Below are 87,486 nucleotides of genomic sequence, written 5' to 3'. Positions count from 1 at the left end.
GCCCTGCCGGGCTGACTGGGCCATTGAGGCCCCGCGCGACCATTCGCGCGTAAGCCAAGCGGGCGGATGCCCGCGCCCGGCGTGTGAGGGACCAATAAAGCGCCGTCAGGCAGCGTCCGGCGGCAGCTTCACCCAGTCGGGAAATGTGACGGTCACGGCGATGCCGTCTGCCGTCAGGGCCGATCCGGCCTTGACCGGGGCCAGCTTCAGCATGGCCAGCGCCAGCGTGCCGCCCTGTCCGTCATCAACGGCGGAACGCAGGGTGCCGACCTCGATACCGCCGTTGTCCAGCACCGGGGTTCCGGCGGGCAGGGCGGGGCCGTCAAGGCGGACCGGCAGCAGACGCTTGCGGGTCAGGTGCTTCCACTTCATACGGGCGGTGGTTTCCTGCCCGATGAAGCAGCCTTTCCGGAAATCAACGCCGTTCAGGTCGTCGAAGCCGTATTCCAGCGCAAAGCCCTGCTCGGGGCTGAGGTCAGCGCTGCCTTCCGGCAGGCCGAGGCTCAGCCGGTGGCGCTGCCACGTCAGCAGGTCTGCCGCAGTGCCGGGGGGCAGGGCAGAGTCCGGCCCGATCAGGCGCGCCCCGGCGTCAGGGTGGCGGGGGTCCGCGAAGGCGGTGACCCCCGGCAGCGTGGCCGGGGCTGCCGATGCGGCGGCAACTTTCAGGTCGGTGACGGTCAGGGTGACTTTGGCCCGCAGCCGGAACCGGCCAAGGCGGGTCCGCAGATCGTCCAGCCGGTCGGCGTCGGTCTCCAGAAACAGGCAGGCGGTGCCATCGGCATCGGTGCCGGGCACGACGAACAGATCGGCGATGACTTTCCCCTGCGGCGTCAGAAAGGCTGTCCACACCGCAGCGCCGTCGGTGACGGCAGAGATATCATTGGTGACCAGCCCGTTGAGGAAGGTCACGCGGTCATCCCCGGTCAGGGCGATGACGCCCCGGTGGGGCAGGCGGACGGAAAAACTGTTGGGCATGGAAGCTCTCTTTCTTGATTAAATAATATCCGGGTGAAAATCCCGGCCCATTTGAAAATGGCTATCCTGCACGGCAGAAAAGGGAAGAATGCCCGATGCCAAAGGTAGGATATCATCAGTATGTGGTGTCTGGTGCTGAAAAAGGCAAGGGGCAATGTGATCATATTTTTGGCCTGACCCGGTCTCTGTCACCGGTTTATCACGGTGGTGCCGATGCGGGGGACTAGCCATTTGCGGGATCGCGCCCTATAAGAAGGGCACCGTCCGCCCCTGTGCAACAGGGCTGAACCACCGCGGAGCCGTACTGAATGCGTATCGTGTTTTTCGATGATTCCCTTCCTTTCGATGGATCGACGCCGGATAACCGGCCGTTGGGGGGGGCGGAGAAAGCATTGGCCGCATTGCCCGGCGCACTGGCCACGCGCGGGCATGATGTGATTGTCTATAACCGCACGCCCGATGCGGTGCCGGTCGGCGGTGTCCGCTGGCAGCCGCTGTCGGGGCCGAAGGTGACGAGCGCTGATGTGATGGTGGCCTTCCGCCGTCCCGGCCTGCTGGATGAAAGCATGTCTGCCGGGCGTCGCCTGCTGTGGGCCACGGCCCACCCGTCTTATCTGCATACCGAGGCGGCGGACGCCCTGTTGATCCGCCACGGTGCGGCGATCCTGTTTTCCAGCGATGCGCAGCGCGCCGCCTATGGCGGCCAGCGCCCCAATCTGGTGATTCCGCCGGGGCTGCGGATGCCCTATCTGGCGGCGCTGGAGCGGGAAGAGGCCCCGGCCCCGGTGGCCCTGACCACCGTGCATCCCGGGCCGGAGCTGGAATGGCTGATCGCGGTGTGGACGGAACTGATCCACCCCCAGCTTCCGCAGGCGCGTCTGAAGGTGTTTTCTGCCCTGCTGGCCCGCGCCCAGCGCGGCGAGGCGATCCCCGAGGCGCTGCACGGCCTGTACGCACAGGCCCGTCTGGCGCAGGCCAAAGGGGTGGAGATCTGTGATCCGCAGGGGGACCGGCGGATGGCGGAGGAATACCGCGCCGCCCGCGTGCATCTCTACGTCCCGCCGATGGAAGACCTGATCAACTGGACCCTGATGGAAAGCCAGTCGTGCGGCCTGCCTGCGGTGGCGCTGGCCCGTGGATCGGTGGAAGAGCGGATCGTCAACGGCCAGACCGGCTATGTGGTGCCCGATGCCGATGCCTTTGCCAATGTGGCGGCGCAGATCCTGAGTGATGACGCGGTTCATGCCTCGCTGTCAGAGGCGGCGGGCGATCTCAGCCGGAAGCGGACGTGGGATCAGGTCGCCGGGCAGATGGAACGCCTGCTGGGGTTTGAGGATGAGGCCGCGCCCCTGCCGGGAGCAGAGGCATGAAGCGTCTGCTGTTCGTGACTTCCACCCGTATCGGGGATGGGGTGCTGTCGTCCGGCCTGCTTGACGCACTGATTGCCGAAATGGGGAACAACGGCACCGAAGAGGTGCGGGTGACCGTTGCCTGCGGCCCGCTGGCTGCCCCGCTGTTCGAGGCGGTGCCGGGGCTGGAGCGGATCATCGTCATGACCAAGCGCAGGCGCGGCGGTCACTGGATTGATCTGTGGAAGCAGGTGGCCTTTACGGCGTGGGATACGGTGGTGGATCTGCGGCGCTCGGCGCTGGTCTGGACCCTGCCGCTGGTGCGCCGCCGTCTGACCCTGCCGAAGGAGACCGGGGCGCTGATTCACCGGGTGGTGCAGATCGGCTCGGTGATCGGGCGGGGGCAGCGCCCGCCGGTGCCGCGCCTGTGGCTGACCGACCGGCACCGCGCCCGGGCGGCGGAGCTGATCCCCGATGGCGGGCCGGTGCTGGCGCTGGGGCCGACCGCCAACTGGCGGGCCAAGACCTGGCGGGCGGAACGTTTTGCCGACCTGATGCAGCGGTTGACCGGGGTCGGTGGCGTTCTGCCGGGGGCGCGGGTGGCGCTGTTCGGTGGCCCGGGGGAGCGCCCGCAGGCTGAAGCCCTGATTGACGCGGTGCCGGAGACCCTGCGGATCGACCTGATCGGCAGCATTGACCTGCTGACCGCCTATGCCTGCCTGCAACGCTGTGCCCTGTATGTGGGCAACGACAGCGCCCTGATGCATCTGGCGGCAGCGGCGGGGATCCCGACGCTGGGCCTGTTTGGCCCCAGCGAGGATGCCCATTATGCCCCGTGGGGCGAGCATTGCGCCGTCCAGCGGACCACGGTGCCCTTTGCCGACATCTATCCGCCGGGGTTTGACCACCGTACATCCGACACGCTGATGGATACCCTGACCGTCGATGCGGCGGAGGCGGCGGCGCGCGGCCTGTGGCAGCGCTGCTGGGGTCTGGAAGCGGAGGGACGCGGCTGAAATGGTGGCTGACAGCAGAAAGCCGACCCTGACCGCGCTGGTGGTGGTGCATAACGAGCAGGAACGCCTGCCGTCGTGCCTTGAGCATCTGCGCTTTGCCGATGAAGTGGTGGTGGTGCTTGACCGCTGCACCGATGCGTCGGCGGAGATTGCCGCCGAGTTTGGGGCGCGGCTGGTTTCCGGTGGCTGGGAATGTGAGGGGGACCGCCGCAATACCGGCATCGCCGCCTGCACCGGCGACTGGATTCTGGAAGTGGATGCCGACGAACACGTACCGCCGGGGCTGGCGGCGGAAGTGCGCACGGTGATTGCCACCACCCCCTATGACTGGCATGTGGTACCGGTCGATAATTACATCGGTACCCGGCTGGTGCGGCACGGCTGGGGCTCCAGCTTCGGCAAGGCGGGCTGCCCGGCCCTGTTCCGGCGCGGGGTCAAGGTGTGGGGGCGGCAGCGGGTCCATCCGGCGCTGGAATGGTCAGGGAAAAAAGGCCCTAATTTAACCATTCCTTTACAACATTTCGTAGACCGCGATGTGTCTGATATGTTACGCCGTCTGGACCGATATACGACCGCCCGGGCAAAGGATCTGGTCGAAAGCGGTCGCATCGGCGGGCTGGCGGATGCGTTGCGGTCGGGAGTGTCCCGGTTTTTTCGGGTCTTTTTCTCCCGTAAGGGTTACAAGGAAGGGCGAATTGGTCTTGCGGTTGCACTCTGCACGGCCCTGTATCCGGTATTTTCGCACATTAAGGCGGTGGAAATGACGGAACAGAACGCCCGGAAAACGGCGGTGGCACCCGACCGTTAAGAGAAAAGGGTATCGGTGGGTATGGGGCACATCATCATCGCTGATGACGGTCTTGTTTTTGACGGGTTAACGCCGGAGCGTGGCCCGTTGGGCGGGGCTGAGACAGCGGTGGTGGAGCTGGCCGGGGCGCTGGCCGCCCGGGGGCACCGGGTGCAGGTGTTTACCCGCTGTACCGCCCCCCTGACGCACCGGGGGGTGGAGTGGCTGCCGCTGGCCGGGGGGCTGCCGGGCCACTGTGATCTGTACATCGCCAACCGATCCTACGGCCTGATCGGTGCCGTCCGGCAGGCGCGGCAGGTGTTCTGGACCCATAATCCCTGCCAGTACATGCTGAAGCCGCGCTATCTGTACCGGCTGTTTTACACCCGCCCGACCGTGGTGTTTGTCGGGGACTATCACGCCGCGACCTATCCGGCGTGGGCTCCGTCCGGCCGACGGGTGGTGATTCCGCTGGCGGTGCAGGAGCCGTTCCTGCGCGAAAGTCTGCGTCAGCCGCCACCGCCCCGCGCGGTGTTTACCTCTAATCCGCAGCGTGGCCTTGACTGGCTGCTTGACCGCTGGCAGGCGGAGATCCATCCGCAGGTGCCGGAGGCTGAGCTGCACCTGTATTGCGGGGCGGCGGTCTACGGCGGCCACGGCGCGGCGGCGATGCAGGCGGTGCTGAACCGGGCCCGGGGCCTGCACGGGGCCGGGGTGGTGCTGCATGCCCCGGTGCCGAAGGCGGATCTGATCCCGGTGCTGCGCGACAGCCGGGTGCTGCTGTACCGGGGCGACCTGAACGAGACATACTGTCTGGCGGTGGCCGAGGCGCAGGCGCTGGGGGTGCCTGCCGTGGTGCAGCCGCTGGGATCAATGCCGGAACGGGTGATCGACGGCGAAACCGGGTTTGTGGCCGCCGATGACGCGGCGTTTTCGGCCCGGGCGGTGGATGTGCTGCGCGACAACACGCTGTGGTCAGCCCAGCATGCGCAGGCCCTGACCCGGCAGCGCGGCTGGCGGTGGGATGATGTCGCCGCTGCGTTTGAAGGGCTGTAAGCGCCTGTAAAAAAGGAAAAGCGTAGCTGTGCCCTTTTCTGGTAAGAAAGGTGGGCGGCGCTGCCGCCGCATCAGGATTTACCCAAGAGGCAAACGTGGAACAAGCAGCGGATCTGCGGATTCTTCAGGCAATGGCCGGGGCCAGTCACGGCGGGGCGGAGCTGTTCTTTGAGCGGCTGGTGCTGGCCCTGCACCGGGCCGGGGTGCAGCAGCATATTCTGATCCGCAGCAACGCCGAACGGGCAGGCAAGCTGATTGAGGGCGGTATCCGCCCGGTGGAGCTGCCGTTCGGCGGACGGTTCGATTTTTCCACCAAGCGCAGGTTTACCGCCGAGATCCGCCGCTTCCGCCCGTCGCTGGTGCTGACGTGGATGAACCGCGCCACCGCGTTCTGTCCGTCGCCGCGCAAGGCCGGGGTGCCGTTTGTCCGGGTGGCCCGGCTGGGCGGCTATTATGACCTGAAGTATTATCAGGGCTGCGACCATCTGGTGTGCAATACCCAGGATCTGGTTGACTATGTGATCCGCGAAGGCTGGCCCGCCGCGCGGGCGCATTACCTGCCTAACTTTGTTGATGAACGGCAGGCCCCGCCGGTCAGGCGGTCGGATTTCACCACCCCGGATACGGTGCCGCTGCTGTTTGCGCTGGGGCGGCTGCATGAGAACAAGGGCTTTGATACCCTGCTGAAGGCGGTGGCCCGCCTGAGCGACGTCTATCTGTGGCTGGCCGGTGACGGGCCGGAGCGGGCGGCGCTGGAGGCACTGGCCACCAAGCTCGGCATCCGCCCGCGTGTGCGCTTTCTTGGCTGGACCGATGCCGCCCCGGCCCTGCACCGGGCGGCTGATCTGTTTGTCTGCCCGTCACGGCACGAGCCGCTGGGCAATGTGGTGCTGGAGGCATGGGCACAGCAGCGCCCGGTGCTGGCGGCGGCCAGTCAGGGGCCGTCGGCACTGATTGAAAACGGCGTCAATGGCCTGCTGACCCCGGTTGATGACGATGCGGCGATGGCGGCGGCGATCAAGGGGGCGCTGCGCGACCGTGCCGCCCTGACGGCGCTGGCAGATGCCGGGTATGCCAGCTTCCGCGATGGGTTTACCGAAGCGGCGGTGGTTGACCGCTACCGGGCATTTTTTGCGGCGGTGACGGCACAGACCGCCGGGGCGGGGGATGCGGGCTGATGTGCGGGATTGCCGGGTTTTTCAGCACCGGGGCGGCTGCCCCCGGTGATGCGGTGCTGCGCATGGCGCAGGCCTTGGCCCACCGGGGGCCCGACGGTGTGCATGTGCATGCCGATGGCGGGCCGGTGGCGCTGGGGCACAGCCGTCTTGCGATTATTGATCTTCAGACTGGCGATCAGCCGCTGTTCTGGGATGGGGGCCGGGTGCTGGTCGCCAACGGCGAGATCTACAACGATCCCGCCCTGCGCGACGATCTGACCGGCCAGCCGTTCCGCACCCGGTCAGACTGCGAAACCCCGCTGGTCTGGTACGGGCAGGATGGCGCGGCGTTCCCCCGCCGTCTGCGCGGCATGTTCGGCATCGCCCTGTACGATCCCGCCGACGGGGTGATGGTGCTGACCCGCGATCCGTTCGGCATCAAGCCGCTGTATCTGGCGGAAACCCCCGGCGGCATCGCGTTTGCGTCAGAGGCGCAGGCGCTGGTTGCGGGCGGCTTTGTCACCCCCCGGCTGGATCCCGCCAAGGTGACGGAGCTGCTGCAACTGCAGTTTACCACCGGCGACCGCCTGCCATTGCAGGGCATCCAGCGGCTGATGCCGGGCGAGACTGTGGTGCTGAAGGCCGGGCGGATCATCGAGCGTCGTCGCCAAAGCCCGCTGCCCGATGTGATCACCGATATCCGCGATGAGGAAACGGCGGTGACTCTGCTGGATGCGGCGCTGGAAAACAGCGTGCTGGCGCACCAGCGGTCTGACGTGCCCTATGGCATGTTCCTGTCCGGCGGCATTGACAGTTCGGCGGTGCTGGCGCTGATGGCCCGCCTGAACCCCCAGCCGGTGGTGGCTTTCACCGCCGGGTTCCCGGAAACGGCGGTGCATGACGAGCGTGACCACGCCCGGGCTCTGGCCCGGCAGGTGGGGGCAGAGCATCACGAAGTGGCCGTCACCGCCGCTGATTTCTGGCAGCATCTGCCGCGCATGGTTGAAAGCATGGATGACCCGGTGGCCGACTACGCCATCGTGCCGACCTGGCTGCTGGCGCGGGAAGCGCGGAAGCAGGTGCGGGTGATTCTGTCCGGCGAAGGCGGCGATGAGCTGTTTGCCGGGTATGGCCGTTACCGCAGCTTCTGCCGCCCGTGGCCGTTTGCCCGGCCGATGCGGCGCAGCGGCACTTTCGACGGGCTGGGCGTGCTGCGCGATACCGGCACCGGCTGGCGCGATGGCATGGCGGCAGCGGAGCGGGCGGCGACGGCGCGCTTCTCTGACCGGCTGACCCGGGCGCAGGCCATCGACATCGCCGACTGGCTGCCCAATGACCTGCTGCTGAAGGCCGACCGCTGCCTGATGGCGCACGGGGTCGAAGGGCGGGTGCCGTTCCTTGACCCGGTGGTGGCTGATGTAGCGCTGCGTCTGCATCCGTCACTGCGCCTGCGCGGAAAGACCGGTAAGTATATTCTGCGCCGCTGGCTGGACCGGGTGTTGCCGCAGGCCCGGCCCTTTGCGCCGAAAAAAGGCTTCACGGTGCCGGTCGGTGAATGGATCGCCGCCGATGGGGCGCGGGTCGGCGCGCTGGTGGCCGCCAGCCCCGGCGTGGCGGAAATCGCTGACCCCGACGCGGTGCGCGCCCTGTTTACCGCCAGCGGCAAGCAGCAGCGCTTCGCGGCGTGGAGCCTGCTGTTCTACGCCCTGTGGCACCGCCGCCATGTGGCCGGGCAAGGGATGGACGGCACAACGCTGGATGTGCTGGCCGCCCGCTGACGGCTGGCCCTGTCGCCGGAAAAGCTTTAAATTTTCCTTCCGGCGTCCCTTCCCCTTCGGGGGGAAACACGTTAGCTAAAAGACAGATCTCCCCCTGGCCTGTGATGGAGCCCCCGATGAGCGACACCCCCCGCTATGATCTTGTTCTCACTCAGGGCTCCGTCTGGATGCCGGGCGGTCTGGTCCAGACCGATATCGGTGTGCGCGACGGCAAAGTCGTGGCCTTCGGCACGCTGGCCGGGCAGGGGGCGCAGGAACTGGCACTGAACGGCCTGACCGTGCTGCCGGGGGTGGTTGATACGCAGGTCCACTTCCGTGAGCCGGGGCTGGAGCATAAGGAAGATCTGGAAACCGGCACCCGTGGCGCGGTGCTGGGCGGTGTCACCGGCATTTTTGAAATGCCCAACACCAAGCCTTCCACCACCGATGCCGCCGCCATTGCCGATAAGGTGGCGCGCGCCCGGGGCCGGGCGTGGTGTGACCATGCCTTTTTCATCGGGGCCACCGGCGATAACGCCGTTGATCTGGCGGAATGGGAAAACCTGCCGGGGTGCAGCGGGGTCAAGATCTTCATGGGGTCTTCCACCGGATCGCTGCTGGTGGCGGAAGATGAGCCGCTGCGCAACATCCTGCGCCACGGTCGCCGCCGCATCGCCGTGCATTGCGAAGATGAGCCGCGCCTGATTGAACGCTGGAATCTGGTGAAGGATGGCGCCCCGGTGCACATGCATCCGGTATGGCGCGATGAGGAAACCGCCCTGCGGGCCACCATGCGGCTGGTGCGTCTGGCGGAGGAAACCCAGCGCCGCGTGCATGTGCTGCATGTCACCTCGGCGGAGGAAATGGAGTTTCTGGCGGCGCATAAGGAATTCGCCACCGTCGAGACCACACCGCAGCACCTGACGCTGGCCGGGCCGGATGCCTATGACCGGCTTGGCACCCGGGCTCAGATGAACCCGCCGATCCGCGATGCCCGCCACCGCGACGCCCTGTGGAAAGCGGTCGAGGCCGGGGTGGTGGATGTGATCGGCTCTGACCACGCCCCGCATACGCTGGAAGAAAAGGCCAAGCCCTATCCGGCCAGCCCGTCGGGGATGACCGGGGTACAGACGCTGGTGCCGGTGATGCTGACCCACGTCGCCGCCGGGCGGCTGTCGCTCGGCCGCTTTGTTGACCTGACCAGCGCCGGTCCGGCCCGCATCTATAATATGATGAACAAGGGCCGCATCGCCCTTGGCTACGACGCCGATTTCACCATCGTTGACCTGAATGCCCGCTGGACCATCACCGACAGCTGGATCGCCAGCCGCGTCGGCTGGACGCCGTTTGACGGCTTCGAGGCCACCGGCCGCCCGGTGCATACCATCATCCGTGGCAACATCGTCATGTGCGATACCGCCCTGCAGGGCACCCCGGTCGGCCAGCCGGTGCGCTTTCAGGAATGCCCGTAACCCTGCCGGTCATACCGTGCCGTAGACAGGCCCCCGGAGAAATCCGGGGGCTTTTTGCTGCTTATCTCATCTGCTACAACCAGAGGGGGCTATATCAGTAGCAGGCTATGAGCGGGTGGTGCCTGATCAGTGCTTTTATCGAGATCATACCCAAGCGCGGGCAGGAGCGAGACCAAAAGATCCCCTCCTGGACACCAAACCGACGGCTGCCTGACCCTACTCCTGAGGCTGAACTGTCAGGTGATTACCAGCTCTGTACACAAAGAGGTCAGGGGCAGGTGTATCAGCCGTCGAGTTTGTCCGAAAATTTGGGTTTGTGCGCATGGTAAGTTTCAACTTCCCACTGATCAGGATTTTCCTTAAAAAACAAAGATTCATATTTATTGGCTTCATCGTAGTTTCTCAAGTGCAAATTGCAATTTGCCAGAGTAGCGTAAGCCCATTTTGGATCTTGGCTGTAAGTGTCTTGTATCTGTTTCGAAAGAGATTCTATTATTTCTTTCCTCGTTCTTTTTGCTTCAAATCTACTGGAAGCGGCCTCCTCTTCATCGATTGTGGTTTCAGCCAGCATATCAAGGCATGTTGCGTAATTTTCCCCTGTGTAATAATTTCTTGAGAGAATGTATCCGCGCTTATATGCGTTGATAGATAAGTTGAGGGTTTCTTTGTCGCCGTTGGTTTCAAAAAGACGTTTATAAATGGCTCCAACAAGACCAAGGGTTTCTGGATCATTCGTGTCATCCTCACTGTATATTTTTGAGATTATGGTGAGGGCTGATAGAAGTGATGTCTCCTTACTGGGGTGTTCGGACTTGTATAGGCAGAGCGCATGCTGCTGAATGAAGTAATGTTCATCTGGCATAATGGAGGATGCCTTTTCCCAAAGTAAGGAGGACCCTATAAAATCTCCATTTGCTTTCAATTCTTTTGCTTTCTCTGAAAAAGCAAAAACATGATTTTCTTTTTGAAGAAGTCGCGATATAACTTGCTTATAGTCTTCATCTGATAATTTATGTGGAGTGATTCCATTCAAATATTCAAAAAGAGGGCTATCGGTTCCACCTTGCGCTTCTATTGATTTGATCATCTGTTGGAGCCGATTTTGACATTCCTGCGCTTCCGATGCGCCGACATCATCCCCAAGGTGGGTGTATATCAGAAAACGATTGTGATCGAGATCGAAGGGAATTTTCCCCTCTTTGTCCTTAAGGATTACCGTGTGGTTTGGTCTTGCTGCGTGCCTTATCCCTAATTCATAAATTGCGTTAGGATTAAGCGTGGTAATATCTGCAATTACTAAGTCAGCTCTTACGAGCAATGCATACATGCTCTTATCAATGATGCCAGAATCCTGAATTTCATCTGCCCTGACACTCGTGTAACCACAGTTTTCAACGGCAGGCTTAATTATGTTGGCGTATGTTTTGTCGAGATCGTAAGTTTTCCCTGTTGAAAAGTCTGTTTTTTTACCGAACCCCATGATCGTAAAGCACAGCTTGTCTTTCATTCTCTCAGACTCCATTGGGAACAGGGTGGCTTAATCTCTTGCAAATCTTTCTAATGATGGCAGGGGTGTTAAAACCGACAGGGCCGCCCTCATTGTCAGCCTTTTGAATGAATAAGGGGACATTTCCCGTATAGCCGTGAGGAAGAATCGAAAGGATTGGCTTATTGTATTCGACAGCAACTTCAACTTCAAATTTGCACCAAGTGCTTCCCCCCATCGCCATTCGTGCGAAAATAATAAAATAATTGCACTGCCTCACTTGTTCGCGCAGCGCCGCTTTAATTTGGTTCACGCGATTTACATCGAGGGGATCATGAGATGGAACTGAGTAATTGAGATAATCAAGACCATACTTATCAAATTTTTCAACCAGACTGGCGTAGTCCCCGTCGTACGGCCAGCGGTGAGAGATCATGATGTTGGGTTTTGTCATTTTTTCCTCATTGGTAGATTAAAGCTTCCTGAGATTGTAAAAATATAAGATGGTCTTCCTTTGATTGTTTCGATGATACTCGCTTATGGGCTATCCCGAAAGTGATCGTGTATTCAGGTAGAGCTGAAAATCCATCACTCCCTTTGTGCACAGAAATGGTAATCACCTGACAGTTTCGCCTCAGGAGTAGGGTCAGGTGGTAGTAGGTTTCGTGGCGATGGAGGGAGTGTTTTGGCCTCCCTCTTGCCAGCGTTTGGGAATGCCTTGGATAAAGGCGCTGATGGGGGCCGCCCGTACATGTCTCGCCTCTGATGTGGTCTCCACTGGTTGTCGTGGATGAGATAAGTATCAAGGGCGGTCTGCATCTCGGCCACGGTTTCAAACCATGTTTTACGCCCTTCAACACCGAAGTGCTCGTCGAGCAGGGGGCTGCGGAGGCGCTCCATGATCCCGTTGGATTGGGGCCGGGAGACTTTTGTCCGTTTGTGCTCAATCCCTTCAAGTTGAAGGAAAAGTTCATAAGGATGCTGGTCAGGACGTCCGCAGAATTCGCGGCCATTGTCGCTGAGTACGGCATCAATCCTTGCATTATGTTCTTCAAAGGTTGGCAGGGCCTCATTGTTCAGGGGCTGGACTGCGGTGATCGGTAGCTTGGTAGTGAACAGGTCAACCGGCACGTCATACTCCTGAGAGTGTGAGAGGCCGCGCCTCTCACGCGGGGTGCGGGGCAAGGCCCCGCGTCTGGCGGGCGCGTGGTTCCGCTGCCTGTCTCAGCCACCGTCCCGCCACCCTTTCCTCTGGAATTGTGTCGGGCCAGCCCTTTTTGCGGGAAAAATACAGAGATAGGTTGTTTTCCCGCCGCTGCTGTCGCACTGTCACCGCGCCCCGGGCGGAATCGGGGTGATTATGCGGAAGGCAGAGAATGCGGAATGGACTGCTGGCGGCGGGGATCGCCGCTGTGTTGGCCGTTGGGGTGTCGGGGTGCGCGACACAGGGCCCAGCCGGGGGTGTATCTCCTCAGGCCGGGGGCGGCGGGGTTCCTCACAATGCGTTTTATGCGGCGCTGGAAGATGCGGCAATCCCGGAACCGAGGGAAGAGGACCACGATCTGGTCTCGCTGGCCCCCGGCAGTGCCGGACTGGTGGAGCGGCAGACCGCCACGGGCCGCGAAGTGCTGATGGCGATGTTCACCACCGCCGAGACGGTGCAGAAGTTTTATTCCACAGAGACCGGAAAGCTGCCCCCCGGCAAGCCGGTGCTGTGGGTGACGGCGGTGCCGCAGATGCAGGCCACCTGCGCCGACTGGGCAGCGGGGGAGGCACGGCGGCAGCGGCTGATCCGCTGGCTGGGGCTGCCCCCGGCGTCGAAGAGTGACAGTGTGGTGGAGATCTGGGTTCCTGCTGACCGGCTGCTGCGCCCGTGTTCTGACCCACGGACTGATATTTCGGCCTGTTCGGCCACCGGCCCGGTGGCGGAGACCGCGCCGGGGGTGCCGGATTACCGCACTTTCTTCGCCGGTCTGTATGTGCAGTCTTACAGCGTCAACGGTGCGCCGTGGACCCGCCTTGGCTATACCTATGACTGGGATGTGCATTCCACGACCCACCGGGGGGCCAGCGAGTTTATGGTCTCGCCGGAGACCCCCTATACGGTGGCCGGGCGCTGGCCGCTGGAAGCGTACTGCACCCGCTGACGGTACCGCAGGCTTAAATTACCGCGTGGCGGAGATATCCTGTGACTCCAGCGGGCCACTGATCCAGAACAGATCATAGGGCCCGCTGTCGGTCAGGAACGGGGCCCCGGCGCTGGAAAAACCAAGGCGCTGGTAAAAGCCATAGGCTGATTCCTTACTGTACAGCCAGACGCCGGTGCTGCCGGGGGCTCCTGCGGCAAAAATGGCTTTCAGGCCAAAGGCGACAGCCTGCCGGGCCAGCCCCTTGCCTTCATGGCCGGGGGCGGTGGCAAGGGCCCGCAGATGCCATTGGCTGGCCAGCACCGGGGCAGGCAGCCCTTCGGCATGGTCGGGGGCTGTTTCCGGCGTAAAGGTCACGACCGACACCAGCTCTTCATCCAGAAAAGCCCCGCACTGAAAGGCCTGCGGTTTGGCATCCTGCAGGGGCTGCGCAAAGGCAGGCTGGCCGGAAGCGCCGTCCTGCACGGGCAGGTCGGGGTTCAGGCGGGCGCGGCGGAGGGGAAGGGTCTCTGCCCGGCTGATGAAGCGGACGGAGACCGTTCCGGTGGATGCTTGTGCGATGATCAGGGACCCTTTCAGGCCAGGGGTCCGCAGATCCAGAACAGATCATGCGGCCCGGTGTCGGTGGTAAAGGTGAGTCCGGCGCGGGAAAACCCCAGCCGGTCATAGAAGCCATAGGCAGCAGCGCGGCCATAAAGCCATACACCTGTGCTGCCGGGGGGAGCAGTGCTGAAAAGATGACGGAGCCCGAAGCCGATGGCCAGCCGGGCCAGCCCCTTACCTTCCTGCCCGGCAGCGGTGGCGAGAGCCCGGAGCCGCCAGGGGTGAGAGAAGGGGGGAGGGGACAGGCCACCCGGATGGGACGGAACGGCTTCCGGGTGGAAGGTAACAACGGATAGCAGTGTACCGCCGATAAATGTACCACACTGGAAGGCATCCGTATGCCCCTGTGCGTTGCGTTCCGCCTCTTCCGGGGTTAAATCCGGGTTGAGGCGGGCGCGGCGCAGCGGCACAGTCTCCGCCCGGGAAATGAAGCGGACGGAGACGGCTTCCATCCTGCTTATCCTTTTACACCCTTATCGCGGCGGGCGACACGGCTGGCGCACCACCACAGGCACAGGGCGACCCAGCCGGCGACCACCGCCAGCGAGGTGAGATAGGCCGGGCTGGCCAGAACAGTGGCGGCATCGGCATAAAACGGGGCGCGCACGATGGTCAGGGCGTGGGCCACCGGGTTCAGGGCCATGGCGGTGCTGAGCCAGCCGGGCACCCCGGTGGTGGGGAACAGCGCGCCGGACAGCAGCCACAGCGGCATCAGAAACACCATCATAATGGCATGGAAGCCGGAGGTGGATTTCATCCGCCATGCGATGGCAAAGCCCAGCGCGGTATAGCCGAAGGCCGACAGCACCATCGCCATCACAATCAGGCCGATGCCGCCCGCCGTGACCGGCAGGCCGAGGAAGGGCACTGCCAGCAGCAGCAGAAAGCTTTGAAACAGGGCGATGGATGATCCCCCCGCGACCTTGCCCAGCACAATCGCCAGACGCGGCACCGGGGCGACCAGCACCCCCTGAAGGAAGCCCTGATCGCGGTCTTCAATCACCGTGATGGTAGAGAAGATGGACGCAAACAGGATCATCATCATCAGCACGCCGGGATAGAAGTACTCAAGGTACGTCATCCCTTCCATCCCCGGCGGACGGAACGACGGGGTAAAGCCCGCCCCAAGAAAGATCCAGAACAGCAGCGGCTGGCCCAGACTGCCGATCACCCGGTGCGGCTGGCGGATAAAGCGGGTGAATTCCCGCCGGGCCAGAGCGAAGGCCGGGCCAAGCAGGCCCGGGGGCGACAGCGGCTGTGCGGACAGATCGGTGGACGGCAGGGTCACGGCGTCAGAATCCAGTGCGGCGGCGGCGGTTTCGGGGGTGGTCATGCTGTCAGCTCCGGCTGGCGTCTGGCGCGGCTGTCGGTCTGGTCGGCTTCGGCGGCAAAGGCGGCGGTGCGCCCGGTGACGTGGACGAACACATCTTCCAGATCCGGCTGCTTGACCCCGATGGACAGCACATCATCCCGGTGGTTGGCCAGCACGGCGGCAATCAGCGGCACCGCTTCTTCCGGCGGAATATTCTCGATCCGCAGTTCATCGCCGTAGCGGATCGGCGTGCGGGCAAACCCGGTTTCCAGCACGGCGGCAAAGGCGGCGGGGTCGCGGGGGCGGATCACCACCATCTCGGTGCCGACCATCGCCTTCAGGCGGTCGGGGGTATCGTGCGCCAGCAGGGTGCCATCGCGCAGGATGGCGACGGAATCGGCAAACTCGGCATCGGAAAACACATGGCTGGTCATCAGCACGGTCATCCGGCGGTCGCGTTGCAGGCGGCGCAGGGCAAGAATGAAGGACCGGCGGCTGGCCGGGTCAAGGCCGGTGGTCGGCTCGTCCAGCAGCAGGATCTGCGGGCGGGTTGTCAGGCACTTCGCCAGCTCCACCTGCCGGGCCAGACCGCCGGACAGGGTTTCCACCCGGTCGCCCAGCCGGTCTTTCAGGTCAGACCAGCTCAGGGCCTCGGTGATCCGCGCTGTGGCGGCGGCCCCGCGCAGGCCGTGCAGCTCGGCATGCAGGGTCAGGTTTTCCTGCACCGACAGGTTTTTATCGACCGCCGGGCTTTGGAACACCACCCCCATCAGTGGGCGGATCCGCTCCGGGGCCGTCGCCAGATCATGACCGCCGATGGTGACGCTGCCCGATGACGGGGTCGCCAGCCCGCACAGAATGCGGAACAGCGTGGATTTGCCGCTGCCGTTGGGGCCTGACAGAATGCAGAACTGTCCGTCGGCGATCTCCAGCGACAGGTCGCGCAGCGCATTGCGGGCGGACTGACGGCGCGTACCGGGGTAGGTATGGCGTAGATTGCGAATAAGGATCATCTGCACGGCTGCCCTGATAACACCCGCCCTGACCCGGTCAGCCCCGGTGGCCTGCTGTGTCATGCGGGGCGCGGAACGGTGACGGTGACTGGCGACGACGGTGATTTTCGGTATCCGTCCGGGGCCGGGGGTAAGCCATGCAGCGGGCTGCGGCTGTGCCGTCCGGCCGGACGGCCACACTTATTCCATACCCCGCCGGATACCGCAAGCCGGATGGCCTGCCGGAAGGGCGGGGCACGGGGGAGAAGACATCCTCTCTTCCAGCAGATAAGCTGCCGCTGCCCGGCGTCAAGCCGGGGTGGCTCCCCCTTATACGGATACCCCTGAGAGATGGCTGTTTCCCTGCACAGTATCGCCAACCCGACCGAGGCTGACAGCAAGCCGGTGTGGGATGGCCTGCGCCAGTATAATATTGTCGCCAGCCGCCTGCCGATGAACCGCGAGGATGTCTGCATTCAGGCCCGGGCAGAAGATGGCACCGTGGTCGGCGGGCTGGTCGGATACCGCCAGTGGGACTGGCTGTATGTTGATCTACTGTGGATTGATGACAGCCAGCGCGGCACCGGTCTGGGGGCATCGCTGATGGCACAGGCCGAGGCGGAGGCCGCCGCTGCCGGGTGCCAGTGGACGCGGCTGTATACCTATGACTTTCAGGCCCCCGGCTTTTACGAGAAAATCGGCTATGAGCGCTGGTGCGTGATGGATGGCTACCCGCCCGGCCATTCCCAGATCTGGTACCGCAAGCGGCTGACGGCGGCGTAACCGCCGGGGCTGGCCTGACCAGATCACACCCCGGTCACGGTTGCGGGGGGCCTGTCCGGCCCCTATATCTCTAAAAGGTATAGGTTTAAGGAGAGGCCCCCGGCGATGAGACCCCAGACGGCCAAGGCGATGACCATCGGTACCCTGTCGGCGGAAAGCGGCTGTAAGGTGCCGACCATCCGCTATTATGAACAGATCGGCCTGATGCCGCAGCCGGAGCGCAGCAGCGGCAACCAGCGCCTGTATACCCATAAGCATCTGGACCGGCTGCGCTTTATCCGGCACAGCCGCGATCTGGGCTTTACGCTGGATGACATCCGCGAGCTGCTGACGCTGGCGGCGCACCCGGACTCTCCGTGTGAACAGGCCGATGCCATTGCCCGCCGCCACCTGCGGCTGGTGCGTGACCGCATCGACCGCCTGCGCAAGCTGGAGCAGGAACTGGAGCATATGGCCGTCTGCTGTCATGGCCCGACGGTGCAGGAATGCCGGGTGATTGAAATTCTGTCTGATCATGGCAAATGCCTGTCAGACGGCCACCCGCCGCTGGATTGACCGCCGCGCCGCATTCAGGTGTTGAGTTTGTGCGGGAGGTGGGGTAAAACATCGCTCCCGCGATAAACCGGGCCGTTCTGATGGCCGTTTGTCTGCACGGGCGGTTAGCTCAGTTGGTAGAGCGCCTGCTTTACACGCAGGATGTCGGCGGTTCGAGCCCGTCACTGCCCACCATTCCCCCCATAAGACTTTTCTGTCCCGCCAGCCCTGTGGCTGCTGCGGGGGTGTCGTCATGGCTTGACGGTATTCCCCCGGTTTCTCCCCTCTCCGGGCTTTCCGCTAAGGTTTCGGTTTCTTCCGTGCTGGAAGAGACCGCAGACACAGACAGGAGAGCCGCGATGACTGCCGAGATCCCCGCAAAAAAGCCGTGGATGAAGTTCTATCCCGCTGACTGGCGGGCTGACCCGCAGCTGCGCATGTGCGGGCTGGCTGCCCGTGGCCTGTGGGCGGAAATGCTGTGCCTGATGCATGAGGCGGACCCCTATGGCCACCTGACCGTTAACGGGCGGCCGGTCACGGATGCGCAGCTGGCGATCCTGTGCGGCATCACCCCGGCAGAGGTCACGGCCCTGTTGTCAGAACTTGAAGACGCCGGGGTTTTCAGCCGGGCGGCCCGGGGCTCGACCATCTATTGCCGCCGGATGATCCGCGATGAACAGAAGCGCAAAGACGGCGAACGCAGCGCAAAGACCGGGGCGCTTCCGGGATCACGCAGAAGTCGAAAAGCCGTTGAAACGAAACAGAAAAATTCACCACCCCCCGCCGAAGAGGCTGCGGTTTGCGGTGGGGTGGCGGTGCAGCCACCCCCGACCCAGAGGCCAGAGCCCATAAGCCAGAAGTTAGAGTCCAGAGTGGAGAGGCTACAGCCCGGCAGCCAGATAGCCTTGCCGTCGCGCGCTGCTGCTTCCACTCCCCTTGACGGGGTTGCAACGGTCAGGGTCTGGCCTGATGCGGTGGATCTGGTTGCTGCCTTTGACGACGCCCGCGCCGACTGCTGGGGGGAGGAGATGCGGCGGCCCTGGCCCGCTGCCACCGACGCCCCGACCGCTGCCGCCGCGCTGAAGCGGGGGGCGGAGCTGGAGCTGCCGGGGGCGGAGACACTCAGCCTGTGCACCGGGCTGTTCCGGCAGCGGATGGCCTCGATGCAGGCCAAGGGCCAGACCCCGCCGCAGACGCTGCGGTTTTTTGAACAGGCCATCGCCGATATGCTGGCCGCTGCGGTGGCGCCGCTGCCGTCGGCCCGCCCGGTCTCCGGGGGATGGGGGCAATCCGGCAACGGAAAATACCTGACGGGGGCAGATGCTGACCGCGTCATTCTTCAGACGTTGGGTCTTCTGCCGGATGACTGATTCGGCTAGAAATTAATTATAATAATCATTATTAATTGATATTGCGGCTGCGATATAGCCTCAGGCGACCAGATTGCCCCCCCAGACTGCCCCGGTGCGTCGGGCTGGGTAGGGGAAGAGGAGCAGAGGCGGTAAGGCCCGGCCCAATGTGGATTTAATGGATGCTGACATATGAAAATCCATCTATATTATAAATACGTAATTATTTGGTCGTATGGATATCGGTTGATTGTCCCGCCTTAACCGGCTACCGCTTTAAGACCCCGGCAGTGCTCTGGCGCTGCCTGTGGGGCGTTCGGGATGCAGGCCCCGTCTGCTCGGCGGGGCAGGGAAGCGGAGTGTATGATGCTGGTAAACATGCGGGTACGGACCAAAGTTCTGCTGGTGCTGCTGCTGCTGGGGGTGGTCTCGGTCGGGTGCGCGGCGATTACCGCGTGGCAGATGCACCGGATGGACGAGAGGTACAGCGGGCTGCTGAACAGCAATGCCAGCGGGCAGGTGCAGATGGTTGCGGCTAACCGCGTCGCCACGGTGCTGCGGGCAACGATGGCCACCATGATCGCGGAAGAGGATGTGGCCGAAATCACCCGCCTGAAGGAAACCCTGCCGACCGTGCAGGCAGACTTTTATGAGCGGTTGCAGAAGGCCGTGACGGCGCTGCCGCGCTACGGCAATGATCTGGCCGAGATCAGAAAGCGGTTTGATACCGCCTTTACCAGTGCCGGGGCGATTGCCGCGCTGGCGGTGCAGAACCGCGATCAGGAGGCGAACAGCCTGTTCCGCTCCGCTTTCCTGCCGGAGGTGGATGCGATCGGTAAGATCCTGCTGCCGATGACGGTGGCACTGGTGGCTGAGACCGACACCCTGTCGGCGGATCTGCAACTGCAGGCTGACCGGCTGGTGGTGCTGTCGGTGGCGGTTCCGGCCGCGGCAACGCTGATGACGCTGGCGCTGGCGATCTGGCTGGTGGCGCAGGGGGTGACCAGCCCGCTGTCGCGGCTGGGCCGGGTGATGGAGCGTCTGGCCGCCGGGGATCTGACGGTGACGGTGGATGGCACCGGGCGCGGTGACGAGGTCGGCGAAATGGCCCGCGCCGTGGCCGTCTTCAAGAGCAAGGGGGAAGCCGCCCGCAGGCTGGAAGCCGAACAGGCGCGGCTGGCTGAACAGGCCGAGGCCGATAAGCGGGCCCTGCTGAATGAGATGGCCGACACCTTCGAGCAGACGGTCAGCACAGTGGTGGGGGCGGTGTCGGAAGCGGCACGGTCAATGCAGAGCAATGCGCAGGTGATGTCCGATATCTCCGGCGAGGTGAACAGCCGGGGGGCCGAGGCCACCGGCGCGGCGGATCAGGCATCGGCCAACGTGCAGACCGTGGCGTCGGCCTCGGAACAGCTGTCGGCCTCCATTCAGGAAATCGCCCGGCAGGTGGAACAGTCTTCCGTACTGTCCGGCGAGGCGGTGCAGCAGGCGGAACAGACCGCCCATGTGGTCGAAGGTCTGTCCGGCGCGGTGCAGAAGATCGGCGATGTGGTCGGGCTGATCAACGACATTGCCAGCCAGACCAACCTGCTGGCCCTGAATGCGACGATCGAGGCGGCGCGGGCCGGGGATACCGGCAAGGGGTTTGCCGTGGTGGCGAATGAGGTGAAAAGCCTTGCCACCCAGACCAGCCGCGCCACCAGCGAGATTGCCGCCCAGATTGAGGATGTGCAGTCGGCCACCACGGCGGCGGTGCAGGCGATGGGGCTGATCAGTCAGCAGATCGCCCGGATGAGCCAGGTGTCGGCGGCGATTGCCTCTGCGGTGGAACAGCAGGGCGCCGCCACGCAGGAAATCGCCCGCAATGCGGTGGAGGCGGCACAGGGGACGGAAATCGTCACCGGCAACGTCGGGCGCATTGCCGCCACGTCGCAGGAGGCCAGCAGTGTTGCGGCACAGGTGCAGCAGTCCGCCGCCGATCTGGCCCTGCAATCGGGCCTGCTGAGTCAGGAAGTGGAGCGGTTTATCCGCACCGTTCGCACGGGCTGAGGTCTTAACGGCTGAGCTTTGGCGGGTTGAAACCTGATCAGGCGTAAAAAAGGGCGCTCCGGTGGGGCGCCCTTTCTGCTGCCTGCCGTTCCGTCTGGCGGCGGGTGGCTGTCACGCCTTCCGGGTAAAGGCGATTTTCATCACCACCAGCGCCAGCGCCAGCACGAAGGTGATGGCATTGGTGACGATCAGCGGCGGCGAGGAAATCAGCACGCCATAGGCCATCCACAGGGCCACCCCCAGACAGAACACCGCAAAGGTCAGGAAGGACAGGTCATCAGCACAGCGGGTCCGCCACACTTTGATCACCTGCGGCAGAAACGCGAAAGTCGTCAGCGCCCCGGCGGTGGAGCCGACATATTCAACATAGGGGGCAAGGGAGTCAGGGACCATAACCGCTGCTTTCTGAGGGAGAGAGGAAGGGGGAGAAAGAAAAAAGGGTCAGGCCGCACCGAGGGAGGCCCGGCGGATCAGGCAGACCGGCAGCACCTGCGGCGGGGCTGCCGGGGCCCCGTTCAGGCGGGCTTCCAGCTGTGCCGCCAGCGCCTGCACCAGATCTTCCAGCGGCTGACGCAGGGTGGAAAGGCCGAAGCGGGCGGCATCGGGGATATCGTCAAAGCCGATGATCTTCAGGTCCTGTGGCACAGACCGCCCCAGTGTTTCCGCCACCCGCAGGGCTTCCAGCGCCATCAGGTCGTTGGCGGCGAACAGGCCGTCAACCGGCGCTTCCGGCCCGGTCAGCAGGCAGCGGGCAGCCTCTGCCCCGCCCGCAGCGGTAAAGCCGCCGTCCGCCTGCCGCACCGGCACGGCGGCGCGGGCGGCTTCGGCCAGAAAGCCCCGGGCCCGCAGGTCGGCGGTCATGGTGCCGGACTGACCGTGGATCAGCCCCAGCCGCTGGCATCCGGCGGCGATCAGGGCGGCGGCGGCCTGCCGTCCGCCATCCTCATTATCGCACAGCACATGGTCGGCCTGCGGGTGGCTGGCGGTGCGGTTAAGCAGCAGCACCGGGCGGCGGTCGCGGGCACAGGCGGCAGCCATGCCGGAGGAGACCGTACCGGCGCAGATCACCACCGCATCGACCTGATATTGCAGCACGCGGGGGATCAGCGTTTCCACATCCTGATCATGGGGGACGGTGAACAGCAGCAGGTGCCGCCCCTGCGCCTGCAGGGCACCGGACAGTTTTTCCAGCAGCGGCGGGTAATAGGGGTTTGACAGCTCTGACAGCACCAGCCCGACCATGTTGCTGCGTCCGGTGATCAGGCTGCGGGCCAGAATGTTGGGGCGGTAGCCAAGGTGGGCGGCGGCGGCCAGCACCCGTTCCCGCGTTTTTTCAGACACGCTGGCCCCGGGCGTAAAGGTGCGCGACACTGCCGACTGCGAGACATTCGCCAGCCGGGCAACATCAAGAGAAGTGACTCTGGCCGCAGGGGGCTGGGTGCCGGGGGTCATCGCCTGTCGCTGTCCGCCAAGGAAGAAAGGGGGCGCCGGATTGATCGGAAACGTACAACCATCCGGCGTTGGCGGCAGGGATGCCCGATTTTGCAAACGAATGCAAGGGGCGATTATAGCCGGGTCAGAGGCTTTCGCCGGGGGCGCTGCTGTCAGGAATGGCCATGATCAGGCGTGACAGTTCTCCGGTGGCCTCCTCAAGGGCAATTTCCCCCGATGCCGCCACCGCCGAGAGGGTATCCGCCGCCCCCAGCATCGCCCACAGCGCTGCCGGTCTGATGGTTTGCTGCGGAGAAAAGGGGCTCAGGATGGTCCGGCATTTGGCAAGAAAGGCCCGCTGATACTCCCGCCTGACCGCCTCCAGTTCCGGCGAACCGGCGAGGGCCGCCAGAACTCCGGGAATCTCCTGACCCTGTGCGAAGACGCAGGAGATGTAGGATGTTGCGATCACCCTTGCCGTCTCCCGCAGGGTCGGCCCGCTTCCGGCAAGCGCGATATCGATCCGGGCCGTCTGCCGTTGATCAAAGTCCTGATACAGCCGGGCCAGCAGGCCGTTGCGTGTGCCGAAGTGGTCATAGACAACCGGCTTGGCGACCTGTGCCCGCAGGGCGAGGTTCGGCAGGGTCAGGGCATCGGTCCCGTCCTGCCGGATGATGTCCCACGACACATCAATCAGTTGCCTCAGCCGTTCCGCGCGGCTGAGGCGGACGCGCTTACTTTTTTGAGAGTCAGGTGTTGTCGGCATTGTCGGATGTCTCTATATACTAAAGGTAAGTTACTTTTCGTATATTTTTGTGGCTGTGGGTCGCGGCCACGGATCAGGAGGACGCACCATGCACTCTACCATCATTGTTGCCCACCCGGAGCGTGAAGCGCTGACGCAGCGGATTGCCCGGAGCATCGCCGGGGGAATCACCGCAGGCACCCCCGGGGCGAGCGTTGAGCTGGTGGATCTGGCCGCCGAGGGGTTTGATCCCCGCTATACGGCGGCGGATAATGCCGTGCACCTGCATCGGGCCCCGGTCCCCGCCGATGTGGCGGCGGAGCAGGCCCGCCTGCAACGGTCTGATGCGCTGGTTCTGGTCTATCCGGTGTACTGGTGGTCGATGCCGGCCCTGCTGAAAGGCTGGATTGACCGGGTGTTCACCAGCGGCTGGGCGTATGATGACCGGGCGGATGCGGTGATCCGGAAAAAGCTGGGGTGGCTTTCCGTTCATCTGGTCGCAATCGGCGGAGCAGATCAGGGAACCTATGCCCGGCATGGCTATGAGGGGGCCATGAAAACGCAGATTGATCACGGAATCTTCGGGTACTGCGGCGCGCCGGTGGTGACATCCAGTCTGCTGCTGCTGTCTGATCCGGGTGCACCGGACTCTCTGCTGGAGCGGGCCGGTCAGATCGGGCGCGCTGTCTTTCCCTCCTCCATTCCTGAAGAGGGCACGCGGTAAAAGATGTAAGCGTATTATGGATGCATTCTTTTACAGGTTGACCGACTGCTTCAGTAAATCGGCTGTGGATGCCATTGCGTCAAGGTCCTCCGCCAGCGTCAGACGCCAGCAGGGGACCGATGTCGTCAGCGCCGCGAGGTCAGCGATCAACGCCGCTGCGCCGGGCCGGTCTTCCGCATAGGCCGGGCGGCTCCACAGGGCGCGTGTCAGGCAGGCCACCGCCTGCCCCGGAGACAGCCGCTCGCACTCCGGCCGGGCGGCCCGGTTCAGCAGGATGGCGATCCCGGTGATGGGCCGGGGGCCGGGGGGCAGGCCACTCCACCGGGTGTCAAACCGGGGGACCCCGGGCCGCAGCGGCGGATACCCCTGAAGATCAAGGCCCAGCATCTGGGCTGACCGTCGCCACAGCCGCAGGCAGGCGGCACCCCGTATCAGCTCTGCCCCGTCCTTCCGGGACGAGACGGAGACAACCCCGTCGGCCAGTACCGGCCACCCCTGTTGTGCCAGAACGGCGGCCAGAGTGCTTTTCCCCACGCCGGAGGCCCCGACGGCCAGCAGGGCACCACCGTTCAGGCCAAGCGCGGCCCCGTCGAAGGGAAGCAGACCGCGCTGGCGGTTCAGCACGGCCAGAACCGGTCCGCTCAGGAGCAGGCCAAGGCTGACCGGATCGGCCCCGGTGGCCGGTTCGACATCAACCCTGTCTCCCCCGGACAGGCAGAAGCGGCCGATCCCCGGCACAGACAGCAGGATCCGCCCATCGGTCAGGGTCCGCCACAGAGGATGGCCCGGAGAGCAGTCCTCCGGCATGGCAGGAACGGCGGTGACGGTGACGGTGATGTCGGCAGGGGCATCGGGGTCGGCGGCAATCTCGCCCGGGGGCAGGATGTCGCCGCAGTATCGCCAGCCACCCAGTTCGACCGTTTTTCTCATCACAGCACCTTATTTACCGATCAGGCTCTTGTTTACCGGACTGGCGGCGGAAGGCCGTCCTGATCTCAGCCTCATGGCTGGTGCGGGATGACCAGATCGGTGTCCATCATGTCAGCCAACAGCAGCAGAACGTCCCGCTCAATCTCAGCGCGGTCTCCGTCATAATCGGCTGTCAGGCTGTCACACAGGGCGGCCACAGTCATCGGGGTGTCAAGGCGGGACCAGATATCCGCCCCGATCGCGTCGAGCGAAAAGTATGCCCCCTTCATCATGTGGAAAATCACCACTTCATGATGAATGTGGGAAAAGAGCATATCCTTGTTCCGTACGAGGGTGGTCCCCGCAGAAAGTCCGCTCATCGGGCTGGGCATCCTGTAAAATTATAAGTCTGAAGATTTATGGCATTATCGGCCGAAAGCTGTCCACCCCTGGGGGAATGCGGTCTTCCGGGGGCGCAGGGTCCCGGCCTATACAGCATAACGGCCTGTAAAAGAAAACTGTTTTGAAGAAGACGCAATTGATAGAAGCGCAGGGGGCTGTCATCCCACAAGCCTGTATCAAAGCCGGAGACTGTGCGATTTTGTCTGATATCCGAAAAATCATCTGGATTGCCGCCTATCCGAAATCCGGCAGCACGTGGCTGCGCCTGTTCGTGGCGCAGCTTCTGGCCGGATCCGGGGACGCGCCGAGCATCCGGGATCAGGTCCTGCGGGTTCCGGTTGATTTTGGGCTGCTGGGCTTCGATGAGGCGCTGGGTATCAAGCTGGCGGATCTGACGCCGGATGAGGCGATCACGCTGAAGCCGCTGCGGCTGGAGGCGGAAGCCCGCCATCTGTCCCGCCCCGGCCTGTACCGGACCCACGATGCATGGATCCGGACAGAGGAGGGCGGGGCCCGCCTGTCCGCCCGGGCAACGGCAGGGGCGATCCATCTGGTCCGCGATCCCCGCGATATTGCCGTGTCCTTCGCCGAGTTTTTTGACTGTGATCAGGATGAGGCCATTGCCCGGATGGCGGATCCCGGATACCGGCTGGACTTTGACCCCGATGCGGTGGCCGGGCCACAGTTGCCCATTCTCCTGCTGGACTGGAGCAGTCATTGCCGGAGCTGGCTGACCGCCGAAGAGGTGCCGCGCCTGCTGATCCGCTACGAGGACCTTCTGGTCGATCCGGTGGGGGAGTTCACCAGAATGGCCGCTTTTGCCGCTTTGCCCACGGCGTCAGAGCAGATTGCCGCCGCAGTGGAAGCAACCCGGTTTGACCGGCTGAAGGCGCGGGACCGGCAGGAAGGCTTTGCCTTGCGCGGTGATGGCCGCAGTCATTTCCGCGTCGGGCGGGCCGGGGGCTGGCAGGCGGCGTTGACACCGGCGCAGGTGCGCCGGATCGAACGCGATCATGGCGAGATGATGGTACGGCTGGGATACGCCCTATAAAGCATTTTCCGGTTGAGTGGGTTTCTCTCAATCGAAGAACAAGCTCTGGCTGGCCGGCTGCCTTACCCGTTTCCGCCTTCATTCCAGCGGATGAAGCGGGCGACGTGCAGCCCCCGGCAGAGGGCATTGGCATAGTGATCCCGCTGCCGCAGGGCTGCTTCCGCGTCCTGCGGCCAGTCATCCAGCAGCGCCTGTGCCCGCTTGATGTCCACCATGCGGGCCACCTGCGACGAGGACCCAAGGCGATCCAGATCAGCCTGATAGGAGTCCCGCAGGCTGGACAGGGTGTCGAACCATTCGGGGTGCTGGGCGCCGACTCTGGTTTCCGTCAGGCAGGCGTCGGGGAGGCGGTCGGCCAGCACCCGGCGGGCCAGCCAGCGGAGCTGACCGTCACGGCAGAACTGGGTGGACGGTACCCGCAGTGTGAACTCCACCAGCGGCAGATAGGCCAGCGGCGCGCGCAGCTCATAGCCGTCAACCGCCACCGTCTGCGCCACCAGATCACCAAGCAGGGAACCGTACTGTTGCAGGATGAACCCCCGGGACTGGGCGGCGCTGGATGTCGGCAGCGGAAAGCCGGGGGCGCCCCCGTTTCTGGCGCGCTGTTCAAGATCCAGACCGGCAACGGCTTCGGGCGTGATCAGGCTCCAGTCGCGCCATGTGCTCCGGCTGCGGCCAGTGATGCCCCGGGTTTCCAGCCATTTGATCTGCCGGATCAGGGCCTGATAGATCACCGTGTGCCACGGCCAGCCATTGCGGCGGCGCCAGCCTGCCAGCTCCCGCATCAGTGCCAGAAGCTGCCCCTGCCGTAACAGGGCCATTGGCGCGGCCCGGCCCGGTGCGGTCAGGGTCGTGTTGCCATAATCCCCGGTCAGCAACACCCGATGCCCGGCGGCACGGGCCTCTTCCACCGCGGCCAGCAGCCAGCCGATATTGTCTGCGGCCCGGACGGGCATCCCGTAACGCTGGAACAGGCAGGTCTGATCGCTGTCAAAGCGGTGGGGGCCGGGCCGGTCGACCACGTGCACCCGCAGGTTCGGATGCAGGGCGGCCAGTGCCGCAAGTTTCGGGCGTTCATCGGGGTACAGGTGGGGCTGTTCCGGACCGTGCCAGCCCGGCGGAGGGGCACGGGAGTACAGGGGAATCTGAGCGGGGGCCATCTGCCGGGCTGCGGTTGCGGCAATCCCGCCGGAATCCAGACCGCCGGAGCCCAGAACCGCCACCGGCGTGAGGCTGCGGAGACTGGCGCGCACCGCCCGGTCCAGAAGGTCCCGCCCGGCTTCAACATACTCCCCGTCGCTGGAAAGCCGCAGCGGTTGGTCGGTGGGCGGCTGCCAGAAGGGTTCCACCGTCATTGCGCCGGGGGTGCAGATCACCAGACAGCCCCCCGGAACCCGGCTGATATCCCGGTAGAAGGTGCGGTTACGCTCTGTCATGGTCAGCATCAGCAGATCGCCGAGGACGGTTTCGTCCAGATCCCGGGCGACACGGTGCAGGCGCAGCAGTGCCATGGTGCTGGCGGCGAAGGTCACCACCGGCCCGTCGCGGTGAAAGAACAGGGACCGGCCCCCCATGGGGTCCCGGGCCAGCACCAGCTTCCGCGCCCCGCTGTCCCATACGGCCAGAACCCAGGGGCCGGACAGACCGGCGAGAAACCCTGTCCCCCAGCGTTCATAGGCGGCCAGCACCAGCGCGCCGTCGGCCATCTCGGCGACCCTTCCGGAATCCAGCCCCAGACGGCTGGCAAGGTCGGCGCGATCATCCAGCCGCCCGTCGAACAGCAGGGTCAACTGGCCGTCGCGGCCGCTCCACGGCTGGCGGTCAAACCGGTCTTCGGGGGTCAGCGGGAACGAAACAGCGGCAAACACCCCGCCCGGTTCGGAATGCAGGGCCGGACGGCTGCGCGGTGATGCGGCGAAAGCCCCGGCCATGACGGTTGCTTCGGCCTTATCGGCTGCTTCGCCATCCATCCGGACGATGCCACAGAACGCTCCCATCGTTTTCATTCCCTGCACATGTAAAGTCCGCCTCTGCCCGGAGGCCTGTTTTTTACGCTGCCGGGCAGGGGGGAAAGTGGTAAATGTTCCGCCGGAAAGCCAGAAATATCGGTGGGGCCAGGGCATTTTCCGCAAAAGTGGCCTCCGGTTTTGCGGGAAAAAATGCCCTGTCGTTTCAGAGAGGGGGCATTTTCCGCAAAAGTGGCCTCCGGTTTTGCGGGAAAAAATGCCCTGTCGTTTCAGAGAGGGGGCATTTTCCGCAAAAGTGGCCCCCGGTTTTGCGGGAAAAAATGCCCTGTTGTTTCAGAAAGGCGTCCCCATGTCGCTTGCCTATCATACATTCGGGCTGGATATCGACGCCGGTTTTTCCTGCCCTGATCTGGCGCCGGTGGCCGGGCCTGCCTTTGGCCGTCCGGTGCGTGTGGCCTGGGGAGAGGTGCCGGAGGCGATCGCTGATCCGGTCTGTTCCCGCCCCCTCAGCTGGATTGACCGCACCGGCGCCCTGCTGCACCGCGTTCCCGGGATTGCCCGTTTCATGGTGCAACGCGGGATGGTGGACGTGGCGCTGGAGCCGGATGCCGATCCCGGCCGGATGCCGGGATTTCTGACCGATCTGCCGCTGCTGATGCAGGCCTGTCTGTGGGGGCTGGTTCCGCTGAATGCGGCCAGCCTTGCCTGCGGGGACGGGGCGTTTCTGCTGGCCGGTCCGCCGGGCGTTGGCCGGACCTGTCTGGCCGTGGCGCTGGCGGATCAGGGGTGCCGGGTGATGGCCGACAGCGCCTGTGTCGTCGATGCGGCGGAGCCTTCCGGGGTCATGGTCCTGCCAGCGGGCCCAGGCCTTTCCCTGTGGCCGGAATCCGTATCGCTGCCTGGTCTGGGGACCCCTGATGCGACCGGGCCGGGGGGGCGGATCCGGCTGTCATGCGCCGACCGTTACGAGGCACGCCCTCAGCCGGTGCGGGCGGTGGTCTGGCTGCGTCCGGCGGTCGGCGGGGCCGGGCCGCAATGGCAACAGGGGCGGCATGCGTTCGGGACCGTGATGCAGATCAGCCGGTCTGCCGAACTGACCCGGACCCTTCTGGGGGAGAGGGCACGGCTGGCAGCGATGTCCGCTCTTGCGGCCCTTCCGGTGGTGACAGTGCCCTCTGGCCGGTCACTGGGGGACCCGTCCGCTCAGGCGATGGCCTTGCTGCGCCTGCTGGACCCTTATTTCAGATAACCCAGCCGCAGCATCAGCGGGCCGTGATCTGCCTCTATGCGGCACTGTTGGGCCGGGGTGAGTGCCTTGTGCCACTGTCCGGCCTGACCGACCCGGAAAAAGTTCGGCAGGGCAGCGGGCCGTTCGAGAAAGCCTTTGGCTTTCTCCTGCGCGGCCAGTTGATCAAACCGGGTCCGTCCGATGGCCTCTTCCACCCGTGCCGACAGATCACCAAGCCCGCAGAACTGCGCTATAGCGGTAAACGATCCGAGAGGGTCGGCATGAAGGTCTTCGTACCGCAGCATCAACCGGTGCATTGGCGCGTCCAGCCAGCTCTGGGTATGCTCCGACCATGACCCCCAGCGTTCAGGCACCAGCCCGGAGGAGGCTCCGGAGGGGGACACAGGGGTATAGTCCGGCTCGGCCATCATCGCGATCGCCCGGTCAACCGTCACGGCACAGTGTGCCGCCAGCGACAGGCACAGATCACGGGGATCCCGTATCAGATGCAGGCAGCCGTGGCTGGCCTCCGGCGGGAACAGCGGCTCTCCGGCCGGGGTCAGCCGATACCGGTCATGGGCCTTCAGCGGCAGAGGGGGGCCGCTGTTGCGCATGGCGAGGTGGCGATAGGCGCAAGGCCGCAGCGCCTCCGTCTCGGCAGCAGACAGGTCCCGGAGGGAAATATCCAATACCTGTTGCAGCATCGCTACGGCAGTGGCCCCACGGGGGGTTCCTGCCATCGTTTCCAGATCGGGGACCTGGGTTAAGGCTGCCAGAAACAGCCGGACCCAGGTATTCCCCGATTTCGGGTAGGATGCCAGCCAGACGATGCCTGACTGTGCGGGCGCCCCCCCGGCGGGAAGACTCATGAAGGGGTGTGCGCCGTCTGACCATCGCTGGGGGGAACCTGCTTCTTGTTGGTCCGCTCGGCGACACTGACGATCTCAAGTTTCGGGGCTTTCCAGATTTTCCGGTCCGGGGAAGACGGCTCGGTTTTGCTGGTCTTATGGACTTTTGACATGAGGGGAAAACTCCTGAAAGGACTATCAACCTGCCCGATCCGAACGGCAGAAGTCAAGGACGGAACCCCTTTATAAAGAAGGGGAGAGTTGAACGGGTAGAGATGAATCGCTTATTCCGGAAGTCCTCTCCGGTTTACAACCGCAATGGTGGTTCCTGCAAAAAAGCGGGCCCGCTGTCCGGGACAGAGGGGGTGGGTCACTGCGCGGTATCGTCGGCCAGAACCTGACGTACCAGTGCCGTCAGTTCAGGCAAATCGCGGACGTCTCCTGTGCGGGCAAGGTTGTAGACCGGAACCCTGCTGATCAGACTGGTCAGGGCCTGGAAGATTTCTCCGCTGCGTCCCAGCTGATGACTCAGATGCAGGCGATAAACCAGATCCTCCAGAGGCAGAAGGCTGGCTTTTCCCGTCAGCCGGGTCAGGGTCGGGCGCTTCAGTCCGGTGTCTATACTCAGGCGCAGCAGAGCCGTCAGGGGAACGGGGCCGGGGGCCGGGGGCAGAACCAGAAGCCGCTTGGGGTGTCCGGTGCGGCCGGTCTGGAGAGATTCCGGGGTGTGATTCAGGGCCTTGGCCGCATCGGGCCAAAGCCGCACGCGGGACGGCCCCGGAAAAGCCAGCATCGTCACTGCCGTGGTGTCGATGCGGGTCACATCATCGCTGAGCAGGCTGAGCCCCTGCGCGGCCAGAGCCGCGGCGAGGGTGGACTTACCCTGACCCGAGGCCCCGCTGATGGCAACGGCCCGGCCCTGTTCCGCCACGCAGCTGGCATGCAGGGCCAGAACGCCGCGCTGGTGCAGCACAACTCCGGCAACGGCCCCCTGCAGCAGGGTTTCCATGTCACGGCGGGCATCCGGGGTTGCGTCGTTGATCCGCAGGGTCCGCCCGCCGGTGACCAGAAAGCGGAGAGAACCGCCGAGTGTCACCAGACCGCGGCCCAGAGTATCGACCTGAAAGAACCGGTTTTCCCAGCGCAGAGGATTCAGAACAGGGGGGACATCCCCGTGTTCCAGAATGACATCGGCGCTGCCTCCGGGGGGCAGGGGCGGCAGGCTCTCAAGCGGCAGTATGCTGCGCAGGCGATAGCCGTAATAGCAATAATCGCGGCCCGGTGGTTCCGTCCTGCCCTGCCCGGAGCCGTGGGGAGGATGGTGGGGCGCTGCGGGCATATCCACGCCTGTTCTCTTTCCCTCTGAATGACTGCTTAGACCCCGGTTTCCCGGCGCATCGGTGTCCCGGCGCTTTCGGGTCGGGGCGCGTTCGGGGTCGCCTGAAGCCGCCGTCGCACACTGTGCTGGCGACGGAAGGGCATGGCTCATATCAGGGAATGAGTCTGAAAGATAGCCCGGAGCGTTTAAAACCCCTTCGATTTTAAACGCTCCGGTTTTAAATGCTCCGGGTTTAAATGTTCTGGGTTTAAACGCTCCGGGCCGGAAAGGGACTCAGGCGGTTTCGCCGGGGCTGCGCGGGGCGGCATCGGCAGGCAGGGCGGCATTGACCGGGATGGTATCTGCGGCGGTGGCTGCGGCGGCGGCTTCTTCCTCGCGGATCCGCCGTTCGCGGCGCTTGCGGCGGACGAAGGTGATCACCCAGATCAGCACCGCCAGCACGCCCAGCCCGATCAGCACCTTCATCTGATGCTCACCCAGGAAGTGTTCCAGCGCCTGCCCGAAGAAGTACCCGCCAAAGGTAAAGGCCAGCGCCCAGATCAGGGCGGCGATGAAGTTAAGGGCCATAAAGCGGATGCGCGGCACCCCGGACATGGCGATCACAAACGGGCTGACGTTGCGCACGCCGTAGATAAAGCGGAAGGACAGGATAAACAGGGTCTCGTTCTTCCGGACCAGCTTGAAGGCCCATTCGGTCTTGTCGCGCAGGGTCGGCCAGCGGTCCAGCAGGCGGCTGCCGTAGCGCCGCCCGATGGTGTAGTAAAACTGATCACCGCAGAAGCTGCCGACCAGCGCGCACAGCAGCACGACCCAGACATCCATCAGGCCCTGATAGGCGGCGATCCCGGCGAGGATCACAATGCTCTCCCCTTCAAGGAAGGTGATAATCAGGATTGCGAGGTATCCATAGGTGGAGAGCAATTCTTGAATCACGACGTCGCTGACCCCTCTTGACTGTTCGCGGGTGTTTATGGCCTGCGCGGGCGCAGGTTACCCCTTCAGGAAATTAACGTGGCCCATTTTCCGGCCGGGGCGCGCCTCGGCTTTTCCATACAGGTGGAGTTTTGCCTGCGGGTTGGCAAGCAGCTCCGGCCAGTTTTGAATATCGTCGCCGAGCAGATTTTTCATCACCGCGTCACAGCGTCGCTCCGGCGACCCCAGCGGCAGGCCGCAGACGGCGCGCACCAGCTGTTCAAACTGGTCGGTTAGGCAGGCATCCATAGTCCAGTGGCCGGAATTGTGCGGGCGCGGGGCCATTTCGTTGACCAGCACGCGTCCGTCGGCGGTCACAAACATTTCCACTGCCAGCAGGCCGACCAGATCCAGCTCTGCGGCTGCGGTGCCGGCGATGCGCATCGCCTCGGCGGTCAGGGCGTCGCTGATCGGGGCCGGGGCGGTGGTGGTATCCAGCACATGGTTGGTGTGCACGTTTTCCACCGGGCAGTAGGCGGCGGTCTGCCCCTGTGGCGAGCGGGCGACGATCACCGAGATTTCTTTGGTGAAGGTCACAAAGCCTTCCAGAATCGCATTGTCGGTGCGCAGGCTGGCCCAGGCGGCGGCAAGGTCATCGCCGGGCATGATCTTCACCTGCCCCTTGCCGTCATAGCCCATGCGGGCGGTCTTCAGCACCGCCGGGGTGCCGATGGCGGCGACGGCGGCCTCCAGCTCCGGCAGGGTGGTGACGGCGCGCCACGGCGCGGTTTCGGCAAAGCCGTTGAAGAAGGTCTTTTCAGACACCCGGTCCTGCCCGGTGGCAAGGGCCTTCGGGCCCGGGCGCATCGGTTTGCGGGCGGCCAGAAACTCCACCGGAAACAGCGGAATGTTCTCAAATTCCAGCGTCACCACGTCAACGGCATCGGCAAAGCGGGCCAGCGCCGCTTCATCGGTATAGTCGGCGTTGGTGATGGCGGTGCAGACCTGCGCCGCCGGGCTGTCCAGCTCCGGGCAGAAAACATGGGTGGAATAGCCCAGCCGGGCCGCGGCCAGTGCCGTCATGCGGCCAAGCTGCCCGCCGCCGAGAATACCGATGGTGGAGCCGGGGGGGATCAGGGCGGGAAAGGCGGGGCTGGTCATGGCGGCGCTTTTGGTCTGTAGGGTCAGGGGGAGAGGCTCAGGCGTCAACCGGGGCGTCGGCGACGGCATCGGTCTGGCGCTGGCGGAAGTCATCCAGTGCGGCGGCGACGGCGTCATCGTGCAGGGCAATCACCGACCCGGCAATCAGGGCGGCATTGACGGCCCCGGCGCGGCCGATGGCCAGCGTGCCGACCGGCACCCCGGCGGGCATCTGCACGATCGACAGCAGGCTGTCCATGCCTTTCAGGGCCTTGCTTTCCACCGGCACGCCAAACACCGGCAGCGGCGTCATCGACGCGCACATGCCCGGCAGATGGGCCGCCCCGCCGGCCCCGGCGATGATACAGTGCAGGCCGCGCCCTTTGGCGGCGGTGGCATAGTCATACAGGCGCTGGGGGGTGCGGTGGGCAGAGACGATGCGGGTTTCAAACGGCACGCCCAGCGTGGTCAGCGTTTCCGCCGCAGCGGCGGAAAAAGTGCGGATAAATTTTCGCGAAAACGGTATCCTTAACGGCGGGGGCCACACTGTCAGGAGGGACGGCGATGTCTGATATTGATGAACCGTCTGCGGTGATGCCGGTGGGCTGGCGGACCCAGTCGCCGCCCGGTGCGCTGGGCGAGTTTCCCGGCAGCCGGGACCGGCAGGGCGGCCACCAGCGGGGGGCGGAGCGCCGCCACAACCCCTATGCCGCCGCCACCGGCCACAGCGTTGATGTCAGCGACGCGGTGGAACTGTTTGGAGTCGAGGCCCGCGACCTTGGCCCGCAGCTGCGCCAGATCTTGGTGCATGTCGCCGCCGAGGTGGAGGGCCTGAAAGAGGCGCTGGAGCGGGCAGAGCAGCGCGAGCAGTTTTTAGATCAGCAGGCGCACCGCGACCCGCGCCTGCCGGTGCTGCATGCCCGGGCCTTTCATCACCACCTCGACAGTGTGTTGCGGGCGCGGGATGTCAGCGCGGTTCCGGCAACGGCGGTGCTGTTTTATCTGGATAACCATGATGACCTGCGGCGGCGTTTTGGCCTGACGGCGGCGGATGCCTGCCTTGAGCTGCTGTTTAAACAGGTTCAGGCCTCGGTACGCGGCACCGACCTGATCGGCGCGGTCGGCCCCGCCGGGCTGGCGGTGCTGTTTTACCCCGCCGATGCCGACGGGGTGCGCCGCAAGGTGCAAGGGGTGGTCAACACGCTGGCCCGCACCACCCTGCCGCACGGGCAGGCGGCCCTGCCGTTTCAGGTGGTGGCCGGGGTGTGGGATCTGGCCCCCGGTGACACCGCCGACGGGGTGATGGAAGAGCTGGACCGCCAGATCCGCCGCCCGTGGCGGTAAGTGTGTCGCCGCCCGCCAGAACCGGCGTGGCAAAAATCGGGCCTTAAGGTCTCTCGGTTGCAAAGGGCGGGAAAGTCTGTTCTCAATCTATACCTCACACGATCCTCACTCGAGGCCTCGAGTGAGGATCGTGTGAGGATCGTGTGAGGATCGTGTGAGGATCGTGTGATTGACCGGAGGATGCTGCATGAGTGGCCAGTGCGATAAGCCCCCTTTTGACGGCCAGCAGATGCAGGGCGTGCGGTATCAGCGGGCCGATATGGCCGGGGCTGATTTTGATGGTGTTAACCTCTCCGGGGCCCGGTTTTACGCTGTGCTGACGAAGGCGACCTTCACCGATACCAATCTGAGTGAGGCGCAGTTTGAGGACGTCAGCCTTGCCGGGGCACGTTTCAACAATGTCACCCTGTCCGGCGCCCTCATTACGGATGCCAATCTGTCTGGTGTGACCCTGCGCGGGGTCTCGCTGGCAGGGGTGCAGATCGACGATGCCGACCTGACGGGAATGCGGGTCAACGGTGTGCTGGTGACAGATCTGATTTTGGCCTACGAAGAGAAAACCGGCTGATGGTCCCCCGAAAAATGGCAAAAACCCCCGCCGGACCGGTCCGGCGGGGGTTTTCTGTGTCAGGAGGGACGTACCGTTACGCTTTCGCGGGCGCAGCGGCGGCGGGGCTGTCGTCTTCGGCGAGATAGGCACCGTTGTAGACGTCTTTGTTCAGCAGCCCTTCGGTGCGGGCGACCAGCACCGGCACCAGTGCCTGACCGGTGACGTTGGTGGCGGTGCGCATCATATCCACCACGCGGTCAACGGCGATGATGTAGCCGATGGCTTCCAGCGGCAGGCCGACGGCGTTCAGCGTCAGGGTCAGCATCACAATTGACGGGCCGGGCACCCCGGCGGTGGCGAGGGAGCCGATGACGGCGGTGACAAAAATCGCGACATAGGCCCCGGTTGACAGCTCCACCCCGGTGTACTGGGCGATGAAGATGGCGGCAATCGCCGGGAAGATGGCGCCGCAGCCATCCATTTTCATCGACGCGCCCAGCGGCACGGCAAAGCTGGCGTATTCCCGCGCCACGCCCAGCCGGTTGACGGTGCTGGACAGGGTCATCGGCAGGGTGGCGAACGACGAGGCGGTGACAAAGGCCACCTGTGTCGCCGGGGCAACCCCCTTGAAGAACTTCAGCGGGTTAAGGCCGTGCAGCCAGGTCAGGCCGCCATAGACCACCACCAGATGGATGGCGCAGGCGACATAGACGGCGACAATGTACTTTGCCAGCGGGGCCAGCGCCCCGGCCCCGTACACGCCGACCACCCAGGCAATCAGGCCGAAGGTGCCGATCGGGGTGAGCTGAAGGGCGATCTTCACCACCTTCATCACCACGTCGTTGGCTTCGTTGACAAAGGTGCGCACGGTGGCGGCTTTGTCACCCATCACCGCCAGCACCGCGCCGATCACCAGCGCGAAGAACAGCACCTGCAGCACATTGCCGTCAGCCATGGCCTTGAACGGGTTGGACGGCACCACGCCCAGCAGCACCTCCAGCGGGCCGGGGATGACTTTCGGCTTCACTTCCTGCAGGGCGAGCTGGCCGAGGCCCAGCCCGGGTTCCAGCAGCAGGCCGGTGCCCAGCCCGATCAGCGACGCAAAAACGGCGGTCAGAATGAAATAGCCGATGGTCTTGCCCCCCAGCCGGGCGGCCCCGCCGACACCGTGCAGGTTGGCGACCGAGGAAATGATGCTGGTCAGCAGCAGCGGGATCACCACCATGCGGATCAGGCTGATGTACAGATCACCGACCGGCTTGAACCAGTCTTTGGCCGACGGCCCGGCCAGCCACCCGGCCAGCGCGCCGAGCGCGAACCCGGCCAGAACCCGCTGCCACAGCGGAATGCGCACCCACAGGGAATACATGGGGAGTCTCCTCTTCGGTGTCCGGTCAACCGCACGGTCAGCCCGCCGGGGGAAGCGGGGGGCGGGGCCAGACCCTGTTATCTACTCTTATCCTGGAGGATAGCTCTATTCCACAACTCGACCATTTGGAAAGTATATTTTAAACATAGTGATCATGTGATTTACGCATGGCTTGGTGATATCATGTATTTAACTAAATAATACTGTATATTCTGTGTGGGTAAAATTCACCGCGAAGGCGGGAGCATTCAGGAGGAAGGCACTCTCCGGAAAAGCGCGATGAAGACGGGCGGGGCGGCACCAAAGATGTGGTTGCAAGAAAATGGGCCGCCCATCAGTGTTGGGCGGCCCGTGATGTGGTGAGCGTATTTTCAGGCATCAAGCTTTTGCAGAGAGGAAGTGCACGTACTTCCTGTCATATTTCATCGTATGTTCTGTCACCCATTGAGAGATGAAGGTCAGAGCCTGAATACTGACATCCTGACCGGATGCCGACATCTTCATCATATTTTCCAGTTCAGAAAGGAATTTCTGGTGGGATTTACGGTGAAGGTCAAGGTCTGGGTATCCATTCCGCTGCATTTCGTTTTCTTCATGCGCAAGATGGGTATCAAAGTGCGCCTTCAGGTCCGCCATCATGGTGCCGACAGCGCTTTTGCCCTTGCCGGACATCATTTTTCGGTAATAGCTGTTGAGCAGGTCAATGAATTCGTGGTGCTCGCGGTCAATCTGCGGGTTTCCGGTTTCCATCCGGGCATCCCACTCAACGAGCGTCGAGACTTCGTTGTCTGCGCGGACGCGGTCAAGGAACGTTTGAACCTTTTTCCGCAGTGCTTCCCCCTGTCGTGACAGATCTGCGGCGGCACTGGAAATCTGGGTCGCCGCAGCGCCGGTTTCTCCCGCAGCCTGAGTGACAGACTGGATGCTGCGGGTGACATCCCGGGTGCCGTTTGATGCCTGCTCGACATTGCGGGCAATCTCGCCGGTTGCGGCAGTCTGCTCTTCCACTGCGGCAGCGATGGAGCTGGCGATCTGATCAATCTCAGAGATGGTATCAGCAATGCTCTGAATTGCCAGGGCGGATTCATTGGTCACAGCCTGAACACTGCCGATCTGCGCGGCGATCTCGTCTGTTGCCCGTGCAGTCTGGTTTGCCAGACTTTTCACTTCGTTAGCGACAACGGCAAAGCCCTTTCCGGCATCACCTGCGCGTGCAGCCTCGATCGTCGCATTCAGTGCCAGAAGATTGGTCTGTGCGGCAATGTCAGAAATCAGCTGAACAACCTGACTGATCTTCTCGACCGCTTCGACCATTTTTTCAACGGTTTCGCGGGTTTTGTCGGCCTGCCGTTTTGCCTGATCGGCAACCTCGGAAGAGGTGTGAACATGGCGGCTGATCTCGCGCTCTGAAGCAGCCAGTTCTTCAGCAGCCGAAGCGACAGTTTCAACATTGGCGGCAGCTTCTTCAGCCCCGGCGGCGACGGTTGTCGCATCAAGTGCGGTCTGATTGGCCGTTTCTGACATGACGCGCGCAGAGGCTTCAAGTTCCGTTGAGACCGAGGCGACAGTGTTTACAACGTCACCGACTTCGGCTTCAAAGGTGTCAGCCATCTGAATCATTGCGGCTTTCCGTTCGGCATCAGCCCGCTTCTGATCAGCTTCCTGCTGCGCTTCCAGCTCTTTGACCTTAATCATCTGCTGGCGGAAGTGTTCAACGGAATCGGCCATTAAACCAATTTCATCCCGTCGTCCGGTGCCCGGAATGTCGGTCTGAAGATTTCCACGGGCCAGATCGCCCATTGATCCTGTCATTCCGATGATCGGGGTGGCAATGGCCCGGCCGATGACAAAGGCTGCCAGAATTCCGCCGACAATAGCGCTGGCAGAAATAAGCGACGTGATCAGACTGTCTCGGCTGATCCGGTCTGCGGCGCGGGGGCCAAGGTTATCCTGATAGCCTTTCAGGGTCAGCTTCAGATCTTCAATGGTGTCGGAAACCTTGGGGCCGATAACATCCAGCTTGTCGGTGATGATAGCGTTGCGGGCCGTGATGATTGTATGGATTTTCTCAAACGCGTCCCGGTACGTCGCCGCATCCTTCAGGGATTCTTCGGCCAGCTTCTTCTGCTCCGCGTTCCGGAGGGTTGTTTGAAGCAGCTCTGCATTCTGCCTGTACTCATCCAGTTCAGACAGAACGCGCCTGTAAGCTTCATCGCTGTTGTTCAGAAGATACTTGGCAACGTGAAGGCGGGCGAGCAGAAGGTGACGAAGGGTCAGTCCTGCATCGTAAGCGGCCTCAGCATTGCCGTCCTGCATGGCGGCTTTCATCGCCTGGCTGAGGGAATTCTCACTTTTTGCCCCGATTTTATCAAGAATGGTGGAAAATATTTTATCTTTTTCAGCCTGAAGGGCTGTAACTTTGTCAAAATAATTTGCGTAATCTTTAATATTTTGAATAATTTCTTTTTCTTTTTCCAAATCATCAGCTCTGTTGGCGAGGGCTGCATAGTCCTCGGCAACTTTCAGTGTATTTGAAATTCTGTCTTTGAATTTCTGAATATCGCTCTGACTTGCACTGATAAGAAAGTTTTTTACTTCCAGACGGGCGGTCAGAAGATTGGCCTGAATACGGGCTGCCTCATTACTCTCGCGGGCGTGGCTGCGGTAATCTGAGAACAGTTCGCTTACCGCATTGAGGGAGAAAATAGCTACTCCGCTGACCACGAGCAGCAAAACCAGAATCGCAGAAAAGCCCGCAAAGATCCGGTGTGAAATTTTCATCATAGTCCCCTAAACCTGGTAAGGTATTCGTTTATGAGATAAGACACCGGGATGTCGGGATTTACAATATGCTAATGTTAGGAATATCCTTTTTCGCGAATTACAATCCCAGGGGAATTTTGTTCCTAAGCAAACGGTTATCCCCCTTTCGATCTATTGGAAAGGGTATCCCTAAAAACAAAGCCATACATATTGATCGATTTATTTGATCGAGGTGTGGATTTTTATTACTTTAATTCTGAAAAGTACGTTGAGCAGTACTTCTCTGAGTTAAATCAAGGGAAAATGGATATCCCCTGTCAGGGTTATGACAGAAGAAGGGGCAGGCTGATTTTTTCTGCCGCAGCGGCGATGGCGGCGGGGGTCAGATCCGGCAGGCGGGGGATGCGCCCCAGCACCGGCACGGCGCCCAGCCGGGCGATGGTGGCGATGTTGTCAGGGTGGTCCGGCCCGCTGAACAGCACCCCCGCCACCGGCAGGGCGCGGGCACGCAGGGCGGCCAGCGTCAGCAGGGTATGGTTGATGGTGCCCAGCCCGGTGCGGGCGGCCACCACCACCGGCAGGCCGAAGCGTTCTGCCAGATCCAGCATCAGCAGGGTGCCATCCACCGGCACCATGATGCCCCCGGCCCCTTCCACCACCAGCGGGCCGGGGCAGGCGGGCAGGGTGATGGTGGCGGCATCAATCACCGCGCCGTCGCGGGCTGCCGCCTGATCAGGGGACAGCGGCGCACGGAAGGCATAGGCCGGGGCGGGAAAATCGCTGTCGGCGGACCCGGTCAGGTCAGCGACGGTGCCGGTATCACCCCGTGGCAGGTCATCCAGCCCGCTCTGGACCGGCTTCCAGTACCCGGCCTGCGGCCAGCGGCGGCGCAGGGCCACCAGCAGGCAGGCCGAGGCAATGGTTTTTCCGGCGTCGGTGTCGGTGCCGGTCATGAAAACGCCACGCATCAGGGTTTCTCCGCAGGCCATAAAACGGTCAGGACGTCATAGGCGGTGGTAAAGGGCTGCCCGGCCCGCTGCCGCAGCACCCGGCGCAGTTGCCCGGCGGACAGCGGCGGGTGGCCGGGGGCCGCGGTGCGGGCCCCGGTGCCGCGCAGGTGGCGCAGAAAGCCTTCCGTCCGGTCAAAGGGCAGCGGCTGGCGGCTTTGCAGCACTGTGGCTGACGGGCCAAGGGCCGCGCGCAGGGCGTCGGCGGTGGGATAGGGCGGGGTGCCCGGCACCACCCCTGCCGCCCGGCACAGGTCCCGCCATTCGGTAAAGGTGCCGCTGCCCAGCGTGGTGACCGCCAGCAGCCCGCCGGGGGCCAGATGCCGCCGCAGCCGCCGCAGCCCGGCGGGCAGATCACGGAACCATTGCACCGCCATGCTGGAGACGACGAGATCGGCGGGCAGGGTTTGCGGCGGGGCTTCGCCATCCATCACCGCCCCGGTCAGGGTGATGCTGTCGGGGGGGATCACCCGTGACAGGCAGGCAGCGACCATGGCGGCGGACAGGTCGGTGGCCAGCCACTGCGACCCGGCGGGCAGGGCAGGCAGCAGCGCCGCCGTCAGAAAGCCGGTGCCGCAGCCGATTTCCAGCCCCCGAAGCGGGCGGCGGGGCAGACGCGGCAGGATCTGCCCCGCCAGTGCGGCGGCAATCTGCCGCTGGGCCTGCCCGTCACCGTCATAGGTGGCGGCGGCGCTGTCAAAGCGGCTGCGGACGGTTTCTTTCCAGTCCTGTTCTTTTTTCTCCGGGGCTGTCATCGGCTGCCCGCGTCAAGGGTATCCCGGATGACGTCGGCCACCACATCGGCATGGGTCAGCGGCAGCAGGTGCCCGCCGCCGGGCACCGACCGCACCGCATCGCCGAAACAGGCGCGGCTGTGCGCGGCGGTAATCAGCGGGTCATCCTGCCCCGCCAGCGCCGTCACCGGGCCGGGGCGGGGCGGGGCGCTGTCATCGCGCAGCCGTTCCAGATCGCGGATCAGGCGCGCGGTGTCAGGCGGCACGGCGGGCAGCGGGCCGCTGTCGCCGATCTGGGCCCTGAACCCGGCCAGCACGGCGGCGGCATCCCCGGCCATGCCCCGGATCATCCGGGCCAGCCCCCGGGGCGGCACCCCATCGGGGAAACCGTCACCGGCGGTAAAGCGGGTGAACCCGTTGATCGCCAGCACCGGCACCGCCGCCAGATGGCCCTGCGTCAGGGCCCACAGACTGCCGAAGGAATGGCCGACCAGCAGATCGGGGGTTCCGGCGGGGCTGGCTTCCGGCCCGCAGTAGCCAAGGTCCACCCGTTCCAGCCGCAGCGGTGTGCCGGACAGGGCGGCGGCCACCCCGTCCCACAGGGCGGGGCCATAGCTCCAGCCATGGATCAGCCAGACGGTTCTGACGGCTGCGGTCATGCCCCGGCCCGGGCGAAAGCGGTGAAGGCGTCAGTCAAGGCGGCAATATCCTCATCAGTATGGTCCGACGACAGGGCCAGCCGCAGGCGGCCGCTGCCCGGCGGCACGGTCGGCGGGCGGATCGCCACCGTCAGCAGGCCACGGTCTTCCATAAACCGGGCGGCGGCCAGCGTATCGGCCTCTGCCCCGATCACGGCGGGGATAATCTGGGTGTCAGAGGCGAGGGTGTCGATCCCCAGTCCGCGCAGGGCGGTGCGCACGGTGTCGCCGTGCCGGGCCAGCCGCTGGCGGGCCCGGTCCATCCCGGGGATCAGATCCAGCGCCGCCAGCACCGCCGCCAGCACCGGCGGCGGCAGGGCGGTGGCATAAATAAAGCCCCGCGCCTTGGTCACCAGCCAGTCGCGCAGCACCGTATCGCAGGCGATAAACGCCCCGTAGCCGCCAAGGGCCTTGCCGAAGGTGCCCATCACCATCCCCACCCGGCCTTTGACCGCCGGGTCGGCACACAGCCCGGCCCCCTGCGGCCCCAGCACCCCGGTGGCGTGGGCTTCATCGACATACAGTTCAGCGCCGTATTTTTCGGCCAGCGCGCACAGGCCGGGCAGGTCGGCCCGGTCACCATCCATGCTGAACACGCTTTCGGTGACGATCAGGCGCGGGCCGGGGGCGTCCGCATGGCGGATCAGCAGGCTTTCCAGATGCGCCAGATCGTTGTGATGAAACCGCAGCTGCCGCACCCCCGCCGCCATCACCCCGTCGTGCATTGACGCATGGGCCAGCCGGTCAAGAAACACCAGCGGGGTTTTTCCGGCGATGTCAGCATCCAGCAGGGCGGCCAGCACGCTGGCGTTGGTGGCAAAGCCCCCGGCCATCACCAGCGCCGCCCCGCAGCCTTTCAGGGTGGCCAGCCGGGTTTCCAGCGCGTCGTGCAGGGGCAGGGTGCCGCAGACCAGCCGCGATGCGGTGGCCCCGGTGCCGAACTCCATCGCGGCCCGGGCGGCGGCCTCGGCCAGCGCCGGGTGATGCGACAGACCCAGATAGTCGTTGCTGGAAAAATTGATCAGCCGCTGCCCGTTGCGGGTCACTTCCCGCACGCTGCCGCCTTCCGGCGCGGTCACGGTCAGGCTGCGGCGGCGGCTGGCGGCGTCAAGGTCGGCAAGGCTGGCGGCAATCCGCAGGCGGAACGATCGGTCCATGGGGCGGCCCTTTTCGGCAAAACGCAGCCGGAGTTATAGGCAAATCCCGCCGTGCCGTGAAGGGGCCGGAAAAGAGGGGGTACCGATAAAGGGGCCGGTCCGGCCATTCCCCTTGCCGTTGCCGTGCCGCTGCCTGTATTCAAAAGGGCAGCGCCCCGTTTTCTCTGGATCCCCCCGCCGGATGATCACCCCGTCTTCCCCCCGCCCGGCCCCCCCGCATGTGGGCCGGGGCATCCGCCTGCGGATGCGCCTGCACGACCTGCTGATGGACCGTACGGTGATGACCCCGTACAAGACATGGCTGGATTACGGCCTGATTGCGGTGGTGCTGATCAACGTCGCCTCGGTGGTGTGGGTGACGGAGGAGTCGATCCCGTGGGAGCATGAAGAGATCCTGCTGGCGCTGGACTGGATCACCACCCTGATGATCACGCTGGAATACCTGCTGCGCCTGTGGGTCTGCGTTGATGATCCGCCGCTGATCCGTCTGGCCCGCTGGAAGGCCCGCCTGAAGTATGCCACCACCCCGATGGGGCTGGTGGATCTGGTGGCGATCCTGCCCAGCTATATCGGCCTGCTGAGCAGCGTTGATGCCCGGGTGCTGCTGATCCTGCGGCTGCTGCGGCTGCTGAAGATGGCGCGCTATTCCCCGGGGATTTCATCGGTGATGGCGGCGATTGAGGCCGAGCGGCGGGCGCTGGTGGCATCGCTGCTGATCATCGTGCTGGCGCTGGTGCTGGTGGCGGGCATCATGCACCTGATCGAAGGCCCGGTGCAGCCGCAGAACTTCGGCTCCATCCCCAAGGCGATGTGGTGGGCGATCATCACCCTGACCACCACCGGCTACGGTGATGTGGTGCCGGTGACGCCGCTGGGGCGGATCTTTGCCGGGATGACCACGCTGCTGGGCATCATCGTCTGCGCCGTGCCCGCCGGTATTATCGCCTCATCGTTTATGACCGAGATCCGCAAGCGCGACTTTGTCGTGTCGTGCCGTCTGGTTGCCAAGGTGCCGTTCTTCCACCGGCTGGATGCGGTGCAGCTGGCCGATATCGCCGCCACCCTGCAGGCGCAGGTGCTGCCCGCCAAGCATCTGGTGTTCCACCACGGCGATCTGGTTCACCGGGTGTATTTTCTGATCGAGGGCGAGGTGCTGATCTCGCTGCGCGACGGCACGCGCCTGACCTTCGGGCCGGGCGACTTTTTCGGCGAGCGCGCCCTGCTGTTTGACGAGGCCCACGGCAGCGACGTGATGACGGTGTCGGAATGCCGGGTGCTGTACCTTGACCGCGAGCCGTTTCTGGCCATGCTGCGCCAGCATGTGCCGCTGCGGCAGGCGATTGTGGAAATGGCCGAGCGCCGCTATGGCAAGCGCCCGCAGGTGCCGGGCTTTCCGCCGTAACGGCAATCGGCCTTGACACGCATTTGCAACTGCCCATAACTGTCCCCCGACGGTTCCCCGGCCATGAGGTGCTGGGGATTAAAAGGGAACACGGTGCGGATGACCCTCGACGGGGCCAAAACCGTGGCTGCCCCCGCAACTGTAAGCGGCCCGTACCCAACGGTACGGATGCCTGTCCCCCATCGCCGGATCGCCCCCTGATCCGGCAGGCCACTGTGGCCCCGCCTGTCCGGCGCGGGCCGTGGGAAGGCCGGGGCCGGGCGACGCCGTAAGCCAGGAGACCTGCCGCCAGCCTGCCCGGGTGCTTCCCCGGGCGGGGGATCCATCGTCACGGGCGGGGAAGCCCGGAGACTGGAACCGTCTGCCCCTGCCGCGCCGTTGCCCCCTGACCGGGGCGCGTGATCCGGTCAGGCCGGGGGCCGTCTGTCCTGCGTCCCTTTCCCCCGTGGCCATCGTCTGCCGCTGACCGCGCCCGCCGGGCCGGTCCACCGTTCTGTCGGGGCCTGTCATGCTGTCTTTCCAAAATGGCTTTAAAGCCGCCTGCGCCGCCGTTGTCCTCGGCGCTGCGTTTTCTGCCACGGCTTCCGCCGCGCAGACGTCCTATCCGCTGACCCTTAAAAACTGCGGGCGCGACATCACCTTCCGCAAGGAACCGGCCAGCGCCGTCACCGTCGGCCAGAACAGCACGGAGATCCTGTATATGCTCGGCCTCGGTGACCGGGTGAAGGGCACGTCGGTCTGGTTCGGCCCGGTGATGAAGGGGTACGAGGAGGTTAACGCCAAGGCGCCGCGCCTTGCCGATAACGATCCGGGGTTCGAGACGCTGGTCGCCAGAAAGCCGGAGATGGTGGCGGTACAGTTCCAGTGGCATATCGGCCCGGAAGGCATTGTCGCCCGCCCGGAACAGTTCGAGACGCTGGGGATCCCGGTCTATACCTCGCCCGCCGACTGCGTGGGCAAAGATAACAGCGGCGGCGGCGACGGTGTGCGCAACGACGCCTTCACCATGGATCTGATCTATCAGGAAATCCGCGAGCTGGCGCAGATCTTCAACGTGCAGGAGCGGGGAACCGCACTGGTGGAAACCCTGAAGGCGCGTGAGGCCGCCGCCCGGGCGAAGGTGGCCGGGGCGAAGGGCACTCTCTCCGCCGTGTTCTGGTTCTCCAGCGCAGAGCTTGACCTTGACCCTTATGTGGCGGGCCGCAAGGGCGCGCCGGGCTACATCATGCAGGCGCTGGGCATCCGCAATGTGGTGGAAAGCGACGAGGAGTGGCCGACCATCGGCTGGGAAACCATCGCCAAGACCAATCCGACCCTGATCGTCGCCGGAAAGACGGACCGCCGCCGCTTCAAGGCCGATGACATTGCCGTCAAGCGTGCCTTCCTGACCAGTGACCCGGTGACGAAGCTGATGCCCGCCGTCAAAGAAGGCCGGGTGTTTGAGCTGGACGTGCAGGCGATGAACCCGACCGTGCGCAGCCTTGACGGCATCGAGGCGCTGGCCGATGCCATTGCCGCCGCCGGTCTGGCCCGCTGATGACCGGTCACCGCTCTGCTCCGGCGTTTCTGGTGCAAGGGGTGGCGGGGGGGCTGGTGCTGCTGGCCGCCCTCGCCATCGGGGCCGGAGTGGGGGAAACCGCCATTCCGCCCGATGTGGTGCTGAAGGCGGTCGCCAACCGCCTGTGGGCGGCGGGTTACCCGGTCGACCCGATTGATGAGGGCGTGATCTGGAGTTACCGCCTCTCCCGCACCCTGATGGCCGCCTGCTGCGGGGCCGGGCTGGCGGTCTCCGGCGTGGTGCTGCAATCGCTGCTGCGCAATCCGCTGGCCGACCCCTATGTGATGGGCATTTCCGCCGGGGCTTCCACCGGGGCGGTGGCGGTGTCGCTGCTGGGCGTCGGCGGCGGGCTGGTCAGCATGTCTGCCGGGGCGCTGGCCGGGGCACTGCTGGCGTTCGGCTTTGTCATTCTGCTGGCCCTGAAAGCCGGGCGCAGCCCGGTGATGGTGGTGCTGGCCGGGGTGGCTGGATCGCAGCTGTTCAACGCCATCACCTCTTTCATCGTTGCCCGCTCTGCCAATGCCGAGCAGGCGCGGGGGATTCTGTTCTGGCTGCTTGGCAACCTGTCCGGCGTGCGCTGGCCCGATGTCGGGCTGGCCCTGCCGGTGGTGCTGGCCGGGCTGGCCCTGTGCCTGTGGCATGCGCGGGTGCTGGATGCCTTCCTGTTCGGCAGCAGCTCCGCCGCCGCGCTGGGCGTTTCCGTGCGGCGGGTGTGGATCACCCTGATCGGCGCGTCGGCGGTGATGACGGCGGTGATGGTGGCGATGGTCGGTTCCATCGGCTTTGTCGGGCTGGTGGTGCCGCACGCCGTCCGCCTTGTTGCCGGGGTCAGCCATGCCCGGCTGCTGCCGCTGTCGGCCCTGTGCGGCGCGGTGTTTCTGATCATCGCTGATGTGGTGTCGCGGGCGCTGATCACCGGGCAGGTGGTGCCGATTGGTGTCGTCACCGCGCTGGTCGGGGCCCCGGTGTTCGCGCTGCTGCTGATCCGGGGGAGGGCCACCTGATGCTGACCGCTGAAACCCTTGGCTGGGGCCTGCGTGGCCGGGCCATTCTGGACGGTATCTCGTTGACGGTGCAGGCCGGGGAGTTCGTCGGCCTGATCGGCCCCAACGGATCGGGCAAATCCAGCCTGCTGGCGCTGCTGGCCGGGCTGCGCCGCCCGGATCACGGCACGGTGCGGCTGGATGGCATACCGCTGCCCGCCATCCCCCGCCGCCTGCTGGCACAGCGGCTGGCACTGGTGGAGCAGCAGGCCCAGACGCAGGAACGGGTCACGGTCCGCCACGTCGCCGGGCTGGGCCGCACCCCGCACCTTGGCGCGTTCACCCCGTGGAGCCCGCAGGATACCGCCTGTGTCGATCAGGCGCTGGCGGCGGTGGATCTGCTGGATCTGGCCGACCGCGACTGGGGCAGCCTGTCGGGCGGCGAACGCCAGCGCGCCCACATCGCCCGGGCACTGGCCCAGCAACCGGAGCTGCTGCTGCTCGACGAGCCGACCAACCATCTGGATATCGCCCACCAGCTCAGCCTGCTGGATCTGGTGCGGCAACAGGGCCTGACCGTGGTGGCGGCCCTGCATGACCTGAACCACGCCGCGCTGTTCTGCGACCGGATCGCCGTGCTGCACCACGGGCGGCTGGATGCCTTCGGCCCCCCGGCAGAAATCCTGACCCCCGACCGCCTGCGCCGCGTCTTCGCCGTTGATGCCGTGGTTGACACCGACGCTGACGGCCTGTGCCACATCCGCTACCGCGTGCCGCGCCGCCCGGCTGTGACTGCCGCCGTCGCCACTTCTGTTGAAAAGGAGCTTACCCGATGCTGAGAACCGCCCTGTGTGTGGGGGCTGTCGTGGCCCTGTTCTGCTCCGCCGCGCAGGCCGAAACCGTGGAAGTCAGACTGCTGAACCGCAGCGACAGCGGCGCGATGGTGTTCGACCCGGCGCTGGTGACGATCCAGCCCGGCGACAGCGTGCGCTTTGTGCCCACCCACAAAAGCCACAACGCCGCCACCATCGACGGCCTGATTCCGCCCGGCGCGACCCCGTTCAAAGGCCCGATCAGCGAAGAGATCACCGTGCCGTTCCCGGTGCCGGGGGTCTACGGCATCAAATGCTCCCCCCATTACGCCATGGGCATGGTGATGGTGGTCCGCGTCGGCCCCCCGGCTGCGCTGCCGGACGGGGCGCTGCCACAGGACATCCCCGCCCGCGCTAAGGAAAGGCTGCTGCCGCTGCTGGAACAGGCGGGGCGGTAGGGGATTGGATCGGGTTTAGGGGGAGGGACCGCAGGGCGCTGCCCTGCACCCGCAAGGAGCCTTGGGCTCCTTGACCTGAGGGGGGATGATTGCATTAAGTTTTATTGTCCTCAAAGATTGTTCTATATTGAAAAAAGAAATTTTTGATTGGTATGATTATGGTAAATAATAATTCCTCTAACAAATGGAGAATAAGAAGTCTGAATGCGAACGCCATTTGCACGTCTCGCGCTAACGATGTCATTTGGTTGCCTGCGACGGTAAGATCTGCCGTATTTAATGCAAGAGGCTGAAGGGGAAATCGATTTTCAAGGCTACGCCGAGCACATCTTCACCGAGCAGAAAGCTGGCGTTTGTCTTTTCATTAGCACTGTCCGGCGGGGCGAGGGCAGGGAGCGCTATCCTACAAGTCAATATGGCTTACAATATGAAGGAATAGTGTTGACTCAAAACACGGGTCATCCCGTAATCCATATGGATAATGGGTTACCATTTCATACTATGGGAACTCCGCCGGGCATAAAAAATCTGTCTTCCCTGCGTAGGGACTGAAGAGCATGTTCAATATGCTCCAGAATAGAAAAAGCGTAATACACGAAAATGTTATTCTTAAATATAATATTATAGTATTATTTGGAGAAATATTATGAATATTAATTCATTAATTTTTTTGTTAAAAAAAATAGCTGAAAAATTCTCGTGTAAAAATGTAGATTCTGATCGTTCGTCGCTTCAGGTTCATTTTGAAAATATGGATAATTGTTTTGAAAGGAGGTCGTTCATTTCTAAAATGTCTTTTCTTTGTGTTGGTATTTTAGCTGGCAGGGGGATGGCGGTATTAGATGGAGTAGCGGGGAACTTCGCGACGGATTGGGTGAAAGATTTGTATTCATCGCATTTCCCTGACGTCGAAATTCGATCAGCTTTTGTTGCGGAGGCAAATCTTAGGCGTACAGACCACAACCTGGATGGGGCGATAATCGGGGTTGTAGGAAAATTAAATCCTGCAGAGGAGGCCTGTGTTAGAGCCTTAAGTGCTCTTAATAATGGTGGATTAATTTATCTGCCCGACTACGAAATAATTCATGCTGTAGCTCAGAAAAATATGCAGGGCGATATAGATGTCTTTGTAAGAACATTGCTTGCGGCCCATCTGGTTCGGGCTGGTTGCATGAAGGAGGCGTTTCGATTAATTTCTTATGTAGATATAAAATTATTGCGTAATTCTAGTAAAGTTAATTTTATAGAGCAAAGCCTAAGTATAAACTACACTAGTCTTTCATATGCTGATGCTTTGAATACATCGAGATGGGGATTTGGCGATTTATTGCGCGCTCTCAGAGACGTTTCCTGTGAGTTTGACATATATATATCCGACGATCCTAATCCAATTGTTAGAATGCCTGATAATATAAGTTCTGCAGCGATTGAAGCGATTGCAGCACGGTCTGTCAGAGGGTTCTATGTAGTATTCTTTTCTCTCCTTTATGCCGCTGCGGAAATGAAGGACGCCAAGGATCGATGTCATGCTGGGCAGATGATTTGGCGCACCCTGAAGCAATTTTCCGCAAAATTTGAGCGAGCAGTTTGGAATTGCGGTTTCATTGCAGGATTACAATTTCATCGGCAAGGCGAATATGATCAGCGTGATAGACTTCTGAGTATTTGTTTGGGTGATCAGGACTTTTGGGGTAATTTCAAACCGAACAACCGTTGGGGAAGCTCTCTCCGAGGAACCGACGTCATCCCGATTGCAGCGGCTCATTTCATGCGGAGCACGCCTTTTTTGATCGAGCGGATGCGGGCGAATGATTATGTTCCTAGTTTGGCGCGGCTCACAAATTTAGCACAGGAAATGGCGCCAAGTTCATTGCTGCAGTCCCTCGATACCATTCGGAAAGTTGCAGAAGAGAATCTTTCGCCAGAAGGTATTTTTCTGCGGCATGGAATTCACCAAGGTGGTTTTGGTATCTTTCATGAGCCTGCAAAGGTTGTTCGGTCTGGACTTCTCTTGCAGTAAATAGATTTCTATGTTGAGGCTGTGTGTACAAGTGTACAGGGAGGTAACCACCTGTACAGCCCCCAGAGTGTGAGAGGCCGAGCCTCTCACGCGGGGTGCGGGGCAAGGCCCCGCGTTCCCTTCCAACACCCAACGCCCAAGACCCAACACCCAATCCCCACACCACCGCCCCTCACGTCCCCCGGGGTTTGGCGCGGCTGGTGGGCGGGGCGGCGACCGGGTCGTCCGGCCATGGGTGGCGGGGGTAACGGCCTTTCATCTCCGCCTTCACGGCGGGGTAGCTGCTGGTCCAGAAGCCGGGCAGGTCGCGGGTGATCTGGATCGGGCGGTGCGCGGGGGACAGCAGGTGCACCACCAGCGGCACGCTTCCGGCAGCGATGCTGGGGTGGGTGGTGCTGCCAAACATCTGTTGCAGGCGCACCGGCAGCACGGGCACATCATTGGTGCTGTAATCCAGCGGAATGCGGTCGCCGGTCGGCACGGTAAAATGGGTGGGGGCGTCGGCGTCCAGTTTCTGCTGGCGGTCCCACGGCAGCAGGCTGTGCAGCGCCTCGCTCAGCGGTACTTTCCGCAGGTGGTCCAGCCGGGTGCAGCCATCCAGAAACGGCATCAGCCAGTCTTCCAGCGTTGCCAGCAGTCCGTCGTCGGAAACATCGGGCCAGCCGTCCTGCGGGCGGCTGCGGTGCAGGAAGGCGATGCGGGCGCGGTACTGCTCCGTCACCCGGTCCCACGGCAGCACGTGCAGGCCGGTCTGGCGGATGCCATCGACCAGCCCTTCCGCCAGTCGCGACGGGTCGGGGGCGGGCAGGGGGGCATCATCCAGCACCATCGCCCCCAGCCGGGTCTGTCTGCGGGCCACCACCGCGCCGGACCGGCTGTCCCAGCGGATGACGGTGCCGGTCTGCTGGCGGTCGGCGGTCAGGCGGTCGATATCGGCGCGGGTCAGGGCGGCGGCCAGATGCACGCGGGCGTTCTGCCCGGCGCCGTCGAGGTCGGCGACGACGATGAATTCCTGCGCCGCCAGCGGTTCGGTCTCCGGCAGCACCGCCCCGCGCCCGCCGGAGAGGGTATAGGCGGTCTGGCTGCCGCGCCGCCGCCCGATGCGGTCGGGGTAGGCCAGTGCCAGCACCAGCCCGGTATCGCCGGAGCCCTGTCCGGCGGGCAGTTTCAGCCGCCGCCGCCAGTCCTGCGCCAGCGACCGGGCGCGGGCCAGTGCGCCGCGATCAACGGTCAGGCCGTGGTCGCGGTCGCCCTGCATCAGATCGACCCGCAGGCGCAGATCGGCGTTGCGGCTGCCGCGCACCGGGTCGCGTTCCGCCAGCAGGGCGGCAATCTCGCAGGCCAGCCCGCCGAGGCCCAGCGGCGTGGCGGCAGTGATCATATGCGACAGGCGCGGGTGCAGCGGCAGGGCGGCCATCGCTTTGCCGTGGGCGGTCAGGCGGCCCCCGGCATCCAGCGCGCCGAGGTCGGTCAGCAGGGCGCGGGCCTGCGCCAGTGCCGCCGGGGCCGGGGCGGTCAGCCACGGCAGGGTGGCGGGGTCTGCCCCCCACGCCGCCAGATCCAGCACCAGCGATGACAGATCGGCCTCGGCGATTTCCGGCGGCGAGAAGGGGGCAAGGGCGCGGTCTTCCGCCTCGCTCCACAGGCGGTAACAGACGCCGGGCTCAAGCCGTCCGGCGCGGCCCCGCCGCTGGGCGGCCTCGGCGGCGCTGACGCGGGTGGTGATCAGGCGGCCCATGCCGCTGGCAAGGTCGAAGCGGGCGCGGCGGGCCTGCCCGGCATCGACCACCACGCGGATGCCGTCGATGGTCAGCGAGGTTTCGGCGATGGCGCTGGCCAGCACCACCTTGCGCCGTCCGGGGGCGGCGGGTTTCAGGGCCAGATCCTGCGCTGCCGGGGTCAGGGCACCGTACAGCGGGGCAAGGTCAACCGTCCGCCCCGGCAGGTCATCGCGCAGCAGGGCTTCGGTGCGGCGGATTTCCCGCTCGCCGGGCAGAAACACCAGTACCGAGCCCTTTTCCTCGGCCAGTGCGGTGCGCACGGCGCTGGCGGTGGCGGCTTCCAGCCGTTCCTGCGGGCGGGGCGGCAGAAAGCGGGTTTCCACCGGAAAGGCCCGCCCGTCAGAGGTCAGCACCGGCACCCCGCCCATCAGCGCCGCCACCGGCCCGCCGTCGAGGGTGGCCGACATCACCAGCAGGCGCAGATCATCGCGCAGGGCGGCCTGCACTTCCAGACACAGCGCCAGCCCGAGGTCGGCCTGAAGGCTGCGCTCGTGGAATTCATCGAAGATCACCAGCCCGACCTGTGACAGCTCGGGGTCGGATTGCAGCAGCCGGGTCAGGATCCCTTCGGTCACCACTTCAAGGCGGGTGGCGGCGGAGACCTTGGTTTCCTGCCGCACCCGGTAGCCGACCGTCTGCCCGGCCTCTTCCCCCAGCAGGGCGGCCATCCGCTGCGCGCACAGGCGGGCGGCAAGGCGGCGGGGTTCCAGCATCAGGATTTTACGGCCCTTCAGCCAGTCGGCCCCCAGCAGTGCCAGCGGGATGGCGGTGGTCTTCCCCGCGCCGGGCGGGGCCTGCACCACCGCGCCGGGGCCGCTGGCCAGTGTCTGCCGCACGGCGGGCAGGATTTCGGCAATCGGCAGGCTGGCGAACAGACGGTCATCAACGGCGGGCAGGGTCACGGCAGAACAGACTTTCTAAAGAATAATAAACGGGATCAGGCAGAGAGGACCACGGCGCGGCCAAAGGCCTTCAGGGCGCGGGCCCCGGCCCCGGCGGGCACGCTGTGGACCAGATCAGCATACAGGCGGTGCGGCCCCCACCAGCGCCACAGGGCGTCTGCGGTCGGCAGCAGCAGGTCACCGCCGCCGCCGCTGAAGGTCAGCCACGGCCCCAGCATGTCGGGCGGCAGGGCGACCAGCACCGGCAGGCCGGATGACAGGGCCAGCAGCAGCTCGGCATGAAAGCCCCGGCCTTCCTGCTCCAGATGGCCGAACTTGTTGAACAGCACCAGATCACAGCCGCTGTCGATGCCCTGCCGCAGCCGGGCGGCGGCATCGGCGATCCCCGATTCGTCAATCACGCAGGAGGCAGAGCCGCGCCCCAGCCCCTGCGCGACGGAAATCGGCCCGCTGCCGTCAACCGGGTGCAGGTGCATGCCGGTTTTGCGGCCACCGGCGTCGCGGCTGACCGACTGGGTGATGCCCGCCACCCGGAAGCCGCGTGCGGTCAGATCGGCGGCAAAGGTCGCCAGCGCCTGCTGGGCCACCGCCCCGGCGGGGGCCAGAAGAACCCCGGCGGGCAGGGCCGGCAGGCGGGGGGCGGCGGGGCGGTGCATGTGCCCTCAGCCCAGTTTTGACGGCGGCGGGCCGTACAGACGGTCCATTTCCGCGTCATCGACGACGTCGAGTACCACTTCCCGGGTGTTCACCAGCCGCTTTCCTGCGTTTTCAAAGTTGACCGTGACCCGGTATCCGATGGCAGACTGAACCTGACCCAGACCCCAGTCGGGTTGGGTGGGCAGCCGCACCCAGGTGCCGGGCAGCAGAAAGAATGACATGACGGCGATATCCTTCAACGAAACTGGCAACGAAGCTGGCAACGAAGCTGGCAACAAGGCTGGCAACAAGCCTGGCAGGCAGGCTTTATAAGGCTGGGGTCCGGTCTGAATATGGCGGGAGAGTACACGGTGATTTCCGGACTGTTAACTGTTGTCTTGTAATCGGACTGCCGACGCCGGGTTTCCGGCGGCAAGTCTTTGTATCACTGTAAGATCTGCTTTGGTCCTGTCAGGGAGGGTCCACCTGTGAGCCTTGAAACCGTTTTGGGTACCGCCGCGGCCTTTCCGGCTGATCAGGTGCGGCTGTCCTCCGCCGTCTCGACCCGGCTGTGCCACGATCTGGCCGGGCCGGTGGGGGCGCTGAACGCCGGGATCGAACTGCTGGCGGACGAAACTGACCCCGCCTTTATCACCGAGACGGCCGCCCTGCTGCGCCATTCCGCCGAGGCTGCGGCCATCCGGCTGAAATACATGCGGCTGGCCTTCGGGGTGGTGGCCGGGTCGGCCCTGCGGGCGGATGAGCTGCGGCGGATGGTGCAGGGCTTTGTCGCCGCCAGCGGGACGCCGGTCAGCCTTCAGTGGCGGATTGATGCGGCCCGGCTGCTCAGTGACCGGCAGGTGCAAGGGGTGTTGCTGGGGGCGCTGGCCGCCTTTGACCTGCTGCGCACCGGCGGCGAGCTGGTGGTGGCCGAAGACGGGGCGGACGGCTTTGTGTTCGGGGCCCGCAGCGGCGCGGTGACGCTGACCGACGAGGTGCGGGCGGTGCTGACCGGCGACCTGACGGCGCTGTCGCCGCGCACCGCGCCGCTGGCGGTGCTGGGGGTGCTGGTCGGCGGCGGAATCCGTTGCGAAACCGGGTCGGGCGCAGCCCATCTTGTCACCGTCATAACTGCATATGAAGATTGAGGATGGATCGTTGTTTATTGCTTTGATTTAAAATGATTTTCAAAAAGAGAACTGCCCTTTTTACGAACAAATTTTATCTGAAATCCCGCTTTGGGGGATAAAGTTGTTGCTAATGCGGAACGGAAATCACAGTTTTCTTCTGCTTCTGCAGGTTCCGTGATACAAACACTCAACAGATCAGTGCTGCCTTTTTCTGCAAAACGCAGGGAATATGCGGGCTGAGCCGCTGAAAACACCCCGGGGGACAGGGGATCTGCCGCGAAAACTGCAAATGCAGTTTCAAGAAAACGCCGGATCATAGGCCATAAGGCCCATGCGGCGCGGGGCAGGGGATCCGGGTCCGGGGCGGGCGGTCAGCCGCAGGGGTATGCGCTGAGGGAAATTGGGTTGGCTCATTGCCGGGGGCGATCATCCGGGGTGGGCGGGCCTGCTGTGGACAGGCCCCTAGGAAGGCATCGGGGAGTGACGAATGGACGACCTGCTCAGTGAATTTTTGACCGAAACCGCTGAAAGTCTGGCAACGCTGGACGTCGAGCTGGTGAATCTGGAGCAGAACCCTAACGACCGGGACATTCTGTCCAATATCTTCCGTCTGGTTCACACCATTAAGGGGACCTGCGGCTTCCTCGGTCTGCCGCGCCTTGAAGCGCTGGCCCATTCCGGCGAAAACGTGCTCGGCAAGTTCCGTGACGGCGAGCTGGAAGTGAATGCCGATGCGGTGACGCTGATTTTGGCGTCGATCGACCGCATTAAGGAAATTCTCAATCACCTTGAAGCCACCGAATCCGAGCCGGAAGGTCACGACCGTGACCTGATCGACATGCTTAACGCCATGGCGGAAGGCCGCCCGGTGTCGATGGCCGCCTTTACCCATGCCCCGGATGCCCCGGTGGAAGAGGCCCCGGCCGCTGAGGTTGACGACGCCCCCAGCTTCCCGGTGGCGGCGGAGCTGCTGGCCGAGGTGGAGGCCGCGCTGGCCCAGGGCAAGCGCGCCGCCAGTGACCGCGAGCTGGAAGCCGAGATGGCCGCCGAGCGCGCCAAGGAAACCGGCCCGGCTGCGGCCCCGGTTCCGGCGGCTGTGCCGGTGCCGGTCGCTGCCCCGGTCCATGCCGCTGCCGATGACGATGACGAGCCGCCGGTGGCCGGCCGCAAGGCTGCGGTTCCGGCGAAAACCGGGGCGGCTCCTGCCCCGGCTGGCGGGGAAGGCGGCGCGAAGGATTCCGCCATCGCTTCCCAGACCATCCGCGTCAACGTCGATCTGCTCGAAAATCTGATGACGCTGGTGTCGGAACTGGTGCTGACCCGTAACCAGCTGCTGCAGATGGTGCGTGGCCGCGACGATTCCGAATTCGCCGCGCCGCTGCAGCGCCTGTCCCACATCACCACCGACCTGCAGGAAGGGGTGATGAAGACCCGCATGCAGCCGATCGGCAATGCCTGGGCCAAACTGCCGCGTATCGTCCGCGATCTGTCGATTGAAACCGGCAAGAAGATCGACCTGCAGATGTACGGGGCGGAAACCGAGCTGGACCGTCAGGTGCTGGAGCTGATCAAGGATCCGCTGACGCACATGGTCCGTAACTCCGCTGACCACGGTCTGGAAGATCCGGAAACCCGCAAGGCCTCCGGCAAGGCGGAAACCGGGGTGATCAAGCTGAACGCCTTCCACGAGGGCGGTCACATCATCATCGAGATTTCCGACGACGGGCGCGGCCTGAACATCAACCGCATCCGCGATAAGGCCCTTGCCAACGGGCTGGCGACCGAAACCGATCTGGATTCGATGAACGATCAGCAGGTCGCGCAGTTCATCTTCAAGGCCGGGTTCTCCACCGCCGAAAAGATCACCAGCGTGTCGGGCCGTGGCGTCGGCATGGACGTGGTGCGCACCAACATCGAAAAGATTGGCGGCACGGTCGAGCTGAAGACCTATACCGGCCGTGGCACCACCTTCACCATCAAGATCCCGCTGACGCTGGCCATTGTGTCGGCCCTGATCGTTGAATGCGCGGTGGAACGCTTCGCCATTCCGCAGATCAGCGTGCTGGAGCTGGTGCGTGTCACCGCCAATTCCGAAACCAAGATCGAAAAGATCAACCGGGCGCCGGTGCTGCGTCTGCGTGACCGCCTGCTGCCGCTGGTGTCGCTGGGTAATCTGCTGAAGCTGCGCCACGACGACATTCAGGAAATCGCCGCCAATCTGGCGGATGAGAACAACGAACTCAGCGAAACCTTCATTGTGGTGACGCAGGTCGGCACCTACACCTTCGGGATTATCGTTGACCGCGTGTTCGACACCGAAGAAATCGTGGTCAAGCCGGTTGCGCCGATCCTGCGCCATATCAACATGTTCTCGGGCAACACCATTCTCGGTGACGGCTCGGTGATCATGATCCTTGATCCCAACGGTATCGCCACCGCCACCGGCGAGGTCACCATGGGCTCCACCGCTTCGCAGGAAGCGGCAGCCACCCATGCCGCCATGCGCACCGACGATCAGACCAGCCTGCTCATCTTCCGCGCCGGTACGCCGGAGCTCAAGGCGGTGCCGCTGGCACTGGTCGCCCGTCTGGAAGAGATCGAGCTGGACAAGGTCGAATACTCCTTCGGCAAGCCGGTCGTGCAGTACCGTGGCCAGCTGATGCCGCTGGTCACCGTCACCGACATGCACACCATGCGCAATGAAGGCCGCCAGCCGATCCTGGTGTTCTCTGACCGCGACCGTTCGATGGGGCTGGTGGTTGACGAGATCGTCGATATCGTCGAAGACCGCCTGAAGGTGGAGCTGAAGGCAGAAATGCCGGGCATCATCGGCACCGCGATCATCGGCGACAAGGCGACCGACGTTATCGACACCGGCTATTACCTGACCGCCGCCTTCGGCGACTGGTTCGGGGCGCATCAGGCCCTGCCGGACAACAGCCGCGCCACGTCTGGCCGGGCGGTGCTGCTGATCGACGACAGCCCGTTCTTCCGCAACCTGCTGACCCCGCTGCTGTCGGTGTCGGGGTATGACGTGACGGCGGTGGAAAGTGCCGAGCGGGCGCTTGGCATGCTCGACGGTGGCCTGCGGTTCGACTGCATCGTCTCTGACATCGAAATGCCGGGGATGGATGGCTTCGAATTTGCCGAGGCCGTGCGCGGCGATGACCGTTTCAACACCATTCCGCTGATCGCCCTGTCGTCGCATGCGACCGAGCGTGACTTTGAACGGGGCCGTCAGGTCGGCTTTGACGACTATGTCGCCAAGTTTGACCGTGACTCCCTGCTCACCACGCTGGGGCACATCATCGGCAGCACGGCTGGCTGATGCGGACGGGGGCGGGCAGAGATCCCGCCCCCGGTCCCGCCGTCAGTCGCCGGGCCGGGCCCGGCGGAAACGTGACCTGTCCGGGGCCAGACGCGTTTTTTGCTGCCGGGACCAAGTTCTGCCAAGACAGTCTGTGTTGATATCGTTATGCTTGGCTGTGCAGGTTTCATCTGCCATGTCAGAGATATACAGGATGCTGGCGACGGCTGCGGTACTGCCGCAGGCCTGATCCGGTCAGGGAACCCGATACGGGGCTCGGAGAAGCATGAAGTCGTGTCTGATTGTTGATGACTCCAAGGTCATCCGCATGGTTGCCAAGAAAATCCTTCAGGAGCTGTCATTCAGCACGCTGGAGGCTGAAGACGGTCAGGGCGCTCTGGACGCCTGCAAGAAGGAGCTGCCGGATGCGGTCCTGCTTGACTGGAACATGCCGGTCATGAACGGGATCGAATTCCTGCGGGCCCTGCGGGATCTGCCGGGGGGTGACCGTCCGGTCGTGGTGTTCTGCACCACCGAGAATGATATCGCTCACATTCAGGAAGCGATTGAAGCCGGTGCGAATGAATACATCATGAAGCCGTTCGACAGCGAAATTCTGCAGGCGAAGTTCTCGCAGGTTGGCCTGCTGGACGACTGATCGACCCTGAAGGGGATGCCGCAGACCGCTTGCCGTGCTGCGGGGTGCCCTGACGGGAAACGTGTGTCCTGTTCCGTCATCCGGGCCCTGATGTGGGCGCCGGGTTTTCCGGGCCGGGGCGCACCGTAAAAGCGGCTGCGCCGGGACTTGCAGGGTCCGGGGGCGGCGGGATGTAAAGATCAGGGTACACAGTCTGCTGTGCAGGCGGTATCTGGCAGCGTGCCGGTGGTCTGGGATGTCGGGTCTTCAGGCGTCACTGTTTTTACAGGCTGTACAGATAATCCGGGCCGGACAGGTCACCGGGGATTTTAACAGGGGAGGCGTGATTTGTCCTTGAACAGGGACACCGGGGCAGGTGGAGCTGCCGAGCCGTACCGCGTGATGGTGGTGGATGATTCTGCTGTCGTGCGTGGGCTTGAGACCCGGATGCTGGAAAGCGATCCGTCAATCAAGGTTGTCGCCTCTGTCGGAAATGGTCAGAGCGCGTTACAGACCCTTGACCGCATGGATATCGAGGTGATCGTCCTTGATATCGAAATGCCGGTGATGGACGGGCTTGAAGCCCTTCCCAAAATTCTGGAAAAGCACCCCGGGGTGCGGGTTCTGATGTCGTCAACCCTGACGCAGAAGAATGCCGAGATCAGTATCCGGGCGATGGAGCTGGGGGCGACGGATTACATCCCGAAGCCGAGTTCCTCGCGCGAACTGACCGGGGCCAGCGATTTCCGCACCATGCTGGTGGATAAGGTCAAGGCACTGGGGCTGTCCGCCCGGCGCGGCACCGGCATCGGGTCCGGCTCCGCCAAGCGGTCGTTCAGTGCCCAGCAGTCGGTTTCCGGGGGCAGCGCGGGGCATACCCCGTTCAGCCGTCCTGCGGCGTCGGCGGCGCCGACACCGTCTGCACCTGCGTCTCCGGCAGCCCCTGCGACCGCAGCCCGCACGCCGTTCAACGCGGCGCGACCGGCACCGGCGGCAGGCGGCGGGCATCACAGCCTGCTGTCGCCGACCCAGCCGATCACCCTGCGGCAGGCCGGGACGGAACGGCCCGATGTCGTTGTTATCGGCAGTTCCACCGGCGGACCGCAGGCGCTGTTCACGGTTCTCGGCGGGCTGAAGAAGTCCGGCGGTATTGCCCAGCCGATCCTGATCACCCAGCACATGCCCGCGACCTTCACCACCATTCTGGCCGAACACATCAGCCGCATCGCCGGTCTGGTGGCGCGTGAGGGGCAGGATGGGGAAAAGATCGAGGGTGGCCGTGTCTATATCGCCCCCGGCGACTTCCACATGACGGTGGAGGTCAGGGGGGGCGAAAAGGTCATCAAGCTGGATAAGGGCCCGCCGGAAAACTTCTGCCGGCCTGCGGTTGACCCGCTGTTCCGGTCGGTCAGTGCGGCCTATGGCCGCCGGGTGCTGGCCTGCGTGCTGACCGGCATGGGGTCTGACGGTGCCAAGGGCGGGCGGGTGATCGCCGATGCCGGCGGCACCCTGATCGCGCAGGATGAAGCCTCCAGCGTGGTCTGGGGCATGCCCGGCGCCACCGCCAATACCGGGGCGTGCAGTGCCATTCTGCCGATCGCTGACGTTGCTGATTACATCTATAAAACCGCCACAAGGCGCGCCTGAGCATGAAGCCAGAAGATTTTGATTTCCTCGCCAAAATGCTGAAGGACCGCTCCGGGCTGGTCCTGACGAAGGACAAGTCCTACCTGCTGGAAAGCCGGCTGATGCCGGTGGCCCGCAAGCGGGGCTATAAAGGTCTGGAAGAGCTGGTGGCACAACTGCGCAAGCGTGACGAGGCCCTGGCGGTGGATGTCACGGAAGCGATGACGACCAATGAGTCGTTCTTCTTCCGCGATCAGAAGCCGTTTGACCAGTTCCGGCAGATTGTGCTTCCCAACCTGCTGGCGACCCGGGCCACCAAAAAGTCGTTCCGCATCTGGTGTGCGGCCGCCTCTTCGGGGCAGGAGCCGTATTCGCTGGCGATGATCCTGAAGGAAGAAGCGGCAAAGCTGGCGGGCTGGAAGACCGAGATCGTCGGCACCGACATTTCCCGCGAGATCCTTCAGAAAGCCCGCGCCGGTCTGTACAGCCAGTTTGAAGTGCAGCGCGGCCTGCCGATCCAGATGCTGGTCAAGTACTTTAAAAAGCGCGATGACCAGTGGGAAATTGACCCCGGCATCCGTGCCATGGTGCAGTACAAGGAATGGAACCTGCTGGGGGACCTTGGGGCGCTTGGCAGCTTTGATGTGGTGTTCTGCCGCAACGTGCTAATCTACTTCGATCAGGAAACCAAGGGTGTGGTGCTCGATAACATCTCCCGTCAGATGAATGATGACGGGGTGCTGTATCTGGGCGGGGCGGAAACCGTTCTCGGTATTTCTGACCGCTTCAAGCCGATTCCCAGCCAGCGCGGCGTTTATGCCGTGTCTAAGCCGGGGTATACCGGCGGCACGCTGGGCGCGGGCTGATGGCCCGCCGGGCCCGGTGACACGCGAAGGGGGCTGCCGGTCTGGCGGCCCTTTTCCGTTTAAGGCCGGGCCGGGGCCGGGCCAGCCCATCGCGTTCTTGCGCCGGGGCGCGGAGTGCGGTAGGTCTGTGCGCTGTTTTGCCATCGCCGAAGACCAAAGCCACCGATAATGAGTAACCTTCAGGAAGCCGTTTCGCGACGGCGGACCTTCGCGATCATCTCTCACCCCGACGCCGGGAAGACCACGCTGACCGAAAAGCTGCTGCTGTTCGGAGGTGCCATTCAGATGGCCGGGGCGGTCAAGGCGCGTGGGGAGCAACGCCGCGCCCATTCCGACTGGATGAAGGTGGAGCGCGAGCGCGGCATTTCGGTGGCCTCGTCGGTGATGACCTTCGACTATGCCGGATGCACCTTCAATCTGCTCGACACCCCCGGCCACGAAGACTTCTCGGAAGATACCTACCGGGTGCTGACCGCTGTTGACAGCGCGGTGATGGTGATTGACGCCGCCAAGGGGATCGAAGAACAGACCCGCAAGCTGTTCGAGGTCTGCCGCCTGCGCGATGTGCCGATCATGACCTTCGTCAACAAGCTTGACCGTGAGGGCAGCGAGCCCTTCGACCTGCTGGACGAAATCGAACAGACACTGGCGCTGGATGTCAGCCCGGCGTCGTGGCCGATCGGTATGGGCAAGGGGTTCCTTGGCTGTTACGACCTGTGGAAGGATCAGCTGATCCTGATGGAACGGTCCAAGGGCGGTATGCCCGGTCTGGGCGAGCCCTGCACCGGTCTTGACGACCCGATGCTGGATGCGCAGCTGCCGTCGATGGCGGTGGAAAAACTGCGCGAGGATGTGGAAATGGCCCGCGCCCTGTGCAAGCCGTTCGATCCGCAATCCTATCTGGAAGGACACCTGACCCCGGTGTTCTTCGGCTCTGCCGTGAACAATTTCGGGGTGCGGGAGCTGTTGCAGGGGCTGGCCGAACAGGCCCCGCGCCCGCGCCCGCAACCGGCGCAGGAACGGTCCATTGACCCGACGGAAGAGAAGGTGACCGGTGTCATCTTCAAAATTCAGGCGAACATGGACCCCAAGCACCGCGACCGTATCGCCTTCATGCGGCTGGCATCGGGCCACTTTAAGCGTGGCATGAAGCTGAAGCATGTGCGGTCCGGCAAGCTGGTCAACATGCACAATCCGGTGATGTTCCTCGCGCAGGACCGCGAGCTGGCGGAAGAAGCCTTCCCCGGTGATATCATCGGGGTGCCCAACCACGGCAACCTTGCCATCGGCGATGCCCTGACCGAGGGCGAAGACCTGCACTTCACCGGCATTCCGCGCTTTGCGCCGGAACTGTTGCAGAAGGTCCGGCCGAAAGATCCGCTGAAGGCCAAGCACCTTGGCCGGGCGCTGCTCCAGCTGGCGGAAGAGGGGGCGGCCCGCGTCTTCAAGCCGCGCATGGGCGCGGACTGGATCGTCGGGGTGGTCGGGGTGCTGCAGTTTGAAGTCATGGCAGACCGTATCCGGACCGAATACGACGTGCCGGTGATCTTTGAACAGACCTCGCTGTATACCGCCCGCTGGGTGGAAGCCGATGATGCGGCGGCGCTGAAGAAGTTCCTTGATGCCAATCAGGCTTCTCTGGCCGATGACCATGAAGAGCAGCCGGTGTTTCTGGCCCGTAACGCCTGGCATCTTGACCGGGCGCAGGATGATTATCCGGGGATCAGGTTCCTGAAAACCCGCGGCTAAGATCTGCTTTTATCAGGGCCCCCTGTCCGGTCTCCGGCGGGGGGCCTTCTGTTTTTCGGCCCCCGGGGCAAACCATGCCACTGTAACCGCAGTGTGCTTGCTTTTTTTGCGCTGCACCGTAAGAGTGGGTAAATCAGTACAGCACTCAGGGTTTTTAGGAGGTCTCAATGCTGGGATCGTTGATCGCCGGTCTCAATCCGGTGGCGCAGGGGGTTCTGGCCCTGTCGCTGGCGGCGGTGGTCGGGCTGGCGCTGGGTGCGGTGAAGGTCCGGGGTATCGGGCTGGGGGTCGGCGGGGTGCTGTTCGCCGGGCTGGTGCTGGGGCATCTCGGCCTGCGCGGTGACCCGCATGTGCTGGAATTTCTGAAGGAATTCGGGCTGATCCTGTTTGTCTACACCATCGGGGTGCAGGTGGGGCCGGGCTTTTTCAGCGCCCTGAAACGGGTCGGCCTGCCACTTAACCTGATGGCGGCCTCTATTGTCGTTCTGGGGGCGGTGATGGCGGTCGCGGTGTTCTTTTTTGCCGGTCTGCCGCTGCCGGTGGTGCTGGGCCTGTTTTCCGGGGCGGTGACCAACACGCCGTCTCTGGCGGCAGGGCAGCAGATGCTGGCGCAGATGGGGGCCAGTAAGGAAACCCTGACCCTGCTGCCGACCGGCTATGCGGTGGCGTATCCGTTTGGCATCGCCGGTATTCTGCTGTCGATGGCGGTGATCCGCATGCTGTTCCGGCTGTCACCGGCGGCGGAGGGTGACGCGTTTGAGGCCGGGCAGCAGGCCCGCCGCCACGGTCTGGAAACCCTGAATGTCCGCCTGACCAACCCCAATCTTGACGGCCTGCCGCTGTCGGAAATCCCCGGTCTGCACGATCACGGCGTGGTGGTGTCGCGGGTGCTGCGGCAGGAGGCTGACGGCCATATCGAGGTGCCGCACCCGGACACCCGGTTCCGCTGCGGCGACGTGCTGTTTCTGGTCGGCACCCCCCCGGCCCTGCACGCGATGCAGCTTATTCTGGGGGAAGCCGCTGACATCAACCTGAAAGACCGCACCGAAGAGGTGAAGTGGGACCGGCTGGTGGTCACCAACACCAAAATCCTTGGCAAGTCGGTTGATGACCTGAACCTGTTGCAGCAGTGCGATGTGGTGATTTCCCGCGTGTCGCGCAGCGGGATCGAGCTGCTGCCCTCGCCGCAGCTGCATCTTCAGTTCGGCGATATCGTGCAGGTGATCGGCACCGAAGAGCATATCCGCGCCGCCGCCAAGCTGCTGGGCAATACCGGCAAGGCGTTGCAGCAGGCGCAGATTCTGCCGATTTTTGTGGGGATCGCGCTGGGGGTGCTGATCGGGGCGATCCCGATTGCCCTGCCGGGGCTGCCCGCGCCGGTCAGTCTGGGTCTGGCCGGGGGGCCGCTGCTGGCGGCGCTGCTGCTGTCGCGGCTGGGGCATATGGGGCCGCTGGTGTGGTTTATGCCGCCCAGCGCCAACCACGCCCTGCGTGAGGTGGGGATTGTGCTGTTCCTCGCCGTGGTCGGCCTGAATGCGGGTGATCGCTTCTTCGACGTGCTGCTGAACGGCGATGGTGTGTACTGGATGGGCTGGGCCGCCCTGATCACCGTGGTGCCGCTGCTGGTGGTCGGTATCGCCGCCCGCCTGATCTGGAAGCAGAATTACCTGACCCTGTGCGGGGTGCTGGCGGGCAGCATGACGGATCCCCCGGCGCTGGCCTTTGCGGCGGCGCTGTCGCCGTCAGAGGCGGCTTCGGTCGCCTACGCCACGGTCTACCCGCTGGTGATGTGCCTGCGGATTCTGGCGCCACAGATTCTGGTGCTGTTTCTGTGGGGGCTTTAAGGTGGGGTTTATGGTAAACTGAGGGCATGCCTTCACACCTTGAAGGAGGCCGGTCATGGGCCGTTCTGTCCTCACTTCCCCCGCGCCGGATTTAGCCGCGCTGCGCCAGCATCTTCTCGACCGCCGGGCCGAGCTGCTGGACCTCAGCCGGGCTGACCGCTCCGCCCCGGTGCATATCGAGATTGACGCCACCGCCACCGGGCAGGCCCTGCGACAGGGGGAGCTGGCCGATCAGGCCCTCGCCCTGTCGCGGCACGACCGCCATCTGGAAGAACTGCAACGCATCGACCACGCGCTGGAGCGGATGGAGCAGGGCACCTATGGCCGCTGTCTGGTCTGCGATGATGATATCGCCCCGGCGCGGCTGGCTTCTGACCCCGCCGTTGCCACCTGCCTGTCCTGCGCCGGGCACCATCCGTAACGACGTCTGGCCGTGGTGCGGGATCTGGCCCCGCACCACGGCTGTCTGCTTACTTCAGCGCCACCGGCACCAGCCGGAACGGGCCGGGGGTCTTGCCGCTCAGGGACGGGTCAAACAGATAATCAAGCTGGGCTTCCAGTACCCACGCCGTGCCGTTCTCCACCAGTGCGGTGGTTGGCATTGACAGATCCTTGCGCAGGGTGGTGATAGCCCCGTCGCGGCCCGACACGTCAATCCGGCTCAGGCGGCCTTCGCCTTCAACCACGATCAGGCTGTTGCTCGGCCCGGCATACAGGCCATCCGGCAGCCCGAGATCACGGCTGAGTTTGATTTCGGTGATCGGGGCAGCGGTGCCCGGTGCCAGACGGAACAGCCGTCCGTCATCGTATTTCACCACCCACAGGCTGCCGTCGGCGGTGCGGGCGATACCGTTCAGGGCGAAGCCCTCGCCCTTGAACACCGGGTCGCGCAGCACTTCCGTCAGGGCAGAGGCCCCGGGCGTCAGCGCCAGCAGGCGCGGATTGAAGGAATCGGTCACCAGCACGGTGCCGTCGGCCTCGACAATCATATCATTGCAGAAGCCACCGCCCGGCAGCTCCCACCGTCCCGCCGGGGCCGCGGTGGACAGCCGGAACGCGGTCAAGGCCGGGGCGGCGGAGCCGGTCAGGGTGCTGACGCCGGGGTCAGACGAGCAGACATACAGCAGATCCCGCGCCGGGTCGGCCCGTAGCCCGATGGCCGACACCAGACCGTTGGTGCCCGGCGCGACAAACGGGGTGGCGGTGCCATCCGGGCTGATGCGGGTCAGGCTGCCGGTCTTCAGGCTGGTGACGACAAAGTCAGGGCCCACCCGCTCCACCGCTTCGGGGAACAGCCCTTTGACCGGAATGGTCACCGGGGCATCAGCAGCAACAGCCACCGATGCGGCAAACCCAAACACCGTCAGCCCGACGGCGGCGAGAGAACGGACAGACTGCAAGCGGATCATGATCGGAAACCCTTCTGTCAGAAATCGAACCCGGCGGGCCGCTGTAGCCCTGCCTGATCCGCTGACTGTAGGGGCAAAGGCAGCAGGCTGACGCGCCCGCACCGATCAATGTTGCGCCCCGGACGATCATCTCAACAGCGGTTGAACGCCCCCGCTGGCTTTGCCAGCAGACTTAAAAACTGGCGGGCTCTGCCCCCCGCTGGCTTTGCCAGCAGACTTAAAAACTGGCGGGCTCTGCCCCCCGCTGGCTTTGCCAGCAGACTTAAAAACTGGCGGGCTCTGCCCCCCGCTGGCTTTGCCAGCAGACTTTAAAAACTAGCGGGCTCTGCCCGCTGGCCCGCAAGGAGGCGCGGCCTCCTTGACCTCGGATTTTATAAGAAAGAGGAGAAGTCCTGGAGGGCTGGAAAGGCTCTGTTTGCAGGGCGAAGCCCTGCGGAACACTAACAGGGCAAGGGGGGGGAGGATCAGGTCACGGCCTGTCGTGCGGGGCCCCAAAAAACCGGGATCCAAGGGCCTATGGCCCCTAAAAAACTGGGATCCAAGGGCCAATGGCCCTTGGCGGGTGTGGGTAGCGCCCACGGGTGAGCGCCCACGCCCCGCTTTTCGTAGCGCCCGGCCTCAGCTCTCAGCCGGTGGGGTGCTGCACCGGTCGAGGAGGTAGGCGATGGAGTGGTACGGGATTCCGGCGGTTTCTGACAGGCCGATTTCGCAGGTGCGGCTGGTGGAGACGCCTTCGGTGATCTCGGCATCAAGGCTTTTGCCAAGGCGGCGCAGGGCGTGACGGTTGAGTTCCGGGGTGAAGAAGCCTTTGTCCCCGGCAAAGCCGCAGCAGGTGACCCCGGCAGGGGTGACCACCCGGTCGGCGCAGGCGGCGGCAAGGGCTTTCAGCTTGGTGGTGTTGCCCATTTTCTGGCCGGAGCAGGTGCAATGCACCGTCACCGCCTTTTCCTTGCGGTAAATGGTCAGGTTGGGCAGCACCCGGTCATGCAGGAAGTCGGCGATATCGACAAACAGCAGCCGTTCCTTTCCGGCGGTCTGGGCCCGGAAGGCGCAGGGCGAGGTATCCATCAGAATGGGGTATTGCCCGGCATTGCTGGCCCACCACAGGTTTTTTTCCAGCTCTGACAGTTTCTGGTTGGCCTGTCTGTCCAGCCCCTTGGACTGGAACGGCTGGCCGCAGCACAGGTTTTCAATGGGCCCGGTGGGGTAAAAGACCTGAAAACCGGCGCGGTTCAGCAGGCGTTCCATCACCACCGGCAGAGGGTCTTTCGACGGATCATCCGGCGACGGCCCCATGGTGCGGGCGGCGCAACTGGGGAAGTAGACAACCCCGCCGTTGACGATCTCGTCGCGGATGACGGTTTTGATTTTGGCTTTGCTGGCGGTCGGCATGGTGCTGCGCCAGTGCGGCAGGGCCGGAATCACTTTCCGGGCAGTGTCAAGCAGGGCTTTCATCCCGGCGTTTCCGATCAGGGCCCGTGCCATCGAGGCGGCCCGCAGGCCCAGCCGGGTGGCGGCCATCATGGTATCGTAGTGGTCAGCCGCTTTCTGGCCGATCCAGCGCTGACGTTCGGTTTTGGCGGCCCCGCGCAGCTTGCGGATCAGCGCCCCGGTTTCGATGCCCATCGGGCAGGCGGTGGCGCACAGGCCGCAGGCGGCGCAGGTGTCAATGCCGGCGTAGTCATAGGCCCCGGCCAGATCATCCAGCACCGCCTTGTCTTCGGCGGTGACGGTCACACCGTCGGCGCGGCGGCGCGACAGCTCCCGCCAGCCGACAATGCGCTGGCGCGGTGACAGGGTAAACCCGGCAGAGGGGCACTTGACCTCGCAGAAGCCGCATTCGATGCATTTATCAACGATGGCATCGGCCACCGGCAGCGGCTTCAGGTTTTTCAGGTGGATTTCGGGGTCATCGTTGATGATGACGCCCGCGTTCAGCAGGTTTTCGGGGTCCAGCAGGTTTTTGATGCGGACCATCAGGGAATAGGCCTGATGGCCCCATTCGCGTTCGACAAACGGGGCCATGTTGCGGCCGGTGCCGTGTTCGGCCTTCAGCGACCCGTCGAAGCGCACCACCATATCGGTGACGTCATCCATCAGGGCGGCGTAGCGGGCGACTTCTTCCGGGCTGTTGAAATCCTGCGCGAAGACAAAGTGCAGGTTACCTTCCAGCGCATGGCCGAAAATGATGCCCTGATCATAGCCATGCTTGGCGAACAGGCCCTGCAGCTCCACCACGCCATCGGCCAGATAGCGGATCGGGAAGGCGATATCTTCGATCAGGACGGTGGTGCCGTCCTGCCGCAGGGCGCCGACCAGCGGGAACAGGCCCTTGCGCACTTTCCAGTACAGCTCCCGCTGTGACGGGTCGGTGGTGAAGCGCACCGGCTCCAGCACCGGCACATCGGCCATGGCGACCAGCAGCAGGCCGATCTGGTGGTTCATCGCCTCGGCGGTTTCGGCGTGAACCTCAATCAGCAGGGCGGTGCCCTGCGGCGGCAGCTTGGACAGAATTTTCGGCAGGCCGGGTTTTCCGGCGATGGATTTCAGACCGGCGGCGTCGATCAGCTCCACCGCCGCCACCGGGGTGCGTTTCAGCTCCATCACCGCGCGGGCGGCGATTTCGGCGGTCTCGAAGAAGGCCAGTGTGGTGGCCTTGTGCGGATGGTCCGGCACGGTCTCCAGCACCACTTCCGAGATGAAGCCCAGCGTGCCTTCTGACCCGATCATCAGATGGGCGAGGATGTCGATGGGGTCATCAAAGTCCAGCAGCGCATTCAGGCTGTAGCCGGTGGTGTTCTTGATCTTGAATTTTTCGTGGATGCGCCGGGTCAGGCTGAAGTCAGCCAGCACTTCGTTGCGCAGGGCCAGCAGGGAATCCAGCAGCGGCTTATGGCGCTGGGTGAACACGGCCCGGCTGACCGGGCTGCCGGTATCCAGCAGGGTGCCGTCGTGCAGGATCACTTTCAGGCTGCGCAGGGTGCGGTAGGTGTTCTGGGCGGTGCCACAGCACATCCCGGAGGAATTGTTGGCGGCAATCCCGCCGACCATGGCGGAGTTGATCGAGGCGGGATCGGGGCCGATCTTGCGGCCCAGCGGGGCCAGAAGGCGGTTGGCGTCTGACCCGACGACGCCGGGTTGCAGGGCGATGGCGGCACCGTCTTCAAGAAGGGTGGCCTCCTGCCAGCCTTCCCCCAGTACGGCGAGGACGGAATCGGTGACGGCCTGCCCGGACAGGCTGGTGCCCGCAGCCCGGAAGGTGACGGGCGCGGCGTGGGTGCGGCAGACTGCCAGCAGCGTCTGCACCTCTTCCTCATTTTCCACCACCACCACCACCCGCGGGATCAGGCGGTAGAAGCTGGCATCGGTGCCCCATGCCAGACGGCGCAGGCGGTCTGTCACCAGCCGCTCCGCCGGGAAGTGGGCGGCCAGATCGCGGATCAGCGCATCGGTGCTGAGGCCCGGGTCCAGAGTCAGCGCATTCATCCTTTTCACATCCCCTGCGGGCGGTGCCGTTCGGCATCTCAGCCCCGTCATTTTTCCCCGGCGGCCAGTGTGCGGCGGAAGGGTGAAGGTTTGTTTAATGGTCCCGTCAAATCGGACCGTAAAGCATCAGTCTTTTCAACCCTGCGGCGGGCGGGGCTGATCCTGTCCCTTAAGGCCTGATCCCTTAAGGCAGCATCCCCGCCCGCGCATTGATCTGACCCCGTCAGGGATCAGGCCGGGTCAATCACCGCCAGCAGATCTTTGGTGTCGATCTGGTCGCCGACCTTGACGGCAACGGCGGTGACGGTGCCCGCCACCTCTGCCACCACCGAGGTCTGCATTTTCATCGCCTCGATCGCCAGCAGCACGTCGCCTTTTTCCACCCGCTGTCCGGCGGTGACGGAAACCTGTACCACCAGCCCCGGCATCGGTGCGCCGGTCTGGCCGGGTTCCGCCGGGTCGGCCTTGGCGCGGGCCGCCCGTTCCGGGGCGCGGCTGCGGTCGGTGATTTTCACCGTGCGCGGCTGTCCGTTCAGTTCAAAATAGACGGTGCGCAGCCCTTCCTCATCGGCCTCTGACAGCGCCCGGAAGCAGACGATCAGCGACTTGCCGGTGTCGATCTCGATGCTGATCTCCTCGCCCGGTTCCATGCCGTAAAAGAAGGCCGGGGTCGGCAGCAGGCTGACATCGCCGTATTCCCGCCGGTGACGGGCATAGTCGGTGAAGACCTTGGGGTACATCAGGTACGACGCGAATTCGCTGTCACTGATCTTGCGTCCGGCCTTCTTTTCCGCCTCGGCCCGCTGGGCGTCCAGATCGGCCGGCGGCATCACCGACCCGGGGCGGACGGTGATCGGCCGTTCGCCTTTCAGGATCTTGGCCTGCAACGCCTTGGGGAAGCCGCCTTCGGTCTGGCCGAGGTCGCCCCGGAACAGCGACACCACGCTTTCGGGGAAGGCGATGTCGCGGGCGGGGTCCAGCACATCCGCCGGGGTCAGGCCCGCCGTCACCATCATCAGCGCCATGTCGCCGACCACTTTTGACGACGGTGTCACCTTGACGATATCGCCGAACATCTGGTTGACCTCGGCATAGGCGTGCGACACCTCCGGCCAGCGTTCGGCAATGCCCAGTGACCGCGCCTGTTCGCGCAGGTTGGTGTACTGCCCGCCCGGCATTTCGTGGTGATAGACGTCGGCGGTACCGCTGCGGATCTCGCTTTCAAACGGCGCGTAGTTTTCGCGGACCTGCTCGAAGTAGTCTGACACCTGCCGCAGGGCGTCGGCATCCAGCCCCGGATCGCGCGGGGTATGGCGCAGGGCGGCGGTGACAGAGCCCAGATTGGGCTGGCTGGTCAGGCCGCTCATGCTGTCCACTGCCGCGTCGATGGCATCGACTCCGGCTTCCACCGCCGCCAGCACCGACGCGGCGGAAATGCCGCTGGTGTCGTGGGTGTGGAAGTGGACCGGCAGGCCGGTTTCCTGCTTCAGGGCGGTGACAAGGCGGCGGGCGGCTTCCGGCTTGCACAGACCGGCCATGTCTTTGATGCCAAGAATATGCGCCCCGGCCTTTTCCAGCTCCTTCGCCATCCGCACGTAATACTTCAGGTCGTATTTGTGGCGCTTCGGGTCCAGCAGGTCGCCGGTGTAGCAGATGGCGGCCTCGGCGATTTTGCCGTTTTCCGCCACCGCATCAATGGCGAAGCGCATGTTCTCGACCCAGTTCAGGCTGTCGAAGATGCGGAACACGTCAATCCCGGCCCCGGCGCTGCGCTGGATAAAGGCACGGACCACTGCAGCAGCATGTTCGGCATGGCGGCGCGGAAGGCTTCCAGCCGGTCCCACGGGCATTCGTTCAGGAAGCGCATGGCAACGTCGAAGGTGGCGCCGCCCCAGCATTCCACCGAGAACAGGGTGTTCAGGCGGCGGGCGTAGAACGGGGCAACCCGCGCCATGTCATGGGTGCGGAAGCGGGTGGCCAGCAGTGACTGATGGGCATCGCGGAAGGTGGTGTCGGTGACCAGCACCTCCTTGCGGGCCAGAATCGCCTGTGCCACCGCCTGCGGTCCTTCGGCATCCAGCAGCTGCTTCCAGCCGTCGCGCACCGGGGTGGTGCGGTCCTGCGGCGGCAGCGGGCGGTGGATCTGCTTCGGGCGGGTGCGGCCCTTCATTTCCGGGTTGCCGTTGACCATCACCTCGCCCAGAAAACGCAGCAGGCGGGTGGCGCGGTCGCGCCGCCTGCCCAGCGCGAACAGCTCCGGCGTGTCGTCGATGAAGCGGGTGGTGCATTCACCGTTCTGGAACAACGGGTGAGAGATCACCCCTTCCAGAAACTGCAGGTTGGTGGCCACACCGCGGATGCGGAACTCGCGCAGGGCCCGCAGCATGCGGGCGGCGGATTCATCGGGGCCGGGGGCCCAGACCGTCAGCTTTTCCAGCAGGCTGTCGTAATGGCGGGTGATGACCGCGCCGGAATAGGCGGTGCCGCCGTCCAGCCGGATACCGAAGCCGGTGGCACCGCGATAGGCGGTGATGCGGCCATAATCGGGGATGAAGTTGTTTTCCGGGTCTTCGGTGGTGATGCGGCACTGGATGGCGTGACCGTTGAGGGTGATATCCCCCTGCCACGGAATACCGCTGTCGCTGCCGATCTTTGCCCCCTGCGCGATGCGGATCTGTGCCTTGACGATATCAAGGCCGGTGACCACTTCCGTCACCGTGTGTTCCACCTGTACCCGGGGGTTGACCTCGATGAAGTAGAATTTTCCGGTGTCGGCATCCATCAGGAATTCGACGGTCCCGGCGTTCTCGTACTGGGCGGCGCGGGCGATGCGCAGGGCGGCGTCGCAGATTTCCCGCCGCTGGGCGGTGGTCAGATAGGCGGCGGGGGCGCGTTCCACCACTTTCTGGTTGCGGCGCTGGACGGAACAGTCGCGCTCAAAAAGATGCACCACATGGCCGGTGCTGTCGCCGATCACCTGCACCTCGACATGGCGGGCACGCTGGACCAGCTTTTCCAGATAGACCTCGTCATTGCCGAAGGCGGCTTTGGCCTCACGCCGGGCGGCGGCGACCTGATCCAGCAGCTCGGCCTCGGCGGTGATACGGCGCATACCGCGCCCGCCGCCGCCCCAGCTGGCTTTCAGCATCACCGGATAGCCGACCTCTGCCGCCAGAGCCAGTATCTGCGCGTCATCGTGGGGCAGGGGGCCGGTGGCGGGCATCACCGGGGCCCCGGCCTCGACCGCCAGCATGCGGGCGGACACCTTGTTGCCCAGCAGGCGCATGGTATCGGGCGACGGGCCGACGAACAGAATGCCGTCGCGGGCGCAGGCCTCGGCAAAGTCGGGGTTTTCCGACAGGAAGCCGTAGCCGGGGTGAATGGCATCGACATTGGCTTCGCGGGCGATGCGCAGAATGTCTTCGATGTCGAGATAGGCCTCGATCGGGCCTTTGCCTTCGCCGACGAGATAACTTTCGTCGGCCTTGAAGCGGTGCAGGGCGAAACGGTCTTCGTGCGAATAGAGCGCGACCGTGGTGATGCCCAGCTCGGTCGCGGCGCGACAGACCCGGATGGCGATTTCACTGCGGTTTGCCACCAGCAGGCGGCGGATGGGGCGCGGGGCGCGGGAAGCAGGGGACATCGCGACGTTACACTCCGTCATGGAAAGGCCAGAAGGGGCGGAGAGGGTGAAAGGGTCGTCGGCAAACGGTGTCTGAGCTTTGTTTTTTTGGGTAGGGGTGGGTACGGAAGGTTAAAACGCTATGGTAACGCAGTCCACGCGGAGCAAACTCCCGGAGGGCTGCACGGCAGACCGACTGGCGCGTTGAGCGCCCGTGCCCACGTGGGCACGTAAGCCAAGCGGGCGGACGCCCGCGCCCGGCGTTTGAGGGACCAAACAAACGGAGGGCTGCACAGCAGACCGACTGGCGCGTTGAGCGCCCGTGCCCACGTGGGCACGTAAGCCAAGCGGGCGGATGCCCGCGCCCGGCGCCTGAGGGACCGAACAAAACAACCGGAGCGCAGCGACTGGCGCGTTGAGCGCCCGTGCCCACGTGGGCACGTGAGGCAAGGGCGCGGACGCGCCCGCCCGCCGCCTGAGGGACCTCTTAATGATCATTAATCAGCAAAATCAGCAGATCTTTGGGGCCATGGACGCCAAAAACCAGTGTCTGTTCAATGTCACTGGTTTTTGACGGGCCGGTGACCAGCACCACGTTGGTCGGCATCTGGCTGGCCCAGCCGTTTTCGGTCATGGCGTGCCACAGGGTCGGGTGCAGGCGGCTGGTGCGCAGCAGGGCGATATGGCGCGGCGGCACCAGCGACAGCATGCGCGGTTCGGTCGGGCCGGGCCACAGGATCAGGCTGCCGGTTTCGGCGATGCCGCCCCGGGCGGTGGTCAGCCCGGCATCGACGGAAAACAGGGTGTCGCGGTCGGCGGTCAGGATGATCTCCGGGCGGTTCGGGCTGCCGGTCCACAGCGCCTGTAACGGGGCGGCCAGCGGGGCGGAGACCGCCAGACGGCGCACCCCACGGGCGGCGCAGTCCTCGGCCAGCACACTGTCCCACGATGGCAGCGGGCGGCTGGCGTCTTCCGGGGCCACGCAGTCAATCACCCGGGCGTTGACGCTTTCCGCCATGGTGCGGAAGAGCCCGACCTGGTCGTCGATGCTCCAGTCCCGGTCACGCAGCACCGACCAGTCAGAATACGGCTGGGTGAGGCCCGCCGGAGCGGCGCGCAGACGGCGGAGGATATTGGCGCGGGCGTCACTCATCGGCCACTCCCATCTCTTTCAGGGTCCGGTGGAGGGATTGGGCGGCAAAGCGCGGCTTTTTGCGCACGCTGGTCCAGGCTTTCAGCAGTGGGGCAGAGGCGGGCAGGGCATTTCCGGCGGCAGTCAGCGCGGCGGAGGCAACGCGGTAGGCCAGCGGGGTGCTGTACGTGGCGGCCCATGCCTTCCAGGCGGCATCCTCAACCCGGCTGGCACCGCTGCCGGCATCCTGCACCGCGCCGGTGCCTTGTCCGGCCTTTTCATTGCGCAGGCGCACCAGCATCTGGGCAATCGGGATTTTGACCGGGCAGACCTCGACGCAGGCATTACAGAGTGAGGACGCAGACGGATGATCCGGGTAATCGGCCAGTCCGTTGAGCTGCGGGGTCAGGATTTTGCCGATCGGGCCGGGATAGACCCCGCCGTAGGCGTGGCCGCCGACCCGGACATAGACCGGGCAGTGGTTCATGCAGGCGGCACAGCGGATGCATTGCAGGGTCTGGCGGGTTTCCGGGTCGGCATAGACACGCGACCGCCCGAAGTCGATCAGCACCAGATGCACCTCCTGCGGGCCATCCTGATCAGCCCCCCGGCGCGGGCCGGAGATCATGTTGACATAGGTGGTGATCGGCTGGCCGGTGGCGGAGCGGGTGAGGAGGCGCAGCAGCGGGGTCACGTCCTCCAGGTTTTCCACCACCTTCTCGATGCCGGTGACGGCGATATGCACCGGCGGCACGGTGGTGACCATCCGGCCGTTGCCTTCGTTCTCGATCAGGCACAGGGTGCCGGTCTCGGCCACCGGGAAGTTGACGCCGGAAATCCCGGCCCCGGCGGTGCGGAATTCCTCACGCAACTTTTCCCGGGCGATGGCGGTCAGGGCCTCGGCATCCTGACCGTCGGGGCTGGTGCCCAGTTTATCGGCGAACAGATCGGCGATCTGGGTTTTGTTCAGGTGGATGGCGGGCATCACGATGTGGCAGGGCATCTGCCCGGCCAGCTGGATGATGTATTCGCCAAGGTCGGCTTCCAGCGCCCGGATGCCGTGCCCGCCGAGAAAGGCATTCAGATGCATCTCTTCCGACACCATCGACTTGCCCTTGACGACGGTGGTGATGCCGCGCTGTTGCAGGATCTCAAGGATGATGGCATTGGCCTGCGCCACATCTTCCGCCCAGTGGACGCGGATGCCGTTGCGGGTACAGTTTTCTTCCAGCCGTTCCAGCAGGTCGGGCAGCTTCGACAGGGCGCGCTGGCGGATTTCCTGCCCCAGCGCCCGCAGCCGGGTCCATTCCTGCGGGTCCTCAAACTGTCTGGCCCGCTTGGTCATCAGGCCATCCATGGCGCGGCGGAAATTGGCGCGCAGGGTGGTGTCGTGCAGCCCGGCGTCGATCCCGGCCCGGAAGTCGTGGGGGGCGGAAGAGTGGCTCATTTCGTGCGCTCCCACAGGTAATCGGCCAGATGCTGGCTGCCGACGGCAGAGCCCTTGTGCTCCAGCGCGCCGGAGATGTTCATCAGGCAGCCGCAGTCGCCGCCCAGCACGGTGGCGGCCCCGGTGCCTTCAATGTCAGCGCATTTGTCGGCCACCATTGCCGCCGATACATCAGCATGGCGCACCGCGAAGGTGCCGCCGAAGCCGCAGCATTCCCGTTCCCGCTGCAACGGCGCGACGGTGACGTTCTTCAGCTGGCCCAGCAGGCGCTTCGGTTCGTCGGTCAGACCCATTTCCCGCATGGCATGGCAGGAGGAATGCCACGTCACTGTTTCCGGCGTGCCGTGATCCTCCAGCGACACCTTCAGGACATGGACCAGAAACTCGCTCAGCTCCCACACCCGGGCGGCGATGGCTCGGGCGGCGGCTTCTTCCGGCTGTCCGGCGAACAGGTGCGGCCAGTGCTGCCGGATCATGCCGCCGCAGGACCCCGACGGGATGACAATCGGAATATCTTTGCAAAACAGCGGAATCTGGGCGCGGGCGACGGTGCGCGCCTCTTCCGGGTGGCCGCTGTTGTAGGCGGGCTGGCCGCAGCAGCTCTGCCCCTGCGGGAAGATCACCCGCACCCCTTCGCGTTGCAGCAGCCGCACCGTGCTGACCCCGGCAGAGGGGGTGAACAGATCAACCAGACAGGTGCCGAACAGATAGACCTCCGTCACCGGCCCGGTGGGCAGCGGACGGAAAACCGGAGCGGACGGAGGGGGCCCTGTGGTCATGGCGTGGCCCTTGATGGTGAGGCGGATGCAGCGCGGCGGTCGGAAAGCTTTCTTGGTAAACCAAATGTAACACTTGGATAATTGATCTGACCAATTTTGCAAGCCCTGTTTTGCAGAGGCGGCGGCAAGACCGGTGAAAGGCCGGATACAGCCCTGAAAACGCAGCGCTTAAAGACCGCCGTAAATGCTGTTGCCGAAGCCTTCCCCCCACCGTAAACTGGGGGCTTAGTGTCGTTGGTGGGTAACTGGTATGACCTATGATCGCGTGAAGCAGCCGAAGCTGTCGGACAACATCGTGCGGCAGCTGGAAGAGCAGATTCTGGCCGGAATCCTGATTCCGGGCGAACGGCTGCCGCCGGAGCGGGATCTGGCCGCCCAGCTTGATGTCTCCCGCCCGTCGCTGCGCGAAGCCCTGCAGAAGCTGGAAACCAAGGGCCTGCTGGAAACCCGGCAGGGCGGCGGCACCTATGTCGCTGATTTTGTCGCCTCGACCTTCACCGATCCGCTGACCGAGATCCTGCGGTCAAACCCCGCTGCCGCCGCTGACTTTGTCGAGCTGCGGCGGGTGCTGGAAGGCAGCGCCGCCTACTGGGCCGCCCTGCGTGCCACCGATGAGGACCGCGAGCTGCTGACCGCCTGCTTCGAGGCGATGGAAGCCGCCCACCAGCGCGGCGATAAGGAAGTGGAGGCGGAGATCGACACCGACTTCCACATCGCCATTGCCGAGGCGGCGCATAATCTGGTGCTGCTGCACATCATGCACGGTCTGGTGCGGGTGCTGCGCGAAGGGGTGTTTTACAACCGCCTGCAACTGTACAACCGGCAGGGGCGCGGGATATCCTGCTGCGCCAGCACCGCGCCGTCTATGACGCGATCATTGCCGGAGATCCGGAAGCCGCCCGGCAGGCCGCCCGCGACCATATGTCTTATGTGCAGGACGTGATGCGCGAACTGCAGCGGGAAGAAACCCGCAAGACCGTCTCCCGCCGCCGTCTGGAACGCTACCTCGCCCAGCGGGAAGAGCGCCTGTCCGGCGTCGCCCGCCGCCGCGCCCCGCGCCGTAAACCGCTGGAGGCCAATGAGTCTCAGGCCGATGCCGGGGATCTGGAAAACGGCTGAGACCCGGCCATTTCGCGAAATCGTGTTAATGTCATGGTTCTGGTCTTTGCGTTGGGGCATGCAGGCCTTATAACTGTGAGTATCTTTCGCAACCGGGACAGGAGCCCCCACCCGCGCCATGTCAATGGCCTTCGAGATCGCCGTCATTGCCTTTCTGGTACTGCTCAACGGCTGGTTCGCCCTTTCTGAAATGGCAATCGTATCCGCCCGCAAGGCGCGGTTGATACCAAGGATCAACGAAGGCAGCAAAGGGGCGGAAATCGCCCTGCGTCTGTCGGAAAATCCGGGAAAATTCCTGTCTTCCGTGCAGATTGGCATCACGCTGGTCGGCATTCTGGCCGGTACCTATTCCGGCGCGACCCTGACGGACCCGCTGGCTGACTGGCTGAACGGCTATCCGCTGTTCGCCCCGGTCAGCGCCCCGCTGGCGATGGTGATTTCTGTCGGGGCGATCACCTATGCCTCGCTGATCATCGGCGAGCTGGTGCCCAAGCGCCTTGCCCTGTCAAACCCCGAACGTCTGGCGATTCTGGTTGCCCCGCCGATGGCGCTGATCGCCCGTCTGGCCTCGCCGCTGGTGTGGCTGCTCGAGGCCTCGACCCATGGTGTGCTGCGTCTGCTGGGTGCCCATGACCAGCGTGAGGACGAGGTGACGGAAGAGGAAATCAAGGCCCTTGTCGCCGCAGGCACCGAAAACGGGGTGCTGAAGCCGGAGGAGCAGGAGCTGATTTCCGGCGTCATCCGCTTTGGCGACCGCAAAATCAAGGCGATCATGACCCCCCGGTCGGATGTGGAGCTGATCGACCTGACGTGGGACCGCGAGCGGATGCTGCGGACCATGCGCAACAGCCTGCATTCCCGCCTGCCGGTGTGTGAAGGCGGGCCGGATAATTTTGTCGGCGTGATTCAGAGCCGTGACCTGCTGAATGCCTATCTCGACGGGCAGGACTTTGATATTGCCGCAAGTCTGCGCAGCGTGCCGGTGGTGCATGACAATTCCCCGGCGCTGGTGGTGCTGGACATGATCAAGCAGTCGCCGATCCACATGGCGATTGTCGCCGATGAATATGGCGGCATGGAAGGGATTGTCACCGCCTCTGATATTCTGTCCTCGATTGTCGGGGCGCTGTCGGAACATGGCGAGGACTATGGCGTTGATCCGGTCCAGCGTGAGGACGGGTCGTGGCTGCTGGATGGCGATACCCCGGTTGATCTGGCGGCGGAACGCACCGGCTGCGCCGCCATTGCGCTGGATACCCGCACCTACAGCACCATTGCCGGGTTTGTGCTGGCCCGGGCGGCTAAAATTCCTGAGACCGGCGATGTCTTCGTCTGGGATGGCTGGCGCTTTGAGGTGGTGGATATGGATGGCCGCCGCATCGACAAGCTGATGGTCAGCAAGGCTGAATAAGACCCCCGCTGACCGCAGGCTGAGGGTAAAGAAACAGGCCGCTGCCGGGAATGGGCAGCGGCCTGTTATTGTTTCTGCCGGTGGGGCAGGGGGATCAGAAGCGGTACCGCAGCCCGGTCTCCACGGTGTGGGCGGTGGTGTTGCCGGTCGGCATGATGGCTTCATAGCTGACGGTGGCGGACAGGCTTTCGGTCAGGTCAAAGCCGAAGGCGGTGCCCAGCGTCAGCTCCCCGCGTGACGGGGCGGTGCCGTTCTGGCTGAAGCTGCCGCCGCCGACTTCAAAGCGGCTGGGGGTTCTGCTGGCGACTTCGTGGGTATAGGCCAGATCCAGCGACGAGTTCACCCCGATGCCGGCAATGTCAATCACCCCGCCCAGCGCCAGCCCGACCTGCGGACGGATGCTGTTGCTGTTGCGCTCATGCACCGACAGATTGTTGGCCAGCGTGCCGTGTTCGGTGAAGTCACCTTCCAGCAGGCGGGTGTAGCCGACCCCGGCGCGCGGGGTCAGGATCAGGCCGGAAACGCCGTCGATGCCGGGGTCGGGCAGGTCGAACTGACGGCGGATCTGGGCCCCGGTGTTGAATTCATGGGCGGTGTTCTTGCCGGTTGCGGTTTCGCCGGTGGCGGCAATCTTCCGCTCGCTGTCGATCTTGTGCCAGCCGTACCCGACGGAGAAATCAACCACGGTGTTCTGAAGCAGGCTGTCGGTGTCGCGGGGGTTGGCCAGCGCGTAAGAGCCGTAAATCATGGTGCGCGGGCTGTCGGTCTTGACCTCGCTGCCGCCGGTTTCTTCGGTCAGGGACTGGGTATAGCCCCCGGCCAGACCAAGGGTCAGGCGGTCGTTGACCGGCCCGTCGAGGCCGACCAGCCCGCCAAGGGTGCGGCTGTCAAAGCCGGGGGCGGTGCCTGTGCCGTCAACGGTGGCGGTGCGGCCGATGCCTCTGGCCCAGACGCCGTACTGGCCGTTGGTCTGCGGGTTGGCCTCAAACATTTCAACCAGTGCCGCCACCGGGCCGGTTTCGTCCAGTCCGGTGCTTTCGCTCATGCCGAAGGCCCCGGCGGACAGGCCGCGCATCAGGCCGCTTCCGGCCAGATTGCCGGTCAGATTGCTCTTCCGCTGTGACTGGCCGGTCTGGTCCGTGCCGCCGTTTCCACCGCTGCCAACGGTTCCGCCGGACCGCCCGCCGGAGCTGACACCCCCGGCCACCCCGGCGGTTCCGGCCCCGACGCCGCTGACACGGCCGAAGGTGGCGGCCTGCGCCGCCCGGCTGCTGTTCATCACCGTGGTCTGGGCCCCGCTGAACACCGTGTCGTTCTTGGGGGCGACCGTGACGGTGCCGCCGGTCTGACCGCCACTGACCGTACCAAGCTGGAGGAAGACGTTGGAGCTGGTGTATTCCACCTTCGAGCCGAGAGAGGCAGCATCAAAGCCGCCGTTGCCGGTGTGGGTGACGGTGTCGAAGGTACCCGAGACGGTGCCCCCCTGTATCAGGGTATAGGACTTGTTGGATTGATAAACGCCGGGGGCATAGGCCACCTGCAGGGCCCCCGCCAGTTGGGCGGTGCCGGTGACGGTCATCTTTCCGGCAGCGGTCGGGGTCACCTGCACCACCATTTTTCCGGCGGCTGACTGCGTATAGGTGCCGGTGATGCCGAGAACGCCGCTGTCGAGGGTGACGGTCTTGATGCTGCCCGCGCCATTGTCGATGTCGCCGTTGATGGTCCACAGGCTGGCCCCGCGCTTGGTCAGGCCCTGAAAGCCCTGATAGTCGGCCAGCCCGGTGCCGCCGAGGGTACCGTCGGTATCTCCGGCCAGTTCCAGATCGACGGTGGAGCCGCTTTTGACCTCGGCCCCGCCGGTGATCACCGACCCGGATTCAAGGATCAGCTTGCCGGTTGATCCGCTGTTAAAGACGACCGCTCTGGCGGTGGTGCCGTCGCTGTTCTGGCCGCCGGTCAGGGTGCCGCTGTTGGTGATGGTCATGTTCTTGCCGGTGATCGCAGACCCCCCGGCATAAACAGTTGTCGTGTTCAGCGAGCTGTGATCGGCAGAGGCATCCCCGCCCTTGATGGTGCCCCGGTTAACCACCGTCATGCTGCTGTCGGCGGCAACGGGGGTGAAGGTTACGCCCTGACCGCCGGTGTTGCCGGTGCTTTTGGTGCCCGAGGCAAGAGAGGACCCGCCGATAATTTCCGCGCCGTTGCTGTTGGTGATCTCGGCGGTGGCCGTCAGCAGACGGATGCCATCGCCGCCGCTGCCATTGCCGCCGCCATTTCCGGCTGCCCCGGAATCCTGCGGGGTGACCTTGTTGCCACCGGCGCCGCCGCTGCCGCCGCTGCCGCCAACGATCCGGCTCTGGTTCTGCACGGTGACGCGCTCTGACGCGACCGCTGAGACCCCGGCCCCGCCGTTGCCGGCATTGCCGCCATTCTTGGCGGTTTCACCTGCCATCTTTGCGTCTTTTGAGGGGGCACCGCTGCCGCCGGCGCCGCCGGTGATTTCCCCGGCCCGGTTGGTGATGCTGAGTAATCTGGAGGAGGTCACCAACACCGCGCTGCCACCGTTCCCGCCGTTAGCCCCCTGCACCGATCCCGGTACGGCGAGGGAGCTCGTGCCGGGATTGGCAAACCCCCCGTTGCCGCCGCTGATATAGCCGGAGTTGTCGATGCTGAGGTTCAGGTCAGCATGGCTGCCGCCGACCCCGGCCCCGCCGTTTCCGCCGCGTGAGTTGGTCTGAAAGGCCTGCGCGGAATAGCCGTTTGTTCCGGTGGTCCCGCCGGTGCCGCCAGAGATGTTGCCGTCCGCCGTCAGGGTGATCGCTACCCTCCCGGCATTGACGGCGTGGACGGCATCACCGGCGTTGCCGCCACTGCCCCCGGCGGCATTCGCGTTGCTGCGGCCCCCCATACCCCCGCTGCCCCCGGCCCATTCGTGGCCGATTTCGAGGGTCGCGGAGCCATCAATGATCAGGCCGTGGGCCCCGGCCCCGCCGCCACCGCCTGCGCCGTAGCTGTTGGAGTCGACCCAGTCAACCCGGCTGTTGCCGCCATTGCCGCCGCTGCCACCGATAATGGAAGTGCTGCTGACCTGGGGGACGGTGGCATCTTTGAGGATGGCCCCGGCACTGCCCGCGCCGCCACCGCCGCCACTGCCGTTGGTGTTGAGGGGCACATCCGTCCCCGCACGTCCTTGCGAGCCCCAGCCCGCGCCATTGGGCAGGACTGACGCCCGGCTTGCGCGGATCGCACCGTTCCCCCCGGCCGTATCGGACGCTGTCCCGGCCCCGGGAGTTTCCTGACCGGTTGTGGGGTCATAGCTGTAAGACCCGCCAGTGCCACCGGCCTGGAAGGAGGATTCCCCGCCACTGCCCCCGGAGACAGTGCTGGCGCAGGTCCCGGTCGCCGGGAACAGGGTCAGGGCTGACAGTGCCAGCGCGCTGGTGGACAGGGCCCGGCCGATGAACAGTCGGTACGGTGGTACGGTCGGGCGTATTTTCGATGACATAACCAATCCCCCTGCGCCCCCGTACTGGGGCGGCTGTTGTGAACCGGCCCCCGCCGCGGCTGCTGTCGGCAACAGGCCGCGCATCTGGTCGAACAGTGTGTCAGGGGGGCAAGATACCGCTGCCCCGGCTGGGCGGCGGTCTTTTGCGGGGATAGTTAAAATGTCGTATAGCGGAAGACAATCAACGGGATGTGATGGGTTGTGACGCCCTGTGACGCTTTATGGCACCAAGTGTCAAAAAATGTCAGAAACTGTCGAACTCTCTCTCAATATGACGGGCCGCCCCTCCGCACAGGGGGAGGGGCGGCACCGGATTAAGCGTAATCAGTCACTGATCCGGCTTAACGGTGTCAGATGCACGGCACCGGCCAGAAGGTGATCGGCCTGTGTCAGAAAGGCCTGAAAATGCGGGCTGCTTTTGTGGGCCTCAAAATCCGCCGGGCTGGCAAAGGCTTCCCGCATGATGAAGGTGCCGGGGCTGTCGGCCTGCTCAAACAGCACGTAATCAAGGCAGCCGGGTTCCTGCCGGGTCGGGCCGATCAGGCCGAGCAGGGCGGCCCGCAGGCCGTCCCTTTGCCCCGGTGCCGCTGTCAGGGTGGCGAGGAAAATCACCGCGGACGGGATCATGATCAAAACCCCGTCAGCACGATTTTGCCCTTGGCTTTGCCGGATTCCAGAAGGGCATGGGCCCGCTTCAGGTTTTCGGCGGTGATGGTGCCGAAAGAGTCGCTCAGGGTGGTGCGCACCGCGCCGCTGTCGACCAGACGGCTGACGTCTTCCAGCAGGTCGTGCTGACGCACCATATCCGGGGTGCTGAACAGGCTGCGGGTGAACATCAGTTCCCAGTGCAGCGAGATGCTTTTGCGCTTCAGCGGCAGGGCATTCAGCACCGCCGGGTCGTCGATCAGGCCAAAACGGCCCTGCGGGGCGATCAGCTCGACAATCTGGTCGAAGTGGTCATCGGTGTTGGTGGTGGAAAACACAAAGCCGGGCTGCCCCAGCCCCAGCGCCGCCACCTGCGGGGCCAGCGGCTGGCTGTGATCCAGCACATGATGGGCGCCAAGATCCTTCACCCACGCCTGTGTTTCCGGGCGCGAGGCGGTGGCGATCACGGTCAGGTCGGTCAGGGCGCGGGCCAGCTGAATGGCGACCGAGCCGACCCCCCCGGCCCCGCCGATGATCAGAATGGCGTTGGCCGCCCCCGGCACCGGGCGGGCGACATCCAGCCGGTCAAACAGCATTTCCCACGCGGTGATCGCCGTCAGGGGCAGGGCAGCGGCGGCGGTGAAGTCAAGGCTCTTCGGCTTATGGCCGACAAGGCGTTCATCGACGGCATGCAGTTCGGCATTGGTGCCGGGGCGGTTGATGGCCCCGGCATAGAACACTTCATCACCGGGCTGGAAGCGGGTGACATCCGGCCCCACGGCTTCCACCACTCCGGCGGCGTCCCAGCCCAGCACTTTCCAGCCCCCGGCATCGGCAGAGGCAGAGCGGCGGACCTTGGTATCCACCGGGTTGACCGAGACCGCCTTCACCCGCACCACAAGGTCATGGCCGGTGGCAGTGGGGGCGGGCAGGTCAACATCGGTCAGGCCGGTGGTGTCGGTGATGGCGTGGGCGGTCTGATAGGCAATGGCGCGCATGGCGGTTTCTCCTGTGGCGGCCCCGGCTCAGTCCGGGGCGGATTGCGTGCCACCAAGATGCGCGTTATCATCACATCTGAAAAGTACGCACATTTATCGCCTATAGTGTCAAAAAGGATACTATCAGATGGGCCGCACCCGCCATGACCGCCTTGACTGCAGCCCCGGCTGCGCCGTGGAGGCGACGCTGACCCTGATTGACGGCAAATGGAAAGGGGTGATCCTGTTCCATCTGCTGGACGGGACCCTGCGCTTTAACGAAATCCGCCGCAAACTGCCCAGTGTCACCCAACGCATGCTGACCCATCAGCTGCGGGAGATGGAGGCCGACGGCCTGATCTCCCGCACCGTGTTTCCGCAGGTTCCGCCCCGGGTCGATTATGCGCTGACGGAGCGGGGGCGCAGCCTTCAGCCGGTGCTGATGGCCCTGAAGCAGTGGGGCGATGCCAATGCCGACCTGTTCCCGCAGATGCAGCCGCCGGAAGCCTGCGATGTGGCCTGACGGCGGCTGATGCCCAGACAAAAGGCCGGTCCCGCCGTGACGGGAACCGGCCTTTTCTGATCCGGTTTAACCCTGATCCGGTTTAACAGGAAAATCGGCGGCTTACTCAGCGGCCAGTACGTCCCGCTTCAGGCCCAGCGTCGCCCACACATCGACCAGCGCGGTACACAGGTGGTCGATATCGGCGTCGGTGTGCAGCGGGGTGGCGGTAAAGCGCAGGCGCTCCGTCCCCTTCGGCACGGTGGGGTAGTTGATCGGCTGTACATAGATATCGTGCTTTTCCAGCAGCAGGTCGCTGGCCTGTTTGCACAGGGCAGCATCGCCGACCAGCAGCGGAACGATATGGCTGACCGACGGCATGGCGGGCAGACCCAGTGCCTTCATCCGTGCTTTCAGGGTGGCGGCACGCTCCTGATGGCGGATCCGCAGGTCGTTATGCTGACGCAGATAGCGGACCGAGGCACAGGCCCCGGCGGCAACGGTCGGCGGCATCGAGGTGGTGAAGATGAACCCGGCCCCGAAGCTGCGGATGAAATCGACCACCGAATGTTTGGCGGCAATGTACCCGCCGACCACGCCGATGGCCTTGCCCATGGTGCCCTGAATGATATCAACCCGGTCAGCGACGCCGTCACGTTCGGCAACGCCGGACCCGCTTTCGCCGTACATGCCGACGGCATGCACTTCATCCAGATAGGTCATGGCGTTGTGGTGTTCGGCCACTTCGATGATCTTTTCCAGCGGGGCGATGTCGCCATCCATGGAATAGACACTCTCGAAGATCACCAGCTTGGGGGTTTCGCGGTCATACTGTGACAGCTGGCGGTGCAGGTCGTCGTAATCGTTATGCTTCCACACATGGCGCGGGGCGCGGGAATGGCGGATGCCCTCGATCATCGAGTTGTGGTTGAGCGCGTCGGAAAACAGCACCATCCCCGGTACTTTGGCACCCAGCGTCATCAGTGCGGTCATGTTGGCGACATAGCCGGAGGAAAACAGCAGGGCGGCATCTTTGTTGTGCCACGAGGCCAGTTCCTGCTCCAGCAGCACATGGTAATGGTTGGTGCCGGAGATATTGCGGGTGCCGCCCGCGCCGCCGCCGCAACGGTCAATCGCTTCCTTCATCGACGAGATGACGGTGTCAGACACCCCCATGCCGAGATAGTCGTTGCTGCACCAGATGGTGATGTCGTGGACCTTGCCGTCCCGGTGATTGCGGGCCCGGGGGAAGGAGTCGACATAGCGTTCCAGATCGGCAAAAACCCGGTAATTGCCGCCGGTGTGCAATTCGTCCAGACTCGATTGGAAGAACTGATCGTAGTTCATGCCTGTATACCCTCCGGTAAGCGTGGCCTTCTGCGGCCTGATCCTATGGCATTTTCCGCCCCGGCCAGATGCCGGGGGGTAAGTGGTGCCGGGCAATCCCTTTCCGTTGCCCTTCAGATGGCCCGGTCTTGCGGGCCGGTTCTGCGGGCGGGGCAGGGATGACAGGCTGTGACGGGGCCGGAGACGGCAGTTTCCCGGTGCCGACGGCAGACCAGCCATCATACTCCGGGGCGGGGCCGTTGCCATGCTCCCGCCGCAGCGGGATCTTTCGTAACGGCAGCTTCCTGAACAAGGGCTGACTGCGGGTGTGGATATTAGGGTGTCCCCCTACCCCTGTCCAGTTACCGGCGCGGCCCGGCTGCCGCTTTTCCTGCATTGCTGCCCTGCCCCTGCCGCAGGGGACGGCGTGAGGGCATAAAAAAACCCGCCGCCCGGCAGGTCTGGAGTGAAATATTAAGAATAATGCATAAGGCGGGGCGGTGCCCGCGCCCCCAGCGGCAGCGGGGATGCCATCTCCGCCACATCCTGGAGGGGAGGGAGCGCCCTGTCAGCAGCCCGGGGAAGGAGCCGGGGCAGGGGAGCGGAAAGGATATCCGGCGCGGCGGACAGGGTGTTGACCGCCGCAAAGGCACAAGGGGGATCAATGGAGGATGACGTGCCATCCATGCCGGGGTGCGCCAGCGACGTGACACCGCCAGGAGTACAGATGACCAGCGACAGCGGGGAACCGTCGGGGGCCGTCTGCGGCATGTAGCCGGGCGCAAACACAACCCGCACGAACGCCGCCAGCAGGGCCAGCGCAAACAGCGCGGCCCGTCGGTTTGACACCGGATGATGGCGGGTGGCAGTCATACGGACTTTAAAACTCCCCTTGGACTGTACGGGTATACCGTTTTCCGCCCCGTTTGTCGAGGGCAGGCAGGCGGGAAGGGCGGCCCGGCGGGTTTTTTGCCGGTGCGCAGACTTTTTGTCTTGCCTGTGGCCGGGCAAAGGCCTTATGCCATATGAAGATGTTTCAGACAGTCCCGCCCCGGATCTTACCGGGTGCCGGACTCACCCGGCCCGGGTGCGTGGGAGAAAAGGAGGGCACGCTATGTCAGTCGCCACTTCTTCCCGCCGTGCGCTCCGGTCCCTGCGACGACGCTTCCTGTTCCGCTGACACAGGGGGGTGTGCCCGCCTGCTTCCCTGTCCCGCGATGCGGACGGGGCCATGATGCCGAGACACGAACATCCGCACAGGCAGACAGCCGGT

At 64.2% G+C, this 87,486-nt stretch carries 74 protein-coding genes, 1 tRNA gene, 2 pseudogenes and 1 riboswitch; of the genes and pseudogenes, 36 read left to right on the top strand and 41 right to left on the bottom strand.

Annotated features, from left to right (window positions below; translation table 11 throughout):
• Window positions 1-105 precede the first annotated feature (105 nt).
• Entirely contained in the window at window positions 106-975 is an 870-nt protein-coding gene (gene ygfZ / locus G365_RS0103370; RefSeq protein WP_019644095.1) for a CAF17-like 4Fe-4S cluster assembly/insertion protein YgfZ, read from the bottom strand.
• A gap of 308 nt (window positions 976-1,283) precedes the next feature.
• Between ygfZ and G365_RS20130 the strand changes: the two genes are divergently transcribed.
• From G365_RS20130 to G365_RS0103330, 7 genes are all read left to right on the top strand, one after another.
• The gene (locus G365_RS20130) at window positions 1,284-2,345 is read left to right on the top strand and encodes a glycosyltransferase (protein ID WP_019644093.1); all 1,062 of its coding nucleotides are present in this window, start codon (window positions 1,284-1,286) and stop codon (window positions 2,343-2,345) included.
• On the top strand, window positions 2,342-3,340 hold the full coding sequence (locus G365_RS0103355; RefSeq protein ID WP_019644092.1) for a glycosyltransferase family 9 protein: 999 nt from the start codon (window positions 2,342-2,344) through the stop codon (window positions 3,338-3,340). Before G365_RS20130 ends, G365_RS0103355 begins: the two co-directional genes overlap by 4 nt.
• 1 nt (window position 3,341) lies before the next feature.
• Window positions 3,342-4,148: a glycosyltransferase family 2 protein gene (locus tag G365_RS0103350; protein ID WP_019644091.1), complete on the top strand. Its 807-nt coding sequence runs from the start codon at window positions 3,342-3,344 to the stop codon at window positions 4,146-4,148.
• Between the two features lie 21 nt (window positions 4,149-4,169).
• A complete protein-coding gene (locus G365_RS0103345) occupies window positions 4,170-5,183 on the top strand; it encodes a glycosyltransferase family 4 protein (RefSeq protein WP_019644090.1) in 1,014 nt (337 codons plus the stop codon).
• A gap of 95 nt (window positions 5,184-5,278) precedes the next feature.
• Entirely contained in the window at window positions 5,279-6,361 is a 1,083-nt protein-coding gene (locus G365_RS0103340) for a glycosyltransferase (RefSeq protein WP_019644089.1), read from the top strand.
• Entirely contained in the window at window positions 6,361-8,118 is a 1,758-nt protein-coding gene (gene asnB / locus G365_RS0103335) for an asparagine synthase (glutamine-hydrolyzing) (RefSeq protein ID WP_019644088.1), read from the top strand. Before G365_RS0103340 ends, asnB begins: the two co-directional genes overlap by 1 nt.
• Window positions 8,119-8,234: 116 nt before the next feature.
• Complete coding sequence (locus G365_RS0103330; protein ID WP_019644087.1) at window positions 8,235-9,569, top strand: dihydroorotase; 1,335 nt, start codon at window positions 8,235-8,237, stop codon at window positions 9,567-9,569.
• A gap of 283 nt (window positions 9,570-9,852) precedes the next feature.
• Here G365_RS0103330 and G365_RS0103325 read toward each other — a convergent pair whose 3' ends face one another.
• The 3 genes and pseudogenes from G365_RS0103325 to G365_RS23365 form a co-directional block, all read right to left on the bottom strand.
• A complete protein-coding gene (locus tag G365_RS0103325) occupies window positions 9,853-11,076 on the bottom strand; it encodes a TRAFs-binding domain-containing protein (protein ID WP_211217649.1) in 1,224 nt (407 codons plus the stop codon).
• A 4-nt stretch (window positions 11,077-11,080) separates the two neighbouring features.
• On the bottom strand, window positions 11,081-11,509 hold the full coding sequence (locus G365_RS23750; protein ID WP_155976093.1) for a TIR domain-containing protein: 429 nt from the start codon (window positions 11,507-11,509) through the stop codon (window positions 11,081-11,083).
• A gap of 263 nt (window positions 11,510-11,772) precedes the next feature.
• Window positions 11,773-12,174 (bottom strand): annotated as a pseudogene (locus G365_RS23365) (integrase core domain-containing protein); the annotation flags it as partial.
• A gap of 257 nt (window positions 12,175-12,431) precedes the next feature.
• Between G365_RS23365 and G365_RS22635 the strand changes: the two are divergent.
• Complete coding sequence (locus G365_RS22635) at window positions 12,432-13,202, top strand: hypothetical protein (protein ID WP_019644084.1); 771 nt, start codon at window positions 12,432-12,434, stop codon at window positions 13,200-13,202.
• An 18-nt stretch (window positions 13,203-13,220) separates the two neighbouring features.
• On the opposite strand, the gene G365_RS0103310 is transcribed toward G365_RS22635, so the two are convergent.
• The 4 genes from G365_RS0103310 to G365_RS20120 form a co-directional block, all read right to left on the bottom strand.
• Window positions 13,221-13,667: a GNAT family N-acetyltransferase gene (locus G365_RS0103310; RefSeq protein ID WP_019644083.1), complete on the bottom strand. Its 447-nt coding sequence runs from the start codon at window positions 13,665-13,667 to the stop codon at window positions 13,221-13,223.
• Window positions 13,668-13,777: 110 nt separating this feature from the next.
• Window positions 13,778-14,257 carry a GNAT family N-acetyltransferase gene (locus G365_RS0103305; RefSeq protein ID WP_019644082.1) on the bottom strand — a complete coding sequence of 160 codons (480 nt, stop codon included), beginning with the start codon at window positions 14,255-14,257 and terminating at the stop codon, window positions 13,778-13,780.
• A gap of 5 nt (window positions 14,258-14,262) precedes the next feature.
• Window positions 14,263-15,138, bottom strand: coding sequence for an ABC transporter permease (locus tag G365_RS0103300; RefSeq protein ID WP_019644081.1), 876 nt, complete (start codon window positions 15,136-15,138; stop codon window positions 14,263-14,265).
• Entirely contained in the window at window positions 15,135-16,130 is a 996-nt protein-coding gene (locus tag G365_RS20120) for an ABC transporter ATP-binding protein (RefSeq protein ID WP_019644080.1), read from the bottom strand. Before G365_RS20120 ends, G365_RS0103300 begins: the two co-directional genes overlap by 4 nt.
• 330 nt (window positions 16,131-16,460) lie before the next feature.
• Here G365_RS20120 and G365_RS0103290 point away from each other — a divergent pair, with 330 nt between their 5' ends.
• The 5 genes from G365_RS0103290 to G365_RS0103270 all read left to right on the top strand — a co-directional run bounded on the left by G365_RS0103290 (window position 16,461) and on the right by G365_RS0103270 (window position 20,824).
• The gene (locus G365_RS0103290) at window positions 16,461-16,892 is read left to right on the top strand and encodes a GNAT family N-acetyltransferase (RefSeq protein WP_019644079.1); all 432 of its coding nucleotides are present in this window, start codon (window positions 16,461-16,463) and stop codon (window positions 16,890-16,892) included.
• Window positions 16,893-16,997: 105 nt separating this feature from the next.
• Complete coding sequence (locus tag G365_RS0103285; protein ID WP_019644078.1) at window positions 16,998-17,447, top strand: MerR family transcriptional regulator; 450 nt, start codon at window positions 16,998-17,000, stop codon at window positions 17,445-17,447.
• Between the two features lie 98 nt (window positions 17,448-17,545).
• Window positions 17,546-17,621: transfer RNA gene (locus G365_RS0103280), tRNA-Val, on the top strand.
• Between the two features lie 164 nt (window positions 17,622-17,785).
• Window positions 17,786-18,796, top strand: a complete 1,011-nt coding sequence (locus tag G365_RS22630; protein ID WP_019644077.1) for a winged helix-turn-helix domain-containing protein — start codon at window positions 17,786-17,788, stop codon at window positions 18,794-18,796.
• Window positions 18,797-19,138: 342 nt separating this feature from the next.
• On the top strand, window positions 19,139-20,824 hold the full coding sequence (locus G365_RS0103270) for a methyl-accepting chemotaxis protein (protein WP_019644076.1): 1,686 nt from the start codon (window positions 19,139-19,141) through the stop codon (window positions 20,822-20,824).
• 111 nt (window positions 20,825-20,935) lie between these two features.
• On the opposite strand, the gene G365_RS0103265 is transcribed toward G365_RS0103270, so the two are convergent.
• From G365_RS0103265 to G365_RS0103255, 3 genes are all read right to left on the bottom strand, one after another.
• The gene (locus G365_RS0103265) at window positions 20,936-21,217 is read right to left on the bottom strand and encodes a SemiSWEET family sugar transporter (protein ID WP_019644075.1); all 282 of its coding nucleotides are present in this window, start codon (window positions 21,215-21,217) and stop codon (window positions 20,936-20,938) included.
• A 48-nt stretch (window positions 21,218-21,265) separates the two neighbouring features.
• Window positions 21,266-22,276 carry a LacI family DNA-binding transcriptional regulator gene (locus G365_RS0103260; RefSeq protein ID WP_019644074.1) on the bottom strand — a complete coding sequence of 337 codons (1,011 nt, stop codon included), beginning with the start codon at window positions 22,274-22,276 and terminating at the stop codon, window positions 21,266-21,268.
• Window positions 22,277-22,400: 124 nt separating this feature from the next.
• The gene (locus tag G365_RS0103255) at window positions 22,401-23,021 is read right to left on the bottom strand and encodes a TetR/AcrR family transcriptional regulator (protein ID WP_026345057.1); all 621 of its coding nucleotides are present in this window, start codon (window positions 23,019-23,021) and stop codon (window positions 22,401-22,403) included.
• Between the two features lie 88 nt (window positions 23,022-23,109).
• Here G365_RS0103255 and G365_RS0103250 point away from each other — a divergent pair, with 88 nt between their 5' ends.
• Window positions 23,110-23,724, top strand: coding sequence for an NAD(P)H-dependent oxidoreductase (locus G365_RS0103250; RefSeq protein ID WP_019644072.1), 615 nt, complete (start codon window positions 23,110-23,112; stop codon window positions 23,722-23,724).
• Window positions 23,725-23,754: 30 nt separating this feature from the next.
• On the opposite strand, the gene G365_RS0103245 is transcribed toward G365_RS0103250, so the two are convergent.
• Both G365_RS0103245 and G365_RS0103240 read right to left on the bottom strand, forming a co-directional pair.
• Window positions 23,755-24,654, bottom strand: a complete 900-nt coding sequence (locus G365_RS0103245) for a phosphoenolpyruvate carboxykinase (ATP) (protein ID WP_019644071.1) — start codon at window positions 24,652-24,654, stop codon at window positions 23,755-23,757.
• Between the two features lie 71 nt (window positions 24,655-24,725).
• Entirely contained in the window at window positions 24,726-25,013 is a 288-nt protein-coding gene (locus G365_RS0103240) for a PqqD family protein (protein ID WP_019644070.1), read from the bottom strand.
• Window positions 25,014-25,234: 221 nt separating this feature from the next.
• On the opposite strand from G365_RS0103240, the gene G365_RS0103235 reads away from it, so the two are divergent.
• Entirely contained in the window at window positions 25,235-26,086 is an 852-nt protein-coding gene (locus tag G365_RS0103235) for a sulfotransferase domain-containing protein (protein WP_019644069.1), read from the top strand.
• Window positions 26,087-26,148: 62 nt separating this feature from the next.
• Here G365_RS0103235 and G365_RS0103230 read toward each other — a convergent pair whose 3' ends face one another.
• Complete coding sequence (locus G365_RS0103230) at window positions 26,149-28,083, bottom strand: asparagine synthetase B family protein (RefSeq protein WP_019644068.1); 1,935 nt, start codon at window positions 28,081-28,083, stop codon at window positions 26,149-26,151.
• Window positions 28,084-28,402: 319 nt separating this feature from the next.
• Here G365_RS0103230 and G365_RS0103225 point away from each other — a divergent pair, with 319 nt between their 5' ends.
• Window positions 28,403-29,302, top strand: coding sequence for a hypothetical protein (locus G365_RS0103225; protein WP_019644067.1), 900 nt, complete (start codon window positions 28,403-28,405; stop codon window positions 29,300-29,302).
• Here the strand turns inward: G365_RS0103225 and G365_RS0103220 are convergent.
• The 6 genes from G365_RS0103220 to purE all read right to left on the bottom strand — a co-directional run bounded on the left by G365_RS0103220 (window position 29,290) and on the right by purE (window position 34,046).
• Window positions 29,290-30,150, bottom strand: coding sequence for a sulfotransferase domain-containing protein (locus G365_RS0103220; protein ID WP_019644066.1), 861 nt, complete (start codon window positions 30,148-30,150; stop codon window positions 29,290-29,292). The genes G365_RS0103225 and G365_RS0103220 overlap by 13 nt on opposite strands.
• Entirely contained in the window at window positions 30,147-30,302 is a 156-nt protein-coding gene (locus tag G365_RS23745; protein ID WP_019644065.1) for a hypothetical protein, read from the bottom strand. Before G365_RS23745 ends, G365_RS0103220 begins: the two co-directional genes overlap by 4 nt.
• Before the next feature lie 197 nt (window positions 30,303-30,499).
• On the bottom strand, window positions 30,500-31,474 hold the full coding sequence (locus G365_RS20105) for a serine kinase (protein WP_211217648.1): 975 nt from the start codon (window positions 31,472-31,474) through the stop codon (window positions 30,500-30,502).
• A 267-nt stretch (window positions 31,475-31,741) separates the two neighbouring features.
• On the bottom strand, window positions 31,742-32,401 hold the full coding sequence (locus G365_RS20100) for a DedA family protein (RefSeq protein ID WP_019644063.1): 660 nt from the start codon (window positions 32,399-32,401) through the stop codon (window positions 31,742-31,744).
• Window positions 32,402-32,458: 57 nt separating this feature from the next.
• Entirely contained in the window at window positions 32,459-33,541 is a 1,083-nt protein-coding gene (locus G365_RS0103200) for a 5-(carboxyamino)imidazole ribonucleotide synthase (RefSeq protein ID WP_019644062.1), read from the bottom strand.
• A gap of 37 nt (window positions 33,542-33,578) precedes the next feature.
• Entirely contained in the window at window positions 33,579-34,046 is a 468-nt protein-coding gene (gene purE, locus G365_RS20095) for a 5-(carboxyamino)imidazole ribonucleotide mutase (protein WP_051089832.1), read from the bottom strand.
• Window positions 34,047-34,084: 38 nt separating this feature from the next.
• Between purE and G365_RS0103190 the strand changes: the two genes are divergently transcribed.
• Both G365_RS0103190 and G365_RS0103185 read left to right on the top strand, forming a co-directional pair.
• A complete protein-coding gene (locus tag G365_RS0103190) occupies window positions 34,085-34,864 on the top strand; it encodes a GGDEF domain-containing protein (protein ID WP_019644060.1) in 780 nt (259 codons plus the stop codon).
• A gap of 187 nt (window positions 34,865-35,051) precedes the next feature.
• Window positions 35,052-35,432, top strand: a complete 381-nt coding sequence (locus G365_RS0103185) for a pentapeptide repeat-containing protein (RefSeq protein WP_019644059.1) — start codon at window positions 35,052-35,054, stop codon at window positions 35,430-35,432.
• A gap of 76 nt (window positions 35,433-35,508) precedes the next feature.
• Here G365_RS0103185 and G365_RS0103180 read toward each other — a convergent pair whose 3' ends face one another.
• The 6 genes from G365_RS0103180 to G365_RS0103155 all read right to left on the bottom strand — a co-directional run bounded on the left by G365_RS0103180 (window position 35,509) and on the right by G365_RS0103155 (window position 43,142).
• Window positions 35,509-36,783: a dicarboxylate/amino acid:cation symporter gene (locus G365_RS0103180; protein ID WP_019644058.1), complete on the bottom strand. Its 1,275-nt coding sequence runs from the start codon at window positions 36,781-36,783 to the stop codon at window positions 35,509-35,511.
• Window positions 36,784-37,161: 378 nt separating this feature from the next.
• The gene (locus G365_RS20090) at window positions 37,162-39,567 is read right to left on the bottom strand and encodes a bacteriohemerythrin (RefSeq protein ID WP_019644057.1); all 2,406 of its coding nucleotides are present in this window, start codon (window positions 39,565-39,567) and stop codon (window positions 37,162-37,164) included.
• A gap of 302 nt (window positions 39,568-39,869) precedes the next feature.
• Window positions 39,870-40,514 (bottom strand): dethiobiotin synthase, encoded by a 645-nt coding sequence (gene bioD / locus G365_RS0103170; RefSeq protein WP_026345056.1) that lies wholly within the window; start codon window positions 40,512-40,514, stop codon window positions 39,870-39,872.
• Window positions 40,514-41,308, bottom strand: a complete 795-nt coding sequence (locus G365_RS0103165; protein ID WP_019644055.1) for a methyltransferase — start codon at window positions 41,306-41,308, stop codon at window positions 40,514-40,516. Before G365_RS0103165 ends, bioD begins: the two co-directional genes overlap by 1 nt.
• Complete coding sequence (locus G365_RS20085; protein WP_019644054.1) at window positions 41,305-41,946, bottom strand: alpha/beta fold hydrolase; 642 nt, start codon at window positions 41,944-41,946, stop codon at window positions 41,305-41,307. Before G365_RS20085 ends, G365_RS0103165 begins: the two co-directional genes overlap by 4 nt.
• Window positions 41,943-43,142 carry an aminotransferase class I/II-fold pyridoxal phosphate-dependent enzyme gene (locus G365_RS0103155; protein ID WP_019644053.1) on the bottom strand — a complete coding sequence of 400 codons (1,200 nt, stop codon included), beginning with the start codon at window positions 43,140-43,142 and terminating at the stop codon, window positions 41,943-41,945. Before G365_RS0103155 ends, G365_RS20085 begins: the two co-directional genes overlap by 4 nt.
• A gap of 181 nt (window positions 43,143-43,323) precedes the next feature.
• Between G365_RS0103155 and G365_RS0103150 the strand changes: the two genes are divergently transcribed.
• The 6 genes from G365_RS0103150 (at window position 43,324) to G365_RS23740 (ending at window position 50,375) form a co-directional block, all read left to right on the top strand.
• Window positions 43,324-44,544 (top strand): cyclic nucleotide-gated ion channel, encoded by a 1,221-nt coding sequence (locus tag G365_RS0103150; protein ID WP_019644052.1) that lies wholly within the window; start codon window positions 43,324-43,326, stop codon window positions 44,542-44,544.
• A 33-nt stretch (window positions 44,545-44,577) separates the two neighbouring features.
• Window positions 44,578-44,848: riboswitch (cobalamin riboswitch) on the top strand.
• A gap of 204 nt (window positions 44,849-45,052) precedes the next feature.
• Window positions 45,053-46,081, top strand: coding sequence for an ABC transporter substrate-binding protein (locus G365_RS0103145; protein ID WP_019644051.1), 1,029 nt, complete (start codon window positions 45,053-45,055; stop codon window positions 46,079-46,081).
• Window positions 46,081-47,106, top strand: a complete 1,026-nt coding sequence (locus tag G365_RS0103140) for a FecCD family ABC transporter permease (protein ID WP_019644050.1) — start codon at window positions 46,081-46,083, stop codon at window positions 47,104-47,106. The genes G365_RS0103145 and G365_RS0103140 overlap by 1 nt, the downstream gene beginning before the upstream one ends.
• Window positions 47,106-47,924, top strand: a complete 819-nt coding sequence (locus G365_RS0103135) for an ABC transporter ATP-binding protein (protein ID WP_019644049.1) — start codon at window positions 47,106-47,108, stop codon at window positions 47,922-47,924. Before G365_RS0103140 ends, G365_RS0103135 begins: the two co-directional genes overlap by 1 nt.
• Entirely contained in the window at window positions 47,918-48,355 is a 438-nt protein-coding gene (locus G365_RS0103130; protein WP_019644048.1) for a pseudoazurin, read from the top strand. The genes G365_RS0103135 and G365_RS0103130 overlap by 7 nt, the downstream gene beginning before the upstream one ends.
• 646 nt (window positions 48,356-49,001) lie before the next feature.
• Window positions 49,002-50,375 carry a hypothetical protein gene (locus G365_RS23740; protein WP_155976090.1) on the top strand — a complete coding sequence of 458 codons (1,374 nt, stop codon included), beginning with the start codon at window positions 49,002-49,004 and terminating at the stop codon, window positions 50,373-50,375.
• A gap of 172 nt (window positions 50,376-50,547) precedes the next feature.
• Here the strand turns inward: G365_RS23740 and hrpB are convergent, their stop codons facing one another.
• Genes hrpB through G365_RS0103110 form a run of 3 tightly spaced genes read right to left on the bottom strand, consistent with a single transcriptional unit; the run spans window position 50,548 to window position 53,936 of the window.
• Complete coding sequence (gene hrpB / locus G365_RS0103120; RefSeq protein WP_019644046.1) at window positions 50,548-53,058, bottom strand: ATP-dependent helicase HrpB; 2,511 nt, start codon at window positions 53,056-53,058, stop codon at window positions 50,548-50,550.
• 35 nt (window positions 53,059-53,093) lie between these two features.
• Entirely contained in the window at window positions 53,094-53,714 is a 621-nt protein-coding gene (locus G365_RS20080) for a DUF2478 domain-containing protein (protein ID WP_019644045.1), read from the bottom strand.
• Between the two features lie 6 nt (window positions 53,715-53,720).
• The gene (locus tag G365_RS0103110; protein WP_019644044.1) at window positions 53,721-53,936 is read right to left on the bottom strand and encodes a DUF3553 domain-containing protein; all 216 of its coding nucleotides are present in this window, start codon (window positions 53,934-53,936) and stop codon (window positions 53,721-53,723) included.
• A 246-nt stretch (window positions 53,937-54,182) separates the two neighbouring features.
• Here G365_RS0103110 and G365_RS20075 point away from each other — a divergent pair, with 246 nt between their 5' ends.
• The gene (locus G365_RS20075) at window positions 54,183-54,842 is read left to right on the top strand and encodes a histidine phosphotransferase family protein (RefSeq protein ID WP_019644043.1); all 660 of its coding nucleotides are present in this window, start codon (window positions 54,183-54,185) and stop codon (window positions 54,840-54,842) included.
• A 14-nt stretch (window positions 54,843-54,856) separates the two neighbouring features.
• Here the strand turns inward: G365_RS20075 and G365_RS23735 are convergent, their stop codons facing one another.
• The gene (locus tag G365_RS23735) at window positions 54,857-55,141 is read right to left on the bottom strand and encodes a hypothetical protein (RefSeq protein ID WP_155976089.1); all 285 of its coding nucleotides are present in this window, start codon (window positions 55,139-55,141) and stop codon (window positions 54,857-54,859) included.
• 170 nt (window positions 55,142-55,311) lie between these two features.
• On the opposite strand from G365_RS23735, the gene G365_RS0103100 reads away from it, so the two are divergent.
• The 7 genes from G365_RS0103100 to G365_RS0103070 all read left to right on the top strand — a co-directional run bounded on the left by G365_RS0103100 (window position 55,312) and on the right by G365_RS0103070 (window position 65,274).
• Window positions 55,312-58,152: a hybrid sensor histidine kinase/response regulator gene (locus G365_RS0103100; protein WP_019644042.1), complete on the top strand. Its 2,841-nt coding sequence runs from the start codon at window positions 55,312-55,314 to the stop codon at window positions 58,150-58,152.
• Between the two features lie 265 nt (window positions 58,153-58,417).
• Complete coding sequence (locus G365_RS0103095) at window positions 58,418-58,789, top strand: response regulator (protein ID WP_019644041.1); 372 nt, start codon at window positions 58,418-58,420, stop codon at window positions 58,787-58,789.
• A gap of 381 nt (window positions 58,790-59,170) precedes the next feature.
• Window positions 59,171-60,415 (top strand): protein-glutamate methylesterase/protein-glutamine glutaminase, encoded by a 1,245-nt coding sequence (locus G365_RS0103090; RefSeq protein ID WP_019644040.1) that lies wholly within the window; start codon window positions 59,171-59,173, stop codon window positions 60,413-60,415.
• Window positions 60,416-60,417: 2 nt separating this feature from the next.
• Window positions 60,418-61,260: a CheR family methyltransferase gene (locus G365_RS0103085; RefSeq protein ID WP_019644039.1), complete on the top strand. Its 843-nt coding sequence runs from the start codon at window positions 60,418-60,420 to the stop codon at window positions 61,258-61,260.
• 168 nt (window positions 61,261-61,428) lie between these two features.
• Window positions 61,429-63,009, top strand: a complete 1,581-nt coding sequence (locus tag G365_RS0103080) for a peptide chain release factor 3 (protein ID WP_019644038.1) — start codon at window positions 61,429-61,431, stop codon at window positions 63,007-63,009.
• A 167-nt stretch (window positions 63,010-63,176) separates the two neighbouring features.
• Entirely contained in the window at window positions 63,177-64,853 is a 1,677-nt protein-coding gene (locus G365_RS0103075) for a putative transporter (protein WP_019644037.1), read from the top strand.
• Between the two features lie 55 nt (window positions 64,854-64,908).
• Window positions 64,909-65,274 carry a TraR/DksA family transcriptional regulator gene (locus G365_RS0103070; protein WP_019644036.1) on the top strand — a complete coding sequence of 122 codons (366 nt, stop codon included), beginning with the start codon at window positions 64,909-64,911 and terminating at the stop codon, window positions 65,272-65,274.
• A gap of 49 nt (window positions 65,275-65,323) precedes the next feature.
• Here G365_RS0103070 and G365_RS0103065 read toward each other — a convergent pair whose 3' ends face one another.
• The 6 genes and pseudogenes from G365_RS0103065 to G365_RS0103040 form a co-directional block, all read right to left on the bottom strand.
• The gene (locus G365_RS0103065) at window positions 65,324-66,262 is read right to left on the bottom strand and encodes an NHL repeat-containing protein (RefSeq protein ID WP_019644035.1); all 939 of its coding nucleotides are present in this window, start codon (window positions 66,260-66,262) and stop codon (window positions 65,324-65,326) included.
• A 618-nt stretch (window positions 66,263-66,880) separates the two neighbouring features.
• Window positions 66,881-69,748 carry an FAD-binding and (Fe-S)-binding domain-containing protein gene (locus tag G365_RS0103060; RefSeq protein ID WP_019644034.1) on the bottom strand — a complete coding sequence of 956 codons (2,868 nt, stop codon included), beginning with the start codon at window positions 69,746-69,748 and terminating at the stop codon, window positions 66,881-66,883.
• 230 nt (window positions 69,749-69,978) lie between these two features.
• Window positions 69,979-73,391: pseudogene (locus tag G365_RS20070) on the bottom strand (pyruvate carboxylase).
• A gap of 466 nt (window positions 73,392-73,857) precedes the next feature.
• Window positions 73,858-74,523: a LutC/YkgG family protein gene (locus tag G365_RS0103050; RefSeq protein ID WP_019644033.1), complete on the bottom strand. Its 666-nt coding sequence runs from the start codon at window positions 74,521-74,523 to the stop codon at window positions 73,858-73,860.
• Window positions 74,516-75,949, bottom strand: a complete 1,434-nt coding sequence (locus G365_RS0103045; protein ID WP_019644032.1) for a LutB/LldF family L-lactate oxidation iron-sulfur protein — start codon at window positions 75,947-75,949, stop codon at window positions 74,516-74,518. The genes G365_RS0103050 and G365_RS0103045 overlap by 8 nt, the downstream gene beginning before the upstream one ends.
• Entirely contained in the window at window positions 75,946-76,728 is a 783-nt protein-coding gene (locus G365_RS0103040; protein WP_019644031.1) for a (Fe-S)-binding protein, read from the bottom strand. The genes G365_RS0103045 and G365_RS0103040 overlap by 4 nt, the downstream gene beginning before the upstream one ends.
• A gap of 250 nt (window positions 76,729-76,978) precedes the next feature.
• On the opposite strand from G365_RS0103040, the gene G365_RS20065 reads away from it, so the two are divergent.
• The 3 genes from G365_RS20065 (at window position 76,979) to G365_RS0103030 (ending at window position 79,258) form a co-directional block, all read left to right on the top strand.
• A complete protein-coding gene (locus G365_RS20065) occupies window positions 76,979-77,671 on the top strand; it encodes a GntR family transcriptional regulator (protein WP_245554683.1) in 693 nt (230 codons plus the stop codon).
• Window positions 77,566-77,847 carry an FCD domain-containing protein gene (locus G365_RS24535; RefSeq protein ID WP_407635434.1) on the top strand — a complete coding sequence of 94 codons (282 nt, stop codon included), beginning with the start codon at window positions 77,566-77,568 and terminating at the stop codon, window positions 77,845-77,847. The genes G365_RS20065 and G365_RS24535 overlap by 106 nt, the downstream gene beginning before the upstream one ends.
• A 118-nt stretch (window positions 77,848-77,965) precedes the next feature.
• A complete protein-coding gene (locus tag G365_RS0103030) occupies window positions 77,966-79,258 on the top strand; it encodes a hemolysin family protein (RefSeq protein WP_043741096.1) in 1,293 nt (430 codons plus the stop codon).
• 94 nt (window positions 79,259-79,352) lie between these two features.
• Here G365_RS0103030 and G365_RS20060 read toward each other — a convergent pair whose 3' ends face one another.
• From G365_RS20060 to G365_RS0103015, 3 genes are all read right to left on the bottom strand, one after another.
• Window positions 79,353-82,763 carry an autotransporter family protein gene (locus tag G365_RS20060; protein WP_019644028.1) on the bottom strand — a complete coding sequence of 1,137 codons (3,411 nt, stop codon included), beginning with the start codon at window positions 82,761-82,763 and terminating at the stop codon, window positions 79,353-79,355.
• Between the two features lie 324 nt (window positions 82,764-83,087).
• Window positions 83,088-83,390 carry a putative quinol monooxygenase gene (locus tag G365_RS0103020; protein WP_019644027.1) on the bottom strand — a complete coding sequence of 101 codons (303 nt, stop codon included), beginning with the start codon at window positions 83,388-83,390 and terminating at the stop codon, window positions 83,088-83,090.
• Between the two features lie 2 nt (window positions 83,391-83,392).
• The gene (locus G365_RS0103015; RefSeq protein WP_019644026.1) at window positions 83,393-84,406 is read right to left on the bottom strand and encodes a zinc-binding alcohol dehydrogenase family protein; all 1,014 of its coding nucleotides are present in this window, start codon (window positions 84,404-84,406) and stop codon (window positions 83,393-83,395) included.
• Between the two features lie 127 nt (window positions 84,407-84,533).
• Here G365_RS0103015 and G365_RS0103010 point away from each other — a divergent pair, with 127 nt between their 5' ends.
• Entirely contained in the window at window positions 84,534-84,908 is a 375-nt protein-coding gene (locus G365_RS0103010) for a winged helix-turn-helix transcriptional regulator (protein WP_019644025.1), read from the top strand.
• A gap of 102 nt (window positions 84,909-85,010) precedes the next feature.
• Here the strand turns inward: G365_RS0103010 and hemA are convergent, their stop codons facing one another.
• On the bottom strand, window positions 85,011-86,234 hold the full coding sequence (gene hemA, locus G365_RS0103005) for a 5-aminolevulinate synthase (RefSeq protein WP_019644024.1): 1,224 nt from the start codon (window positions 86,232-86,234) through the stop codon (window positions 85,011-85,013).
• Window positions 86,235-86,687: 453 nt separating this feature from the next.
• Window positions 86,688-87,086 (bottom strand): hypothetical protein, encoded by a 399-nt coding sequence (locus G365_RS0103000; RefSeq protein WP_019644023.1) that lies wholly within the window; start codon window positions 87,084-87,086, stop codon window positions 86,688-86,690.
• Window positions 87,087-87,486 lie beyond the last annotated feature (400 nt).

The sequence above is a fragment of the Novispirillum itersonii subsp. itersonii ATCC 12639 genome (assembly GCF_000381985.1).
Classification (GTDB): Bacteria; Pseudomonadota; Alphaproteobacteria; order Rhodospirillales; family Rhodospirillaceae; genus Novispirillum; species Novispirillum itersonii.
This window is presented reverse-complemented; position numbering and strand designations above follow the sequence as displayed.

Coding starts and splice junctions, on each gene's coding strand:
- ygfZ (WP_019644095.1), bottom strand. CDS start 975: ATGCCCAACAGTTTTTCCGTCCGCCTGCCCCACCGGGGCGTCATCGCC.
- G365_RS20130 (WP_019644093.1), top strand. CDS start 1,284: ATGCGTATCGTGTTTTTCGATGATTCCCTTCCTTTCGATGGATCGACG.
- G365_RS0103355 (WP_019644092.1), top strand. CDS start 2,342: ATGAAGCGTCTGCTGTTCGTGACTTCCACCCGTATCGGGGATGGGGTG.
- G365_RS0103350 (WP_019644091.1), top strand. CDS start 3,342: ATGGTGGCTGACAGCAGAAAGCCGACCCTGACCGCGCTGGTGGTGGTG.
- G365_RS0103345 (WP_019644090.1), top strand. CDS start 4,170: ATGGGGCACATCATCATCGCTGATGACGGTCTTGTTTTTGACGGGTTA.
- asnB (WP_019644088.1), top strand. CDS start 6,361: ATGTGCGGGATTGCCGGGTTTTTCAGCACCGGGGCGGCTGCCCCCGGT.
- G365_RS0103330 (WP_019644087.1), top strand. CDS start 8,235: ATGAGCGACACCCCCCGCTATGATCTTGTTCTCACTCAGGGCTCCGTC.
- G365_RS0103325 (WP_211217649.1), bottom strand. CDS start 11,076: ATGAAAGACAAGCTGTGCTTTACGATCATGGGGTTCGGTAAAAAAACA.
- G365_RS23750 (WP_155976093.1), bottom strand. CDS start 11,509: ATGACAAAACCCAACATCATGATCTCTCACCGCTGGCCGTACGACGGG.
- G365_RS22635 (WP_019644084.1), top strand. CDS start 12,432: ATGCGGAATGGACTGCTGGCGGCGGGGATCGCCGCTGTGTTGGCCGTT.
- G365_RS0103305 (WP_019644082.1), bottom strand. CDS start 14,257: ATGGAAGCCGTCTCCGTCCGCTTCATTTCCCGGGCGGAGACTGTGCCG.
- G365_RS0103300 (WP_019644081.1), bottom strand. CDS start 15,138: ATGACCACCCCCGAAACCGCCGCCGCCGCACTGGATTCTGACGCCGTG.
- G365_RS20120 (WP_019644080.1), bottom strand. CDS start 16,130: ATGATCCTTATTCGCAATCTACGCCATACCTACCCCGGTACGCGCCGT.
- G365_RS0103290 (WP_019644079.1), top strand. CDS start 16,461: ATGGCTGTTTCCCTGCACAGTATCGCCAACCCGACCGAGGCTGACAGC.
- G365_RS0103285 (WP_019644078.1), top strand. CDS start 16,998: ATGAGACCCCAGACGGCCAAGGCGATGACCATCGGTACCCTGTCGGCG.
- G365_RS22630 (WP_019644077.1), top strand. CDS start 17,786: ATGACTGCCGAGATCCCCGCAAAAAAGCCGTGGATGAAGTTCTATCCC.
- G365_RS0103270 (WP_019644076.1), top strand. CDS start 19,139: ATGATGCTGGTAAACATGCGGGTACGGACCAAAGTTCTGCTGGTGCTG.
- G365_RS0103265 (WP_019644075.1), bottom strand. CDS start 21,217: ATGGTCCCTGACTCCCTTGCCCCCTATGTTGAATATGTCGGCTCCACC.
- G365_RS0103260 (WP_019644074.1), bottom strand. CDS start 22,276: ATGACCCCCGGCACCCAGCCCCCTGCGGCCAGAGTCACTTCTCTTGAT.
- G365_RS0103255 (WP_026345057.1), bottom strand. CDS start 23,021: ATGCCGACAACACCTGACTCTCAAAAAAGTAAGCGCGTCCGCCTCAGC.
- G365_RS0103250 (WP_019644072.1), top strand. CDS start 23,110: ATGCACTCTACCATCATTGTTGCCCACCCGGAGCGTGAAGCGCTGACG.
- G365_RS0103245 (WP_019644071.1), bottom strand. CDS start 24,654: ATGAGAAAAACGGTCGAACTGGGTGGCTGGCGATACTGCGGCGACATC.
- G365_RS0103240 (WP_019644070.1), bottom strand. CDS start 25,013: ATGAGCGGACTTTCTGCGGGGACCACCCTCGTACGGAACAAGGATATG.
- G365_RS0103230 (WP_019644068.1), bottom strand. CDS start 28,083: ATGGGAGCGTTCTGTGGCATCGTCCGGATGGATGGCGAAGCAGCCGAT.
- G365_RS0103225 (WP_019644067.1), top strand. CDS start 28,403: ATGTCGCTTGCCTATCATACATTCGGGCTGGATATCGACGCCGGTTTT.
- G365_RS0103220 (WP_019644066.1), bottom strand. CDS start 30,150: ATGAGTCTTCCCGCCGGGGGGGCGCCCGCACAGTCAGGCATCGTCTGG.
- G365_RS23745 (WP_019644065.1), bottom strand. CDS start 30,302: ATGTCAAAAGTCCATAAGACCAGCAAAACCGAGCCGTCTTCCCCGGAC.
- G365_RS0103200 (WP_019644062.1), bottom strand. CDS start 33,541: ATGACCAGCCCCGCCTTTCCCGCCCTGATCCCCCCCGGCTCCACCATC.
- G365_RS0103190 (WP_019644060.1), top strand. CDS start 34,085: ATGTCTGATATTGATGAACCGTCTGCGGTGATGCCGGTGGGCTGGCGG.
- G365_RS0103185 (WP_019644059.1), top strand. CDS start 35,052: ATGAGTGGCCAGTGCGATAAGCCCCCTTTTGACGGCCAGCAGATGCAG.
- G365_RS0103180 (WP_019644058.1), bottom strand. CDS start 36,783: ATGTATTCCCTGTGGGTGCGCATTCCGCTGTGGCAGCGGGTTCTGGCC.
- G365_RS20090 (WP_019644057.1), bottom strand. CDS start 39,567: ATGATGAAAATTTCACACCGGATCTTTGCGGGCTTTTCTGCGATTCTG.
- bioD (WP_026345056.1), bottom strand. CDS start 40,514: ATGCGTGGCGTTTTCATGACCGGCACCGACACCGACGCCGGAAAAACC.
- G365_RS0103165 (WP_019644055.1), bottom strand. CDS start 41,308: ATGACAGCCCCGGAGAAAAAAGAACAGGACTGGAAAGAAACCGTCCGC.
- G365_RS20085 (WP_019644054.1), bottom strand. CDS start 41,946: ATGACCGCAGCCGTCAGAACCGTCTGGCTGATCCATGGCTGGAGCTAT.
- G365_RS0103155 (WP_019644053.1), bottom strand. CDS start 43,142: ATGGACCGATCGTTCCGCCTGCGGATTGCCGCCAGCCTTGCCGACCTT.
- G365_RS0103150 (WP_019644052.1), top strand. CDS start 43,324: ATGATCACCCCGTCTTCCCCCCGCCCGGCCCCCCCGCATGTGGGCCGG.
- G365_RS0103145 (WP_019644051.1), top strand. CDS start 45,053: ATGCTGTCTTTCCAAAATGGCTTTAAAGCCGCCTGCGCCGCCGTTGTC.
- G365_RS0103140 (WP_019644050.1), top strand. CDS start 46,081: ATGACCGGTCACCGCTCTGCTCCGGCGTTTCTGGTGCAAGGGGTGGCG.
- G365_RS0103135 (WP_019644049.1), top strand. CDS start 47,106: ATGCTGACCGCTGAAACCCTTGGCTGGGGCCTGCGTGGCCGGGCCATT.
- G365_RS0103130 (WP_019644048.1), top strand. CDS start 47,918: ATGCTGAGAACCGCCCTGTGTGTGGGGGCTGTCGTGGCCCTGTTCTGC.
- G365_RS23740 (WP_155976090.1), top strand. CDS start 49,002: ATGAATATTAATTCATTAATTTTTTTGTTAAAAAAAATAGCTGAAAAA.
- G365_RS20080 (WP_019644045.1), bottom strand. CDS start 53,714: ATGCACCGCCCCGCCGCCCCCCGCCTGCCGGCCCTGCCCGCCGGGGTT.
- G365_RS0103110 (WP_019644044.1), bottom strand. CDS start 53,936: ATGTCATTCTTTCTGCTGCCCGGCACCTGGGTGCGGCTGCCCACCCAA.
- G365_RS23735 (WP_155976089.1), bottom strand. CDS start 55,141: ATGATCCGGCGTTTTCTTGAAACTGCATTTGCAGTTTTCGCGGCAGAT.
- G365_RS0103100 (WP_019644042.1), top strand. CDS start 55,312: ATGGACGACCTGCTCAGTGAATTTTTGACCGAAACCGCTGAAAGTCTG.
- G365_RS0103095 (WP_019644041.1), top strand. CDS start 58,418: ATGAAGTCGTGTCTGATTGTTGATGACTCCAAGGTCATCCGCATGGTT.
- G365_RS0103090 (WP_019644040.1), top strand. CDS start 59,171: ATGGTGGTGGATGATTCTGCTGTCGTGCGTGGGCTTGAGACCCGGATG.
- G365_RS0103085 (WP_019644039.1), top strand. CDS start 60,418: ATGAAGCCAGAAGATTTTGATTTCCTCGCCAAAATGCTGAAGGACCGC.
- G365_RS0103080 (WP_019644038.1), top strand. CDS start 61,429: ATGAGTAACCTTCAGGAAGCCGTTTCGCGACGGCGGACCTTCGCGATC.
- G365_RS0103075 (WP_019644037.1), top strand. CDS start 63,177: ATGCTGGGATCGTTGATCGCCGGTCTCAATCCGGTGGCGCAGGGGGTT.
- G365_RS0103070 (WP_019644036.1), top strand. CDS start 64,909: ATGGGCCGTTCTGTCCTCACTTCCCCCGCGCCGGATTTAGCCGCGCTG.
- G365_RS0103065 (WP_019644035.1), bottom strand. CDS start 66,262: ATGATCCGCTTGCAGTCTGTCCGTTCTCTCGCCGCCGTCGGGCTGACG.
- G365_RS0103060 (WP_019644034.1), bottom strand. CDS start 69,748: ATGAATGCGCTGACTCTGGACCCGGGCCTCAGCACCGATGCGCTGATC.
- G365_RS0103050 (WP_019644033.1), bottom strand. CDS start 74,523: ATGAGTGACGCCCGCGCCAATATCCTCCGCCGTCTGCGCGCCGCTCCG.
- G365_RS0103045 (WP_019644032.1), bottom strand. CDS start 75,949: ATGAGCCACTCTTCCGCCCCCCACGACTTCCGGGCCGGGATCGACGCC.
- G365_RS0103040 (WP_019644031.1), bottom strand. CDS start 76,728: ATGACCACAGGGCCCCCTCCGTCCGCTCCGGTTTTCCGTCCGCTGCCC.
- G365_RS20065 (WP_245554683.1), top strand. CDS start 76,979: ATGACCTATGATCGCGTGAAGCAGCCGAAGCTGTCGGACAACATCGTG.
- G365_RS0103030 (WP_043741096.1), top strand. CDS start 77,966: ATGTCAATGGCCTTCGAGATCGCCGTCATTGCCTTTCTGGTACTGCTC.
- G365_RS20060 (WP_019644028.1), bottom strand. CDS start 82,763: ATGTCATCGAAAATACGCCCGACCGTACCACCGTACCGACTGTTCATC.
- G365_RS0103020 (WP_019644027.1), bottom strand. CDS start 83,390: ATGATCCCGTCCGCGGTGATTTTCCTCGCCACCCTGACAGCGGCACCG.
- G365_RS0103015 (WP_019644026.1), bottom strand. CDS start 84,406: ATGCGCGCCATTGCCTATCAGACCGCCCACGCCATCACCGACACCACC.
- G365_RS0103010 (WP_019644025.1), top strand. CDS start 84,534: ATGGGCCGCACCCGCCATGACCGCCTTGACTGCAGCCCCGGCTGCGCC.
- hemA (WP_019644024.1), bottom strand. CDS start 86,234: ATGAACTACGATCAGTTCTTCCAATCGAGTCTGGACGAATTGCACACC.
- G365_RS0103000 (WP_019644023.1), bottom strand. CDS start 87,086: ATGACTGCCACCCGCCATCATCCGGTGTCAAACCGACGGGCCGCGCTG.